This is a genomic window from Streptomyces sp. AV19 (assembly GCF_015999245.1).
Classification (GTDB): domain Bacteria; phylum Actinomycetota; class Actinomycetes; order Streptomycetales; family Streptomycetaceae; genus Streptomyces.
In genome coordinates, this window is sequence record NZ_JAEAMR010000003.1 from 553,671 (window position 1) to 663,983 (window position 110,313).

At 72.1% G+C, this 110,313-nt stretch carries 104 protein-coding genes, 1 pseudogene and 1 riboswitch (1 of these 106 cut by a window edge); of the genes and pseudogenes, 56 read left to right on the top strand and 49 right to left on the bottom strand.

Annotated features, from left to right (window positions below; translation table 11 throughout):
• Window positions 1-138: 138 nt before the first annotated feature.
• Together I5Q34_RS02530 and I5Q34_RS02535 are read right to left on the bottom strand one after the other, a co-directional pair.
• A complete protein-coding gene (locus tag I5Q34_RS02530) occupies window positions 139-405 on the bottom strand; it encodes a protealysin inhibitor emfourin (RefSeq protein ID WP_199890400.1) in 267 nt (88 codons plus the stop codon).
• 29 nt (window positions 406-434) lie between these two features.
• On the bottom strand, window positions 435-1,505 hold the full coding sequence (locus I5Q34_RS02535; protein WP_199890401.1) for a M4 family metallopeptidase: 1,071 nt from the start codon (window positions 1,503-1,505) through the stop codon (window positions 435-437).
• 355 nt (window positions 1,506-1,860) lie between these two features.
• Here I5Q34_RS02535 and leuA point away from each other — a divergent pair, with 355 nt between their 5' ends.
• The 4 genes from leuA to I5Q34_RS02555 all read left to right on the top strand — a co-directional run bounded on the left by leuA (window position 1,861) and on the right by I5Q34_RS02555 (window position 6,309).
• Window positions 1,861-3,636, top strand: a complete 1,776-nt coding sequence (gene leuA, locus I5Q34_RS02540; RefSeq protein WP_199890402.1) for a 2-isopropylmalate synthase — start codon at window positions 1,861-1,863, stop codon at window positions 3,634-3,636.
• A gap of 261 nt (window positions 3,637-3,897) precedes the next feature.
• A complete protein-coding gene (locus I5Q34_RS02545) occupies window positions 3,898-4,620 on the top strand; it encodes a TerB family tellurite resistance protein (RefSeq protein ID WP_199890820.1) in 723 nt (240 codons plus the stop codon).
• Window positions 4,621-4,714: 94 nt separating this feature from the next.
• Complete coding sequence (gene recO, locus I5Q34_RS02550; RefSeq protein WP_199890403.1) at window positions 4,715-5,461, top strand: DNA repair protein RecO; 747 nt, start codon at window positions 4,715-4,717, stop codon at window positions 5,459-5,461.
• 26 nt (window positions 5,462-5,487) lie between these two features.
• Window positions 5,488-6,309, top strand: a complete 822-nt coding sequence (locus I5Q34_RS02555) for an isoprenyl transferase (protein WP_199890404.1) — start codon at window positions 5,488-5,490, stop codon at window positions 6,307-6,309.
• A gap of 176 nt (window positions 6,310-6,485) precedes the next feature.
• Here the strand turns inward: I5Q34_RS02555 and I5Q34_RS02560 are convergent, their stop codons facing one another.
• The 4 genes from I5Q34_RS02560 to I5Q34_RS02575 form a co-directional block, all read right to left on the bottom strand.
• A complete protein-coding gene (locus tag I5Q34_RS02560) occupies window positions 6,486-6,890 on the bottom strand; it encodes a Fur family transcriptional regulator (RefSeq protein WP_199890405.1) in 405 nt (134 codons plus the stop codon).
• Between the two features lie 178 nt (window positions 6,891-7,068).
• Window positions 7,069-7,956 carry a metal ABC transporter permease gene (locus tag I5Q34_RS02565; protein WP_199890406.1) on the bottom strand — a complete coding sequence of 296 codons (888 nt, stop codon included), beginning with the start codon at window positions 7,954-7,956 and terminating at the stop codon, window positions 7,069-7,071.
• Window positions 7,956-8,723 (bottom strand): metal ABC transporter ATP-binding protein, encoded by a 768-nt coding sequence (locus I5Q34_RS02570; RefSeq protein ID WP_199890407.1) that lies wholly within the window; start codon window positions 8,721-8,723, stop codon window positions 7,956-7,958. Before I5Q34_RS02570 ends, I5Q34_RS02565 begins: the two co-directional genes overlap by 1 nt.
• 44 nt (window positions 8,724-8,767) lie before the next feature.
• Window positions 8,768-9,760: a metal ABC transporter substrate-binding protein gene (locus I5Q34_RS02575; protein WP_234428245.1), complete on the bottom strand. Its 993-nt coding sequence runs from the start codon at window positions 9,758-9,760 to the stop codon at window positions 8,768-8,770.
• 239 nt (window positions 9,761-9,999) lie between these two features.
• Between I5Q34_RS02575 and I5Q34_RS02580 the strand changes: the two genes are divergently transcribed.
• Window positions 10,000-11,382: a glycine--tRNA ligase gene (locus I5Q34_RS02580; protein ID WP_199890409.1), complete on the top strand. Its 1,383-nt coding sequence runs from the start codon at window positions 10,000-10,002 to the stop codon at window positions 11,380-11,382.
• A gap of 67 nt (window positions 11,383-11,449) precedes the next feature.
• Here I5Q34_RS02580 and I5Q34_RS02585 read toward each other — a convergent pair whose 3' ends face one another.
• Together I5Q34_RS02585 and I5Q34_RS02590 are read right to left on the bottom strand one after the other, a co-directional pair.
• Window positions 11,450-12,055 (bottom strand): Uma2 family endonuclease, encoded by a 606-nt coding sequence (locus tag I5Q34_RS02585; RefSeq protein ID WP_199890410.1) that lies wholly within the window; start codon window positions 12,053-12,055, stop codon window positions 11,450-11,452.
• Window positions 12,056-12,221: 166 nt separating this feature from the next.
• Window positions 12,222-13,199, bottom strand: coding sequence for a GlxA family transcriptional regulator (locus I5Q34_RS02590; RefSeq protein WP_199890411.1), 978 nt, complete (start codon window positions 13,197-13,199; stop codon window positions 12,222-12,224).
• A gap of 133 nt (window positions 13,200-13,332) precedes the next feature.
• Between I5Q34_RS02590 and I5Q34_RS02595 the strand changes: the two genes are divergently transcribed.
• The 3 genes from I5Q34_RS02595 to I5Q34_RS02605 are packed head-to-tail and all read left to right on the top strand — an operon-like array spanning window position 13,333 to window position 15,391.
• Window positions 13,333-14,301, top strand: a complete 969-nt coding sequence (locus tag I5Q34_RS02595) for an NADP-dependent oxidoreductase (RefSeq protein WP_199890821.1) — start codon at window positions 13,333-13,335, stop codon at window positions 14,299-14,301.
• On the top strand, window positions 14,298-14,963 hold the full coding sequence (locus I5Q34_RS02600) for an alpha/beta fold hydrolase (protein WP_199890412.1): 666 nt from the start codon (window positions 14,298-14,300) through the stop codon (window positions 14,961-14,963). The genes I5Q34_RS02595 and I5Q34_RS02600 overlap by 4 nt, the downstream gene beginning before the upstream one ends.
• Before the next feature lie 53 nt (window positions 14,964-15,016).
• Window positions 15,017-15,391 carry a hypothetical protein gene (locus I5Q34_RS02605; RefSeq protein ID WP_234428246.1) on the top strand — a complete coding sequence of 125 codons (375 nt, stop codon included), beginning with the start codon at window positions 15,017-15,019 and terminating at the stop codon, window positions 15,389-15,391.
• A gap of 104 nt (window positions 15,392-15,495) precedes the next feature.
• On the opposite strand, the gene I5Q34_RS02610 is transcribed toward I5Q34_RS02605, so the two are convergent.
• The 5 genes from I5Q34_RS02610 to I5Q34_RS02630 all read right to left on the bottom strand — a co-directional run bounded on the left by I5Q34_RS02610 (window position 15,496) and on the right by I5Q34_RS02630 (window position 17,704).
• A complete protein-coding gene (locus I5Q34_RS02610) occupies window positions 15,496-15,978 on the bottom strand; it encodes a hypothetical protein (protein WP_199890413.1) in 483 nt (160 codons plus the stop codon).
• 79 nt (window positions 15,979-16,057) lie between these two features.
• The gene (locus I5Q34_RS02615) at window positions 16,058-16,282 is read right to left on the bottom strand and encodes a DUF397 domain-containing protein (RefSeq protein WP_199890414.1); all 225 of its coding nucleotides are present in this window, start codon (window positions 16,280-16,282) and stop codon (window positions 16,058-16,060) included.
• Window positions 16,279-16,617, bottom strand: a complete 339-nt coding sequence (locus I5Q34_RS02620; protein ID WP_199890415.1) for a hypothetical protein — start codon at window positions 16,615-16,617, stop codon at window positions 16,279-16,281. The genes I5Q34_RS02615 and I5Q34_RS02620 overlap by 4 nt, the downstream gene beginning before the upstream one ends.
• Window positions 16,618-16,679: 62 nt before the next feature.
• Window positions 16,680-17,531 (bottom strand): helix-turn-helix transcriptional regulator, encoded by an 852-nt coding sequence (locus I5Q34_RS02625; RefSeq protein WP_199890416.1) that lies wholly within the window; start codon window positions 17,529-17,531, stop codon window positions 16,680-16,682.
• A 32-nt stretch (window positions 17,532-17,563) separates the two neighbouring features.
• Window positions 17,564-17,704 (bottom strand): DUF6879 family protein, encoded by a 141-nt coding sequence (locus I5Q34_RS02630; RefSeq protein WP_199890417.1) that lies wholly within the window; start codon window positions 17,702-17,704, stop codon window positions 17,564-17,566.
• Between the two features lie 318 nt (window positions 17,705-18,022).
• On the opposite strand from I5Q34_RS02630, the gene I5Q34_RS02635 reads away from it, so the two are divergent.
• Window positions 18,023-20,281: a transglycosylase domain-containing protein gene (locus I5Q34_RS02635; protein WP_234428361.1), complete on the top strand. Its 2,259-nt coding sequence runs from the start codon at window positions 18,023-18,025 to the stop codon at window positions 20,279-20,281.
• 144 nt (window positions 20,282-20,425) lie between these two features.
• Window positions 20,426-21,913, top strand: a complete 1,488-nt coding sequence (locus tag I5Q34_RS02640) for a glycosyltransferase family 87 protein (protein WP_199890419.1) — start codon at window positions 20,426-20,428, stop codon at window positions 21,911-21,913.
• Window positions 21,914-21,950: 37 nt separating this feature from the next.
• Here I5Q34_RS02640 and I5Q34_RS02645 read toward each other — a convergent pair whose 3' ends face one another.
• The 3 genes from I5Q34_RS02645 to I5Q34_RS02655 all read right to left on the bottom strand — a co-directional run bounded on the left by I5Q34_RS02645 (window position 21,951) and on the right by I5Q34_RS02655 (window position 24,595).
• On the bottom strand, window positions 21,951-22,982 hold the full coding sequence (locus I5Q34_RS02645) for an alanine racemase (protein ID WP_199890420.1): 1,032 nt from the start codon (window positions 22,980-22,982) through the stop codon (window positions 21,951-21,953).
• Window positions 22,983-23,036: 54 nt separating this feature from the next.
• On the bottom strand, window positions 23,037-24,155 hold the full coding sequence (locus I5Q34_RS02650) for a peptidoglycan bridge formation glycyltransferase FemA/FemB family protein (protein WP_199890421.1): 1,119 nt from the start codon (window positions 24,153-24,155) through the stop codon (window positions 23,037-23,039).
• A 101-nt stretch (window positions 24,156-24,256) separates the two neighbouring features.
• Window positions 24,257-24,595 (bottom strand): hypothetical protein, encoded by a 339-nt coding sequence (locus tag I5Q34_RS02655; RefSeq protein WP_199890422.1) that lies wholly within the window; start codon window positions 24,593-24,595, stop codon window positions 24,257-24,259.
• 288 nt (window positions 24,596-24,883) lie between these two features.
• Between I5Q34_RS02655 and rpsF the strand changes: the two genes are divergently transcribed.
• From rpsF to rplI, 4 genes are all read left to right on the top strand, one after another.
• Complete coding sequence (rpsF, locus tag I5Q34_RS02660; protein ID WP_049719052.1) at window positions 24,884-25,174, top strand: 30S ribosomal protein S6; 291 nt, start codon at window positions 24,884-24,886, stop codon at window positions 25,172-25,174.
• A gap of 81 nt (window positions 25,175-25,255) precedes the next feature.
• Window positions 25,256-25,837, top strand: coding sequence for a single-stranded DNA-binding protein (locus I5Q34_RS02665; RefSeq protein ID WP_199890423.1), 582 nt, complete (start codon window positions 25,256-25,258; stop codon window positions 25,835-25,837).
• Window positions 25,838-25,907: 70 nt separating this feature from the next.
• Window positions 25,908-26,144 carry a 30S ribosomal protein S18 gene (rpsR, locus tag I5Q34_RS02670; protein ID WP_004950692.1) on the top strand — a complete coding sequence of 79 codons (237 nt, stop codon included), beginning with the start codon at window positions 25,908-25,910 and terminating at the stop codon, window positions 26,142-26,144.
• An 18-nt stretch (window positions 26,145-26,162) separates the two neighbouring features.
• On the top strand, window positions 26,163-26,609 hold the full coding sequence (gene rplI, locus I5Q34_RS02675; protein ID WP_199890424.1) for a 50S ribosomal protein L9: 447 nt from the start codon (window positions 26,163-26,165) through the stop codon (window positions 26,607-26,609).
• 68 nt (window positions 26,610-26,677) lie between these two features.
• On the opposite strand, the gene I5Q34_RS02680 is transcribed toward rplI, so the two are convergent.
• Complete coding sequence (locus tag I5Q34_RS02680; RefSeq protein ID WP_199890425.1) at window positions 26,678-28,027, bottom strand: MATE family efflux transporter; 1,350 nt, start codon at window positions 28,025-28,027, stop codon at window positions 26,678-26,680.
• 448 nt (window positions 28,028-28,475) lie between these two features.
• Here I5Q34_RS02680 and dnaB point away from each other — a divergent pair, with 448 nt between their 5' ends.
• On the top strand, window positions 28,476-29,945 hold the full coding sequence (dnaB, locus tag I5Q34_RS02685; protein WP_199890426.1) for a replicative DNA helicase: 1,470 nt from the start codon (window positions 28,476-28,478) through the stop codon (window positions 29,943-29,945).
• Between the two features lie 61 nt (window positions 29,946-30,006).
• On the opposite strand, the gene I5Q34_RS02690 is transcribed toward dnaB, so the two are convergent.
• Window positions 30,007-30,570: a YceI family protein gene (locus tag I5Q34_RS02690; protein ID WP_199890427.1), complete on the bottom strand. Its 564-nt coding sequence runs from the start codon at window positions 30,568-30,570 to the stop codon at window positions 30,007-30,009.
• A 102-nt stretch (window positions 30,571-30,672) separates the two neighbouring features.
• Here I5Q34_RS02690 and I5Q34_RS02695 point away from each other — a divergent pair, with 102 nt between their 5' ends.
• The 4 genes from I5Q34_RS02695 (at window position 30,673) to I5Q34_RS02710 (ending at window position 33,918) form a co-directional block, all read left to right on the top strand.
• Window positions 30,673-31,173 (top strand): MarR family winged helix-turn-helix transcriptional regulator, encoded by a 501-nt coding sequence (locus I5Q34_RS02695; RefSeq protein ID WP_199890428.1) that lies wholly within the window; start codon window positions 30,673-30,675, stop codon window positions 31,171-31,173.
• 33 nt (window positions 31,174-31,206) lie between these two features.
• On the top strand, window positions 31,207-31,785 hold the full coding sequence (locus tag I5Q34_RS02700) for a TetR/AcrR family transcriptional regulator (RefSeq protein WP_199890429.1): 579 nt from the start codon (window positions 31,207-31,209) through the stop codon (window positions 31,783-31,785).
• A gap of 121 nt (window positions 31,786-31,906) precedes the next feature.
• The gene (locus I5Q34_RS02705) at window positions 31,907-32,695 is read left to right on the top strand and encodes an oxidoreductase (protein WP_199890430.1); all 789 of its coding nucleotides are present in this window, start codon (window positions 31,907-31,909) and stop codon (window positions 32,693-32,695) included.
• A 230-nt stretch (window positions 32,696-32,925) separates the two neighbouring features.
• A complete protein-coding gene (locus I5Q34_RS02710; RefSeq protein WP_199890431.1) occupies window positions 32,926-33,918 on the top strand; it encodes a GlxA family transcriptional regulator in 993 nt (330 codons plus the stop codon).
• On the opposite strand, the gene I5Q34_RS02715 is transcribed toward I5Q34_RS02710, so the two are convergent.
• Window positions 33,902-34,555, bottom strand: a complete 654-nt coding sequence (locus I5Q34_RS02715) for an NAD(P)-dependent oxidoreductase (protein ID WP_199890822.1) — start codon at window positions 34,553-34,555, stop codon at window positions 33,902-33,904. The two genes, I5Q34_RS02710 and I5Q34_RS02715, sit on opposite strands and share 17 nt — an antisense overlap.
• 14 nt (window positions 34,556-34,569) lie before the next feature.
• Window positions 34,570-35,418, bottom strand: coding sequence for an EamA family transporter (locus I5Q34_RS02720; protein ID WP_199890432.1), 849 nt, complete (start codon window positions 35,416-35,418; stop codon window positions 34,570-34,572).
• A 75-nt stretch (window positions 35,419-35,493) separates the two neighbouring features.
• Between I5Q34_RS02720 and I5Q34_RS02725 the strand changes: the two genes are divergently transcribed.
• Window positions 35,494-35,994 (top strand): MarR family winged helix-turn-helix transcriptional regulator, encoded by a 501-nt coding sequence (locus I5Q34_RS02725; RefSeq protein WP_199890433.1) that lies wholly within the window; start codon window positions 35,494-35,496, stop codon window positions 35,992-35,994.
• A gap of 58 nt (window positions 35,995-36,052) precedes the next feature.
• Here the strand turns inward: I5Q34_RS02725 and I5Q34_RS02730 are convergent, their stop codons facing one another.
• Complete coding sequence (locus I5Q34_RS02730; protein ID WP_234428247.1) at window positions 36,053-36,508, bottom strand: carboxymuconolactone decarboxylase family protein; 456 nt, start codon at window positions 36,506-36,508, stop codon at window positions 36,053-36,055.
• Between the two features lie 46 nt (window positions 36,509-36,554).
• Between I5Q34_RS02730 and I5Q34_RS02735 the strand changes: the two genes are divergently transcribed.
• From I5Q34_RS02735 to I5Q34_RS02750, 4 genes are all read left to right on the top strand, one after another.
• On the top strand, window positions 36,555-37,979 hold the full coding sequence (locus tag I5Q34_RS02735; RefSeq protein WP_199890434.1) for a PLP-dependent aminotransferase family protein: 1,425 nt from the start codon (window positions 36,555-36,557) through the stop codon (window positions 37,977-37,979).
• A gap of 64 nt (window positions 37,980-38,043) precedes the next feature.
• Entirely contained in the window at window positions 38,044-39,426 is a 1,383-nt protein-coding gene (locus tag I5Q34_RS02740; protein WP_199890435.1) for a serine hydrolase, read from the top strand.
• A 142-nt stretch (window positions 39,427-39,568) separates the two neighbouring features.
• Window positions 39,569-40,654, top strand: coding sequence for an alanine--glyoxylate aminotransferase family protein (locus tag I5Q34_RS02745; RefSeq protein ID WP_199890824.1), 1,086 nt, complete (start codon window positions 39,569-39,571; stop codon window positions 40,652-40,654).
• A 1,096-nt stretch (window positions 40,655-41,750) separates the two neighbouring features.
• Window positions 41,751-42,539 carry a TetR/AcrR family transcriptional regulator gene (locus I5Q34_RS02750; protein WP_199890436.1) on the top strand — a complete coding sequence of 263 codons (789 nt, stop codon included), beginning with the start codon at window positions 41,751-41,753 and terminating at the stop codon, window positions 42,537-42,539.
• On the opposite strand, the gene I5Q34_RS02755 is transcribed toward I5Q34_RS02750, so the two are convergent.
• Window positions 42,510-42,962 carry a GNAT family N-acetyltransferase gene (locus tag I5Q34_RS02755; RefSeq protein WP_199890437.1) on the bottom strand — a complete coding sequence of 151 codons (453 nt, stop codon included), beginning with the start codon at window positions 42,960-42,962 and terminating at the stop codon, window positions 42,510-42,512. The two genes, I5Q34_RS02750 and I5Q34_RS02755, sit on opposite strands and share 30 nt — an antisense overlap.
• A gap of 31 nt (window positions 42,963-42,993) precedes the next feature.
• Entirely contained in the window at window positions 42,994-43,455 is a 462-nt protein-coding gene (locus tag I5Q34_RS02760; protein ID WP_199890438.1) for a MarR family winged helix-turn-helix transcriptional regulator, read from the bottom strand.
• Between the two features lie 183 nt (window positions 43,456-43,638).
• On the opposite strand from I5Q34_RS02760, the gene I5Q34_RS02765 reads away from it, so the two are divergent.
• From I5Q34_RS02765 to I5Q34_RS02780, 4 genes are all read left to right on the top strand, one after another.
• On the top strand, window positions 43,639-44,865 hold the full coding sequence (locus I5Q34_RS02765) for an MFS transporter (protein WP_199890439.1): 1,227 nt from the start codon (window positions 43,639-43,641) through the stop codon (window positions 44,863-44,865).
• 69 nt (window positions 44,866-44,934) lie between these two features.
• The gene (locus tag I5Q34_RS02770) at window positions 44,935-45,573 is read left to right on the top strand and encodes an HAD family phosphatase (protein WP_199890440.1); all 639 of its coding nucleotides are present in this window, start codon (window positions 44,935-44,937) and stop codon (window positions 45,571-45,573) included.
• Window positions 45,574-46,461: 888 nt separating this feature from the next.
• Window positions 46,462-47,574, top strand: a complete 1,113-nt coding sequence (locus I5Q34_RS35960; protein WP_374192965.1) for a globin domain-containing protein — start codon at window positions 46,462-46,464, stop codon at window positions 47,572-47,574.
• Window positions 47,575-47,601: 27 nt separating this feature from the next.
• On the top strand, window positions 47,602-48,228 hold the full coding sequence (locus I5Q34_RS02780; protein WP_199890442.1) for a pyridoxamine 5'-phosphate oxidase family protein: 627 nt from the start codon (window positions 47,602-47,604) through the stop codon (window positions 48,226-48,228).
• Between the two features lie 22 nt (window positions 48,229-48,250).
• Here the strand turns inward: I5Q34_RS02780 and I5Q34_RS02785 are convergent, their stop codons facing one another.
• Together I5Q34_RS02785 and I5Q34_RS02790 are read right to left on the bottom strand one after the other, a co-directional pair.
• Complete coding sequence (locus I5Q34_RS02785) at window positions 48,251-48,781, bottom strand: NUDIX domain-containing protein (RefSeq protein ID WP_199890443.1); 531 nt, start codon at window positions 48,779-48,781, stop codon at window positions 48,251-48,253.
• Window positions 48,782-48,840: 59 nt separating this feature from the next.
• Complete coding sequence (locus I5Q34_RS02790; protein ID WP_199890444.1) at window positions 48,841-49,737, bottom strand: LysR family transcriptional regulator; 897 nt, start codon at window positions 49,735-49,737, stop codon at window positions 48,841-48,843.
• A 331-nt stretch (window positions 49,738-50,068) separates the two neighbouring features.
• On the opposite strand from I5Q34_RS02790, the gene I5Q34_RS02795 reads away from it, so the two are divergent.
• Window positions 50,069-50,335, top strand: coding sequence for a hypothetical protein (locus tag I5Q34_RS02795; protein ID WP_199890445.1), 267 nt, complete (start codon window positions 50,069-50,071; stop codon window positions 50,333-50,335).
• An 82-nt stretch (window positions 50,336-50,417) separates the two neighbouring features.
• Here the strand turns inward: I5Q34_RS02795 and I5Q34_RS02800 are convergent, their stop codons facing one another.
• A complete protein-coding gene (locus I5Q34_RS02800; RefSeq protein ID WP_199890446.1) occupies window positions 50,418-50,798 on the bottom strand; it encodes a phage holin family protein in 381 nt (126 codons plus the stop codon).
• Window positions 50,799-50,879: 81 nt separating this feature from the next.
• Here I5Q34_RS02800 and I5Q34_RS02805 point away from each other — a divergent pair, with 81 nt between their 5' ends.
• From I5Q34_RS02805 to I5Q34_RS02815, 3 genes are all read left to right on the top strand, one after another.
• Window positions 50,880-51,197 carry a cupin domain-containing protein gene (locus I5Q34_RS02805; RefSeq protein WP_199890447.1) on the top strand — a complete coding sequence of 106 codons (318 nt, stop codon included), beginning with the start codon at window positions 50,880-50,882 and terminating at the stop codon, window positions 51,195-51,197.
• A 152-nt stretch (window positions 51,198-51,349) separates the two neighbouring features.
• Entirely contained in the window at window positions 51,350-51,571 is a 222-nt protein-coding gene (locus tag I5Q34_RS02810; protein ID WP_199890448.1) for a DUF5326 family protein, read from the top strand.
• A gap of 495 nt (window positions 51,572-52,066) precedes the next feature.
• Window positions 52,067-52,513, top strand: a complete 447-nt coding sequence (locus I5Q34_RS02815; protein WP_049719032.1) for an SsgA family sporulation/cell division regulator — start codon at window positions 52,067-52,069, stop codon at window positions 52,511-52,513.
• Here the strand turns inward: I5Q34_RS02815 and I5Q34_RS02820 are convergent.
• The 3 genes from I5Q34_RS02820 to I5Q34_RS02830 form a co-directional block, all read right to left on the bottom strand.
• Complete coding sequence (locus tag I5Q34_RS02820) at window positions 52,510-54,045, bottom strand: flotillin family protein (protein WP_234428365.1); 1,536 nt, start codon at window positions 54,043-54,045, stop codon at window positions 52,510-52,512. The genes I5Q34_RS02815 and I5Q34_RS02820 overlap by 4 nt on opposite strands.
• Before the next feature lie 159 nt (window positions 54,046-54,204).
• Window positions 54,205-54,426 (bottom strand): hypothetical protein, encoded by a 222-nt coding sequence (locus I5Q34_RS02825; protein ID WP_199890450.1) that lies wholly within the window; start codon window positions 54,424-54,426, stop codon window positions 54,205-54,207.
• The gene (locus tag I5Q34_RS02830) at window positions 54,423-55,838 is read right to left on the bottom strand and encodes a YibE/F family protein (protein WP_199890451.1); all 1,416 of its coding nucleotides are present in this window, start codon (window positions 55,836-55,838) and stop codon (window positions 54,423-54,425) included. Before I5Q34_RS02830 ends, I5Q34_RS02825 begins: the two co-directional genes overlap by 4 nt.
• A gap of 61 nt (window positions 55,839-55,899) precedes the next feature.
• A riboswitch (TPP riboswitch) is annotated at window positions 55,900-56,033 on the top strand.
• On the opposite strand from I5Q34_RS02830, the gene thiC reads away from it, so the two are divergent.
• Window positions 56,028-57,830 carry a phosphomethylpyrimidine synthase ThiC gene (gene thiC / locus I5Q34_RS02835; protein ID WP_234428248.1) on the top strand — a complete coding sequence of 601 codons (1,803 nt, stop codon included), beginning with the start codon at window positions 56,028-56,030 and terminating at the stop codon, window positions 57,828-57,830. (Overlaps the previous riboswitch by 6 nt.)
• A gap of 138 nt (window positions 57,831-57,968) precedes the next feature.
• Here the strand turns inward: thiC and I5Q34_RS02840 are convergent, their stop codons facing one another.
• From I5Q34_RS02840 to I5Q34_RS02855, 4 genes are all read right to left on the bottom strand, one after another.
• Window positions 57,969-58,862, bottom strand: a complete 894-nt coding sequence (locus tag I5Q34_RS02840) for a Bro-N domain-containing protein (protein WP_234428366.1) — start codon at window positions 58,860-58,862, stop codon at window positions 57,969-57,971.
• Between the two features lie 165 nt (window positions 58,863-59,027).
• Window positions 59,028-59,852 carry a hypothetical protein gene (locus tag I5Q34_RS02845; protein ID WP_199890452.1) on the bottom strand — a complete coding sequence of 275 codons (825 nt, stop codon included), beginning with the start codon at window positions 59,850-59,852 and terminating at the stop codon, window positions 59,028-59,030.
• 214 nt (window positions 59,853-60,066) lie between these two features.
• Window positions 60,067-61,164 carry a metallophosphoesterase gene (locus tag I5Q34_RS02850; protein ID WP_199890453.1) on the bottom strand — a complete coding sequence of 366 codons (1,098 nt, stop codon included), beginning with the start codon at window positions 61,162-61,164 and terminating at the stop codon, window positions 60,067-60,069.
• 250 nt (window positions 61,165-61,414) lie between these two features.
• A complete protein-coding gene (locus I5Q34_RS02855) occupies window positions 61,415-62,527 on the bottom strand; it encodes a LacI family DNA-binding transcriptional regulator (protein WP_199890454.1) in 1,113 nt (370 codons plus the stop codon).
• Between the two features lie 331 nt (window positions 62,528-62,858).
• On the opposite strand from I5Q34_RS02855, the gene hisC reads away from it, so the two are divergent.
• From hisC to I5Q34_RS35705, 6 genes are all read left to right on the top strand, one after another.
• Window positions 62,859-63,938 carry a histidinol-phosphate transaminase gene (gene hisC / locus I5Q34_RS02860; RefSeq protein ID WP_199890455.1) on the top strand — a complete coding sequence of 360 codons (1,080 nt, stop codon included), beginning with the start codon at window positions 62,859-62,861 and terminating at the stop codon, window positions 63,936-63,938.
• Between the two features lie 309 nt (window positions 63,939-64,247).
• Window positions 64,248-65,831: a cytochrome ubiquinol oxidase subunit I gene (locus I5Q34_RS02865; RefSeq protein ID WP_199890456.1), complete on the top strand. Its 1,584-nt coding sequence runs from the start codon at window positions 64,248-64,250 to the stop codon at window positions 65,829-65,831.
• Window positions 65,832-65,870: 39 nt separating this feature from the next.
• A complete protein-coding gene (gene cydB, locus I5Q34_RS02870) occupies window positions 65,871-66,872 on the top strand; it encodes a cytochrome d ubiquinol oxidase subunit II (protein ID WP_199890457.1) in 1,002 nt (333 codons plus the stop codon).
• 13 nt (window positions 66,873-66,885) lie between these two features.
• Entirely contained in the window at window positions 66,886-70,413 is a 3,528-nt protein-coding gene (gene cydD, locus I5Q34_RS02875; RefSeq protein ID WP_199890458.1) for a thiol reductant ABC exporter subunit CydD, read from the top strand.
• A 9-nt stretch (window positions 70,414-70,422) separates the two neighbouring features.
• Window positions 70,423-72,114: a GAF domain-containing protein gene (locus tag I5Q34_RS02880; RefSeq protein WP_199890459.1), complete on the top strand. Its 1,692-nt coding sequence runs from the start codon at window positions 70,423-70,425 to the stop codon at window positions 72,112-72,114.
• Between the two features lie 75 nt (window positions 72,115-72,189).
• Window positions 72,190-73,311, top strand: coding sequence for a M23 family metallopeptidase (locus tag I5Q34_RS35705; RefSeq protein ID WP_199890460.1), 1,122 nt, complete (start codon window positions 72,190-72,192; stop codon window positions 73,309-73,311).
• 94 nt (window positions 73,312-73,405) lie between these two features.
• On the opposite strand, the gene I5Q34_RS02890 is transcribed toward I5Q34_RS35705, so the two are convergent.
• Both I5Q34_RS02890 and I5Q34_RS02895 read right to left on the bottom strand, forming a co-directional pair.
• Window positions 73,406-74,287, bottom strand: coding sequence for an HAD family hydrolase (locus I5Q34_RS02890; protein WP_199890461.1), 882 nt, complete (start codon window positions 74,285-74,287; stop codon window positions 73,406-73,408).
• Between the two features lie 148 nt (window positions 74,288-74,435).
• Window positions 74,436-75,347, bottom strand: coding sequence for an LLM class flavin-dependent oxidoreductase (locus tag I5Q34_RS02895; RefSeq protein WP_199890462.1), 912 nt, complete (start codon window positions 75,345-75,347; stop codon window positions 74,436-74,438).
• A 106-nt stretch (window positions 75,348-75,453) separates the two neighbouring features.
• Here I5Q34_RS02895 and htpX point away from each other — a divergent pair, with 106 nt between their 5' ends.
• Together htpX and I5Q34_RS02905 are read left to right on the top strand one after the other, a co-directional pair.
• Window positions 75,454-76,356 (top strand): zinc metalloprotease HtpX, encoded by a 903-nt coding sequence (gene htpX / locus I5Q34_RS02900; protein ID WP_199890463.1) that lies wholly within the window; start codon window positions 75,454-75,456, stop codon window positions 76,354-76,356.
• Window positions 76,357-76,608: 252 nt separating this feature from the next.
• On the top strand, window positions 76,609-77,193 hold the full coding sequence (locus I5Q34_RS02905) for a hypothetical protein (protein ID WP_199890464.1): 585 nt from the start codon (window positions 76,609-76,611) through the stop codon (window positions 77,191-77,193).
• A gap of 109 nt (window positions 77,194-77,302) precedes the next feature.
• Here I5Q34_RS02905 and I5Q34_RS02910 read toward each other — a convergent pair whose 3' ends face one another.
• Complete coding sequence (locus I5Q34_RS02910; protein ID WP_199890465.1) at window positions 77,303-77,920, bottom strand: PadR family transcriptional regulator; 618 nt, start codon at window positions 77,918-77,920, stop codon at window positions 77,303-77,305.
• Between the two features lie 121 nt (window positions 77,921-78,041).
• On the opposite strand from I5Q34_RS02910, the gene I5Q34_RS02915 reads away from it, so the two are divergent.
• The gene (locus tag I5Q34_RS02915; RefSeq protein WP_199890466.1) at window positions 78,042-78,602 is read left to right on the top strand and encodes a hypothetical protein; all 561 of its coding nucleotides are present in this window, start codon (window positions 78,042-78,044) and stop codon (window positions 78,600-78,602) included.
• Window positions 78,603-78,690: 88 nt separating this feature from the next.
• Window positions 78,691-80,031, top strand: a pseudogene (locus I5Q34_RS02920) (carotenoid oxygenase family protein); the annotation flags it as partial.
• On the opposite strand, the gene I5Q34_RS02925 reads toward I5Q34_RS02920, so the two are convergent.
• The 4 genes from I5Q34_RS02925 to I5Q34_RS02940 all read right to left on the bottom strand — a co-directional run bounded on the left by I5Q34_RS02925 (window position 80,010) and on the right by I5Q34_RS02940 (window position 84,667).
• Window positions 80,010-81,077, bottom strand: coding sequence for a MerR family transcriptional regulator (locus tag I5Q34_RS02925; protein WP_234428373.1), 1,068 nt, complete (start codon window positions 81,075-81,077; stop codon window positions 80,010-80,012). The pseudogene I5Q34_RS02920 and the gene I5Q34_RS02925 overlap by 22 nt on opposite strands.
• 15 nt (window positions 81,078-81,092) lie before the next feature.
• Entirely contained in the window at window positions 81,093-82,001 is a 909-nt protein-coding gene (locus tag I5Q34_RS02930) for a metal-dependent hydrolase (RefSeq protein WP_199890468.1), read from the bottom strand.
• 63 nt (window positions 82,002-82,064) lie between these two features.
• Entirely contained in the window at window positions 82,065-83,846 is a 1,782-nt protein-coding gene (locus tag I5Q34_RS02935) for an SDR family oxidoreductase (protein WP_199890469.1), read from the bottom strand.
• Complete coding sequence (locus tag I5Q34_RS02940; RefSeq protein ID WP_199890470.1) at window positions 83,843-84,667, bottom strand: M24 family metallopeptidase; 825 nt, start codon at window positions 84,665-84,667, stop codon at window positions 83,843-83,845. Before I5Q34_RS02940 ends, I5Q34_RS02935 begins: the two co-directional genes overlap by 4 nt.
• Before the next feature lie 180 nt (window positions 84,668-84,847).
• On the opposite strand from I5Q34_RS02940, the gene I5Q34_RS02945 reads away from it, so the two are divergent.
• The 4 genes from I5Q34_RS02945 to I5Q34_RS02960 are packed head-to-tail and all read left to right on the top strand — an operon-like array spanning window position 84,848 to window position 88,417.
• The gene (locus I5Q34_RS02945) at window positions 84,848-85,873 is read left to right on the top strand and encodes an ABC transporter ATP-binding protein (RefSeq protein ID WP_199890471.1); all 1,026 of its coding nucleotides are present in this window, start codon (window positions 84,848-84,850) and stop codon (window positions 85,871-85,873) included.
• Entirely contained in the window at window positions 85,863-86,762 is a 900-nt protein-coding gene (locus I5Q34_RS02950; protein WP_199890472.1) for an ABC transporter permease, read from the top strand. The genes I5Q34_RS02945 and I5Q34_RS02950 overlap by 11 nt, the downstream gene beginning before the upstream one ends.
• On the top strand, window positions 86,759-87,670 hold the full coding sequence (locus I5Q34_RS02955) for an ABC transporter ATP-binding protein (protein WP_199890473.1): 912 nt from the start codon (window positions 86,759-86,761) through the stop codon (window positions 87,668-87,670). Before I5Q34_RS02950 ends, I5Q34_RS02955 begins: the two co-directional genes overlap by 4 nt.
• A gap of 27 nt (window positions 87,671-87,697) precedes the next feature.
• Window positions 87,698-88,417 carry an ABC transporter permease subunit gene (locus I5Q34_RS02960; RefSeq protein WP_199890827.1) on the top strand — a complete coding sequence of 240 codons (720 nt, stop codon included), beginning with the start codon at window positions 87,698-87,700 and terminating at the stop codon, window positions 88,415-88,417.
• A 74-nt stretch (window positions 88,418-88,491) separates the two neighbouring features.
• On the opposite strand, the gene I5Q34_RS02965 is transcribed toward I5Q34_RS02960, so the two are convergent.
• The 4 genes from I5Q34_RS02965 to I5Q34_RS02980 form a co-directional block, all read right to left on the bottom strand.
• Window positions 88,492-89,787, bottom strand: coding sequence for an MFS transporter (locus tag I5Q34_RS02965; RefSeq protein ID WP_199890474.1), 1,296 nt, complete (start codon window positions 89,785-89,787; stop codon window positions 88,492-88,494).
• Between the two features lie 54 nt (window positions 89,788-89,841).
• The gene (locus I5Q34_RS02970) at window positions 89,842-90,552 is read right to left on the bottom strand and encodes a FadR/GntR family transcriptional regulator (protein ID WP_199890475.1); all 711 of its coding nucleotides are present in this window, start codon (window positions 90,550-90,552) and stop codon (window positions 89,842-89,844) included.
• A 582-nt stretch (window positions 90,553-91,134) separates the two neighbouring features.
• Complete coding sequence (locus I5Q34_RS02975) at window positions 91,135-93,882, bottom strand: helix-turn-helix transcriptional regulator (RefSeq protein ID WP_199890476.1); 2,748 nt, start codon at window positions 93,880-93,882, stop codon at window positions 91,135-91,137.
• A 44-nt stretch (window positions 93,883-93,926) separates the two neighbouring features.
• Window positions 93,927-94,499, bottom strand: a complete 573-nt coding sequence (locus I5Q34_RS02980) for an NADPH-dependent FMN reductase (RefSeq protein ID WP_199890477.1) — start codon at window positions 94,497-94,499, stop codon at window positions 93,927-93,929.
• 270 nt (window positions 94,500-94,769) lie between these two features.
• On the opposite strand from I5Q34_RS02980, the gene I5Q34_RS02985 reads away from it, so the two are divergent.
• Window positions 94,770-96,284: an MFS transporter gene (locus I5Q34_RS02985; RefSeq protein WP_199890478.1), complete on the top strand. Its 1,515-nt coding sequence runs from the start codon at window positions 94,770-94,772 to the stop codon at window positions 96,282-96,284.
• 126 nt (window positions 96,285-96,410) lie between these two features.
• On the opposite strand, the gene I5Q34_RS02990 is transcribed toward I5Q34_RS02985, so the two are convergent.
• Window positions 96,411-97,154, bottom strand: a complete 744-nt coding sequence (locus I5Q34_RS02990) for an SDR family oxidoreductase (protein ID WP_199890479.1) — start codon at window positions 97,152-97,154, stop codon at window positions 96,411-96,413.
• Window positions 97,155-97,243: 89 nt separating this feature from the next.
• Between I5Q34_RS02990 and I5Q34_RS02995 the strand changes: the two genes are divergently transcribed.
• The 4 genes from I5Q34_RS02995 (at window position 97,244) to I5Q34_RS03010 (ending at window position 102,386) form a co-directional block, all read left to right on the top strand.
• Window positions 97,244-97,717, top strand: a complete 474-nt coding sequence (locus tag I5Q34_RS02995) for an Rrf2 family transcriptional regulator (RefSeq protein WP_199890480.1) — start codon at window positions 97,244-97,246, stop codon at window positions 97,715-97,717.
• Between the two features lie 705 nt (window positions 97,718-98,422).
• Window positions 98,423-100,519: a LodA/GoxA family CTQ-dependent oxidase gene (locus I5Q34_RS03000; RefSeq protein WP_307811633.1), complete on the top strand. Its 2,097-nt coding sequence runs from the start codon at window positions 98,423-98,425 to the stop codon at window positions 100,517-100,519.
• Window positions 100,516-101,649, top strand: a complete 1,134-nt coding sequence (locus I5Q34_RS03005) for an NAD(P)/FAD-dependent oxidoreductase (RefSeq protein ID WP_199890481.1) — start codon at window positions 100,516-100,518, stop codon at window positions 101,647-101,649. Before I5Q34_RS03000 ends, I5Q34_RS03005 begins: the two co-directional genes overlap by 4 nt.
• Window positions 101,646-102,386: a hypothetical protein gene (locus tag I5Q34_RS03010; RefSeq protein WP_199890482.1), complete on the top strand. Its 741-nt coding sequence runs from the start codon at window positions 101,646-101,648 to the stop codon at window positions 102,384-102,386. The genes I5Q34_RS03005 and I5Q34_RS03010 overlap by 4 nt, the downstream gene beginning before the upstream one ends.
• Before the next feature lie 61 nt (window positions 102,387-102,447).
• Here the strand turns inward: I5Q34_RS03010 and I5Q34_RS03015 are convergent, their stop codons facing one another.
• The gene (locus I5Q34_RS03015; RefSeq protein WP_199890483.1) at window positions 102,448-103,548 is read right to left on the bottom strand and encodes a calcium:proton antiporter; all 1,101 of its coding nucleotides are present in this window, start codon (window positions 103,546-103,548) and stop codon (window positions 102,448-102,450) included.
• 67 nt (window positions 103,549-103,615) lie between these two features.
• Here I5Q34_RS03015 and I5Q34_RS03020 point away from each other — a divergent pair, with 67 nt between their 5' ends.
• On the top strand, window positions 103,616-104,077 hold the full coding sequence (locus I5Q34_RS03020; protein ID WP_199890484.1) for a DUF6314 family protein: 462 nt from the start codon (window positions 103,616-103,618) through the stop codon (window positions 104,075-104,077).
• A 21-nt stretch (window positions 104,078-104,098) separates the two neighbouring features.
• Here I5Q34_RS03020 and I5Q34_RS03025 read toward each other — a convergent pair whose 3' ends face one another.
• Together I5Q34_RS03025 and I5Q34_RS03030 are read right to left on the bottom strand one after the other, a co-directional pair.
• Entirely contained in the window at window positions 104,099-106,447 is a 2,349-nt protein-coding gene (locus I5Q34_RS03025; RefSeq protein WP_199890485.1) for a pyruvate dehydrogenase, read from the bottom strand.
• A 122-nt stretch (window positions 106,448-106,569) separates the two neighbouring features.
• A complete protein-coding gene (locus tag I5Q34_RS03030; protein ID WP_199890486.1) occupies window positions 106,570-106,974 on the bottom strand; it encodes a GMC oxidoreductase in 405 nt (134 codons plus the stop codon).
• Between the two features lie 354 nt (window positions 106,975-107,328).
• Here I5Q34_RS03030 and I5Q34_RS03035 point away from each other — a divergent pair, with 354 nt between their 5' ends.
• Both I5Q34_RS03035 and I5Q34_RS03040 read left to right on the top strand, forming a co-directional pair.
• Window positions 107,329-108,210, top strand: a complete 882-nt coding sequence (locus I5Q34_RS03035) for an NAD(P)-dependent oxidoreductase (protein ID WP_199890487.1) — start codon at window positions 107,329-107,331, stop codon at window positions 108,208-108,210.
• A 121-nt stretch (window positions 108,211-108,331) separates the two neighbouring features.
• The gene (locus I5Q34_RS03040; RefSeq protein ID WP_199890488.1) at window positions 108,332-108,817 is read left to right on the top strand and encodes a DUF5709 domain-containing protein; all 486 of its coding nucleotides are present in this window, start codon (window positions 108,332-108,334) and stop codon (window positions 108,815-108,817) included.
• 3 nt (window positions 108,818-108,820) lie between these two features.
• Here I5Q34_RS03040 and I5Q34_RS03045 read toward each other — a convergent pair whose 3' ends face one another.
• Window positions 108,821-109,627, bottom strand: coding sequence for an SDR family oxidoreductase (locus tag I5Q34_RS03045; RefSeq protein WP_199890489.1), 807 nt, complete (start codon window positions 109,625-109,627; stop codon window positions 108,821-108,823).
• 70 nt (window positions 109,628-109,697) lie between these two features.
• On the opposite strand from I5Q34_RS03045, the gene I5Q34_RS03050 reads away from it, so the two are divergent.
• On the top strand, window positions 109,698-110,313 hold the 5' portion of the coding sequence (locus I5Q34_RS03050; protein ID WP_199890490.1) for an ABC transporter permease. The gene runs 434 nt beyond the window's last position; the window shows 616 of its 1,050 coding nt (coding positions 1-616); it begins with the start codon at window positions 109,698-109,700; its stop codon lies off the right edge, out of view.

Here is a 110,313-nt window from a genome sequence, read left to right on the forward strand (position 1 = left end):
AGGGGGTGAAGCCCCCGGTCAACGCGGCGAAGCCGCGTTGCGGGCCCGGGGCTTGCCCCGGAAGAAACGGTGAAAGGGCGGGTCCGGGGCACAAATCCCCGGGCCCCCGGGCCCCCGGGCCCCCGGGCCCCCGGGCCCTCACGCCCCCTCCCTCAGCACCAACCTGATCAGCTCCCGCTGATCCTCCGTGAGGTGCGGGTCCGCCAGGTGCACCTTGCGGTTGTCGACCGTGATCTCGTAGTGGAAGCCGTCCGGGACCCCCCGGGCGGGGGCGTCGCGGCCGGGGGCCAGGGCCCGGTGGGCGAGCGCCTCCAGGTGCGTGGCGTCGGGCCGCCCGGACGTGTCCAGTTCGGCCCGGCGCTCGATGCCGGCGAAGCCGCCGGTCCGCGTGATGACGATCCGCATGGCGCCATTCTCGCCCTCCGGGCGCCCGGCTACGAGGCGGGGACGCCCACCTGGGACCACGCCTTGAGGACCGCCTCCGTCTCCGCACCCTCCCCGTACAGCTCCTTGGCGCACGCCACCGTCTCCCGGGCGAACCCGGCGAAGTCCACCGTCGGCGTCAGCCGGCCGCTGGTCAGCGCGGCGTACCAGACCTTCCCGGCGCGCTCCCACGCGTGCCCGCCGAGCGCCGTGGCCAGCAGGTAGAAGGCACGGTTGGGGATGCCGGAATTGATGTGCACGCCGCCGTTGTCGCGCGGGGTGCGGACGTAGTCCTCCATGGAGCCCGGCTGCGGGTCCTTGCCCATCTGCGGGTTGTCGAAGGCCGTGCCGGGCGCCTTCATGGAGCGCAGCGCGCCCTTGAGCCCCGGGCCGAGGAGCCCCTCGCCGATCAGCCAGTTCGCGTCGGCGGCGGTCTGCCCCAGGGCGTACTGCTTGATCAGCACGCCGAAGACGTCCGAGACGGACTCGTTGAGCGCGCCGGACTGGCCGTAGTACTCCAGGTTGGCGGTGTACTGCGTGACGCCGTGGGTGAGCTCGTGGCCGATGACGTCGAGCGGGATCGTGAAGTCCAGGAAGATCTTGCCGTCGCCGTCCCCGAAGACCATCTGGTCGCCGTCCCAGAAGGCGTTGTCGTAGTTCTCGCCGTAGTGGACGGAGGCGTTCAGCGGCAGCCCGGCGTCGTCGATGGAGCGCCGGCCGAGGACCTTGAGATAGAAGTCGAAGGTGGCGCCGAGGCCCGCGTAGGCCCGGTTGACGGTGGCGTCCTTGCCGGGCTGGTCGCCCTCGCCGCGCACCTTGGTGCCGGGCAGCTGCGTCCGGTGGTGGGCGTCGTGGACGGTGCGCTGCGGGTTGTCGGACGGGGTGCCGGCGGGGGCCGCGAAGCCGCGGGCGGCCGTGACCCGGCGGCGGGTGCGCAGGGCACCGTCGTGCTCGAGGGTGCGGCGGGCGGGCCTGTGGTGCAGGGGGTCGTCGGACTCGGCCAGCCGGTCGAGGACGTGGGGAGGAATGATCGTGCAGAAGGGACGACGACGGTACGGCGTCCCGGTGGGGTCGTCATTCATGGCCTGAATGTGGCATCAGGTCACCCTCATGTCACTCCCCGGTGCCATGATTAATGAAATCGAGTGTTCGGTCGGCTTTGACCGGCGGATTCCCTTCCGCACTGCTAATGCGTCCCGCACTGCCAACGCGCCCCGCATCGCTGCCGCGTCCCGCATGGTGAAACGCCCCTCCGCGATCCCGCGCCCCTCGGTTAGGGTGCTGCACACCATGCGCTACGGGCTGCTTCTCCTTAGCTGCCGCGGCGAGGGTTCGCAGTCGTAGGCCGACGCCCTCCCCGCGGGGTCCGGTGCTGCGTCCGGGTCAGCACCGCGTCGGCCTCCCTCCCTCCGTGGATCCCCGAGGAGCCCTGCGCAGATGTCCGCGATCACCCCGTCCACTCCCGTCGGCCGCCCCACGCCCCTGACCGCCGCCACCGTCACCCAGCGACCGTCGGGCATGCCGGTCCACAAGTACGGCCGCTACGAGGCGGTGGACCTGTCCGACCGCACCTGGCCGGAGCGCCGCATCACCAAGGCCCCCCGCTGGCTCTCCACCGACCTGCGCGACGGCAACCAGGCGCTGATCGACCCCATGTCGCCGGCCCGCAAGCGGGAGATGTTCGACCTGCTGGTGCGCCTGGGCTACAAGGAGATCGAGGTCGGCTTCCCGTCCTCCGGCGCCACCGACTTCGCGTTCGTCCGCTCGATCATCGAGGAGGGCGCGATCCCGGAGGACGTGACGATCTCCGTGCTGACGCAGGCGCGCGAGGAGCTGATCGAGCGGACCGTGGAGTCCCTGCGCGGCGCGCACCGCGCGACCGTGCACCTCTACAACGCCACCGCGCCGGTCTTCCGCCGGGTCGTCTTCCGCGGTTCGCGCGAGCAGGTGAAGCAGATCGCGGTCGACGGCACGCGGCTGGTGATGGAGTACGCGGACAAGATCCTCGGTGACGACACCGTGTTCGGCTACCAGTACAGCCCCGAGATCTTCACCGACACCGAGCTGGACTTCGCCCTGGAGGTCTGCGAGGGCGTGATGGACGTCTGGCAGCCGGAGCAGGGCCGCGAGATCATCCTCAACCTGCCCGCCACGGTGGAGCGTTCGACCCCGTCCACGCACGCCGACCGCTTCGAGTGGATGTCGCGCAGGCTGAGCCGCCGGGAGTTCGTCTGCCTGTCCGCGCACCCCCACAACGACCGCGGCACCGCCGTCGCCGCCGCCGAACTGGCCGTGATGGCCGGGGCGGACCGGGTCGAGGGCTGTCTGTTCGGCCAGGGCGAGCGCACCGGCAATGTCGACCTGGTGACCCTGGGTATGAACCTCTTCTCCCAGGGCGTGGACCCGGAGATCGACTTCTCGCAGATCGACGAGATCCGCCGCACCGCCGAGTACTGCAACCAGATGGAGGTCCACCCGCGCCACCCCTACGCGGGCGACCTGGTCTATACCGCCTTCTCCGGCTCCCACCAGGACGCCATCAAGAAGGGCTTCGAGGCGATGGAGGCCACGGCCGCCGCGGCGGGGAAGACCGTGGACGACATCGAGTGGGCCGTGCCGTACCTGCCCATCGACCCGAAGGACGTCGGCCGTTCGTACGAGGCCGTCATCCGCGTCAACTCCCAGTCCGGCAAGGGCGGGATCGCCTACGTCCTGAAGAACGACCACAAGCTGGAACTGCCGCGCCGGATGCAGATCGAGTTCTCGAGGATCATCCAGGCCCGGACGGACGCGGAGGGCGGCGAGGTCACCCCGCAGGAGATCTGGTCCGTCTTCCGCGACGAGTACCTGCCCACGGACGACAACCCGTGGGGCCGCGTCGAACTGCGCGCCACCCACACCTCGACGGCGAGCGACGGCACCGACGCGCTGACCGTCGAGGCCGTCGTGGACGGCGTCGGGACGGTGCTCACCGGTACCGGCAACGGTCCGATCTCGGCCTTCTTCGACGCCCTCGGGGCGACCGGCATCGACGCGCGGCTGCTGGACTACACGGAGCACACCATGAGCGAGGGGGCCAGCGCCCAGGCCGCCTCGTACATCGAGTGCGTGATCGACGGCCGGGTGCTGTGGGGCATCGGCATCGACGCCAACACCACGCGGGCCTCGATCAAGGCGGTCGTGTCGGCGGTGAACCGGGCGTACCGGCCCTGACGTTGTGGTACGGGGTTGACGCCTGGTGTGCTCGACACCGGGGTGTCAACCCCGCACCCATGAGTCCACCGAACCGGCACGAGGTACCGTCGGGGTACTGACGCCAGATCCATCTGTGGCTAACATCACGTCAACGACGTGACGAAACCGTGGCGTTGTGACTCCGCTCCCCGTAGGGGGCTTCCAACCCGAAGGTTGCGGTCCAGCCCGAACCGACCCCTTGCGGGGTGCGGAGAACGTACCAGATGGAGGTGCGCCGTGATGCACGCGCAAGGCCGACACAGCCCCGACCGGTGTGTGCTGGGCGTACGTACCGTGTGGCGCACCGTCGGCGACGGGGAGTTCTTCTGCCCCGGCTGCGGCGGGGACCGCAACTACCACCGCCGCACGGGCCGTCGGCGCCTCGTCGTGCTGGGCGTCCCGCTGCTGCCGCGCGGGCCGGTGGGCCCGGTCGTGGAGTGCACGGCCTGCGGCGAGCGGTACGGGATGGACATCCTCGACCATCCGACGACGACGCGGTTCTCCGCGATGCTGCGCGACGCGGTGCACACGGTGGCGCTGGCCGTGCTCGCGGCGGGCGGCACCGAGGCGCCCACGGTCCGCCGGGCGGCGGTCGGGGCGGTGCGGGCCGCGGGCTTCGCGGACTGCAGCGAGGAGCAGCTCGTCACGCTGATCGAGGCGCTGGCCGCGGACACGGGGCGGCTGCCGGGCAGATACCCGGCGCCGGCGGCGGCGGGCCGCGACGGCTTCGACCCGTGCGGGACCGCGCTGGCGATCGAGCTGCACGAGGCGCTGGAGCCGCTGGCTCCGCACCTCGCGCCCGCCGGGCGGGAGTCGATCCTGCTCCAGGGGGCGCGGATCGCCCTCGCGGACGGCCCGTACCGCCCGGCGGAACGGGAGGTCCTGGCGACGGTGGGGCGGGCGCTGATGATCTGCCCGGAGGACACGGACCGTTTGCTGACGGCGGCGCGGACGCCGTCGTAATCCGGCCTGTCCGGGGGCTGCCCCCTCCGGGGAAGAGCCTCCGGGGGGCACCGCCCCCGCCATCGCACCCCGCCCCGTGCGGGACAATGAGTCCATGACCCTCTTCCGCGACGACGGCATCGTGCTGCGCACCCAGAAACTGGGTGAAGCGGACAGGATCATCACCCTCCTCACCCGTACCCACGGCCGCGTCAGAGCCGTGGCCCGCGGCGTCCGCCGCACCAAGTCCAAGTTCGGCGCCCGCCTGGAGCCCTTCTCGCACGTGGACGTGCAGTTCTTCGCCCGCGGCGGGGAACTCGTCGGCCGCGGCCTGCCGCTGTGCACGCAGAGCGAGACCATCGCCGCGTACGGCAGCGGCATCGTCACCGACTACGCCCGCTACACCACCGGCACGGCCATGCTGGAGACCGCCGAGCGGTTCACCGACCACGAGGGCGAGCCCGCCGTGCAGCAGTACCTGCTGCTCGTCGGCGGGCTGCGCACGCTCGCCGCGGGGGAGCACGCCCCGCACCTGATCCTCGACGCGTTCCTGCTGCGCTCCCTCGCCGTCAACGGCTACGCGCCGAGCTTTGACGCCTGCGCCCGCTGCGGGATGCCCGGTCCGAACCGGTTCTTCTCCACCGCCGCCGGCGGAGTCGTCTGCGGCGACTGCCGGGTGCCCGGAAGCGTCGTACCCTCCTCGGAGGCGATCGGGCTCCTCGGCGCGCTGCTGACCGGGGACTGGGCCACCGCGGACGCGTGCGAGGCACGGTACGTCAGGGAGGGCAGCGGCCTCGTAGCCGCCTATCTGCACTGGCATCTGGAGCGTGGCCTGCGCTCGCTCCGCTACGTCGAGAAGTGAATGAGGTACGAGGAGTAGTGGCAGTCATGGCACGACGCGGGCTTCTGGGCCGCCCCCGACGCGAGTACCGCTCCCCCGAGCCGCACCCCTCGGGGGCGCGCCCGCCGAAGATCCCCGGTGAGCTGGTGCCGGAGCACGTCGCCATCGTCATGGACGGCAACGGCCGCTGGGCCAAGGATCGCGGTCTGCCGCGCACCGAGGGGCACAAGGTCGGCGCCGAGCGCGTGCTGGACGTCCTGCAGGGCGCCATCGAGATGGGCGTCGGGAGCATCTCCCTGTACGCCTTCTCCACCGAGAACTGGAAGCGCTCCCCTGAGGAGGTGCGCTTCCTGATGAACTTCAACCGCGACTTCATCCGCAGGACGCGCGACCAGCTCGACGAACTCGGCATCCGCGTCCGCTGGGTGGGCCGGATGCCCAAGCTGTGGCGGTCGGTCGCCAAGGAGCTCCAGATCGCCCAGGAGCAGACCAAGGACAACAACCTGCTCACGCTGTACTTCTGCATGAACTACGGCGGCCGCGCCGAGATCGCGGACGCGGCGCAGGCGCTCGCCGAGGACGTGAAGGCGGGCCGGCTCGACCCGTCGAAGGTCAATGAGAAGACGCTGGCGAAGTACCTCTACTACCCGGACATGCCGGACGTGGACCTCTTCCTGCGCCCCTCCGGCGAGCAGCGCACCTCCAACTACCTGATCTGGCAGAGCGCGTACGCGGAGATGGTCTTCCAGGACGTGCTGTGGCCGGACTTCGACCGTCGTGACCTGTGGCGGGCCTGCCTGGAGTACGCGCAGCGGGACCGCCGCTTCGGCGGGGCGATCCCCAACGCGGCGCCGGAACAGCAGGGCTGACCGGCCGGGGACCGCGCCGCGGAGCCCGGCCGGCGGATCCCGGCGGAGAAGGCGGGCGGCGCCCGGGTCCCTGCCCCACGGGGCGGGGACCGCCTCATGGCCGGCGCGTCCGGGCGGATCCGGCGGGGCGTGGGCCCGGCCGGTGCGGGAAGTACGCGGGATCCGCCGGAAGGGTTTTACGCGGCGCAGTCCCCGCAGGTGCCGAAGATCTCGACGGTGTGGGCGATGTCCACGAAGCCGTGCTCACGGGCGATGGAGTCCGCCCACGTCTCCACGGCCGGGCCCTCGACCTCGACCGCCTTGCCGCACACCCGGCAGACCAGGTGGTGGTGGTGCCCGCTGGAGCAGCGCCGGTAGACGGCCTCGCCCTCGCTGGTGCGCAGCACGTCGACCTCGCCGGCGTCGGCGAGGGACTGGAGGGTGCGGTAGACGGTGGTCAGCCCGACGGAGGCGCCGCGGTGCTTGAGCATGTCGTGGAGTTCCTGCGCGCTGCGGAACTCGTCCACCTCGTCGAGCGCTGCCGCCACGGCGGCCCGCTGCTTGGTGGAACGGCCGCGTACCGGGGGACCGGCGGTCGCCACAGTTGCCTCCTCAAACTCGGCTGAACACCCAACGCACGGGTTTTTCGGCGTGTCCGGCCAATTGTGCCAGGCCCGGCGAGCGACCCGTGCGCCGTGATCCACGGGATCCGGACGGTTCGTGGAACACAGGTTTGGGTCGCCTCGCCGGGCCTTCGACCAGCGGTTCTCCTTCGTCCCGTCAGACCCGTACGTCGTCGGGGGCGGTGGCGGAGCCCGGTTCTCCGAGGGTGCAGCGCTCCTCGTCCTCGACCTTGCGTGCGCGAGATTTCGCCAGTGGTGCGGCGATCGCGGTGAGGAGCACGAACACGCCGATCGCGAGCAGCACGATCGTGGCGCCGGGCGGGACGTCCACGTAGTACGACGTGGTGGTGCCCGAAAGGGTCACCAGTACGCCGATGCCCACCGACAGCGCCAGCGTCGTGGCGAAGCTGCGGGCGATCTGCTGCGAGGCGGCGACCGGGATCACCATCAGGGCGCTCACCAGCAACAGGCCCACCACGCGCATGGCGACCGTGACGGTCAGCGCGGCGGTGATCGCCACCAGCAGGTTGAGCAGCCGCACCGGCAGCCCGGTGACGCGGGCGAACTCCTCGTCCTGGCAGATGGCGAAAAGCTGTCGTCGCAGCCCGAGTGTGGCCAGGATCACGAACGCGGCCAGGATGCAGATCGCCACGAGGTCCTGCCGGGAGACCGTGGTCAGCGAGCCGAAGAGGTAGGTGACCAGGTTGGCGTTGGAGCCGCCGGACAGGTTGATCAGCATCACGCCGCCGGCCATGCCGCCGTAGAAGAGCATGGCGAGGGCGATGTCGCCGCGGGCCTTGCCGTAGAAGCGGGTCAGCTCCATGATCACGGCGCCGGCCACGCACACGGCCGCCGCCACCCACACCGGGCTGGCGTTGAGCATGAAGCCCAGGCCCACGCCGGTGAGGGCGACGTGGCCGATGCCGTCGCCCATCAGCGCCTGGTGGCGCTGGACGAGGTAGATGCCGATCGCGGGGGCGGTGATGCCCACCAGGAGCGCGGCGAGCAGCGCCCGCTGCATGAATGCGGCGTCGAGGATTTCCATCAGCTCAGCAGCCCTGTCCGAATCGGTTCCGCCGCCGGTCCGGCGTGCGGGTGTACGTGGTCGTGGCCCGGGAGCGCGTGCTGGCCCACGGCCTCGGGCGGCGGGCCGTCGTGGACGACGCAGCCGTCGCGGAGCACGACAGCCCGGTCGATGAGGGGTTCCAGCGGGCCCAGCTCGTGCAGGACGAGCAGCACGCTGACGCCCCGGGCGACCTCCGCGCGCAGGGCCTCTGCCAGCACCTCCTGGCTGGCGAGGTCCACGCCGGCCATCGGCTCGTCCATGATCAGCAGTTCGGGCCGGACGGCGAGCGCGCGGGCGATCAGCACCCGCTGGTGCTGGCCGCCGGAGAGCGCGTTGACCGAGTCCTTGAGCCGGTCGGCCATGCCGACCAGTTCCAGCGCCTCGACCACGGCCTCGCGGTCGGCCTTGCGGGTCGGCCCCAGCTTGGTGCGGGCCAGCCGCCCGGCGGCGACGACCTCGCGCACGGTCGCCGGGACGCCGGCCGCGGCGGTGGTGCGCTGCGGGACGTACCCGATGCGCGCCCAGTCGCGGAACCTGCGCTTCGGCGTGCCGAACAGCTCCAGCTCACCGCCGGTGAGCGGGACCTGGCCGACGATCGCCCGGACCGCCGTGGACTTGCCCGAGCCGTTGGCACCCAGCAGCGCGACGACCTCGCCGCGCCCGACGGTCAGGTCGACGCCCCGCAGGACGGGCCGCGAGCCGAGCGACGCGGTGGCCCCGCGCAGGGATATGACCGGCTGCTCCATGACTGCCTCCTTCGCCGTGCCCACTTGGTGGCTCACTCGGTCGCTCACTTGGTGCCGAGCGCCTTTTGCAGGGCCGCGAGGTTGGACTCCATGACCTCGAAGTAGTCGTGGCCCTTGGACTTGTCGGTGATGCCCTCCAGCGGGTCGAGGACGTCGGTCTTCAGCCCCAGGTCGCCGGCGAGGGTCTTCGCGGTGGCGGGGCTGGCGATGGTCTCGAAGAACACCGTGCTGACGTGGTGGTCCTTCGCCAGCTTGTGCAGGTTCTTGATCCGGGCGGCGCTGGGCTCGGACTCCGGGTCGATGCCGCTGATGGACTCCTCGGTGAGGCCGTAGCGCTCGGCGAGGTAGCCGAAGGCGGCGTGGGTGGTGATGAAGGTGTCCGAGGCCCGGTTGCGCAGCCCGTCCGCGAACTTCTTGTCGAGGTCGCCGAGCTTGCCGGTCAGCGCGGCGGCGTTCTTCTCATAGTCCGCCCGGTGGGCCGGGTCCGCCTCGGCGAGGGTCTTGGCGACACCCTTGGCGACCTCGGCGTACTTCACGGGGTCGAGCCAGATGTGCGGGTCGTCGCCGCCCTCCTCGCCGTGGCCGTGGCCCTCGTGCCCTTCGTGCCCTTCGTGTCCCTCGTGGCCCTTGTCCTCGTCGGAGTGGTTGTCCCCGGTCGAGTGATGGTGGCCGTCGACCTCGGTGCCGTGCTTCTCCATGGAGGTGAGGGAGGCCGCGTCGACGACGTGCTTCGCGCCGGACTGCTTGACCGCCGTGTCCACGGCGGGCTGGAGGCCCTTGAGGTAGACGACGGCGTCCGCCTTCTCCAGGGCGGCGACCTGCTGGGGCCTGAGCTCCAGGTCGTGCGGTTCCTGCCCCGGCTTGGTCAGGCCGGTGACGTGGACGTGGTCCCCGCCGATCTGCCGGGCGAGGAACTCCATCGGGTAGAACGACGCGATCACGTCGATCTGGCCGGCCTTGTGTCCCGCGTCCTGGTCCGAGGAGCAGGCCGAGAGCGAGACGAGGCCGAGGGCGGCCGCGACGGCGACCGCGGGCATGCTGATTCGGGTGTTCCGGATCTTCCGGGATATTCGGGGGGCCCGGGAGGCGGGACGGGGGCGGCTGACGTTCATGACACTCATTTTCAACAAAAATGGAAACGATTGTCAACAAGAGGGGCGGCGGGAGGACCGGGGAGTGCGGTCCCGGCCAAGGGCCGGCACCGATTTGATGAGAGGGGGTGTCGCGCCGGTAACCTGAAGCATTCGCTGTTCGTCGTCGCAATGAAGAGAGCACCGTGGCCGCCGACAAGATCGACACCATCGTCAGCCTGAGCAAGCGCCGTGGCTTCGTCTATCCGTGCAGTGAGATCTACGGCGGCCAGCGCGCCGCCTGGGACTACGGACCGCTGGGCGTGGAGCTCAAGGAGAACATCAAGCGCCAGTGGTGGCGCTCCATGGTCACCTCGCGCGACGACGTGGTCGGCATCGACTCGTCGGTGATCCTGGCCCGTGAGGTCTGGGAGGCGTCCGGCCACGTCGCCACCTTCACCGACCCGCTGACCGAGTGCACCTCCTGCCACAAGCGCTTCCGCGCCGACCACCTGGAGGAGGCGTACGAGGCCAAGCACGGCAAGCTCCCCGAGAACGGCCTCGCCGACCTCAACTGCCCGCACTGCGGCAACAAGGGCGGCTTCACCGAGCCCAAGCAGTTCTCCGGCCTGCTCTCCACGCACCTCGGCCCGACGCAGGACACCGGCTCGGTGACCTACCTGCGCCCCGAGACCGCGCAGGGCATCTTCACCAACTTCGCCCAGGTGCAGCAGACCTCGCGCCGCAAGCCGCCGTTCGGCATCGCCCAGACCGGCAAGTCGTTCCGCAACGAGATCACGCCGGGCAACTTCATCTTCCGCACCCGCGAGTTCGAGCAGATGGAGATGGAGTTCTTCGTCAAGCCGGGCGAGGACGAGCAGTGGCACGAGTACTGGATGGAGCAGCGCTGGAACTGGTACACCGGCCTCGGCATGCGCGAGGAGAACATGCGGTGGTACGAGCACGCCGCGGAGAAGCTCTCCCACTACTCCAAGCGCACCGTTGACATCGAGTACCGCTTCAACTTCGGCGGCACCGAGTACTCGGAGCTGGAAGGCGTCGCCAACCGCACCGACTACGACCTCAAGGCGCACTCCGCCGCGTCCGGCCAGGACCTGTCGTTCTTCGACCAGGAGGCCGGCGAGCGCTGGTTCCCGTACGTCATCGAGCCGGCGGCCGGTCTGAACCGCGCCATGCTCGCGTTCATGCTCGACGCGTACATCGAGGACGAGGCGCCGAACGCCAAGGGCGTCATGGAGAAGCGCGTCGTCATGCGCCTCGACCCGCGCCTGGCCCCGGTCAAGGTCGCCGTCCTGCCGCTGTCCCGCAACCCGCAGCTCTCCCCGAAGGCCAAGGGCCTCGCGGCGGACCTGCGCAAGCACTGGAACATCGAGTTCGACGATGCCGGCGCCATCGGCCGCCGCTACCGCCGCCAGGACGAGATCGGCACGCCGTTCTGCGTCACGGTCGACTTCGACACGCTGGACGACAACGCGGTGACCGTGCGCGAGCGCGACACGATGAAGCAGGAGCGCGTCTCCCTCGACCAGATCGAGGGCTACCTGGCGGGGCGCCTGATCGGCTGCTGACGTCCCAAGCCTGACCACGCAGGCCCCGGTTCCCCGCCCGGCGGGAGCCGGGGCCTGCGCACGCGTGTCAGGCTTCCCAGCCCGAGGTGTCCAGCTCACAGCCGAAGGGCGCGGGGACGTGCACCTTGTCGCTGATCTTCACCTGGGTGTGGGCGCGGTAGCCACGGTCCGGTGACGGGTCGGAGTACACGGTGACCGACCCCTCCAGCACGTCGACCAGGACGTAGACGGGGACCCCGGCCTTGCCATAGACCTCGACCTTTTCCTGGCGGTCGGCGTGGGCTGTCGCGCGCGAGGTCACCTCGCCGACCAGAGACAGCGCATCGCCTGGAGCGTAGATGCCCTTGGTTTTCAGGGCTGCCCAGTCGATGACGTAGAAGTCCGGTCCGTAAGCCTTCGACTGGCTGGGGAACCGGAAGAGCCGGGGATAGCCTCGCGCTCGGTAGCCCTCCGGCACGTGCGGGCTCAGCTGTTCGATGACGCTGTCGAGGATGTAGTCGTAGGAACACTGGGACCACGGTGACACGACGACATTCCCCCCGATGATCTCCGTGCGGTAACCGTCCGGGAGATCGGCGTCGATCTTCTCGAGAATCCTGCACAGCTCTTCGAAATCCGGGTTCGGTCCTTGGACTATCAGCATGGGCGGCGGGGTCTCAACCATGACTGCCATGATGCGCCTCCTTGGGTGAGTGAGCATGGCGACACACACCGTAGCGGCCTCCGCTGACAGTCCCCCGGGAACGGTGCGTATCAGCCGTACGGGTGGTCCCGGCTTGCGCCGACGTGCGAGGCCGCGAACTCCCGTCCGTCCATGCCGAGTCGGACCGCCTCCCCGCTCACCGGGCCCCCGCCCTCCCGCCCGTCGTGAACGTCCTGCGGTACGCCGTGGGGGAGACGCCGATGTCCGCCGCCAGGTGCTGGCGGAAGGACGCCGCCGTGCCGAAACCCGCCTGGGCGGCGACCTGTTCCACCGGCAGGTCGGTGGTCTCCAGCAGGCGGCGGGCGTGGTCCAGGCGGCGGCGGGACAGCCACTGGCCGGGCGGCATGCCCGTCTCCGCGCGGAAGCGGCGGCAGAAGGTCCGTACGCTCATCGACGCGTGGGCGGCCAGTTCCGCCAGGGGCAGCGGGTGGTGGAGCCGTTCCAGGGCCCAGGCGCGGGTGGCGGCCGTTGTCGCCTCCGCGGGCTCGGGGACGGGGCGTTCGATGTACTGGGCCTGCCCGCCCTCCCGCCACGGCGGTACGACGCACAGCCGGGCCACCCGGGTGGCGACCTCGCTGCCGTGGTCCCGGCGCAGCAGGTGCAGGCACAGGTCCACCCCGGCGGCCACCCCGGCCGCGGTCAGGACCCGCCCGTCGTCGACGAACAGCACCCCGGCGTCGACCCGCACCCGCGGGAAGGCCCGCTGGAAACGCTCCGCCTCGTTCCAGTGGGTGGTCGCGGTCCGCCCGTCGAGCAGGCCCGCGGCGGCCAGCACGTACGAGGCCGTGCAGATCGACACGATGCGGGCCTCGGGCCGCAGCAGGGCCAGGGCGTCGGCGAGTTCAGGCGGCAGCCAGTCGCGGGCCTCGTCCGGGCCGCAGGTGAACGGCGGGACGACGAGGGTGTCGGCGGTCGCGAGGACCGAGGCGTCGTGGTCCACGGCGATGGAGAAGTCCGCGCTGGTGCGTACGGTTCCGCCGTCGAGGCCGCAGGTCACCACCTCGTACAGGGGCTGTCCGTCCGGCCCGGCCGCCGTGCCGAAGATCCGTACCGGAATGCTCAGTTCGAAGGGATAGACGCCTTCCAGGGCCAGGACCACCACGCGATGTCGCATGGCAAGATTCTTTCAGATGCTGGCATTCCTGCCACTCGTCCGCCCGCGCCTGCTGCGGAACTCTTGATCACGCGAGGCCGGTCCACCGGGGGACCGGCTCACCCGAGCCGGGAGGACGGCGGACATGATGACGATGAGGGCCATTGGACAGGAGGCCCTCGGCGGGCCGGAGGTGCTCCGGGCCGAGCGGACCGCCCGCCCCGAGCCCGGCTTCGCCGAGGTGCTCGTCCGCGTCCACGCCGCCGGGGTCAACCCCACCGACGTCTGGCACCGCGCCACCGGCGGCATCGCCGCCCTCACCGGTTCCGGTCCCGCGGAACCGGTCCGCCTCGGCTGGGACCTCAGCGGCACCGTCGAGGCGGTCGGCCCGGGCGTCACCCTCTTCCGGCCCGGCGACGAGGTGTTCGGCATGCCGCGCCACCCCGTGCCCGCGGGGACGTACGCCGAGTACGTCACGTCCCCCGCCCGCCACCTCGTCCGCAAACCCGCCGGGCTCACCCATGTACAGGCCGCCGCCCTGCCGTTGGCCGCGCTCACCGCCTGGCAGGCGCTCGTGGACACCGCGGACGTCCGGCCCGGGCAGCGGGTCCTGGTCCACGCCGCCGCGGGCGGGGTCGGCCACCTCGCCGTCCAGATCGCCAAGGCGCGCGGCGCGTACGTGATCGGCACGGCCCGCGCCGCCAAGCACGGCCTGCTGCGCGAGCTCGGCGCCGACGAGCTCGTCGACTACACGGCCGCCGACTTCGCCGAGGCCGTACGGGACGTGGACGTCGTCCTCGACGCCATCGGCGGCGCGTACGGGCCGCGTTCCCTGCGCACCCTGCGCCCCGGCGGCCTCCTCGTCGCGCTCGCGTCACCGGCGGAGGCCCGGCTCGCCGCCGAGGCCGAGGCGGCCGGCCGGCGCGCGGTCTTCATGGCCGTCGAGGCCGACCACGCGGGGATGCGGGAGATCGCCGCGCTGGCCGAGGACGGGCGGCTGCGGCCCGTCGTGGACGCGGTGTTCCCGCTGGACGAGGCCGCGGCGGCGCACGAGGCGATCGCGACGGGCCGGACATCGGGCAAGATCGTCCTGACAGTTGTCGAGGAAGGGGAGACCCGATGACCACGTACATACTCGTCCCCGGCGCCTGGCACGGCGCCTGGACCTTCGAGCCCCTGGCCCGCGCCCTGCGCCGCGAGGGTCACGAGGCCTACCCGCTCAGCCTCACCGGCGTGGGCGCCCGCAAGCACCTGCTCACCGCCTCGGTGAACCTCGACACCCATATCCAGGACGTGGTGGGCCTGTTGGAGGACGAGGACCTGACGGACGTCGTCCTCGTCGGCCACAGCTACGGCGGCATGGTGATCACCGGCGCCGCCGACCGGGCCCCGGAACGGGTGGCCGGGCTGGTGTACGTCGACGCGGTGGTGCCCGGGGACGGCGACTCCTGCTGGTCCCTGGTCACCGACCGCGAACGCGGCTGGTACCTGACGGACGTCCCGGACGGCGGCCACGCCAGCCCCCCGCTCCCCTTCTTCGACCCCCGCACCACGCCCCACCCCCTGCCTTCCCTCACGCAGCCCCTCCGCCTCCACAACCCGCCGGTGGCGTCCCGGGATTACGTGTACGCCACGGGCTGGCCCGGGGGCTCGCCGTTCGCGGCGCTGCGGGAGCGGCTGGGCGGGGAGGCGGGGTGGCGGGTGCATGACGTGGACTCGGGGCATGACGTGATGAGCGGGGCGCCGGAGGAGTTGCTGAAGGTGGTGCTGGGGGCGGCACGTTAGGTGCGGACCTCCGTAACGGGGTTCGGTACGCCGGGTGAGCGAGGATGGACGGGATGACCAGCTGGTTCCGCGCCTATTACGAGGACGAGGACCTGTGGCAGTACTTCGAGACCGATGACGAGAACTGGGCGGTTCGCCAAGTCGACGTCCGTGGGGCGGATTCGACACCGGTGACAGCTGCCTCGTTGGAGGAGATCCTGTATCTGCGGGACCACAGCGACTTGGCAGCGATGGGCCGGTATGAACGGCAATACGGCATCCTTGCGGAGGGGCCTCTCGACGGATGGGAGGACGAGCCGCATGCCGGTGAGATCCCTGCGGCGGAGTTCGAACAGCTCTGGGTCCGGGCGCGGTTGATACTCGACGACTCGGCCTCACGTGGGACGTGGACGGTTTCGAGCGGCCGCCTGCCCGGGGCGAACCGATGAGTGGCCCGCTCGCGATCGAGAAGTGTGGCCTCGGCCGCGCGGCCGGGCCGGCCGGACGTCCGGGCCGGGGCGGGCCCGTTCGCCGGTGATGGCAACCTACCGCGTTACTGATCCCCGTCTCCCGGCATCGGGCAGGGCTGCTCAGGAACAGTGCGGTTGGGGGAACACGTCACCAGGGCCAGTGACAGGAACAGCGGACGTCCGAGATAGAACCCGAGTGAGACATCCCCGCCGAGCGCCAGACGTTCGGCGGCGGAGGTGGCGAGGGCAGCCATCCGTGATGCGTCCCTGTCGTATCCGGAGGCGAACCGGGGCGCGTACGCGGCGAGTTGCCGGCGGATCCAGTCGGCGGCCTTCTCCGGCTCGTCCCAGGTGTCCCGGATGAACCGTGCCGGCTTCTGCAGCCAGTAGGCCGTTTCGATTGGGGGAACGCCGGCGGTGTTCCACTCCGCGACGGCTTCCCGGTACCGCTCCGTCACCTCGGCGGGACTGGTGGAAGTCGGTGCCGACGAGGGCGGCGGACGACGGTTGCTCTCCTTGTCGAACGTCGTCTTGTCACCGGCCCATAGGTATCCGTGAACGTGCAACTGGTTTTCCTGTCCGGAGCAAAGGAGGACGGCCCCCGCTCTCGCCGGAGAGTGAGGGCCGCCGGTTGACGAGTGTGGGTCAGGCCGTGAGGCCGAAGCGGGCCGGGTCGATGCCGGCCGCATCCAGTTCCGCCGTGGTGAAGCGCAGCGGCTCCGCGCCGGGCCGCTTGCTGTCACCCATGGCCCAGGCGTCGTCACCGATGCGGGCGAGGGTCACGCAGGCTTCGCCGTCGGGGTGGGTGTTGCCTCCGCAAGCCCTGGAGAACCGGGCGCCGTCGAGAGTGAGGTTGTACAGGTCGGTCATGACGAGCCTTCCTGATCGAAGTGGTTACGGACACCTCGCCAGGCGTCGTGACCGGAGCCGTACTGATCCCGCAGGCTCCGCTTCACCGACTCCGCGTAGATCAGGGCGTCGGTCAGCTTCCGTGCCGTGGTCATCGGCACGGTTCCGAGGTAGACGTACGGTTCCCCGGAGAGGGCGGCGCGGCCCGTGAGTTGCGGCCACGAGTCCCTGTCACCGACCCTGACGCCCATCTCCGCCAGCACACGGCCCAGCATGAATGCCACGTCGTCGGCTTTCCTCTTGCCTGCCAGGAAGGCGTCGGCTTGCTGTGCGGCTGCTTCGATGTCCGTGGTCATGCGGAGAAACTAGGGACCGGGCGGTGGCGGCCACCAGAAAGTTGCAGCGGGTTGCGTGCCAGTTAGCCGAGGTCATCGATCGCGGCGGTGATGAGTGCTCGCGCCCGGGAGCCGTACACGGCCCGTTTTTGCAGCTCGACGAAGGTCTTGAGGTAGTCACGCACCTCGCCGGGAGCGGTTACGGTAACCTCGGCCGTCAGCAGCTCGACGTGGACGTGCTCGTCGTCGTAGACGTTGAACGTCTCCACAGCCCAGATGGGCCGTTGGCCCTTGGAAGGGATCACGCCCAGGCTGACCGAGGGGAGCGACATCACCGACAGCAGGTGCCCGAGTTGGTCGGCCATCGCTTCGGCGTCTCCCATCTGGTAGCGGAGGACGGCTTCTTCGAGGAGCATGACGAACCGGTGGTCACCTTCGCGGAGCACCCGCGACCGTGCGAGACGGGCCGCTACCGCGGAAGGGATGTCGTCCCGCAGCTCCCTCAGCCAGGCGACCGATTCAAGGACGGCTGCCGCGTACCTCTCGGTCTGAAGGAACCCGGAGATCAGGCTGGAGCTGTAGGAGCGGAAGAGCTTGGTGCGCTCGTTCAGAGGGACGCGACCCTCTTGGATGAAGCGCAGGGTCTGCTTCCTGTGGAGCCGCCTCCACTGCATGTACATGGATTCGGCGGCGCGGTTGGCCGCGATGAGGTCGGGAGCCTGGTCCTCGGCATCGCAGGCCGCGCACCACGCGCGGATGTCGGCGTCCGAAGGAGTGGTCTTGGCATTCTCGATACGGCTGGACTTGGCCTTGTGCCAACCGCAGCGGACAGCCAGGTCATGACCCGTGAGCCCGGCGTCCCGCCTGATCTCTTTGAGCCGGCCTGCCAGGGCTTCGCGGGCTGCCTGGGCACTGGACGAGGGGACGGTAGGCATGATCTGGCTGTCCGGTAACGCTACGGGATGGGTCAGACCTTGAACTCCTCGTGCGGGACGCCCCGTTCCCACACTGCTGCGAAAGCATCAGCGCACAGCTTGATGACGGCCTTGTCCTCGACGTACTCGAAGCCCGCGCCGTCACCGTCACCGGTGAAGTGATTGAACCTCACGCGGCCCGGCGCGCGGCGCAGCAGCCGACGTCCGGCCGCCGTGCCGCACCACGCAGCAGTTCCTCCGTGCCCGGCCGCGGCCGGGGCGAGGAGCCTTCCCACGGCGGACGGGCCGCGGCCCGGCGCGCCGACCGGCGCGGCGGGTCCGGCGGCCGCAGACGGGCGGCCGGAGCCGGGGGGGCGGGCCGGGGCCGGCGGGACGCCTCCGCGGGCGGCAACAGGCTCGTCGACTATCCACGGGCCGGCCGGGACGGCTGGCGGCGCTGGCTCCCGTCCTGGCGGCTGGTCGCCGGGGCCGTCGTGTCGTTCGCCGGCCTGATGCTCGGGACGGTGGGCGTGGCCCTGGCCGTGGTGCAGGTGCCGAGCGCCCAACTGGCCTCGAAAGTGCAGAAGAACGTCTACTACTGGTCCGACGGCAAGCAGATGGTCGTGGCCGGCGGGGGCAGTCTCAACCGGCAGATCGTGCCGATCTCCCAGATCCCCCTCTCCATGCAGAACGCGGTGATCTCCGCCGAGAACGCCAGCTTCTACAAGGACTGGGGCGTCGATCCGATGGGCATCGCCCGGGCGGTCGTCAAGATGGCGCAGGGCGGCGAGACGCAGAGCGGCTCCACGATCACCCAGCAGTTCGTCAAGAACACCTACCTCAGCCAGGAACAGACGCTCAAGCGCAAGGTCACGGAGCTGTTGATCTCCGTGAAGGTGGGCGCGACCCAGGACAAGCGGGACATCCTCGCGGGGTACCTCAACACGGCGTACTACGGCCGCGGGGCCTACGGCATCCAGGCGGCGGCGCGCGCCTACTACGACAAGGACTGCTCGGACCTGACGCCGAGCGAGAGCGCCTACCTGGCGGCGACGCTCAACGGGCCGAACCTGTACGACCCGTACGGTGGCCAGGGGCCGGCCGCGACGCCGGAGAAGAACACCAAGCGGGCCACGGACCGCTGGAAGTGGACGCTGGACCGGGAGGTCGAGGTCGGGCACCTGAGCGCGGCCGACCGGGACAAGTGGGTCGGGCAGGGCTTCCCGCAGCCGCAGAAGCCGAGGCCCGCGACCAACCGGGCCGGCCAGATCGGCTACCTCACCGACCTCGCGGACAACTACATCACCGCCCACTCCACAATCAGCAAGGGCGAGCTGGACAAGGGCGGTTACCAGATCTACACGACGTTCGACCGGAAGAAGGTCAACGCCCTGGCGAAGTCCGTCGAGGCCGTGCGCAGGGCGAACCTCAAGCCGGACCTGCGCGAGGTCGACAAGTTCGTGCAGTTCGGCGGCGCCTCGGTGGAACCCGGGACGGGGAAGATCGTCGCCATCTACGGCGGCGAGAACGCCCTGACCCACTTCACCAACAACGCCGACTACACCGGCGTCCAGGTGGGCTCGACGTTCAAGCCCTTCGTCCTGGCGGCCGCGATGACGCACGGCAAGCGGAACCCCGCCCTCGGCCCCCGGCAGGGCGACGGCGAGCGCACGCTGGTCTCGCCGGAGAGCGTCTACAACGGCGACAACAAGCTGACGCTGCGGATGTACAACGGGGCCGTCTGGCACGACCGGAACGGCAGCGAGTGGCACCAGAAGAACGACGGCGACGAGAACCGGGGCCTCATCAGCCTCCGCACGGCCATGCAGTTCTCCGCGAACACCCCCTACATCCAGCTCGGCATGGACGTGGGCACGGATCTCGTCCGGGAGGCGGCCCTGGCCGCGGGCCTGGACGAGGAGCAGCTCGCCTCGATCACCCCGACGTTCTCCCTGGGCACCTCGGCGCCGAGCGCGATCCGGCTGGCCGGCGCGTACGCGACCTTCGCGGACAGCGGACGGCAGATCGACCCGTACTCGGTCACGAAGGTGGAGAAGAATGGCAAGCCGGCCTACGCGCACGAGCAGAAGAGCGAGCAGGCGTTCACGTCCGACGTGGCGAACAACGTGACGGACGTGCTCAGGACCGTCGTGGAGGCCGGGACCGGCACGGCGGCGAAGCTCGGCGCCCGTCCGGTGGCCGGCAAGACGGGGACGACGGACGGCAACCGCTCGGCCTGGTTCGCGGGCTACACCCCGCAGCTGTCCACCGCCATCGGCATGTACCGCGTCGACCCCAACGCGAAGAACCAGGAGTTCCTGTCGATGCGCGGGGTCGGCGGCCAGCCGACGATCCACGGCGCGTCGTTCCCCGCGGAGATCTGGGCCGACTACATGGGCAAGGCGCTGAAGGGCGTGCCGGTGCGGCAGTTCGATCCGCCGCGGCCCATCGGCGAGAAGATCTTCGGCGGCGGGGCCTCCCCCTCCCCCGCGCCGGCGCCCTCGGCTTCGCCGTCCGCGTCTCCGTCGGAGACCGCCGAGCCGTCGCCGTCGGCTCCCCCGTCCCCCTCGCCCAAGCCGAGCCGGACCTGCGGGCTGCTCGACCCGCGGTGCCGCACGGGAGACCACGAGGGCACCGACGGCGGCACCCCGGCCGGGCCCGGGGCCACCAGCGGGGCCACCGGAGGACCGGGCGGCCAGGAGGGCGACCTCGGCGACGAACCGGCGCCGCCGGGGCAGAGCCGGCGCCAGGGAGGCGGTCTGTTCGGCTGATCCGCCCCGTGAGAGGGGCGATTCGCTCCGTATGAGAAGCCTCGGGACCGGCTCGTTCACTCGGAACGGTCCCGAGGTTTTCCACAGGCGCGGGGTTGTCCACAGGCTCCAGCGGGCCACAGGCGGGTACGGCAGGATGGGCGCATGAGGAGCGTGCGGGACGACCAGCTTGTACGGCCCACCGTCGAGGACGAGGTGGCCGCCGCCGGCAGTGAGCTCATCGGCGGGCCGGCCGGGCGGCGGGCGCTGCGCGGCGGGTGGCGGGTCCCGGTCCGGATCATCGCGCTGGTGATGATCGGGATGTTCGCGCTCGGCATGGTGCAGAAGGCGCCCTGTTACGACCACGGGTGGTTCTTCGGGGCCACCACCCAGTACACGCACGCCTGTTACTCCGACATCCCGCACCTGTTCGCGGGGCGCGGCTTCGACCAGGGGCTCATTCCGTACCTGGACAAGATCCCGCGGTCGGCGGGCGACATGGACTTCCTGGAGTACCCGGTGCTCACCGGGCTGTTCATGGAGGTCGCCGCGCTGATCACACCGGGCGGCGGCAGCATCCAGCACCGCGAGCAGCTCAACTGGTTCGCCAACGCGGGGATGCTGCTGGTCTGCGCGGTGATCATCGCGGTGTGCGTGGCCCGGACGCACCGGCGCCGCCCCTGGGACGGGCTGCTGGTCGCCCTGGCCCCGGCCTTCGCCCTGACGGCCACGATCAACTGGGACCTGTTCGCGGTCGCGCTGACCGCGGCCGCGATGTACATGTGGTCGCGCGGGAAGCCCGTCGCGACGGGCGTCCTCATCGGGCTGGCGGCCGCGGCGAAGCTCTACCCGGTGCTGTTGCTCTGGCCGTTGCTGCTGCTGTGCTGGCGGGCCGGCCGGCCGAGGGCGTTCCTGACGTCCCTCGCCGCGGCGGCGGGCGCCTGGCTGGTGGTGAACCTGCCGGTGATGTTCGTCTACGACGCCTCGGGCGCCCACATCCGGCCCGGCTGGGCGAAGTTCTACACCTTCAGCCAGGAGCGGCCGGTCGACTACGGCTCGCTGTGGCTGCTCATCTCACAGAAGACCGGCGATCCGCTGGCGGACGTCAACACCTATGCCACGGCACTGATGATCATCGGCGCGCTGGCCCTGGGCGCCCTGGCCCTGTGCGCGCCCCGGCGGCCGCGCTTCGCGCAGCTGGCCTTCCTGGTGGTGGCCCTGTTCGTGCTCACCAACAAGGTCTATTCGCCGCAGTACGTGCTGTGGCTGATCCCGCTCGCGGCGCTGGCCCGGCCCAGGTGGCGCGACTTCCTGATCTGGCAGGCGTGCGAGGTGCTCTACTTCCTGGGCATCTGGTTCTACCTGGCGTACATCGGCGACGGCGACAAGCACCAGGGGCTGCCCCTGGAGGGCTACCAACTGGCCCTGGCGCTGCACCTGCTGGGCACGCTCTACCTCTGCGCCGTGGTGGTGCGCGACATCCTCGCCCCGGAGCGGGACGGCGTCCGGCGCGACGGATCGGACGACCCCTCGGGCGGCCTCCTGGACGGCGCTCCGGACATACGGGTCCTGGGCTCCGCGCGCCGGAGGTACCGGCCCGTGGAGCGCGTGGAGGGACATGTCCAGTGGGGCACCGGGGGCGGCGGCGTGTAGCCGCCGTCCCGGGGCCCGGTCACCACGGGGGGGTGGATCAGTGGTCGACCAGCCGGTCGAACTGGGTGGTGGTGTGCCGCAGATGGGCCACCAGTTCGTCGCCGACCTGCGGCGCGGGGGCGTCGTCCGGCACGAAGAGGATCGAGCACTGCATGTGCGGGGGCTCGGCGAACCAGCGCTGCTTGCCGGCCCAGACGAAGGGCGACAGGTTGCGGTTCACCGTCGCCAGGCCCGCGCGGGCGGCACCCTTGGCGCGCGGCATCATGCCCTGCAGCGACTTGGGCGCCTCCAGGCCCACGCCGTGCGAGGTGCCGCCGGCCACCACCACGAGGTAGCCGTCGCCGGCCACCTTCTGCTGGCGGTAGCCGAAGCGGTCGCCCTTGGCGACGGGCGTGACGTCCAGGACGGAGCCGCGGTAGCCGGTGGCGTCGTGGTCGCCGAGCCACAGCCGGGTGCCGATGCGGGCCCGGAAGCGGGTGTGCGGGTACTGCTGCTGGAGCCGGGCGAGTTCGTCGGCCTTGAGGTGGCTGACGAACATGGTGTGCAGCGGCAGGTGGGCGGCGCGCAGCCGCTCCATCCACGCGGCCACCTCGTCGACGCCGGTGCTGCCGTCGCCCCGGTCGAGCGGGAGGTGTATGGCGAAGCCCTCCAGACGCACGTCCTCGATGGCGGCGTGCAGCTTGGGCAGGTCCTCCTCGCTGATGCCGTGCCGCTTCATGCTGCTCATGACCTCGACGACGACGCGCGCGCCGACCAGGCCGCGCACCCCTTCGACCGAGGAGACCGAACGGATGGCGCGGTCCGGCAGCGGCACCGGCTCCTCGCCGAGCCGGAAGGGGGTGAGCACCAGCAGATCGCCGCCGAAGAGGTCCTTGGCCCGGGCCGCCTCGTAGGTCGTGCCGACGGCGAGGAGGTCGGAGCCGAAGCGGGTGACCTCCTCCGCCAGCCGTTCGTGGCCGAAGCCGTAGCCGTTCCCCTTGCAGACCGGGACGATGCCCGGGAACTGCTGGATGACGGACTGCTGGTGTGCCCGCCAGCGCTGGGTGTCGACGTAGAGCGTGAGCGCCATGGCCGGTCCCGGAACCTTTCCCTGGGTGTGGTCGGAGCTGTTCGGACAGCTGGGTCAGCGGCGCGACATGTAGATGTCGAGGGCCTTGTGGAGCAGCTTGTTGAGCGGGAAGTCCCACTCTCCGAGGTACTCGGCCGCCTGACCGCCGGTGCCGACCTTGAACTGGATGAGGCCGAAGAGGTGGTCGCTCTCGTCCAGCGAGTCGCCGATGCCGCGCAGGTCGTAGACGCTCGCGCCGAGCGCGTAGGCGTCGCGCAGCATCCGCCACTGCATCGCGTTGGACGGGCGGACCTCGCGCTTGTGGTTGGCGGAGGCGCCGTAGGAGTACCAGACGTGCCCGCCGACGATCAGCATCGTCGCGGCGGCCACGGCCTCGCCTTCGTGGATGGCGAAGTACAGCCGCATGCGGTTGGGGTCCTCGGTGTTGAGGGCCGTCCACATGCGCTGGAAGTAACTGAGCGGCCGCGGGCGGAACTTGTCGCGCTCCGCGGTGATCTCGTAGAGGTGCTGCCAGGTGGCCAGGTCCTCGTAGCCGCCCTGGACGACCTCGACGCCGGCCTTCTCGGCCTTCTTGATGTTGCGGCGCCACAGCTGGTTGAAGCCCTTGTGGACGTCCTCCAGGGAGCGGTTCTGCAGCGGCACCTGGAAGACGTAGCGCGGCTGGACGTCGCCGAAGCCGGCTCCCTCCTCCTCGCCCTGCTGCCAGCCCATGCGGCGGAGCTTGTCGGAGACCTCGAAGGCGCGCGGCTCGATGAAGGTGGGCTCGACGTCGCGCAGGCGCTTGGCGTCCGGGTCCGCGATGCCCTTCTTGATCGCGTCGGCGTCCCAGCGGCGGATGACGACGGGCGGGCCCATCTTCACCGAGAAGGCGCCCTGCTTCTTCAGGTGGGCCAGCATCGGCTGGAGCCAGTCCTCGAGGTTCGGGGCGTACCAGTTGATCACCGGGCCCTCGGGGAGGTAGGCCAGGTAACGCTTGATCTTGGGCAGCTGCCGGTAGAGCACGAGGCCCGCGCCGACCATCTGGCCGTTCTTGTCGAACCAGCCCAGGTTCTCCGAGCGCCACTCGCCCTTGACGTCCGCCCATGCCGGGACCTGCATGTGACTGGCAGCGGGCAGGCTCTGGATATATGCCAGATGCTGCTGTCGGCTGATGGTCCTCAGGGTCAGGCTCATGCGGGGCGCTCCTCGGCAGGTGTGTCCCCAGGGTCGGGGCTCCGGCTCTCGCGCCGAAGCCTACTGCGACCGGGGAGCGCCCCGTTTGGGCGTACGGTCCGTTATCCGATCAGACCCCCGAAGAGTCCGCCGTGGGCCATGCCCAGGAAGAAGCCGACGGCCGAGGCGCCGAGGAAGATGATCAGCAGGAACCGCTCGCCGGTGGTGGCGGAGATGAACTGGCCCCAGGCCCCGGTGAGGATGCCCGCCAGCCCGCTCCACGAGCTCAGCAGGTGCAGGTCCTTGAACGCCGAGGAGACGAAGGCCAGCAGGCCCAGCACGACCGTCACCCCGACCAGGGTGTTCTGCAGGGGATGGGGCTTTCCGTCGCTGTTGAGCACCGCGTTGACCAGGGAGCGCGGGCTGCGCGGTGAGGGGGACTGCCGGACGGCCTGTGTCATGGGGCTACCTCCTGAAGGCAGGCGGCGCGGAGTGGCGCCGGTCACACCCGATGCGTCCAGGGTGAGGGTCGCGGGCGCCGGATTTCAACCGGACGCCCGGGAGCGGGTACTCTGGACGGTCTGCATCGGTATCTGCCCGGACCCGGCATCGGTCCCGGGGGCTACCCGGGGATTCCCGCTGATGGTCCGTGCTGCTTGTCAGTGTCGGCCGATACCGTTGTTCACGCATCACGACCCTCCTGCCACGGATCGACCGTGGCCGCTGAGTCCAAAGGAGGTGGGTTCCACATGCGTCACTACGAGGTGATGGTCATCCTCGACCCCGATCTGGAGGAGCGCGCTGTCTCCCCCCTGATCGAGAACTTCCTCTCCGTCGTCCGTGAGGGCAACGGAAAGGTCGAGAAGGTCGACACCTGGGGCCGTCGTCGTCTCGCTTACGAGATCAAGAAGAAGCCCGAGGGCATCTACTCGGTCATCGACCTGCAGGCCACGCCTGAGGTCGTCAAGGAGCTCGACCGCCAGATGAACCTGAACGAGTCGGTCCTCCGGACCAAGGTCCTCCGCCCCGAGACCCACTGAACCCCAGCGGTTCAGAGGTAATCGGGCTGTATCTCCACGAGTAGCAAGCAGCCAGCAGCACACCCGCCGAGAGGTTCATCCATGGCAGGCGAGACCGTCATCACGGTCGTCGGCAATCTCGTCGACGACCCCGAGCTGCGCTTCACCCCGTCCGGTGCGGCGGTCGCGAAGTTCCGTGTCGCGTCCACCCCCCGCACCTTCGACCGCCAGACCAACGAGTGGAAGGACGGCGAGAGCCTCTTCCTCACGTGCTCGGTGTGGCGGCAGGCGGCGGAGAACGTCGCCGAGTCGCTCCAGCGAGGCATGCGCGTCATCGTGCAGGGCCGGCTGAAGCAGCGGTCCTACGAGGACCGCGAGGGCGTCAAGCGCACGGTCTACGAGCTCGACGTCGAAGAGGTCGGCGCCAGCCTGAAGAACGCCACGGCGAAGGTCACCAAGACCTCGGGTCGCGGTGGCCAGGGTGGCTACGGCGGTGGCGGCGGCGGTAACCAGGGCGGCGGCTGGGGCTCCGGCCCCGGCGGCGGCCAGCAGGGCGGCGGCGGGGCTCCCGCCGACGACCCCTGGGCGACCGGCGCTCCGTCCGGCGGCCAGCAGGGCGGCGGAGGCAACTGGGGCGGCGGCTCCGGCAACTCCGGCGGCTACTCGGACGAGCCGCCCTTCTAGGCCCCTCGTGGGCCCGGGCCTCCGGCCCGAGGGCGACAGCAACTTCTTGAAGACATAGGGAGAAAAGACAATGGCGAAGCCCCCGCCGCGCAAGCCCAAGAAGAAGGTCTGCGCGTTCTGCAAGGACAAGACCGCTTACGTGGACTACAAGGACACGAACATGCTGCGGAAGTTCATTTCCGACCGCGGCAAGATCCGTGCCCGTCGCGTGACCGGCAACTGCACTCAGCACCAGCGTGACGTCGCCACGGCCGTGAAGAACAGCCGTGAGATGGCGCTGCTGCCCTACACCTCGTCCGCGCGATAAGGGAAGGGTGACCAACTAATGAAGATCATCCTCACCCACGAGGTCTCCGGCCTCGGCACCGCCGGTGACGTCGTCGACGTCAAGGACGGCTACGCCCGCAACTACCTGGTCCCGCGCGGTTTCGCGATCCGCTGGACCAAGGGTGGCGAGAAGGACGTGGCGCAGATCCGCCGCGGCCGCAAGCTGCGCGAGATCGCCACGATCGAGCAGGCCAACGAGGTCAAGGGTCAGCTGGAGGGCGTCAAGGTCCGCCTTGCCGTCCGTGCCGGCGAGGCCGGCCGTCTGTTCGGCTCGGTGACCCAGGCCGACGTCGCGTCCGCGATCAAGACGTCGGGTGGCCCCGAGGTCGACAAGCGCCGCGTCGAGCTCGGCTCGCCGATCAAGACCCTGGGCGCCCACGAGGTGTCCGTGCGTCTGCACGCCGACGTCGTCGCCAAGCTGGGCGTCGAGGTCATCGCCGCCTGAGCCTGAGCGCTCACTCGGCATGAGGAAGGGCCGCACCCCTCGGGGTGCGGCCCTTCTGCCGTTGCTCCTCAGCCGCGCACGGCGCCGGTGACGATCCAGCGGCCGGAGCGGGCACGCAGCCACAGGGTCACCATCCGGGCCGTCATCATCAGCGCCATGGCCCACCACAGGGCCGTCAGGCCGCCGCCCAGGGCCGGGACGAGCAGTGCGGCGGGGGCGAAGACCGCGAGGACCACCAGCATCGCCCCGGCCAGGTACGGCCCGTCGCCGGCGCCCATCAGCACGCCGTCCAGCACGAAGACGACGCCCGCCACCGGCTGGCTGAGCGCGGCGACCAGCAGCGCCGGCAGGAGCGCGTCCCGCACGGTCGCGTCCGAGGTGAACAGCGGGACGACGAGCGGCCGTGAGATCACGACCAGCGCCCCCAGCACCACGCCGGTGGCGACGCCCCACTGGACCATGCGCCGGCAGGCGGCGCGGGCCCCGTCGGTGTCGCCCGCGCCCAGGTACCGGCCGATGATCGACTGGCCGGCGATGGCGATCGCGTCCAGGGCGAAGGCCAGCAGGTTCCACAGGGCCAGCACCACTTGGTGGGCGGCCACCTCCCGGTCGCCCAGCCGGGCCGCGACCGCCGTCGCGATCATCAGCACCGCGCGCAGGGCGAGCGTGCGGACCAGCAGCGGCACCCCGGCCCGGGCGCAGGCCCGGATGCCGGCGGCGTCCGGCCGCAGCGAGGCACCGTGCCGCCGGGCGCCCCGGACGACGACGGTGAGGTAGGCGGCGGCCATGGCGCACTGGGCCGCGACGGTGCCCCAGGCCGAGCCGGCGATGCCCCAGCCGGCGCCGTAGACGAAGGCGAGATTGAGCACGCCGTTGGCGGCGAAGCCGCCGATGGCGACGTACAGCGGCGTGCGGGTGTTCTGCAGGCCGCGCAGCACTCCGGTGGCCGCGAGGACGGCGAGCATGGCCGGGATGCCGAGCGCGCTGATCCGCAGGTAGGTGATGGCGTACGGGGCGGAGTCCGGCGAGGCGCCGAAGAGGCGGACGAGGCCGGGGGCCGTGGGCAGGACGGCCAGCGCGATGGCGGTGCCGAGCAGCAGGGCGAGCCAGATGCCGTCCATGCCCTGCCGGATGGCGCCCGGCAGGTCCCCGGCGCCGACGCGGCGCGAGACGGCCGCGGTGGTGGCGTAGGCGAGGAAGACGAAGACGCCGACGGCGGTGGTGAGCAGCGGGGCGGCCACGGCGAGACCGGCGAGCTGTCCGGTCCCGAGGTGGCCCACGATGGCGGTGTCGGCCAGGACGAAGAGGGGCTCGGCGACGAGGGCGCCGAAGGCGGGCAGGGCGAGGGCGAGGATCTCGCGGTCGTGCCGGCGGCCGGCGCGTATTCGGCTCTCGAGGGCTTCGCTCACACGTTCCATTGAATCGTCCACAGGTAATGAGCGCAACTATATTCTGGTGCTTACTGCCGGTGGCTGGGTGTGATCTTCTCTGCGCCGTTTGTCGTGATCTCGGGCCGAGCGGGAAAGTTTTTCTCCTCAACAGCCAGTGGACGGTAAAAGTGCAGGTCAAGAGCGATGGTCCGAGCATCCTGCGGGTTTGTCCACAGCGGTTTCCCCCGGCTCGTGCACAGGATCCGGGGGGTTCTCCACAGAATGGGCCCCGTCATCCACACCGCCTGTGGATAACCAGATTGGCTGACGGTGCCCGCGGGCCTACCGTGGACCGGCGCCCCCCGTCTGTTCCCGTCTCGCAGCGTGTGCCGTCACAGGCATCCCCGCAAGCGGAACCGGGCGTCTTGTTTGTCGGTGCCGTGCCCTAAGAAGGAGAGCACGGCGAGGTCCGCGGCGCGGACGGGAGGAGGTGGCGGTGAGCGTCCACGAGCCCATGGACGAGCCCTGGGGCGACGGCCCGGGCGACCGCCTGCCGTTCCCCCGGCGCCGGGGCGAGGGCAAGGGCCGCGAGCAGCGGGACAGCGAGGACGGCGGCTCCTGGCAGGGGTCGCAGGGCGGGGGCTTCGAGCGCGTCCCGCCGCAGGACCTCGACGCGGAGCAGTCGGTGCTCGGCGGCATGCTGCTGTCCAAGGACGCCATCGCCGACGTCGTCGAGATCCTCAAGGGCAACGACTTCTACCGGCCCGCCCACGAGACCGTCTACCAGGCGATCCTCGACCTCTACGCCAAGGGCGAGCCGGCCGACCCGATCACGGTGGCGGCCGAGCTCACCAAGCGCGGCGAGATCGCCCGGGTGGGCGGCGCGGCGTATCTGCACACCCTGGTCCAGACCGTCCCCACCGCGGCCAACGCCGAGTACTACGCCGAGATCGTCCACGAGCGCGCCGTCCTGCGCCGCCTGGTCGAGGCGGGCACGCGGATCACGCAGATGGGATACGCGGCCGACGGCGACGTCGACGACATCGTCAACAACGCCCAGGCCGAGATCTACGCGGTCACCGAGCAGCGCACCACCGAGGACTACCTCCCGCTCGGCGACATCATGGAGGGCGCGCTCGACGAGATCGAGGCGATCGGCTCGCGCAGCGGCCAGATGTCCGGCGTCCCGACGGGCTTCACCGACCTCGACGCCCTGACGAACGGCCTGCACCCGGGCCAGATGATCGTCATCGCCGCCCGTCCGGCGATGGGAAAGTCGACGCTCGCGCTGGACTTCGCCCGGGCCTGCTCGATCAAGAGCAATCTGCCGAGCGTGATCTTCTCCCTCGAAATGGGCCGCAACGAGATCGCGATGCGCCTGCTGTCCGCCGAGGCCCGCGTCGCCCTGCACCACATGCGCTCGGGCTCCATGACGGACGAGGACTGGACGCGTCTCGCCCGCCGCATGCCCGACGTCTCCGCGGCGCCGCTCTACATCGACGACTCGCCGAATCTGTCGATGATGGAGATCCGCGCCAAGTGCCGCCGGCTGAAGCAGCGCAATGACCTCAAGCTCATCGTCATCGACTACCTCCAGCTGATGCAGTCGGGCGGCGCCCGCCGTCCCGAGAGCCGTCAGCAGGAGGTCTCGGACATGTCGCGAAACCTCAAGCTCCTCGCCAAGGAGCTGGAAGTCCCGGTCATCGCGCTGTCCCAGCTGAACCGAGGCCCGGAGCAGCGCACGGACAAGAAGCCGATGGTCTCCGACCTCCGTGAGTCGGGTTCGATCGAGCAGGACGCCGACATGGTCATCCTGCTGCACCGCGAGGACGCCTACGAGAAGGAGTCCCCGCGCGCGGGCGAGGCCGACCTGATCGTCGCCAAGCACCGTAACGGTCCGACGGCCACGATCACGGTGGCCTTCCAGGGCCACTACTCGCGCTTCGTGGACATGGCGCAGACGTAGCGGCCCGGTGCCGGTGGGCATGCCCTCCCCGGAGACCCCCGTCCCCCGGGGAGGGGCGCCCTCACTGCCGGTTGGCCTCGACCTCCAGCGAGATCGTGATCTTCTCGCCCACGGCCCCGCCCGCCGGGCCGGCCGTGACGCCGAAGTCGGAGCGGTTGATCTCGGCGGTGGCGGAGAAGCCGGCGACGGGATTGCCGTCGAAGCCGCTGCCGAAACCGTTCACCTCCAGGGCGAGGGCGACGGGACGGGTGACACCGCGCAGGGTGAGGTCGCCGTCGACCAGGAAGCCGTCGTCCGTGGCGCGCACGCCGGTGGAGGCGAAGGTCATCTCCGGGAACGTCCGGGTGTCGAGGAAGTCCGCGCCGTGGACGTGCTCGTCACGCTGGGCGTTTCCGGTGGAGACGGAGCCCGTCCGGACGGTCGCGGTGACCGAGGACTCCAGCGGGTTCTCCGCCAGGACGATCCGGCCCTCGAAGGAGTCGAAGCGGCCGCGGACCTTGGCGATGCCCAAGTGCCGGACGGAGAAGGAGACTTCCGAGTGGACCGGGTCGATGGCCCAGGTCCCTGTGGTGTAACCGGGGACGGTCGCGAGCAGGGCGGCGACGGACGAGGACGGAGCGGACATCAAAAGCCCCCCGGGGGTTGGTGGTTGAGAGGTCATCTGCTGAGTTCTCAAGCAACATACCGCCTCGGTGTTGAGAGCTCAACTACTTGTTAGACTGGATCCATGACGGAACACTCCGAGACCCGCTGGCTCGATGACCGCGAACAGCGGATCTGGCGCACCTTCATGTCGGCCAGCATCGAGCTCCAGGCCCATCTCGACCGCCAGTTGCGGGTCGACGCGGGGATGCCCGTCGCGTACTACGAGATCCTGGTGATGCTGTCCGAGACTCCCGGCCGGTCCCTGCGGATGAGCCGGCTGGCCGAGCTCTGCAACTCCTCGCGCAGCCGCCTCTCCCATGCCGTCGCCGCCATGGAGAAGTCCGGCTGGGTCAGCCGCTGTGCCATCGAGGGCGACCGGCGCGGCGCGGTGGCCGAGCTCACCGACGCCGGGTACGAGGTGCTGCGGCAGGCGGCTCCCGGTCACGTCACCGAGGTCCGCGAGACGCTGTTCGAGGCGCTGACCGAGGAGCAGCTCCACGCTCTGGGGGAGATCGGTGCGGCGCTCAAGGTCCGGCTGAAGGAGCGGGGTTGTTCGCGGTATGGGCGCGGCGAACATTGTTGACCTGTAGGTACAGAAAGCCGTAGGATCCTGATCATGGGCAGGCCGAAGCAGTTCGATCCGGACGTCGCCGTGGAGCGGGCGATGGAGGTGTTCCACCGCAAGGGGTACGCCGCCACGACGCCGCAGGACCTCGTCGACGCGCTCGGCATCGGCAAGGGCAGCCTGTACAACGCGTTCGGCAGTAAGCACGCCCTGTTCGAGCTGGCGTTGCGCCGTTACCAGGACGGTCAGGCGCTCGCGCTGATCGAGATGCTGGAAGGGGTCGGGCCGGTCAAGGAACGGCTGCGCCGGACGCTGCGGTTCCTGGCCGGGGCGGACCTCGCGGATCCGGACCGGCAGGGCTGTCTGGCGATCAACATCGCGGCCGAGCTGGGGTGTTCGGACGACGCGGCGATCGCGCTCGTACGCCGCATGTTCGACCGGGCGGAGAGCGAGTTCCTGGCGCTGGTCGAGGAGGGGCAGCGTGCGGGGGAGATCGACGCCGGGCGGGATGCCCGGGCCCTGGCGAGTCTGCTGCTCAACTCTCTCGTCGGGTTGCGGCTGTTGGCGCGGGTCGCGGAGGGGCCGGAGCGGTTGGAGCGGGTGATCGACGCGGTGGTCGACGGGCTCTGACCGTCTTTTGGCGGGGCGGTGTTCCGGGTTTCCTCCGGGGCTTCCTTCTGGGCTCCTTCTCGGGTGCCGCCCCTTTTTCCGCTCGAATTTTGTACCTGTAATTCAAGAAAAGGGGAGAATCATGGACCTCGGACTCGGATCCAAGACCGCCGTCGTCACCGGTGCCAGCCGGGGCATCGGGTTGGCCACCGTCAGGACGCTGGTCGCCGAGGGCGTCCGTGTCGTGGGCGGGGCCCGTACGGTCGGCCCGGAGCTCGCCGAGACCGGTGCCGTCGCGGTGCGGGCCGATCTGAGCACGCCGGAGGGGGTCGCGACGTTCATGGAGCAGGCCCTCGCGGAGCTGGGTGGCATCGACCTGCTCGTCAACAACGTGGGGGCCGGTGACGATCTCCGGCTCGGGGGGTTCCTCGGGGCCGACGACGAGCAGTGGCGGTATGTGTTCGACCTCAACCTGATGAGTGCGGTGCGGGTGAGCCGGCTCGCCCTGCCGAGCCTGGTGGAGAGGCGCGGTGCCGTCGTCAACGTCTCGTCGGTCAACGGGCGGCTGCCGGCGGCCGGTCCGGTCGCGTACAGCGCGGCGAAGGCGGCGCTCACGGCGTTGGGGAAGTCCCTGGCGGAGGAGTTCGGGCCGCAGGGGGTGCGGGTCAACACGGTGTCGCCGGGCGTGGTCCGCAGCTCGATCTGGGACGGGCCGGACAGCTTCGGCGGGAAGGCCGCGGCTGCTGCGGGGGTGGACGACTACGACGCGTTCCTGCGGGCGCTTCCCGGGGAGTTCGGGATCACGGTGGGGCGGATCGGGGAGCCGTCGGAGGTCGCGGCGTTGATCGCCTTCCTGTTGTCGGACCGGGTGGCGGGGTACATCACGGGGGCGGAGTACGTGATCGACGGGGGGACGGTCAAGGTGGTTTGAGGAGGGGTGTGTTGGGGGCGGGGTCGCGTGCGCTGGGTTCGGAGGGGGTTTTGCCCCGGCCCCGCCCTTTCACCGTTTCTTCCGGGCTCCGCCCGGGCCCGGCCGCCCCCCGGGCGGAGGGCGGGGCTTCGCCCCTGCACCTCACCGGGGCTCCGCCCGCCCTTGAGCGGGTCAGCACCCCGGAACCGCTCCCAACCCCGGCCCGGACGGGCCTCTGCGACGATGGGGTCATGCACCGCGTCGGAGTCCTCGCCCTCGACGGCGTCATTCCCTTCGAGCTCGGGATTCCCTCCCGCATCTTCGGTGCCGCGCGGGACTCCTCCGGGCGCCCGCTCTACTCCGTCGCCACCTGCAGTCTGGACGGCCAACCGGTGCGTACCGACGCCGACTTCGAGCTCGCCGTCGGGCATGACGCGGCGCTGCTCGCGGACGTGGACACGGTGGTGATCCCGCCCTCGCACTCCCTCGAGTCGGTCAAGGAGGAGGGCGTGCTGCCGGGGCCGCTGCGCCGGGCGCTGGCGGGGGTGCGGCCGGGGACGCGGATGGTGGCCATCTGCACCGGGACGTTCGTCCTGGCGGCGGCGGGGCTGCTGGACCGGCGGCCGGCCACCACGCACTGGCGGGAGACGGAGCGGCTGCGGCGGCTGTTCACGACGGTGCGGGTGGACCCGGACGTCCTGTTCGTGGACGACGGCGACGTCCTCACCTCGGCCGGTGCCGCGGCGGGGGTGGACCTGTGCCTGCACATCGTGCGCCGTGACCACGGCAGCGCCGTCGCCAACCGGGTGGCCCGCACCTGCGTGGTGCCGCCCTGGAGGGACGGCGGCCAGGCGCAGTTCGTCCGTCGGCCCGTACCGGACCCCGACAGCGGCGGCACGGCCGCCACCCGTGCCTGGGCGCTGGAGCGGCTCGGAGAGCCCCTCACCCTGGCCGCGCTCGCCGCGCACGCGGGGATGAGCGTGCGGACCCTGACCCGGAGGTTCCGGGACGAGGTGGGGATGAGCCCGGGGCAGTGGCTGGCGCAGCAGCGCGTGGACCGGGCCCGGCACCTGCTGGAGACCACGGACTGGCCGGTGGACCGCGTCGCCGGGCGGGCCGGCTTCGGTACGGGGGCGTCGCTGCGCGGGCACTTCCAGGGGGCCGTCGGCGTCTCGCCGCAGGCGTACCGGCGGACGTTCCGCCGGGGTCCGGTGCCCCAACAGCCGCTCAGTAGCCGACGGTGAACCGGGTGCCCCGGTGCCGGGGCCGTTCGGCCTCGTCCAGCAGGGCGATCGCGAAGTCCTCCATGGAGACGGTGGAGTTGCCGCGCTCGTCGACCAGCAGCTCGTCCCGGCCCACTCGGTAGGTGCCGGTCCGTGTGCCCGGTTCGAGGAGGGCGGGCGGGCTCACGTACGTCCAGTCCACCGCGTCGCCGGTGCGGCGGCAGACCGCGAGCTGGTCGGTGCACGCCTGCGCGATGGGCCGCCAGGCTGCGGGCACCCAGGACGGGTCGTCGAGCACCGCGCCGCCGCCCGGCAGGGTGAGGCTGCCGGCGCCGCCGACGAGCAGCAGACGCGTGCCGGTGCCGGCCAGGCCGGCGAGCAGGCCTTCGGTGGCGGTGACGAGGAGGTGTTCGCTCCCGGGGGCGGGCCGGGTCGCGCCGATCACGACGTCCTGGCCGGCGGCGAGCCGGGCGACGTCGGCGGGGTCGGTCGCGTCGCCCGTGCGGATGTGGACGGGCGGGCGCCATGTTTCACGTGAAACCGGGTGCCCGCCGGGGCGTTCGCGGACGACGGCGGTGACCTCGTGGCCGCGGGCCCGGGCCTCGGCGACGACGCGGCGGCCGACGTTCCCGGCGGCTCCGAAGACGGTGATGCGCATCATTTCTCCCATGGTCAGGTGTGGGCCGGCAGGGCGCGGCGCGGGCGTATTTGGGCCCCGGCGAGGGCACCGAGGACGACGAGACCGCCCAGAAGCTGGAGTCCGGTGAGCGTCTGGCCGAGGGCGAGCCAGCCGAGCGCGGTGGCGACGAGCGGGCTCAGCAGGCCGAGGAAGGCGACGTCGGTCGGAGGCATTTCGCGGATCCCCCGGAACCAGAGGGCGTAGGCGAAGGCGGTCCCGACCGCGGCGAGGTAGCCGAAACCGGCGAGCTGGGCCCCGGTCAGGACGGCCGGCGGCGGGCCCTCGACCCACAGGGCGACGGGGACGAGCAGCACCCCGCCCGCGACGAGCTGCCAGCCCGTGGTGGCGAGCAGCGGCGCGGGCGACGCCCAGCGCTTGCTGAGGACGACTCCGGTCGCCATGACGACCGCGCTGCCCAGCGCGGCGGCGACGCCGAGCCCGTCGAGCCGTGCCCCGGACCGCAGGACGAGCAGGCTGACGCCGGCCACTCCCACGACCCCGGCGGCCACGGCGCGGGCGGACAGTCGCTGTCCGAGCAGCCCGGAGGAGAGCAGTGCCGCCAGGAGCGGCTGGACCGCGCCGATGGTGGCGGCGATGAAGAGCAGAGCGAAGAACGCCCCGATGTTGAGGGTGCCGAGCACCGCCGCCCGCCACCACCAACTGCCGCTCGGCAGGCGGCGGGTGACGGCGACGAGCACGAGGCCGGCGGGGAGTGCCCGCACCACGGCGGCCAGCAGTGGGCGGCCGGGCGGCAGCCACTGCGTGGTGACGAAGTAGGTGGTGCCCCAGAGGGCGGGGGCGAGGGCGGTGATCAGCAGGGTCGTGAGGCGTTTGCTTAGCACTAAGGCAATGTAGCTCATCGCTAAGCTATTTCGCCGTGAGGTACCTCACCGCTAAGGCATTGCTAGGCTGGTCCGGTGGCAGATCACGTCGATTTCGTACTGGAGCAGTGGGCCGCCCGGCGTCCCGATCTGGACGTCTCCCCGATGGGGGTGATCGGCCGGCTGTCGCGGCTGCACCGGCTCGTCGAGGCCGAGCTGGCCCGGACGTTCAAGGCGCACGGGCTCGACGCCGGTTCGTTCAACATCCTCGCCACTCTGCTCCGCAGCGTGCCGCCGCACCGGCTCGCGCCCACGGAGCTGATGCGGGCCGGCATGGTGACCTCGGGTGCCGTCACCCAGCGCCTCGACCGGCTGGAGGCGCGCGGCCTGGTCACGCGCGCGCCCGACGAGACGGACGGGCGCGGGGTGCGCGTCGGGCTCACGGACGAGGGCCGGGCGCTGGTCGAGAGGGCGCTCCCGGACCACCTGGCCACGGAGCGGCGACTGCTGGAAGTGCTGGGGCAGGAGAGGCAGGAGGAACTCGCCGGGACCCTACGGGAGTTGCTGGAGTCGCTGGGGGACCGGGCCGAAGGCTGATCCGACCGGGCTGAAGGCCGACTCCGACCGGACCGAAGGCCGGCTCCGGGGGCGCCGGTCAGGGCGTCCCCGGAGCCTTCCGGGTGGTGACGTTCATCCGGTTCCACACGTTCGCCGTGCAGATCACCGCGATGAGCTGGGCGAGTTGTTCCTCGCCGAAGTGGTGTGCGGCGGCCTCGTAGACGTCGTCCGGGACGCCGCCCGGCAGCAGGGTGACGGACTCGGTCAGGGCGAGGGCCGCGCGCTCGGCGGCGGAGTAGAGGAGCGAGTCCTGCCAGGCGCTCAGCTGGTGGAGGCGCTCGTCGGTCTCGCCCGCCGCGTGGGCGTCACGGGTGTGGTAATCGATGCAGTAGGCACAGCGGTTGAGCTGTGAGGCCCGGATCTGGGCCAGTTCGAGGACAACCGGGTCGAGACCCGCGCGGGCGGCGCCGTCGAGGGCCAGGACGGCCTTGAAGACCTTGGGTGCGGTGGTTCGGAAGTCCATGCGCTGGGCGGTGAGGTCGATCTTCGTCATGGGACCACCGTAGGAGTGCCGAAGACCCTGGATAGGGTGCATTTCCATGACGGAAAACAGGGTCAATTCCATGCCGGTCTCCGGCGCCGACCTGCATCTCGAGCTCTCGGGCGGGGGCAGCCGCAGGGCCCGGCTGACCCGCGCCCTGCGCGAGGCGGTCCGGGAGGGCCGGCTCGCGCCCGGCACCCGGCTGCCGCCCTACCGTTCCCTCGCGACCGACCTCGGCCTGGCCCGCAACACCGTGGCCGAGGCGTACGCCGAACTCGTCGCCGAGGGCTGGCTGGTGGCCCGGCAGGGCTCCGGGACGAGCGTCGCGCCCCGGGCCGCGGCCCGGGTGCCCCGGCCGCGGCAGGTCCGTACCGCACCCGCGCCGCGGCCGGCCCTCAGCCTGGTGCAGGGGCAGCCGGACGCCGGGTCGTTCCCGCGCGCGGCCTGGGCCGCTGCGGCCCGGCGGGCACTGAACGCCGCTCCCAACGAGGCGTTCGGCCCGGGCGATCCGCGCGGCCGTCCCGAACTGCGGCGGGCGCTGGCCGACTACCTCGGACGGGCCCGCGGAGTGCGTACCGACCCGGAACGCATCGTCGTGTGCGCCGGGTTCGCGCACGCGCTGCGGCTGCTGTCCGGCGCAGGCGGTCCGCTGCGCGGCACGCTCGCCGTCGAGGCGTACGGCCTGCCGTTCCACCGGTCGATCCTGACCGGCGCCGGGCTGCGCACGCTGCCGCTTCCCGTGGACGAACACGGCGCCCGCACCGACCTGTTGGCGGGCGCCAAGGACGTGCGGGCGGCGCTGCTCACCCCGGCGCACCAGTTCCCGACCGGCGGACCGCTGGACCCGCGCCGCCGGGCGACGGCCGTCGACTGGGCGCGGGCGGGCAGCGGGCGGATCCTGCTGGAGGACGACTACGACGGGGAGTTCCGCTACGACCGCCAGCCCGTCGGCGCGGTCCAGGGCCTCGACCCCGAGCGGGTGGTCTACCTCGGGTCGGTCAGCAAGAGCCTCTCGCCCGCGGTGCGGGTGGGCTGGATGGTGCTCCCGGGGCATCTGGTGGACGACGTCCTCGCGCTCAAGGGCGAGCGGGAGGCCTGGACCGGGGTCACGGACCAGCTGGCGCTCGCGGACTTCCTCGACTCCGGGGCGTACGACCGCCACGTGCGCCGGATGCGCCAGCACTACCGCGACCGCCGGGACCGGCTCGTCGCCCTGCTCGCCGAACACGCCCCGCATCTCGGGGTGTCGGGGATCGCGGCCGGGCTGCACGCCGTCCTCCGGCTGCCGCCCGGCACGGAGGCGTCCGTCGTCCGGGCGGCGGCGCGGCGTGGGCTGGCCCTGGAGGGGCTCGCGCCGTACCGCCACCCGGAGAGCACCGATGAGGCGTACGACGGCCTGGTCATCGGCTATGCGACGCCGTCCGACCACACCTTCGCGAGCGCGCTGGACGTGCTGTGCCGGACGCTGCCGGCTCTGCCGTAACGGTTCTTCCGCCGTGGCCGTTTTTTGCGGGCGCGTTCGTGGCCTGTTGATCTACGGTGCCCGGATGAACAGCGCACACGAGGACTTCACCGCTCTGCTGCCCGCGACCCGCCGGGCTCTGCTGCACCGCGTCGCCACCACCCAGGCCGAGGGGCGTGCGCCGTCCCTGGTGGCGGCCGTGGTGCGGGAGGGACGCACGGTGTGGTCCGCCGGGCGGGGCGAGGTGGCCGGCGCCGCGCCGGACCCCGGGGCGACGCAGTACCGCATCGGCTCGCTCACCAAGTCCCTGGTCGCCGTGGCCGTCCTGCGGCTGCGCGACGAGGGCCTGCTCGACCTCGGCGACCCGCTCGGCAAGCACCTGGAGACGGCGGAGGGCGCCGACGCGACCGTCGCCCAGCTGCTCGCGCACAGCTCCGGACTGGCCGCCGAGGCGCGCGGGCCCTGGTGGGAGCGCACGGACGGGGCCCTGCGCCCCGAGCCCGCCGACCTCTTCGGCGACCGTCCGCGACCGCATCCGGCGGGCCGGGTGCACCACTACTCCAACCCCGGGTACGCGCTGCTCGGCGCGCTCGTCGAACGGCTGCGGGGCGAGCCCTGGTACGAGGTCCTGCGCCGGGAGGTGCTGCTGCCGCTCGGCATGGGGCGCACGACGTACGGTCCCGAGGCCCCGCACGCGGACGGGTGGGCCGTGCACCCCTGGGCGGACGCGCTGCTGCCCGAACCGGCCGCGGACACCGGCCTGATGGCGCCCGCCGGGCAGCTGTGGTCGACGGCCTCGGACCTCGCCCGCTTCGCCGCGTTCCTGCTGGACGGCGACGAGCGGGTGCTGTCCGCCGCGACGCTGGCGGAGATGCGGCGGCCGGCGGTGGAGCCGCAGGGTCCGGACTGGTCCCTTTCGTACGGCCTCGGCCTCCAACTGCTCCGCCGCGACGGGCGGGTCCTGGTCGGCCACACCGGCTCGATGCCCGGCTTCGTCGGCGCGCTCTGGGCGAGCCCGGACGACAGGATCGCCGCCGTCGCCCTCGCCAACCGGACGTCCATGGGGCCGCTGGTCCCGCTCACCGCCGATCTGGTGGGCACCGTCGCCGATGCGGAGCCTCGCATTCCGGAGGTCTGGCGGCCGGCCGGGGACGTGGCGCCGGAGCTGCTGGAGATCGCCGGGCCCTGGTACTGGGGCGCCCTGCCGTTCGCGCTGCGGATCCGCGCGGGCCGGGTCCTCGACCTGACGCCGCTGGGCGACGGCGGCCGCGCCGCGCGCTTCGCGCCCGGGCCGGACGGGACGTGGACCGGGCTCGACGGCTACTACGCGGGCGAGCCGCTCACCGTCGTCCGGCGCGCGGACGGCGGCGTGAGCCACCTGGACATCGGCACCTTCGTCCTGACCCGCGAGCCCTACGAGCGCGGCGGCGCCGTGCCCGGCGGGGTGGACGAGGGCGGCTGGCGCTGACCGGGACCCGGCCCGTGGGGGCGGCGTAGGGTCGGGGCGGAGACTGGCGGCGCCGGGACGCGGCGCGACTGCATTTTGACCTTGCACCTTGGAAGGCACCGTGACTGCGAACACCGCACCGGCCCTGCTCGACCTCGCGCCGATGGGCGCCGAGCACTTCGCCCGCATCGAGGACAAGATCGCCGCGCTGATGCGCACGCGCGAGACCGTCGTCACGATGCAGGGCGAGGCCCTGCTGCCGCTGGAGGCGTGCATCCGCTCGGCCGTGCGCCCCGGCAGCACCGCGCTCAACGTGGTCACCGGGCCGTACGGCGAGACGTTCGGCGGCTGGCTGCGGTCCTGCGGGGCGGAGGTGGTCACCGTGGCGGCGCCCTTCAGCGGGGCGGTGAGCCCGGACGAGATCGCCGCCGCGCTGCGGGCGAACCCGGCGATCGACTTCGTCAGCCTCGTCCACGCGGAGGCGGCGACCGGCAACACCAATCCCGTGGCGGAGATCGGGCGGGTCGTGCGCGAGCACGGCGCCCTGCTGATGCTCGACGCGGTCGCCTCCGTCGCGGCCGAGCCGCTGCTCACGGACGAGTGGGGCGTGGACCTCTGCGTCATCGGCGGGCAGAAGGCGATGGCCGGTCCGGCGGGGGTGTCCGTGGTGTCCGTCAGCGGCCGCGCCTGGGAGCGGATCGCCGCCAACGAGGCGGCGCCGCGCCGCTCGTACCTGTCCCTGCTGGACTGGAAGGAGCGCTGGCTCGACGGCGGCCGCGCGGTGCTGCCGCACGCGCCCGCGCAACTGGAGATGCTGGCCCTGGAGCAGGCCGCCGACCGCATCGCGGCGGACGGCCTGGACGCGGTGATCGCCCGGCACCGGGCGGCGCGGGGCGCCGTGCGGGCGGGGGTCCGGGCGCTGGGCGGTCTCACGCCGTACGTCGTGCGGCGTGAGGACGCCGCTCCGGCCGCGACGACGCTGCGGGCGCCGGACGGGGTCGACGCCCGCGACGTCGTCGCCGCGGCGCTGGCGGCCGACCCGTCCGTCCCGGTCCAGGCGGGCGGCGGGGCCCTGGCGAAGGAGATGATCCGCGTCAACCACTACGGGATGGCTGCGGACCGGGGGATCGTGCTGGCGTCGCTGGCGGCGCTGGGGGCGGGGCTGCGGGGGCTTGGTGTGGGTGGGGTGGATGTTGAGGGGGCTGTGGTGGCTGGTGGGGTGGAGTGGGATGTGGTGATTGGGGGGTGAGTTGGGGGGTGGGCTGGATGGGCCTGTTGGGCCTGTTGGTTCGGTTGGCTGGCCGGTTGGGGCGGCTGGGCGGGGTGGCTTCGGCGGTGGGCTGATGCGTCCGGGGGGCGGGCCGGTGTAGCGGGTTTGCGGGGGCCGTGGGGGCCGCGGTCGGGGCGTTGCGTGGGTGCGCGGCGTTTCGGCTGCGGTTTTTTTGTTTGCCCCGGACCCGCCCTTTCACCGTTTCCCCGGGGCAAGCCCCCGGCCCCCGGACCCCGGCCCCCGGACCCCGGACCCCAGACCCCGGACCCCAGACCCCGGGTCGCGCGACGGGCGGGGGCTCCGCCCCCTGCACCCCGGGCGGGGCTTCGCCCCTGCACCCCCATGGGGCTACCACCCCTCTGGCCTCCGCGGGGCTTCGCCCTGCGCCCTCGCGGGGATACTGGGCAACTCGCCACCGGCGACCGGGTGTTCGCCCTTCGCCCTCGTCCTCGCAGAGCTACCCCTCTGGGTCGCAGAGCTACCCCTCTGGGCCGCGGGGCTACCCCCTCTGGGCCCTGCTGGGGCTCCGCCGCCTGCACTCTGCCGGGGGTCCGCTCCAGGCGCGGCCTTTTCGGGGCTCCGCCCCGCGCTCCTCCGGCTGCGGCCCTGGGCCTTGCCGGGAGCTCCGCCCTTGGCCCTCGCGTTCCGGGGCTCCGCCCCCGGCCCCGTATCGCGGCTTCGCCGCTCGTCCTCAAGCGCCGGACGGGCTGGATTCGCTCCCCGGCGCGGAACCCGGCAACGCGGCTGTGCCGCGTTCGTCCTCGAACTCCCCCTCGAACTCCCCGGAGGGGGCAGCCCCGGACAGGGGAAGCGCCCCCAGCCTCGGAATCCGGTTCCGGGCCCGAAAACCAGCCTGTCCGGCGCTTGAGGACAACAACGCGGAGCGCAGTTCCGGGGCCCAGGGGGCGGAGCCCCGGTCAACGCGGCGAAGCCGCGCTGCAGATCTGGGCAAAGCCCAGCAGAAATGATGAAAGAGCGGGAATAGGGCAAATCCCTCCCACCCCCACCCCATCCCCACCCCTAGAATCGGAACCACCACCCCGCTTGCCCCACCCACCCCCGGAGCCCCGCCCCCATGCCGCGGAACGCCACCCCCACCACACCCCCCGCCCCCCTCCGCTCCGACGCCCGGCGCAACCGGCAGAGCATCCTCCAGGCGGCCCGATCCGCCTTCGAGGAAGAGGGGTTGGGGGTCCCGCTGGGAGAGATCGCCCGGCGTGCCGGTGTCGGTGCGGGCACCGTCTACCGGCATTTCCCTTCCAAAGACGCCCTGTTCAGGGCAACGGTCGTGGACAGGGTCCGGCTTTTCACCGACACCGCAAGGGAGTTGGCGGACGCAGAGGACCCGGGAAAGGTCTTCTTCCGCTACCTCGCCTCTGTCGTCCGGCTCTCCGCCCGCAACAAGGGTCTGTGCGACGCCCTGGAGGCCGGCGCGGAGGGCCGCTTCACCCCCTCGCCGGCCGTCGAGCGCGACTTCCGTGAGGCCCTGGACACCCTGCTCACCAGGGCCCAACAGGCAGGCGCAGTACGGAAGGACGTGTCGATCGACGACGTGATGGCCCTGCTCCTCGGCTGCCTCGCCATGGAGCAGCGGGGGAACGCGCCCGGCCGCTTGACCGCGCTCGTGTGCGACGGACTCCGGCCGGGTCGCAACGTGACGAAACTTCCCCCGAGACCCCCGAGAGCCCAGAAAAGGCGTGACGAAACGCGTTGCGCCGTCTGCGGCGGCCCACTGGCACCCGCCCGCACCGGCCGTCCGGCCCGTTACTGCGGCGCCCTCTGCCGCCAGAAGGCGTACAGGTCGCGCACCGGATCAAAGGCGTCAGTGTCAGCGTCAGAAGTGGTACTTGAACCCGAGGTGTGACGCCTCGAACCCCAGCCGCTCGTAGAACCGGTGCGCATCCATCCGCGTCGCGTCCGAGCTGAGCTGGAGCAGTACGCAGTCCAGGCGCCGGGCCTCCGCCAGGGCCCACCGCATCAGCCGGCTGCCCAGCCCCTTGCCGCGCTCGTCCGCGTGCACGCGCACCGCCTCGACGAGCGCCCGCCGGGCGCCGCGCCGTGAGAGGCCGGGGATGACGGTGAGCTGCAAGGTGCCTATGGGGCGGTCGCCGCGCACGGCGACGATCAGTTGCTGGTGGGGATCGGCGTCGATCGCGGCGAAGGCCGCGCGGTAGGGCGCCGGATCCTCCGGCGTCTCGCGGCGCGCGCCGAGCGGGTCGTCGGCCAGCATGGCCACGATGGCGGGAAGGTCGTCGGCGGTCGCGCGCCGGATCTCGAAGTCGCTCATGACCGGGACCCTACGCGCGCGACCCCGCCGTTCACGAGGCCGGAGCGAGAGATTCCACCGCGGCGACGAGGGGCGCCAACTCGGGCCGCGCGGACGCCTCCTTGAGCGCCTCGTACAGCGCCGCGTCGTTCGTCGGACGGGCCTCGGCCAGCAGCGCGAGGCCGGCCTCGGTGACGTCGGTGTAGATGCCGCGCCGGTCGGTGTCGCAGAGATAGCGGGTCAGCAGGCCGCGGTCCTCCAGCCGGTTGACCAGGCGGGTCGTGGCGCTCTGGCTGAGCACGACCGCGTCGGCCACCTCGTTCATCCGCAGGTGGCCGCCCTCTCCGCTGTGCTGGCGGCTGAGCACGTCCAGGACGGAGAACTCGCGCACGCTCAGGCCGTGGCCCGACTGGAGCGCCCGCTCGATGTGCGACTCGATGCGGCCGTGCAGCGCGGAGAGCGCGCACCAGCCCTGGGCCAGGCCTGCCAGTGCGGGATCCAGGGTGCGAGCCATGGGTTTGCCCTCCTTCGCGATGTTTTCGCGGCGTTCGCCGTCCTCAGGGCTCAGGATAGCTCCCTGATGCAATAGCCCGCGCTTGCAAGTAAGCGGCGTCTGCAATTATTGTGAACGCCGGTAAGGCTCGCATGCACAGACGTGTGGCCGCGCCGGACAACCCCCGACCCAAGGACCCTCACCATGCCCCTCGCCCTGCTGGCGCTCGCCATCGGCGCCTTCGGTATCGGCACGACCGAATTCGTCACCTCGGGCCTGCTCCCCGAGGTGGCCGAGGAGTTCGGCGTATCCGTCCCCACCGCCGGGTACCTGACCACCGGCTACGCGCTCGGCGTCGTCGTCGGCGCGCCGATCCTGGCGATCGTCGGGAGCCGGGTCTCCCGCAAGAAGATGCTGATCTCCCTGATGGGCCTGTTCACGGCCGGCAACGCGCTCTCGGCCGTGGCGCCCGTCTTCGGCGTGATGCTCGCCGGGCGGATCGTCGCCTCCCTCGCGCACGGCGCGTTCTTCGGCATCGGCGCGATCGTCGCCGCGGGGCTGGTCGCCCCGCAGAAGAAGGCGGCCGCCATCTCGATGATGTTCACCGGTCTGACGGTCTCCAACATCGTCGGCGTGCCCTTCGGCACGATGCTCGGCCAGAGCGCCGGCTGGCGCGTCACCTTCGGCGTCATCGCCGGCCTCGGACTGCTCGCGATGCTGGGCATAGCGACCCTCGTGCCGCGGCTGCCGATGCCCGAACGCACCCGCGTCAGCGGGGAGATGGCGGCCTTCCGCAACCCTCAGGTGCTGCTCGCGATGGCCATGACCGTCCTCGGCTTCGGCGGCGTCTTCACCCTGAGCACCTACATGGCCCCGATCCTCACCGACGTCGTCGGTTACGCGTCGTCCTCGGTGACCTGGCTGCTCGTGCTGTTCGGCATCGGGATGTTCGCCGGCAACCTCGTCGGCGGCCGGCTCGCCGACCGGGCGCTGATGCCGTTGCTGCTCACGGGGCTCACCGGGCTCACCGTGACCCTCGCCCTGATGCCGCTCGCCACCCACAGCAAGGTCGCCACGGCCGTCGCCATCCCGTTGATCGGCGCCTTCGGCTTCGCGACGGTTCCGCCTCTGCAGAAGCGGGTGCTCGACCAGACCGCCGACGCCCCCACCCTCGCCTCGGCGGTCAACATCGGGGCGTTCAACCTGGGCAACGCCATCGCCGCCTGGCTCGGCGGCCTGGTCATCTCGGCAGGGTTCGGCTACCGGGTGCCCAACCTGGTCGGCGCGGGCATGGCGGCCGGTGCCCTCGTCCTCGCCGTGGTCTCCGCCGGACTGGAGCGGCGCACCGGCGACGGCACGCCGCGGCGCGGACGGATCGCGGCCCGCTCGACGGCCCCGGCCGGACAGGGCGCGGTGACCGCCGGGCGGTGACCGGAGTGACGTATGAGGCGGTGGGGCGCCCCTCGGGCGGGGCGCGCTCCACCGCCTACGCTCGTTCCCATGAGCAGACTGCACTTGTTCGACCTGGACGGCACCCTGATCCACGGCTCCGCGGCGGCGGTCGAGATATCCCGGCAACTCGGGGTGGAGCGTGAGATCGACGCTCTGGAACGGGACTTCGCGGCCGGCCGGCTCACCCCCGTCGGCTTCGCGACGGCCGCCTGCGAGCTCTGGGGCGGGACCCTGACGAACGCGGTCGTGGCGGCGGCCTTCGACGGGGCGCCCTGGCTGGACGGCATCCGGGACGTCTGGGCGGACATCGCGGCGCGCGGCGAACGGTGCGCGGTGATCTCGCTGTCCCCGCACTTCTTCGTGGAGCGCCTGCTCGCCTGGGGCGCCGACGCCGCGCACGGCTCGCGCTGGCCCGACGTGCCGCTGCGGGATCCGGTGAACCCCGAGGGCATCCTCAACGCCGGGGCCAAGGTCCGCATCGCGGACGAACTCTGCGCCGCGTACGGGCTGGAGCGCGCGGACTGCGTGGCGTACGGGGACTCGATGTCCGACGCCCTCCTCTTCGCCGCCGTGCCGGTGTCGGTGGCGGTCAACGCCGACCACCACGTGCGGGACGTCGCCTCCCTCTCCTACGCCGGCCGTGATCTCAGGGAGGCGTACGAGTTGGTGGGGGACCGCGTCCGCTGACCGGTTGCCGTGCATGTGTCGCACGTCGTCGCGTTCGAGCGGGTCACCCTAACCTCAAGTGTCGGCTCTGCGGGCGGAGTTCGGTGAATATGCCGGAGACTTCGGACCGGGTGGCATGCTACGCGCACCGGAACGCGGGCGCTCCCCGGCTCCGCCGGAGCGCGCGGACCCACGAGGACCGACGAGAGACGTTCGAGGCGAGTGACGATGGACGGCGGCACCTACGGAAGGGGAGGCGAATGGGGCTGGTTCACCCCGTTCGACGGACCTCCGGAGCGAACCCGCACCTCCCCGGGGCCCGCCCCCGGGGAGGGGGAGCCCCCGGAGCGCGACGAGCCGCCCGGGCGGGGTGCCGGTACCGACACGCGCGCCCGAAGTGCCCCGCCGGGTACGGAAACCGGCCGGCCCGGCCCGGCTGCCACGGTGCCACAGGATCCATCCCCCGAGCGCGCCGCCTCCGCCGGCCCGTTCCACCGAAGTCCCTGGCCGGGCGGGGGCTCGGACGGAACGGCCGGCTGGGCCTCCCTCCCGTTGCCGAAGCCCTTCGAGCCGCCGGCCGGGCAGGACGGACCCGCCGGGCCGCACCCCCGAAGTCCCGGGCGGGACAAGGGCGCAGGCCGGCCCGGTCCTGCTTCCGCCCCGCAGGACACCCCGGCGTCGTCCGCCGGGGATGCCACCCCCGGCGGTCCGTCGACCCGAAGCCCGCGCCCGGACTCGTACAACGGCCCTTCGGCCTCTCCCGCCCCGACGGCGGCCGGCTACCCGCCCGTTCCGGGGCCGGAGCGGGGCAGACCCCCGTCAACTCCCCGACCCGGCAAGGCTGATACGGGTCCGGGACCCGCAGCGGAGATCCCGAAGGACGCCGCGAGCACCCTTTCCCCGGACACCGTGCTCATCCGCCGCACCATGGCCGAGCTGGAGCCCGTCGCCGACCGGGCCGTCTCCCACTTCTACGCGCTGCTCTTCCTCCACCACCCCGGTCTGCGGGCGTTGTTCCCCCCGGCCATGGACGCCCAGCGCGACCGGCTGTTCAAGGCGCTGCTGACCGCCGCCCGGCACGCCGACGACATCGAGACCCTCACCGCGTACCTCTCCGCGCTCGGACGCGGGCACCGCAAATACGGCACGCGGGCCGAGCACTACCCGGCCGTGGGCGAGGCCCTCATCGGGGCCCTCACCCGGTACGCGCCCCGGAGCTGGGACGACGCGACCGAGGCCGCCTGGGTGCGGGTCTACACCGCGATCTCCCAGATCATGATCGACGCCGCGGCCGACGACGGACTCACCTCCCCTCCCTGGTGGCAGGCCGAGATCGTCGGTCACGAACTGTGCGGCCCCGCCGCCGCCGTCGTCACCGTGCGCCCCGACCAGCCGTACCCCTTCCTCGCCGGCCAGTACGCCGCCGTCGAAACCCCCTGGTGGCCGCGCATATGGCGGCACTACTCCTTCTCCTGTGCGCCCCGCCCGGACGGGCTGCTCTCCTTCCACGTCAAGGCCGTTCCCGCCGGCTGGGTGTCCGGTGCCCTCGTCCACCGCGCACACCTCGGCGCCGTCCTCCGGCTCGGTCCCCCCGCCGGTTCCATGATTGTGGACCACACCACTGACAACGGCCTGTTGTGCCTGGGCGGCGGGACGGGCATCGCCCCGATCAAGGCGCTGGTGGAGGACGTGGCCGCGCACGGGGTCGCGCGCCCGGTCGAGGTGTTCTACGGGGCCCGGCGCGACGGCGAGTTCCATGTGATGGACGCCCTGCGGGGCCTGGAGCAGGAGCACTCCTGGCTGTCGGTCCGGCCGGTCGTCTCCGACGGGCCGACCCGGCAGCTCAGTGGTCAACTGTCCAGCGTAGTACGGGAGTACGGACCGTGGCAGGACTGCGACGCCTATCTGTCCGGACCGCCGGAAATGATCCGCAGCGGTGTGGACACCCTGGTGGGCGTCGGCATACCGTCCCACCGCATACGCCACGACTCGATCCATGAGCTCCTGGCGGCGACGGGATGACGACGGGGACCACGGAGCGGTGGTGCGATGACGGCGAACCGGAACGGACTGCCCGGCAGCGACGGGGAGCACGCGCTGCAGCGCCGCCACGGCACGGCCGAGCGCGCCGCGCGCTTCTACGACGACCAGACGCTGTCCCACGTCAACGCCGGGATGCGGGAGTTCGTCGCCCGCCAGGAGATGTTCTTCCTGGCGACCGCCGACCGGAACGGAGCGTGCGACAACAGTTTCCGGGCCGGCCCGCCCGGGTTCCTGCGCGTGCTGGACGAGCGCACGCTCGCCTACCCCGAGTACCGGGGCAACGGGGTCCTGGCGAGCCTGGGCAACATCGAGGAGAACCCGCACGTCGCCATCCTGCTGATCGACTTCCTGCGGGACCGGGTCGGGCTCCACATCAACGGGAGCGCCCGGGTGGTGGAGGACGGCGCGATGCGAACCGCGCACCCCGGCCTGCCGGTTGACGGGATACCCGGGCGCCGCCCCCGCCTCTGGGTGGAGATCGCGGTGGAGGAGGCGTACATCCACTGCGCCAAGCACATCCCCCACCTGCGCAGGGCGGCGCCGGACGAGGGGCCCGACGGGCGGGCCTGGGGGACGGACGACGCCCGTCGCAAGGGCGGCGATTACTTCGGGGTGCGCGCGGGCCGCCGCTGACGGAACCGGTCCGGGCCGGGGTTCAGCCCAGGTCGTCGGCGAGCAGCGCCCGGACACCCTCGATGTTCCGCGCGAGGTAGGAGCGCAGCGAGGGCGGCACGACCTCCACCGAGGCGATGCCCTCGGGTGTGAAGGGGACGCGGACGACGTCGTAGGTGCCCAGCGGTTCGTCCACCTCCGGTCCGTGGCGCCGGGAGAGGTCCATGGAGGCCAGCCGGCAGACGAAGAAGTGCTGGACTTTCACGCCGTGCGCGGCGATGGGGGTACCTCCCATGCCGTCCAGGCAATGGGGGAGGGGGGAGTGGGGGACGGTGTCGACGAATGCCGGGACGACGTCGACGACCTTGCCGCCGAGCTCCTCGTCCACCTCGCGGTGGAGGGCGGCGACCACGGTCTCGTCCTCGGGCTCCACTCCGCCGCCGGGCGTGATCCAGTAGGGCGCCTGGCCGGGCTTGGTGCGTTTGATCAGGATCATGTCGAGCTCGTCGGAGCCGGGTTCACCGGCGAGCAGGATGGCGCGGGCCGTGCGTTTGACCACGGGTCGTACGGTCATAAGCGACATCTGCCGCGTGCGGGCCGCCGCGAAACCCCTCTCCCAGCTGAACCCGGGGCTCACCAGGAAACGGCGGCGCGCAGCAGCCACTCGTGTGCCCTGGCGAGGTGCGGGTGGGCGAGCGTCCCGGCGCGGACGACGAGGAAGTAGGTGCGCAGCGGGGGGACGGGCGGGTTGAGGAGGGCGACGACCTCGCCGGTGTCCAGGGCGTCGTCGCACAGGTAGCGGGGCAGCACCCCGATGCCCGCCCCGGCGGCCACGCAGGAGAGCACGGCCCGCAGGTCCGGCGCGATGACCGCGCCGGTGGCCACGGGCTTGCTGTCGAAGACGGTGGCCCAGTAGCGGGTGACGAACGGCAGGCTCTCGTCGACCTCGACGACCGGCAGGTGTTCCAGGACGCCGACGCCCTTGTCGCGGACGACGGCCGCGCCGCCGAGCCGGGCGGCCCACCGCGGGGCGCCGACCAGGACGTGCTCCTCGTCGCAGAGCGGGGTGGCGGTGAGGAGCCGGCCGCGCGGGCGGGCGGTGGTGACGGCCAGCTCGTGGTGGCCGGCGGCCAGGCCCTCGAAGAGGTCCTCGGACATGCCGTGGGCGGCGCGCACGGCGAGCCCCTGGGTGATCAGCGGGGCGAGCGCGGGCAGGACGCGCAGCGCGGTGAACTCCGGCGGGCCCGCGAGGTGCAGGGTGCGGTGCGGCCACTGTTCGTCGAGGCCGGACTCGGTGATCTCCAGCAGCGCGTCGACGTGCGGGGCGATCCTGTGGGCGAGTTCGTCGCCCGTCGTGGTGGGGGTGACGCCGCGGGCCCTCCGGAGGAAGAGGGGGCGGCCGAGCTGCCGCTCCAGGGTGCGTATCTGGCCGGTCACCGCGGGCTGGGAGAGGCCGAGGAGGGCCGCGGCCCGGGTGAAGGAGCCCGCCCGGTGGACCGTGACGAATGTGCGCAAGAGGGTCAGATCCATGCCGTCTCCCCGGCTCGTCCGCCACCGACCGTGGAGGAACTATAAATAAGTCGATAGGGCTGTGTCGTCAGGGTGATTGGACACTGACGCAGAGTCAACTAGCCTTGGTCGCACGGTTCTTCCTTCGTGCGGGACCGTGGCGGCTCAAGCCATGAGGGGGGAGGCTTGAGCCGCCCTCGCGCTGCCCGGCCGCCGATACGCCTTCCGGCCGTGGTGGTTGGCGTGCCGCGCCGTCGTGCGCGTCCGGCCCGGTCTCCGGGCGGGCATCGGCCGGTCTCCGGCCGGAACCGGAAGGTGCCGGGTGCCGGCGGGCCGTGGCAGTCTGGGTCGCATGGAAGAGCACCCCGGGGGCGGGCCCCCAGGCCCCCCGCAGCGACGGCGGGCGCCGGTCCTGCCGGGTGGACCGCCGTACTACACCACGGACACGTGTGCCGGCTGCGGGGCCATCGTGCACGGCATCCACGGCCGCTGGACCTGTGCGGCCTGCGGGACGTGCAGCCCGTACCAGGAGCCGCCGGAGGGCTGGGCCTCGGAGATCACCCCGGAGGAGCTGGCGACCAACACGGTCGGGTACGACGCCCCGCCGGGCGCCCGGTAGGCCCCGCCGGTCCGCTCCGCTCCCCTCGGCCGGTCCCGGACGTGCGGCCCTCGCCGGCCGGTCCTCGTCGGTCGGTCCTTGGTCAGTCCTTCTCGTCGGGCAGGATCATGTGCATCGCCCAGGCGACGATCGACACGATCACGCCGCCCACCAGCGCCGAGCCGAAGCCCGCCACATGGAAGGCGAGGTCCAGCCGGTCCGCGACCCAGCTGGTGAGCAGCAGCATCAACGCGTTGATCACCAGGGTGATCAGGCCCAGCGTCAGGATGAAGAGCGGGAACGACAGCAGCTTGACGACCGGCTTGACCAGGAAGTTGACCAGGCCGAAGACGAGCGCCACCCCGAGCAGCGTGAGCGCCTTCGCGGCGGTCGTCTCGCCGCGCAGGGTGATGCCCTTGAGCAGCCAGATCGCCGCTGCCAGGGCCGCCGCGTTGGCGATCGTCTTGACTACGAAATTCTTCATACGTGAGATCGTGGCAGACGGGACCGACAGGTGGGATCGGCGTCCGGCCGCAGGGCCGGCGCCCGGAGGAGGAGACGGCGGATGAAGGCGTTCCGGCTGGACGAGCTGGAGGCGGAGCGGGCCGCGAACGAGGGCGCGTACCTGCAGTTCCTGCGGGAGCGGAACATGTCCGCCGGGCTCTACGCGCTGGACGCGGGGGATACGGACCCGCAGGGCCCGCACGCGCAGGACGAGATCTACTTCGTGGTGAGCGGCCGGGCGGCGATCACGGTCGGGGACGAGACGACGGAGGTCGGCCGCGGCAGCGTGGTCCACGTCCCGGCGCACACGGTCCACCGGTTCCACCACATCAGCGAGGACCTCAGGGTCCTGGTGGTCTTCTCTCCGCCCGAGAGCTGAGGCCGGCCCCCGCCTTCCCGTAGGGGGAGGTTCAGGGGCGTACGGGGGCTGTGGGGCCCCCGCCGGCACCCCGGTCCGCCCTAGCATCGAAGCAGGCCCGGGGCGACCGCTCCGGACGACGACGATGCGCGAAGCGGAGAGCAGGGAACGACATGGCTCAGAAGGGGATACTCGCGGGACTGCCGTGGTGGGTGAAGTGGATCGCCATCCCGGTACTCGTGTGCGTGGTGTTCGGCAGCTTGATCGTCAGCGTGCTCGGGTTCGTCATCGACGTCCTTTTCAAGGCGCTGCTGCTGGTGGCCCTCGTCGGCGGTCTGGTCTTCGTCGTCAAGAAGTTCACGGGCTCCTCGTCGTCGAAGGGCGGCGACTGGTAGGCCGGTCGGTCCGGCGAATTCGTCAACTCAACGAAGCGGGACGCGGGGAGTAACTTCTTCCGTCAGCCGGGACGGCTCGTTCACCCCGGCACCGAGTGTGCGAGGAGGGGCGTGATTTACGCCCCTCCTGCCCGTCCCGCTGTGATTCCAACCGGTTTGTGCGGGGCAGGAGTAGGCCCGTCGAAGCCCCTGTCCCCGGCGTTCCCGCCGCCGCGCACCGCCTCTTCGCCGCCCTCGTCGCCGCCCCGTGACGGGCGCGGCCATTTTGGCCAGTTCTCGGATTGTGTCCGCCCGGAATCCGGCGGAACGACTCCGCCCCGTAGTCGAGTCGCTACGCTCCAGAGTCGAAGAGCCGTAAGCTCCCACTCGATCTCTATCGGTAACTGAAAAATCACTCCTTGTGATCCACGGGACGTTGTTGTCAGACTATGGCGTCATGAGTAGGGCCATGAGGATCCAATCCCGGCCAAACCGACAAAGACGGGGCATTGGGCGATGCGCGACACAGTTCAGGCAGAAGTGATCATGACGTTCCTCGTCTCCGAGGAGCTGTCCTTCCGTATCCCGGTGGAGCTGGCCTATGACAGCAGCGATCCCTATGCGGTGAAGTTCACCTTTCACCTGCCCGGTGATGCCCCGGTGACCTGGGCGTTCGCAAGGGAGTTGCTGCTCGACGGGCTGAGCCAGCCCTCCGGCGAGGGCGATGTGCACATCGCTCCCGCCTCCGCTCAGCACCTCTCGGACGTCTTCATCCGCCTGCAAGTCGGCGGCGAAGGCGCCCTGTTCCGGGCCGGTGCGGCACCGCTGGTCGCCTTCCTCGACCGGACCGACCGCGTCGCCCCGCTCGGCGAGGAGCGCTCGGTCGCCGACTTCGACTACGACCTGGCGGCGGCGCTCGACAGCATCCTCGCGGGCAACACCGAGGGTCAGAACGCCGGTTAGCGACCCGGTCCGGCGCCGTCCTCCCCGGCCGTCCGCCCGGCGGGCTCCTCGACCGGCACCCGCTCGGTGCGCGGGGCCGGGCCCCGGGCCGGGACGCCGGCCCCGCCGCCGGACCGCCCGTCCGCCGCATGCCGGCCGCTCCGGCCGTCGCTGCCGCCTCCGCTGCCTCCGTCGCCGTCGTTCATCGCCGAGAGCAGCTGCCGCGCCAGCCCCAGGCCCGTACCGCCCATCGTCAGCGCCTTGGCGAACAACTCGGACATCCCGTCGGCGCCGTTCAGCAGCACCATGTGGTCCACGTTCCCGAACGCCTGAGCCCCGGCGCGGACGATCTCGGGCCAGTTCTCCGCCAGTTGCTGGGCGACGACCGCGTCCTGGTTCTCCGCGAGGGCCGCCGCCCGGGCCTTGATGGCCTCGGCCTCCGCGAGGCCGCGGGCCCGGGCCGCCTCCGCGTCCGCCAGCCCCTTCGCCCGGGCGGACTCCGCCTCGGCGAGCCCCCGGGCCTTGGCCGCCTCGGCCTCCGCCACGCCCCGCGCCTTGCCCGCCGCGGCCGCCGCCTCGCCGGTCGCCCGGGTCGCCTCCGCCTCCGCGGCCGCCGCCGTCTTGACCCGGGTCGCCTCGGCCGCGGCCGCCAGCTCCGTCTCCCGGGCCTGCGCCTGCGCGGCCGAGATCCGGGCGTCCCGCTCGGCCTCCGCCAGCGTGCGCGTCTCGTAGGCCGCGGCGTCGGCCGGCTTGCGGACGTCCGCCTGGAGCTGCTGCTCGCGACGCTGGGCGTCCAGCTCCGCCACCCGCGTCTCCTGGACGACGACCTCCTGCCGCGCCGCCGCCTCCGCGAGCGGCCCGGCCTGCCGGGCCTTGGCGGCCGCGCTGTCCCGCTCGGCCTGGTAACCGGCCTGGAGGATCTCGCTGTCCCGGGTGGCCTCCGCCATCCGGGCCGCCGCCTGCTGCTCCGCCTCGGTGGCCGCACGGTCCGCCGCGGCCTGGGCTATGCGGGCGTCCCGCTGGACCGCCGCGGCGTGCGGCGCGGAGAGGTTCTTGATGTAGCCCGTGGGGTCCTGGATCTCGTGGATCTGCAGCGAGTCGATGATCAGGCCCAGCTTCTCCATCTCCGTGCCGGAGGCCGCCCGGGTCTCGCCCGTCAGCCGCTCCCGGTCGCGGATCATGTCCTCCACGGTCAGGCCGCCGACGATCGAGCGCAGATGTCCGGCGAACACGTTGTGCACCCGCTCCGCCATGTGCCTCTGCTGGTCGAGGAAGCGGCGGGCGGCATTGGCGATGGAGACGAAGTCGTCCCCGACCTTGAATATCACCACGCCGTGAACCTTGAGCGGAATGCCCTGATTCGTCACGCAATCCACGTTCAGCTCGGCCTCGTTGAGGTCGAGGGACAGCTTCCGCACGACCTGCACCCCGGGCAGCACCAACGTGCCGCGGCCGGTGACGATCCGGAAGCCCATCCCCTCGCCGAGGCCCTCCGTGCGGTGCTTGGAGCCGGAGATGACCAGCGCCTCGTTCGGCTCGGCGACCCGCCACATCAGCTTGAACAGACCGACCACGACGGCGGCGGCCACGACCACGGCCCCCGCCAGGATTCCGATGAACACGTTCGGTTTCCCCCCTTGTCCCCTCGTCCTCTTGCCCCTGCGTGCCGTACAACTCCCGTGCACCACGACGCCCCCGGCGCCGCGCGCGGTTCAGCCGTAGGCCGCCGCCACGTACACCGTGCGCGGCGGCTGGTACTCCACGACCACCACGAGCGTGCCGCGCGCCAGGCGCTCCCCCTCCTCTATCGCGTACGCCAGGAACGCCTCGGCGCCGCCCCGCACCCGCAGCATCACCTCGCCGACCAGCCCGGGGCCGATCGCCCCCGTCACCCTGCCCACTTCCCCGACCACTGGCAGCCCCCCCGCCCTCATCGCCGCGCGCGGCGGCGCCGTCCTCCCCCGGTCCTCGCACGGCCCCCCGCCGCGGGACGGGAACCCGTACCGACAGTGTGCCGGTCGGCACTGACAACGAGCGCCGCCAGCACCGTCGTCACCGGTACCGAGAGCACCAGACCGATGCTGCCGACGAGGGTCCGCACGATCTCCTCGGCCACCACCTCGCTCGTGGCCACCGTGCCCACCCCGCTGTCCGCGATCGAGAACAACAGGAGCAACGGCAGTGACGCACCGGCGTACGCCATCACGAGCGTGTTGACGACCGAGGCGATATGGTCCCGCCCGATGCGCATCGCCGCACCGTACAATTTCCGCCAACTCGCGTGCGGGTCGGCCTCCTTCAGTTCCCACACCGCCGAGGTCTGGGTCACGGTCACGTCGTCCAGCACGCCCAGCGAACCGATGATGATCCCCGCGAGCAGCAGGCCCTTGATCTCGATCCCCGGATAGAGGCCGTGCACCAGGCCCGTCTGGTCGTCGGTGTTGCCGGTCAGGTGCGCCCAGTCGATGAACCCCGCCCCCAGCAGGCCGATGACCAGCAGCGAGGTGAGCGTCCCCAGGACGGCAACGGACGTACGGGCGTTGAGGCCGTGGCACATGTAGAGCGCGATCAGCATGATCGCGCTGCCGCCCACCACGGCGACCAGCAGCGGATCCGAACCCTGGAGCACGGCCGGCAGGATGAACAGCGTCAGCACCCCGAAACTGATGGCGAGGGCCACCAGCGCGAAGACCCCGCGCAGCCGTCCGATGACCACTACCGCCAGGGCGAACATCCCGGCCAGCAGGGCCATCGGGACGTCCCGGTCCACGTCCGTGACCGAATAGCGCAGGTTCTCCGGCGCCTTGGGCGCGTGGGCGAGCACGACCTCCTGCCCCACGGAGAACTGCCGCGGGGCGCCGGGGTGCACGACCTCGGTGAACGAACGCCCCTTGTCCGGACCCGAGGTGACCTCGACGACCGCCGACCGGCAGGGACCCTGTTCGGCGGCCGCCGGGTCCGTGGATCCCTGCTGCCCCTGAGGCCCCGCCTGTCCCGCACCGGCCTTGCCGCAGTCCGTCTCCTCCATCTTCACCACGCGCCCCGACTCCGTGCGCTGGTCGAGGCCGATGCCGGTGTGCTGATGGGGCGGCGCGCCGCCGGGCCAGAGCACGACCAGCCCGACCGCGACCGCGGCGGCGAAGGGGATCAGCACGGCCGCGATCACCTTGCGCAGGTGCGCGGAGACGGGGGCGGCCGGGCCGTGCGCATGCCCGTGCCCATGCCCATGGCCATGCGTATGGCCGTGCCCATGCCCATGGCCGTGGTCCTGTGCGGGGCCGCGGCCATGACGTCCCTGGCCGGGGGAGTGCTGCCGAGGGGACGGCAGCGGGTCGCTGGTGCTCATCGCCCGATCATCGCAACCCCCTCTGGCCCTCCGGTGCAGGGAGGCGCTAGCGTTGTGGCACCTTTGCAATCGCGGGAGCTCGGAGCACCGGGCTGAGAGGGCGCTGACCTCCGTACGGACGTACGGGAACCGCTGCGTCGACCGCCGAACCTGTTACCGGGTAATGCCGGCGTAGGGAGTTACGGTCTCATGACCACGCAGGACGCACGCACGTCTGCCGACCTGTCCGACAACGGCGAGGCAGCGGAGCGAACCGGGCAGACCGGGCCGATCGGTTGGCACAAGGACTACGTCACCGGCTCCCGCCCGGACCTGAGGGTCCCGGTGCGCCGGGTCCACCTGACCAACGGCCGGGACGTCCGCCTGTACGACACCTCCGGTCCGTACACGGACCCGGCCGTCGGCACCGACGTCCGCCGGGGCCTCGTGCCGCTGCGCGAGAACTGGATCATCGGGCGCGGGGACACCGAGGAGTACGCGGGCCGCCCCGTCCGCCCCGAGGACGACGGCATCAAGCACACCTCGCCGCGCGGCGGCCTCAGGAACCTCGACGCGGTCTTCCCGGGCCGGCCCCGGCTGCCGCGCCGGGGGCGCTCCGGCACCGCCGTCACCCAACTCGCCTACGCCAGGCGGGGGGAGATCACCGAGGAGATGGAGTTCGTCGCGCTCCGGGAGAACGTCTCCCCGGAGGCCGTCCGCGAGGAGATCGCGGCCGGGCGCGCGGTGCTGCCGGCCAATGTGAACCACCCCGAGTCCGAGCCGATGATCATCGGCAAGAAGTTCCTGGTCAAGGTGAACGCCAACATCGGCAACTCGGCCGTCACCTCCTCCATCGAGGAGGAGGTCGAGAAGATGACCTGGGCCACCCGCTGGGGCGCGGACACGGTGATGGACCTGTCCACCGGCCGCAACATCCACACCACACGGGAGTGGGTGCTGCGCAACTCCCCCGTCCCCATCGGCACGGTGCCGCTCTACCAGGCGCTGGAGAAGGTGGACGGCAGGGCCGAGGAGCTCACCTGGGAGATCTACAAGGACACGGTCATCGAGCAGGCCGAACAGGGCGTGGACTACATGACCGTCCACGCCGGCGTCCTGCTGCGCTACGTCCCGCTGACCGCGCGCCGCAAGACCGGCATCGTCTCCCGCGGCGGCTCGATCATGGCCGCGTGGTGCCTGGCGCACCACAAGGAGTCGTTCCTCTACGAGAACTTCGAGGAGCTCTGCGAGATCCTCGCGGCCTACGACGTCACCTACTCCCTCGGCGACGGCCTGCGGCCGGGCTCCATCGCGGACGCGAACGACGAGGCGCAGTTCGCCGAGTTGCGGACGCTGGGCGAGCTCAACACCATCGCCAAGCGGCACAACGTCCAGACGATGATCGAGGGCCCGGGCCACGTCCCGATGCACAAGATCAAGGAGAACATCGACCTCCAGCAGGAGATCTGCGAGGAGGCCCCGTTCTACACCCTCGGCCCGCTGACCACGGACGTCGCGCCCGCCTACGACCACATCACCTCCGGCATCGGCGCGGCGATGATCGCCTGGTGGGGCACGGCGATGCTCTGCTACGTCACGCCCAAGGAGCACCTGGGCCTGCCGGACCGGGACGACGTGAAGACCGGCGTCATCACGTACAAGATCGCCGCCCACGCGGCGGACCTGGCCAAGGGCCACCCGGGCGCCCAGGAATGGGACGACGCCCTCTCGGACGCCCGTTTCGAATTCCGCTGGGAGGACCAGTTCAACCTGGCCCTCGACCCGGACACGGCCCGCGCCTTCCACGACGAGACGCTCCCGGCGGAGCCGGCGAAGACGGCGCACTTCTGCTCGATGTGCGGTCCGAAGTTCTGTTCGATGAAGATCTCGCAGGACATCCGGCGGGCGCACGGCGGGGACATGGGGGCGGCCGAGATCGAGGCCGGAATGGCGGAGAAGTCGGCGGAGTTCGCGGCGGCGGGGAACCGGGTGTATCTGCCGTTGGCTGAGTAGTGCGAGAGGATTGCTGAGGGTGTAGCGCGGGACTACACCTTCAGCAAACCCGCAGGTAGCAGGAGATGAGCTGTTACAGTCTGGGCGGGCCCGAAGCCGCAACTTCGATTTGCGACTTCGGGCCGTTCCTGTGTCCGGCTACTTGAGGGCGTAGATGGGGCTGCCGTCGGGCAGCGTGCCCGTCTGGCGGATGCAACCGCGCTTGAGCATCATCCGCAGGGAGTCGTGGACGCGGTGGACGGTCAGGCCGGTTCGGGCCGCGATGGCGTCCAACGGGTAGCAGGCCTCGCCATGTTCGATGATGGCGGGGAGCACGTACGCGCCGACGGCCCAGATGTCCTCGGTGATCACGAGGTTGTGCTTCTTCCAGTCGCGGAGGACCGATTCGGCCGTAACACGGGGCCGGGGCGGCGGTGTTCGCCGCGCGGCCGGGAGGCGGTCGGCGATCTCCTCCACGCGGGTCGCGAGCCGGTTCAGTGCGTCGGCGAGGCCTTCGATCAGTCGGAGGTTGCGCTCCTCCGCCCGTGCGATCGCTTCGGCGATCTGCTCCGGCACGGCATACGCCGTGGTGGCCGATGGTTGAGCCGCCGCCTTGTCCAGGCTGTAGGAGCCGTCACGCTGGACGGCGACGACGACCTCGGTGACCCACTGCTTGAACGGTTCCGCCTCCGGCTTGGTGCAGGCGTTGACCAGCCGGACCAGACCCTGCAGGTTCACCATCCTCATCGACCTCTTGAGGCCGTGACCTGCAAACTTGCGCGAAGCGTCGCGTCCGCCGACGGTTCGCGCAAGATCTTCGAGACCCATCCAGTGCCGCTCGGGAACGTGGCGGGCAATGGCGTCGCGTGTGTTCGCGTACCCCAGTTCCCCCGCTACGTCGGCCGCCGGGAACCAGTGGTTCCCGTCCGGAGTGGTCAATCGTCGTACCCTCGCGGCTGTCGCCGCGTACACGAAGTCGTTGACGTCGATGGCGTCTTGGGCCGTCGCCGCCGATTGGTCCGGCGGCATGTTCTGTGCGCTCATGATGAGCATCACCTCCACCCCGGACCGTAGAGGAGCCGTCCGCGCCAATTGCCCGCGCATAAACGGACGTTCGCCCTATAGGGTCGGATGGTGTGAACTTCCTGCGGCGTGCCGACCAGGAACGGTAAGGAGGGATTTCAGCCCCGCTTCCCCCTTCGCGTCGAAGGCCGACGCTCAGTCCCTCCCCCGCTCCCCCCGCCCGAATTCCGGGCTCGTGAAGTCCGGGCTGGTGAAGCTCGGGCGGGTGTGCGGTGTCGGGCGGTCCTCGTGGCTGGAGAAGCCGGGGGCCGTGTAGCCCAGCCGGCTGTGGCTCTCGCGCGGCTCCAGACCGTACGAAGGGCCGGACGACGTCGGCCAGTTGGCCAGCGTCTCGCGCAGGAACGGCAGCATGCCCCGCTGGAGCAGCGCTTCGCGCCACGCGCCCCGGGCGCGCTCCGCCGCCGCGTCGAGGCCGTCGCCGGGAGTGCCCGCCCCGGGGCGGCCGTTGCGCACCGCCGTGAACAGCAGCGCTCCCATGGCGATCAGCGCCGCGGCGGCGGTCAGGCCGGCGAACCACCAGCCGGCGGTGACCATCGGCCCGGACACGGTCTCCTCCGTGCCGACTGCCTCGAGGGCGTAACCGACGATCAGGAACAGGAGCGCGGCGATCCCCGCGAGGACCGGGGCCAGCACGGTGAGCATCGCGGCGGCGCCCGCACCCCCGGAACCGTCGTCGTCCGTGATGACGGCTGCTTCGCCGCGGCCGTCGGCGGAACGGCCGCGCAGTTCTTCCCGCACGCGGACGAAGTTCCGGTATTCCGTCATGGCGCAGGCGGAAATGGCGGCCATGGACTGGACGGCCATGAGGCGCAGTTGTTCGGTATCGAGGCGCTGTCCCGTCGCGGAGAGCAGTGCTCCGATCTCCGGGTCGCGGGTCGCCGAACGCAGCGCCAGGTCCAGGACCCGCTCGAATTCCGGGCGGTCCTCGGCCAGCAGGTGCGGAGCGGTGTTCATGTGCATCCCCCGATGCTCCGTAGGGCCCTTGGCGCGGGCGGCGCCGGCAGCGGGCGGAAACGGAGGAGAGCCTGCTACGGATAAGCCGATGGTAGAGCCGCACCGGCGCGGGGTGACAGTGCGTTTCGCGAATTCCCCCGCGTCGGTGGAACTCCGTGGGGCACTCCGGGCGGAATCCCCGTGGAACCCCACCCATGCCCCGTCCCGGTTCGGTGAATCCTCAGCCGGCCAGTGGGAGTTGCACGACCAGCAGCTTTCCGGCCATCGTGACCCCGCCGTCCATGGCGAGGGCCAGGCCGTCCGCGTAGAGGTGCGGGCCGTCCACGACGGGCGCGCTCTCCTCGCCGTCCGCCTCCTCGCCGGGGACCTCGCCGAGGAGGTACGGGATGGGGCTGTGGCCGTGGACGACGCGGCTGCCGCCGTAGGTCTCCAGCAGCTTACGGGCGGCCATCCCGCCCGACTCGTCGCGGAAGGCGAAGCGCTTGGTGAACTTGCGGAACAGCTCCCAGCACTCGTCCGGGTCGTTGCGCTGGAGCGCCTCGGTCACCGCGTCGTTGACGGCCTCGATGGAGTCGCCGTAGTCGAGGTAGGCGGTGGTGTCGGAGTGGACGAGCAGGTGGCCGTCCTCCTCGGCCATGGCGTCGAGCCGGGACATCCACTGGAGGTGGTGGTCCTCCAGGCGCTCCATGTCCGTGCGCTGGCCGCCGTTGAGGAGCCAGGCGGCCTGGAAGGAGGCCGTGCCGGCGCCGGAGCTCACGGGGGTGTCGCCGAACCGCTTGGCCCCGATGAGCAGCAGCTCGTGGTTGCCCATGAGGGCCTTGCAGTAGCCACCGGCCGCGGCGGCCTCGGCGGAGAGCCGCATGACCAGGTCGATGACGCCGACGCCGTCCGGGCCGCGGTCGGTGAAGTCGCCGAGGAACCACAGCCGGGTGTTGCCGGCGGCCCAGTGGCCGTTCGCGTCGACGATGCCCTCGGCGGCGAGCGCCGCGTAGAGCTCGTCGAGGTAGCCGTGGACGTCGCCGACGACGTAGAGCGGGCCGGGGCCGCTCGGCAGCGGCCGGTCCTGGGGGGCGGTGATGGGGGTCAGCTCGACGGTGGGGACGTCGTGCGGGTCGGCGGCGTACGGCTGGCGCTCGATGACCGGCAGGTCGCGGGCGGTGGGCGTGTAGCCGCCGAGGTGCGGGTCCTCGGCGCTGCGGTGCGCGGGGGGCAGGGGATGGGTGTATCCCTGCAGGGGAGGAGGAGCGGCGTACCCCGGGTACGGCGTCATCGCCTCCGTGGTCCCTGCCACAGGTCCTTGTCCGGCCCCCTGAGCCATCGACCCCTCCACCGTCGCGCCGCAGTGCACCTTGTGGACCCTGCCTGGTCGCGGCGGCCCGTGGTGTCGTGCGCCCATCATAGGAATGACCGTCGCGGCTTGTGACGCACCAGGGGCCGTCAATCGGGGCGGGAGGCCGGGTTCACCTGTTTTTTCTCCCTTATTGTCCGTTTCGTTCGCGTCGGGCGAGGCGTTCGTGTGTGGTGACCCATAGGGTGCGCGCGGTTGACGGCCGCCCGGCGGCCGGTGGTCAGCCGGATGCCGGGCCGCGCGGGGGACGGACCGTGGTGCGCGGCGGGCGCCGCTCGGAGGACGTCCGGACGATCAGCTCCGTGGGTATCACCTGCTCCACCGGCCGCCCGTTGTCCAGGCCCTCGATGGCGTCGATGAGGAGCTGGACGACCGCCGTCCCGATGCGCCGGGGCTTGAGCGAGAGCGTGGTGACGGGCGGCTCGGTGGTGGCGTAGACGGTGGACTCGCTGCAGCAGACGAGCAGCAGGTCGTCCGGGACGCGCAGGCCGTAGCGGCGGGCGGCGGCCAGCAGGTCGGTGCCGTTGGGGTCGAAGAGTCCGTACACGGCGTCGGGCCGGTCGGAGCGGGCGAGCAGTCGGTCGGCGGCGACGGCGCCGGCGCACGGGTCGTGGGCCGGGTACTCCTCGTAGACCGGGTCCTGGCCGACCCGCTCGCACCAGTTGAGGTACGCGTCGGTGGACAGGCGGGTGTACGTGTCGGTGCTGGTGCCGGTGAGCAGCCCGATGCGGCGGGCGCCCGCGGCGGCGAGGTGGTCGAGGATGCCCAGGACGGCGGCCTTGTGGTCGTTGTCCACCCAGGCGGTGACCGGGAGGGTGCCGGCCGGGCGGCCGTCGGAGACCACCGGAATGCCCTGGCGGACCAGGTCCGAGACGACCGGGTCGTGGTCGGAGGGGTCGATCACGACGGTGCCGTCGAGGGCGACGTTGGACCAGACGTCGTGCCGGGAGGTGGCGGGCAGGATGACCAGGGCGTAGCCGCGGGCCAGCGCGGCGGAGGTGGCGGCCCGGGCCATCTCGGCGAAGTAGGCGAACTCGGTGAAGGTGAAAGGTTCATCCCCGTATGTGGTCACGGTCAGGCCGATGAGGCCGGACTTGCCCGTACGGAGGGTGCGGGCGGCGGCGGACGGGCGGTAGCCCAGCCGGTCGGCGACCTCGCGGACGTGGCGGCGGGTCGCGTCCGGCAGCCGCCCCTTGCCGTTGAGCGCGTCGGAGACGGTCGTGATCGAGACACCCGCGGCGGCGGCCACGTCCCGGATGCCCGCCCGTCCCTGCCGGGTGCTTCGCCGGGCGGGGTCCGTCCGGCTCACTTGGTGCTTCCCTGCTGCTGTCATGGCGAGCCGATAGTAGGGCTCGGGGGGACGCTCGGCTGGGCGCCGTATTTTGGAGTTGACAGGCACGTTTCTGCGCGATCGATTCCCCTCAATGACCATGGAAGTACAGGTGGTTGTCGGGGGAGACGGTGAACCGTTGGCCCCTGGCATATCTACGTCTGATGGCGGTCCCGTGCCGAGGGGCGGTCTCAACTCACCTTCACGGGGGATGCGCGCCAGGGCGCCCGCCAGGGCGCGCGCCAGGGAAGCTGGCGCCACCGCACATCTGGACGCCACCCGGGGCAATCCTCTTAAGGTGTGCAGTATTCAGGGATGTGGAGGAGGATCCGCGGTGACCGACAAGACCCCGAAGCTGCGCCCCGTGCTGGACAGCGTGCCGTCCTACAAGCCCGGCCGGCCGGCTGCCGCCGACGGCCCGGCCGCCTACAAGCTGTCCTCCAACGAGAACCCGTATCCGCCGCTCCCCGGCGTGATGGAACGGGCGGTCGCCGCGGCGGCCGAGTTCAACCGGTACCCCGACCTGGCATGCGCCGGCCTGCTGGCCGAGCTCGCCGACCGGTTCGATGTGCCGCTCTCCCATCTGGCGACGGGCACCGGCTCGGTCGGGATCGCCCAGCAGCTCGTCCAGTCGACCTCCGGCCCCGGTGACGAGGTCATCTTCGCCTGGCGTTCCTTCGAGGCGTACCCGATCGTCACGCAGATCGCGGGCGCCACTCCCGTTCCGGTCCCGCTGACCGAGGACGAGGTGCACGACCTGGACGCGATGGCCGCCGCGATCACCGATCGGACGCGGCTCATTTTCGTCTGCAACCCGAACAACCCCACCGGCACGGTGGTGCGCCGCGCGGAGCTCGAGGCCTTCCTCGACCGGGTCCCGTCCGACATCCTGATCGTGCTGGACGAGGCCTACCGCGAGTTCATCAGGGACGAGGACGTGCCCGACGGTATCGATCTCTACCGGGACCGCCCCAACGTCTGTGTGCTGAGGACCTTCTCCAAGGCCTACGGACTGGCCGGGCTCCGGGTGGGCTTCGCCATCGCGCACGACCCGGTCGCGGCGGCGCTGCGCAAGACCGCCGTGCCGTTCGGAGTGACCCAGATCTCCCAGGAGGCCGCCATCGCCTCGCTGCGCAGCGAGGAGGCGCTGGCCGAGCGGGTGGAAGCGCTGGTGGAGGAGCGGGCGCGGGTGGTCGAGGGGCTGGTGGGGCAGGGCTGGACGGTGCCCGAGAGCCACGCCAACTTCGTCTGGCTGCGGCTGGGGGAGCGCACGGCCGAGTTCGCGGCGGCGTGCGAACGCGGTGGCGTGATCGTCCGGCCGTTCGCCCCGGACGGGGTGCGGATCACCATCGGTGAGCCCGAGGCGAACACCCTCTTCCTCAAGGCCGCCGAGGAGTTCCGCAAGCAGTTGTAGCCCGTCGCTCGCGGTGAAGGGCGCCGTGCACCCCTCGGGGTGCACGGCGCCCTTTCGCATGCGCGGTGCTCCAGTCCTCTCGTGGGGCATGTGCACCGGCCTCCGACCGTCGCAAGGGCCCAAGGGGGTACCCCGGATACATGACTGGAAAGGGGGTGCGTCATAATGCTTGTGAATGTGAACGCGTTCACAAGCGCATCCCTTATGTTCCGCTTTCACCGGGACAAAGGGTGCAAAGTGCTGGCGATATGCCGCCGGCGAAGCACCGGTACGAGACACCGGTGACGCACGACGCAAGGAGGGACCGCGGTGAACCTGGCCCTGGCGCCGGAGACCCTGGCGCGCTGGCAATTCGGCATCACCACCGTCTACCACTTCCTCTTCGTCCCCCTCACGATCAGTCTCGCGGCGATCACCGCCGGCCTGGAGACGGCTTGGGTGCGCACGGGCAAGGAGAAGTACTTCCACGCCACGAAGTTCTGGGGGAAGCTCTTCCTGATCAACATCGCGATGGGGGTGGTCACCGGCATCGTGCAGGAGTTCCAGTTCGGCATGAACTGGTCGGACTACTCCCGCTTCGTCGGTGACGTCTTCGGGGCGCCGCTCGCGATGGAGGCCCTGCTGGCCTTCTTCTTCGAGTCCACGTTCATCGGTCTGTGGATCTTCGGCTGGGACAAGCTGCCCAAGAAGATCCACTGCGCGTGCATCTGGATCGTGTCCCTGGGTACCGTCCTGTCCTCGTACTTCATCCTCGCCGCGAACTCGTGGATGCAGCACCCGATCGGCTACACGATCGACAAGGCGACGGGCAAGGCCCAGCTCACCGACATCTGGGCCGTCCTCACCCAGAACACCACCCTGGTCGTGGTCTTCCACACCCTCACCGCCGCCTTCCTCACCGGCGCGGCGTTCATCATCGGCATCTCCTCCCTCCACCTGTGGCGCGCCAAGCGCAAGCAGCTGCGGGGCGAGGAGCTCGGCGAGAAGCAGCGCAAGCAGCTGCCGGCCATGCTGGCCTCGCTGCGCGTCGGCCTCGTCGTGGCGGTGATCGCCGGTCTGGGCACGGCGGTCAGCGGTGACGCGCTGGGCAAGGTGATGTACGAGCAGCAGCCGATGAAGATGGCCGCCGCCGAGGCACTGTGGGAGACGCGCGGCCCCGCGCCCTTCTCGGTCTTCGCGGTCGGCGACGTCTCCAAGGGCCACAACAGCGTGGAGATCGAGATACCCGGTCTCCTCTCCTTCCTCGCCCACAGCAACTTCACCGAGTCCGTCCCCGGCATCAACGACATCGCGGCCCAGGAGGCCGCCCGCTACGGGGGCGAGCCCGAGGACTACATCCCCAGCGTCTTCATGACCTTCTGGGGCTTCCGCCTCATGATCGGCTTCGGGATGACCTCGTTCGTCGTGGGCCTGATCGGACTATGGACCACCCGGCGGAAGTTCTGGCTGGCGCCCGAGCGCCGCCGGGGCGAGGACGAGATCCCGGCCCTGATGCTCACCAAGTCCCGGGAACTGGGCCCCTTCCTGACCAAGTGGTCGTGGCGCGTCGGCATCCTCACCATGGGCTTCCCGCTGATCGCCAACTCCTTCGGCTGGATCTTCACCGAGATGGGCCGGCAGCCCTGGGCGGTCTACGGGCAGATGAAGACCGGCGACGCGGTCTCCCCGGGCGTGAGCCAGGGCGAAGTCCTCACCTCCCTGCTGGTGTTCACCGGGCTGTACGCGGTGCTCGCGGTCGTCGAGGTCAAGCTGCTGGCCAAGTACGCCAAGGCCGGGCCGGACACGGACGAGAAGCCCCCGGCCAAGGACCCCAGGCTGCGCCTGCCCTCCGGCGGGACCGGTGAGGACCGGGCCGCCGAGGACGCCGACAAGCCGATGACCTTCGCCTACTGACGCGGCTGCGGACGCGACCGGCGGAACGGAGAACCGACCATGCACCTCCACGACTTCTGGTTCCTGTTGATAGCCGTCCTGTGGACGGGCTACTTCTTCCTCGAGGGCTTCGACTTCGGCATCGGCGTGCTCACCAAGGCGCTCGCCAGGGACCGCGCCGAACGACGGGTGCTGATCAACACGATCGGCCCCGTCTGGGACGCCAACGAGGTCTGGCTCATCACCGCCGCCGGAGCCACCTTCGCGGCCTTCCCCGACTGGTACGCCACCCTCTTCAGCGGTTTCTACCTGCCGCTGCTCGCCGTCCTGGTCTGCCTGATCGTGCGCGGCGTCGCGTTCGAGTACCGGCACAAGCGCAGCGGTGAGCGCTGGCAGCGCAACTGGGAACACGCCATCTTCTGGTGCTCGTTGATTCCTGCCTTCCTCTGGGGCGTCGCCTTCGCCAACATCGTGCGCGGGGTGCCGATCGGCCCGGACAAGAACTTCACCGGCGGCCTCGCCGACCTGCTGAGCCCCTACGCCCTGCTGGGCGGCCTCCTCACGCTCGTCCTCTTCACCTTCCACGGCGCGGTCTTCGCCGCCCTCAAGACGGCCGGCGACATCCGGCACCGGGCCCGGGCCTTCGCCGCCCGGTCCGGCCTGGTCGCCGGGGTCCTGACCGTGGCCTTCCTCGCCTGGACCCAGGCCGACGCGGGCAACGGGCGCAGTCTGCCCGCGCTGGCCGTCGCGGTGGCGGCGCTGGCCGCCGCGCTGGTCATGAACCGGCGGGGCCGGGAGGGCTGGGCGTTCGCCCTGTCCGGGCTCACCGTGGTGGCCGCCTTCGCGATGCTCTTCCTCGCTCTTTTCCCGGACGTCATGCCCTCCTCCAGCAACGCGCAGTGGAGCCTGACCGTCACCAACGCCGCCTCCAGCCCCTACACGTTGAAGATCATGACCTGGATCGCGGGCTTCATGACGCCCGTGATCCTGGCCTATCAGGCCTGGACGTACTGGGTCTTCCGACAGAGGATCGGCACTCAGCACATTCCCGTCGCACACTGAGGAACGGTGGCAGATGAGGCCCGTAGACCCCCGGCTGCTCCGGTACGCGTCCGCGACCAGGTTGTTCCTGGGCGCCTCCGTGGTACTGGGGCTGGCCGGAGCCGGACTGGTCGTCGCCCAGGCGATGGTGATCGCCGATACCGTGACGGGTGCTTTCGAGCGCGGTCGCACGGCCGGTGACCTCGCTGTGCCCCTCGCCCTGCTGGCCGCGACCGCGGCCGGCCGGGCCCTGGTCTCCTGGCTCACCGAACTCGCCGCGCACCGGGCGAGCGCCGCCGTCAAGTCCCAGCTGCGCGGACGGCTGCTGGAACACACCACGCGGCTTGGCCCGGGCGCGGTGAACACCGGTGAGCTGACCACCCTGGCCACTCGCGGGATCGACGCGCTGGACGACTATTTCGCCCGCTACCTGCCCCAGCTCGGGCTGGCGGTCGTGGTGCCCGTCGCCGTCCTGGCCCGTATCGTCTCCGCCGACTGGGTCTCGGCGCTCGTCATCGTCCTCACCCTCCCCCTCATCCCGCTGTTCATGGCGCTCATCGGCTGGGTCACCCAGTCCCGCATGGACCGCCAGTGGCGTCTGCTGTCCCGGCTCTCCGGGCACTTCCTCGACGTCGTCGCCGGGCTGCCGACGCTCAAGGTCTTCGGACGGGCCAAGACCCAGGCCGAGTCCATCCGCGCCATCACCGCCGACTACCGGCGCGCGACGCTGCGCACCCTGCGCATCGCCTTCCTCTCCTCCTTCGCCCTGGAGCTGCTCTCCACCCTGTCCGTCGCCCTGGTCGCGGTGGGCATCGGCATGCGGCTGGTGCACGGCGAACTCGACCTCTACACCGGTCTTCTGGTGCTCGTCCTGGCGCCCGAGGCGTACCTGCCGATGCGGCAGGTGGGCGCCCAGTACCACGCGGCGGCGGAGGGACTGGCCGCCGCCGACCGGGTCTTCGCCGTGCTGGAGACCGAACCGCCGGCGGCGGGCACCCGTCCCGCGCCCGACGCCCGGGACGCGGTGCTCTCCATCGACCGGCTGGTGGTCCGTCACCCGGGCCGGGGCCGGCCCTCCCTGGCCGCGACCTCGTTCGAGGTGCGCCCGGGGGAGACGGTCGCCCTGACCGGGCCCAGCGGATCCGGCAAGTCGACCCTGCTGAACGTCCTCCTCGGCCTCGAACGCCCCGCGGGCGGACGGGTGTCCGTGGGCGGCGTCGATCTGTCATCGCTCTCCCCCGAAAGCTGGCGGGCCCAGGTCGCCTGGGTCCCGCAACGGCCCCATCTCTTCGCCGGCACCGTCGCCGAGAACGTACGGCTGGCGCGGCCGGACGCCACCGACGCGCAGCTGTGTGACGCACTCCGCGCGGCCGGTGCGCTCGATTTCGTCTCCATGATGGAGCACGGCACTGACACCCGCCTCGGCGAGGACGGTGCCGGTCTGTCGGCCGGTCAGCGCCAACGCCTCGCCCTCGCCCGGGCGTTCCTCGCCGACCGCCCCGTCCTGCTGCTCGACGAGCCGACGGCGAACCTCGACGGGGAGACGGAGGCCGCCGTCGTCGAGGCGGTGCGGCGGCTCGCCGAGGGGCGGACGGTGCTGCTGGTGGTGCACCGCCCGGCGCTGCTGGCCGTCGCCGACCGGGTGGTCCGGCTGGACGAACCGGCCGAAGTCCCCTACTCCGTACCGGCGTCGACGCAGGCCGCGCTGCCGGAGGCGCCCGGCGCGGCGGACGGACCTGCAGGTCACGTCCCCGCAGACGAGCGGGGCACCCGGCCCCGTTCCGCGCTGGCCCGGGTGCGTGCCGAGGGCGGCCCGTGGCAGGGCAGGTTCTGGCTCGCGCTGCTGCTCGGCAGCCTCGCGCTGGCCAGCGCCACCGGCCTGATGGCCGTTTCCGGCTGGCTGATCTCGCGCGCCTCCCAACAGCCGCCCGTCCTCTACCTGATGGTCGCCGTCACCGCGACGCGCGCCTTCGGCATCGGGCGGTCCGTCTTCCGCTACGCCGAGCGACTCGTCTCCCACGACGCGGTGCTGCGCGCGCTGGCCGGACTGCGGGTCTCGGTCTACCGGCGGCTGGAGCGGCTGGCCCCCGCCGGGCTGCGCGACACCCGCCGCGGCGACCTGCTGTCCCGGCTGGTCGGCGACGTGGACGCGCTCCAGGACTACTTCCTGCGCTGGCTGCTGCCTGTCGGCTCGGCTGTGTTGGTGGGCGGCGCGTCCGTCGGGTTCATGACCTGGCTGCTCCCGGAGGCCGGCGCGGTGCTGGCGGCCGGCCTGCTGGCCGCGGGCGTCGCCGTGCCCGCGCTGTCGGCCGCCGTGGCGCGGCGCGCCGAGCGGCGGCTCGCGCCCGTCCGCGGCGAACTGTCGGCCGGTGTGGTGGGCCTGCTGTCCGGCACCGCCGAACTCACGGTCGCCGGCGCGCTGCCGGCCCGGCTCGCGGAGCTGCGCAGGGTGGACGGCACCTTGACCCGCATCGCCCGCCGGGCCTCCGCCGCCACCGCCCTGGGCGCCGGACTGACCACGCTGGCAACCGGGTTGACCGTCGCGGCGGCGGCCTGGGCGGGCGTGACGGCCGTCCACGACGGACGGCTGGACGGTGTGTGGCTCGCCGTCGTCGTGCTGACGCCGCTGGCCGCGTTCGAGGCGGTGACGGGGCTGCCTGTGGCGGTCCAGCACCGCCAGCGGGTGCGCCGCTCCGCGGAGCGGGTGTACGAGGTGCTGGACGCGCCGGAGCCGGTGCGCGACGGGACCGGGCCGGCCCCGTCGTCCCCCTTCCCCCTGCGGTTGACGGGGGTGACGGCGCGCTACCCGGGCCGTACGGAACCGGCGTTGCGGGACTTCGGCCTGGAGCTGACGGCGGGCCGCAGGGTCGCGGTCGTCGGACGGTCCGGTGCGGGCAAGACGACGCTCGCGCAGGTGCTGCTGCGCTTCCTGGACGCCGACGCGGGGGCGTACGCCCTCGGCGGACAGGACACGGCGGGCATGGACGGCGACGCCGTGCGCCGTCTCGTGGGCCTGTGCGCCCAGGACGCGCACCTCTTCGACAGCTCGGTGCGCGAGAACCTGCGGCTCGCCCGCCCGGACGCGGACGACGCGCGGCTGCGCGAGGCGTTGCGGGCGGCCCGCCTGCTGGACTGGGTCGAGGCGCTGCCCAGGGGCCTGGACACGCTGGTCGGGGAGCACGGCGCGCAGCTGTCGGGCGGTCAGCGGCAACGGCTGGCGCTCGCCCGGGCGCTGCTGGCGGACTTCCCGGTGCTGGTGCTGGACGAGCCCGCCGAGCACTTGGACGTGGTGACCGCCGACGCGCTGACGGCCGATCTGCTGGCGGCCACCGAGGGCCGGACCACGGTGCTGATCACGCACCGGCTGGCCGGTCTGGAGGCGGTCGACGAGGTGATCGTGCTGGACGGCGGACGCGTCGTGGAGCGCGGCACGTACGGGGAACTGGCAGCGGCGGACGGAACGTTTCGGTCGATGCTGGAGCGGGAGCGGGCGGAGGCCGACATGGTGCATCCGCCGCTTTCTGCCCATCAGTCGCTTTCTTTGGCAAAAGGCACTTATTAGTCTCTGGGTATGCCCCCCACGGAAGAACCCTCCGCCCCCCGGGACGCCACCCTGCCCGGGGGGCCGCTGGACCCGCTGGCCGCCGCCACGGAGGCCACCCGGAGCCTCCAGGGCATGTCGACCGAGCTGACCGCGCGGATCCCCCAACTGCTGGAGGCCATGCGGTCGGTCGGCACCGGACTCGAACTGCACAGCACGCTCGACCGGATCGCCGGCACCGCCGCCGAGCTCGCCGACGCGCGGTACGCCGCCATCGCCGTCACGGAGGCCGCCGATCCCGCCGGCGAAGGGCTCGCCGACTTCGTCACCTACGGCTTCGCCGAGGAGGAGCACCGGCGCCTCGGAGCGCACGCCGGCAGCAGTGAGCTGCTGGGCGCCCTGCTGAGCCGCAGCGCGCCCGCCGGTGCTCCCGGTGACTTCCTGGCCGTTCCCATCCGCGTGGAGGGCGAGATCTTCGGCAACCTCTACCTGACCGGGAAGCGCGGCGGCGGCGAGTTCGGCGTCGCCGACCTGCACATGGTGAAGATCCTGGCCACCGAGGCGGGCATCGCGATCGGCAACGCCCGGGTGTACGAGCAGGGCCGCCAGCGCATGCGCTGGATCGACGGCTCGGTGGCGGTCACCACGGCGCTGCTGTCCGGCAGCGACGCCGAGGACGCGCTGTCCGTCGTCGCCGAACAGGCGCGCAGGCTCGCGGACTCGGCCGCCGGGATCGTGCTGCTGCCCGACGCCGAGGGCGGGCTGGAGATGGTGGCCGTCTCCGCCGACGACCCCGCGGGGCTCCTGGGGACGGTGATACCGCCGCACAGCCCGGTCGTCGACCGGCTCCTCGCGGGCGAGCCGGTGTTCGTCGAGGACTCGGCCACCGACCCCCGCATGATCACGGACGTGGCCCCGCGCTTCGGACCGAGCATGCTGCTGCCGCTCAGGAGCGGCGGACGGGTGCTGGGCACGCTGGCCATCCCCCGCGACCGGGGCGCCCGTCCGTACACGGCCGCCGAACGCACCCTGGCGGGCCAGTTCGCCGCCCAGGCCGCGCTCGCGCTCGTGCTGGCCGAGGCACAGCGCGACCGCGAGCGGCTCGCCGTCTACGAGGACCGCGACCGCATCGCCCGCGACCTCCACGACCTCGTCATCCAGCGGCTGTTCGCGACCGGGCTGCTGCTGGAGAGCGCGCAGCGCAAGGCGGTCGTGCCGGACGTGCGGACCAGGGTCGGACAGGCCGTGGACGAACTGGACGTGACCATCCAGGAGATCCGCACGGCGATCTTCGCCCTCCAGCAGGGCCCCGCCGAGGCCCCCGCCGGGCTGCGGACCCGCGTCCTGCGGGAGATCGGCACGGCGGCCGTGCCGCTGGGCTTCCAGCCGTCGGCGGCGTTCGTCGGGGCGGTCGACGCCAAGGTCGGCGAGCGCACCGGGAAGAACCTGGTCGCGGCGCTGCGGGAGGCGCTGTCCAACGCCTTCCGGCACGCGCGGGCCTCGCGGATCGAGGTCGTCGTCGACGCGACGGCGCGTCTGCCGGACGGCAGGGAGGCGGTCCGGCTCACCGTCGCGGACGACGGCGTCGGCATCCCGGAGGGCGGCCGGCGCAGCGGCCTGCGGAACCTCGCCAAGCGGGCCGAGTCGCTGGGCGGCTCCAGTGCGTACGGTCCGGGGCTGGACGGGCGCGGGACGAGGGTGGTGTGGGAGGCGCCGCTCTAGGACTGCTCCGGGGCGCGTCCTCCGAACGGTCCTCTGCGGGAGCGCGCCCCCGCGGTCCGCGACACGATCGCGTCCATGCGGCGACTGCGTTCCCCTCGTGCCCACCGTTTTCGCCGGGCGCGCCCGTGCCGGTCCCACCGGCGCGCGGCCGGCGCCTTCTGCGCCCTGTGCGCCGTGATGTCCCCGGTGCTCGCCCCCGGGCCCTCGACCGCGGTGCGGGCACCGGACCGGCTCGCCCGCGCCGGGGCCGACGTCTACCGCCTCGCCCGGGAGGAGGCGCTGGTCAGGGAGCGCTACGAGAGGGCCCTGCCGGCCGCGCGGGAGCGCAGGGCGGAGGCCGAACGGCTGGCCCAGCGGCTCAGCGGGCAGCGGTTCGTCTCGTCGGTGCTGCGCGAGGACGCGGGGGCGGCCGCGCGGGCGCAGTACCGCACCGGCGGGTTCACGGCCCGCGACAGCCTGCGCTTCTCGGACGACCCGTTCGAGCTGCTGGCCCTCCAGGAGACCGACGCCGGCCGCCGGGAACGGCTGGCCCGCAGGCTGAGCGACGAGGCCGACCGCGGCCGGGCCCTGGAGCTGGAGGAACGGGCGACCGCGTCCTCCTGGCGGGCGCTGGACCGGGACGCGGCGATGCTGCGGAAGACCCTGGGCGGGGCCGCCGGGCGGCTGGCGGCGGCGCGCGAGCAGCTCGACGGGATGGCGGCGGCCGCGGTGGGCGGCGGACGGTGCGCCCCGGTGGACCGCGAGGCCCTGGAGGCGGACGAGGACGCGCGCCCGGAGGGGGACCCGGACGGGCACGGCTGGACGCGGCCGGTGCTCTCGTACCGCCTCTCGGCCGGATACGGCGGCTCCGGCGCGAACTGGTCCGGCACGCACACCGGGCAGGACTTCGCGGTCCCCACCGGCACTCCGGTGCGCTCGGTGGGGCCCGGCACCGTGGTCGACGCGGGCTGCGGCGGGGCGTTCGGCATCAGCCTGGTGGTCCGGCACCCGGGCGGCTGGTACTCGCAGTACGCGCACCTGGCGGCGGCGTTCGTGTCCCCGGGGAGCCGGGTGCGGCCCGGGGAGTGGATCGGCCTCTCCGGGACCACGGGCAACTCCACCGGGCCCCACCTGCACTTCGAGGTCCGCATGAGCCCGGAGTTCGGGTCCTCCGTCGATCCGGTGGAATGGCTGGGCCGGCGCGGTGTGGGCCTGTGAGGTCAGCCGCCACGGGGGCTGCTCGGGGTGGTTCCCGGCCGGCTCGGGGTGGGCTCTTGGCCGGCGAAGGCCGCGCATCAGTGAAGGCCATGCGTCAGTGAAGGCCGCGCAGAATCCTTTCGATGACCTCCGCGACGCCGTCGTCGTTGTTGCCCGCGGTGCGGTGCGTGGTGGCGGCCAGCACGTCGGGGTGGGCGTTGGCCATCGCGTACGAGGTGCCGGCCCAGCGAAGCATCTCCAGGTCGTTGGGCATGTCCCCGAACGCCACGACCTCCTCGGGCACGATGCCGTGCTCGGCGCAGTACCGGGCCAGCGTGCTGGCCTTGCTGACTCCGGGGCCGCTGATCTCCAGCAGCGCGGTCGGGCTGGAGCGGGTGAACGAACCGTGGGCGCCGGCCGCCGCGCGGGCGCGGGCGAGGAAGTCGTCGGGGGCGAGCCCGGGGTGGTGGGCGAGCAGCTTGAGGACGGGGCCGCAGGGGGTGCCGTCGTACGCGCGGGCGTCCTCGGCGAGGAACTCCTCGGCGGTGGCCACGACCGCGTCGTCGCTGAGCATGAAGGGCGGGTACTGCGGCTCGTAGTGGAAGCCCGTGGTGCGCTCGACGGCGAACGTCGAGCCGGGGACGGCGGTGCGCACCATGTGGACGACGGCCAGGGCGTCGGTCCGCTCCAGCGGCCGGACCTCGACGAACCGGCCGCCGTCGCGCAGGTCCACGACGGCGGCACCGTTCGCGCAGATCGCCAGCCCGTGGCCGTGGACGTGGGCGCTGGCCACGTCCATCCAGCGGGTCGGGCGGCCGGTGACGAAGAAGACCTCGATGCCGGCGTCCTCGGCGGCGGCCAGCGCGGCGACCGTGCGGTCCGAGACCGTTTTGTCGTCCCGCAGCAGGGTGCCGTCGAGGTCGGTGGCGATCAGCCGGGGTATCGGCGGTCTCCGACGGCCGGCCGGGGTCTCGGGCTGCTCGGTAGCTGAAGTCACGGTCCCATTCTCGGCCACGCGGTGCGGCGGGGCGCATGGGTGCGCGGTCGAGCGCACTTTCGAGCCACGCGCCGGGTGGGGCGTGAGGATGCTCTGCGCGCGGGGCTCTTCCCCGGATGGACGGTCCTCAGTACCGGAGGGACGGTCCTCAGCGCCCCAGCTTGTCGAGCGCCTCGGTGGCGATCTGTTCGAAGATCCGCTGGTCGGCGGCGAAGTCGGAGTCCGGAATGGGCCAGTGGACGACGATCTCCGTGAAGCCCAGGGCGAAGTGCTCGCCCGCGAAGTCGACGAACGCCTCCAGGGACTCCAGCGGGCGCCCGCGGTCGGGCGTGAAGCCGGTGAGCAGGATCTTGTCCAGCTCCGCCACGTCCCGGCCGGCCTCGTCGCAGGCCGCGGCCAGCTTGCCCAGCTGTCCGCGGAGGGCCGCGCGGGACTCCTCCGGGGTGCCGGTCCCGAAGATCTTGGGATCGCCCGTGGTCACCCACGCCTGGCCGTGGCGCGCCGCCAGCCGAAGTCCGCGCGGGCCGGTGGCGGCGACGGCGAAGGGCAGCCGCGGCCGCTGGACGCAGCCGGGGACGGTGCGGGCCTCGTCCGCCGAGTAGAACGTGCCCCGGTGACTGACGGCGTCCTCGGTCAGCAGCCGGTCGAGCAGCGGGACGAACTCCGCGAAGCGGTCGGCGCGTTCCCGGGGCGACCACGGCTCCTGCCCCAGCGCCGTCGCGTCGAAGCCGGACCCGCCCGCGCCTATGCCCAGGGTGACGCGGCCGCCGGAGACGTCGTCCAGCGAGATGAGCTCCTTGGCGAGGGTGACCGGGTGCCGGAAGTTCGGCGAGGTGACCAGGGTGCCCAGACGCATCCGGGAGGTCGCCGTGGCCGCGGCGGTCAGGGTGGGGACGGCGCCGAACCAGGGGCCGTCCCGGAAGCTGCGCCAGGAGAGGTGGTCGTAGGTGTACGCGGTGTGGAAACCGAGCTCCTCGGCGCGCAGCCACTGGTCGCGGCCGCCCTCGTGCCAGCGGCGGACGGGGAGGATCACGGTGCTCAGGCGATGGGGCGAGGTCATGCCCCGAGCCTACGGTGAAGTACGGGAAGGCCCCCGGCGAGGGAGAATCGGGGGCAGGGAGCCCTTCCGGGCGTGCCCATGCCTCCGCGGAGTCTGGGAGGTCACCGTGCGAGAGACCCGTTTCACCCCCGACCGCGGGCTGACCACCCGCATGGTCACCACGATGTTCTTCATCGGGCTGCTCTACGTGGTGTTCGTCGGCGCGCTGATCGTGCTGCTGCGTGGGGCCTGGCCGATCGTGCTGCTGCTGGCGGGCGGCGTGTTCGTCGCACAGTTCTGGTTCAGCGACCGCATCGCGGCCTACGCCATGGGCGCGCGCGAGGTCACGGAGCGGGAGGCGCCGGAGTTGCACGGCGCGGTGGACCGGCTGTGCGCGCTGGCGGACATGCCCAAGCCGCGGGTGGCGATCTCCGACACCGACGTGCCGAACGCCTTCGCCACCGGGCGCAACCGGGACAACGCGCTGGTCTGCGCGACGACGGGGCTGCTGCGCCGGCTGGAGCCGGAGGAGCTGGAGGGCGTGCTGGCGCACGAGCTCTCGCACGTGGCGCACCGGGACGTGGCGGTGATGACCATCGCGTCGTTCCTCGGGGTGCTGGCCGGGATCATCACCCGGATCGGGCTGTGGGGCGGGCTGCGCCGGGTCGGCGGGCGGGATACCAACACCGCCCTGCTGATGGTGGTGGTCCCGCTGGTCAGCGCCGTGGTGTACGTCATCAGCTTCCTGCTGACGCGGCTGCTGTCCCGCTACCGGGAGCTGTCGGCCGACCGGGCGGCCGCGCTGCTGACGGGCCGGCCGTCGGCGCTGGCGTCGGCCCTCACCAAGGTCACCGGGGAGATGGCCCGGATCCCGACCCGGGACCTGCGGCAGGCCGAGCCGTTCAACGCTTTCTGGTTCGCCCCCGCCTTCTCCAAGGAGAGCCTGAGCGGGCTGCTGGCCTCGCACCCGACGCTGGAACAGCGGCTGGACCAGCTCGCCAGGATCTCGGTACGGCTGGGGCAGGCCTGAGGGGACGCGGGCCGCGTGGTCACGGGGGACCCGGCCGGGCGGCAAACGCATGAGATGGCGGGCGCCCGCGGGAGGGCGGGACGGGAGGCGGGCAGACACCAGGAGGCGCCACCGGGCGCCGCGACGCCGGACGGCCGCCGGAAGGGCCGTAGGGCCCGGCTGTCGGCGGGACCGTCGGCGGGGCCGCAGCGCCGCCGGGCGTCGGCAGCGGGCGCCGGGCCGGCGAAGGACGCTGGAAGGAGCTGTGCAGCCGTGGGATTCCTGGACGTCATCCTCGGGCGCACCAAGCCGGTCCGCCCGGACCTGGACCAGCTGTTCGCCCTGCCCTCCGCTGCCGTCACCCTCAAGGCCGCCGCCGGGCTGGACCCGACCGGGCTGGGCTCGGTGTGCTTCGCCAGCGTGGAGGGCGAGGCCTTCGACGGAGTGCGGCAGGACGTGCGGGAGCTGCTGGACGCGGACACCGGGCGCGGTGGGGTGCCCGTGGAGTTCAGCCGGGACGCCTACGGCTACACCTGGCTGCTCGCACGGCAGGCTCCGGAGGACACGGCGGCCCTGGTGAACGATCTCCATGCGGTCAACACGCTCCTTCAGGAGGGCGGGTTCGGACCCCAGCTGCTGTGCTCGCTGATGAGCTTCCACGATGCCCGGCAGCGGTCGCTGGGCCTCGTCTACCTCTACAAGCGCGGCACGTTCTATCCCTTCGCCCCGGTCCGGGGCGAAGGGGAGCGGCGCGACCACGAACTGGAGATCCAGGTGCGGGCGTTGCTGGAGGACGATCTGCGGATCGAGGGGGATCTGAGCCGCTGGTTCCCCGTGTGGGGCGCGCCGGGGCTGTGAAGCGGGCCGCCCGCTGCGGCTCGCTCCTTCCGCCCGGCACGCTCCTTTCCGGGCTCCCGGTCTCTCCCGGTCTCCGGCCTCGGTCTCCCGGTCTCCCGGTCTCCGGCGACTACCGGGCCCTCTGCCTAACCGGCGTCCCCGGGGCGGCCGGCCCTATGGTTCCGCCGGTCGAGGGCGCGCCGTCCGGCGCCCCCTCGCGGGCCGCTCTCCCGCGGGCCCGCCGATACTCCTCGGCGGCCCAGCGAGCCCACTCCTCCCGCATGGCGGTGAAGCGCAGGCCGTACTCGAGGGTGAGGCGTCCGTTGACCGACAGCGGATCGTCGTCCCATTCGACCTTCTGCTCCAGCTCCTTGAGGCCCTGGTGCTGGCGGGCCGCGCGCTCGGCCTCGCCGTGGAGGTAGGCGACGGCCTCGACCGGGGTGAGCCGGTCGAGGAAGAAGACCCTCAGCAGGGCGTCGCTGCGGACCCTGCGCGGCTCGTCCTCCACCATCCAGCGGCGCAGCTCGTCCAGGCCGCTGTCGGTGATCGCGTACTCCTTGCGGCCCCGCGGGCCCTCGGAGGCGGCCTCCAGCAGGCCGTCCTTCGTCAGCTTCGCCAGCTCGCCGTAGACCTGGCTCTGCGTCGCAGGCCAGACGTTGGCGAGGGAGGTCTCGAACGTCCGCATCAGGTCGTAGCCGCTGGCGGGGCGGTCGGCCAGCAGCCCCAGCATCGCGTGTCTCAGGCTCATGCCCTCCACCTTACCTTCCACTATTGACACGTCAAGGCTGGACGTTCTAAGTTCGACGTGTCAAACCTGGAATGTCGGTGCAACGGCCGACCGGAACCGACCGTCGGCTGAGGAGATTTCCATGGACTACCTGCGCGGCTTCATCGCTTGGATCGCCTTCGCGGTCGTGTCCTCCTACAGCTTGCAGTGGGGCGCGGTGGCCGGCCTGGCCGTCGGCGTGGGGGTGCTGGCCAAGGAGCTCCGCTCCGGTACGCGGGCCGAGGCTCTGGTCCTGGAGGGCAGCGGGGCCCTCTTCTTCGCCGTCCTGACCGGTCTGGCCTTCGCCTTCCCGCGCGGCCCGCTCGCGGAGTACTCCGGCGCCCTCTCCCTGGCGTGGCTGGCCGTCACCGCCTGGGGCACCGTGGCCGTCCGACGTCCGTTCACCACCGGCATCGCCAAGCGGCAGGCCCCGCCCGCCGTGTGGGAGACGCCCCTCTTCCGCCGGATCAACACCGTGCTCACCAGCGCCTGGGCCACTGCCTTCACCGTGACCGCCGGCGGCGTAGCCGCTGTCCACGCGGCCGGGGTCGGCGGCGGGATCCCTGTCCTGTGCCAGATAGCCGGCTTCGTCCTCCCGATGCTGTTCACCGGCCAGTACCTCAAGAAGGTCCGCGCCCGCCAGGCCGCCCACGCCGTGCGGTGACGCCTCGCCCGGGCAGATCGCGCCCGGACCTCCTCCCCGGTCTCCCGAGCGCCCAAGCTCTCCCGGGCGCCCAACGAAGGAGTGCGCCATGACAACCGCCCCCGCCCATCTCGCCGGCAACTTCGCGCCGGTCACCGAAGAGCTGACCGCCCACGACCTCCCCGTCACCGGGGCGATCCCGCCCGAGCTCAGCGGCTGGTACCTGCGCAACGGCCCCAATCCGCAGGACGCGGCCGCCGGTCACTGGTTCTACGGCGACGGCATGATCCACGGAGTGCGCCTGGAGGGCGGCCGCGCCACCTCCTACCGCAACCGCTGGGTGCGTACCTCGACCTTCACCCGCGGCGCCCGGATCCACGACGGCCGGGGCGGAGTCGACCTCACGGCCGGCGTCGCCAACACCCATGTGGTGCGGCACGCGGGGCGGACGCTCGCCCTGGTGGAGTCGTCCTACCCCTACGAGATGGACTGCAGCCCGGGGCGCGAGCTGGAGACCGTCGGAGTCCATGACTTCGGCGGGCGGCTGCTCACCCCGATGACGGCCCACCCCAAGACCTGTCCCGTCACGGGGGAGCTGCACTTCTTCGGGTACGGCGGGATGAAGGCCCCCTTCCTCACCTACCACCGGGCCACCGCGGACGGTGAGTTGGACGTCAGCCGACCGGTGGACGTCCCCGCGCACACGATGATGCACGACTTCCACCTCACCACCGATCACATCGTCTTCATGGACCTGCCCGTGGTCTTCGACGCGGAGCGGGCCCGCAGACCTGGCGGCGGCATGCCCTACGCCTGGGACGACGGTTACGGGGCGAGACTCGGCGTGCTGCGCCGGGACGACCCCCACGGCAAGGTGCGCCGGCTGCCGATCGACCCTTGCTATGTCTTCCACGCGCTCAACGCCCATGACGAGAGCGACGCCGACGGCGAGCGGATCGTCCTGCATGTCATCCGCTACCCGCACTTCGCGGCCCCCGCCCTCGGACCGGCCCACGGCTCGCTCTGGCGGTGGACGCTCGACCTGACGAGGGGGACGGTCAGGGAGGAGCAACTCGACGACGAGCGGTGCGAGTTCCCGCGCATTGACGACCGGCTCGCCGGCCGGGTCGCTCGGTACGGTCATGTCACCGTCGCCGACAGCCCTTCCTCACCGGTCCCCGCCGGCGCGTTGCTCCGCTACGACCTGCGGACGGGCTCCGTGGCCCGTCACATATTCGGCCCGGGTCGTACTCCGGCGGAGGCGTCGTTCGCGCCGGCCGACGACCGGCCCGGCGGTCCCGGGTGGCTGCTCACCTACGTCCACGATGCCGCGAGCGACACCAGCGACCTGGTGATCCTCGACGCGGACGACCTGGCCGCGCCCCCGGTCGCCACCATCCACCTGCCGCAGCGCGTGCCCTACGGCTTTCACGGCAACTGGCTTGCCGACCGCTGCCGTTGTCGGCGCCGGGAGGCGAGGGCGTCCATGGTGCGGGCCCGGACCTCGCGTTCCGCGGCGGCCGCGATGAACGCGCTCACGTCCTGGTCGCCGGGGCCCGCCAGAGCGCGGACCTCCCGGACGGTGGCGGAGGGCAGGCGGACCTCGGCCCAGCCGTCGTCGGGGGCGGCCGGAGAACCGGGCCCGCTGGACTCGCCGGTGCTCCGGAGGCCTTCCGGATCGCCATCGGAACCGGCGGCTCCCACAGCATCTGCGGCTTCTACGGCTCCTGCGGCTCCTGCAGCGGAGACATCGGCAAGGTGGCTACGGAGGTGGCGGACAGCCACGCTCCGCATGGCCCGGGCGAGTTCGGCGTCCACGGTCTGCCGGGCGAGCGGGCGAAGTTTGCGCACCAGAGCAGCGGCCTGAGCGGCCACCTCGTCGCTCGGCAGATGATCGAGATAGGGGCGGAAGACATGTTCGGTGGTGAAGTCGAGGAAGCGCCCGGCGATGTGTTCGACCTGGGCGCGCAGCTCCCGCAGGTGCGCGGAGACGGCATTCAACGGGACGCCTGCCGCGTGCAGTTCGGACGCGACGTCCAGCAGCTGGGGGCTGGGGGCCAGGAAGGCGTCCGGGGCGTCCGGCAGCCGTTCGAGGACGCCCAGTTCCACGGCCTCCTCCAGCGCGCTGTCGTCCGGTCCGCCGAACGTCTCGGCCAGTTCGGCACGGCTGACGCGCGTGGGGCGTTCGTCGCTCCAGGGCCCGTCCACCTCGGCGACCAGGCCGAGGACTCCGCCGAGTCCCCGGCCGGTGTCCCAGGCGTCCAGCAGCTCCTTGATGCTGGCCAGGGTGTAGCCGCGGTCGAGCAGGCCGCCGATCTGCCGGAGGCGTGCCAGGTGGGTGTCCCGGTAGACGTTGGCCCGGCCCCGGCGCTCCGGCTTGGGGAGCAGGCCCCGGTCCAGGTAGGCGCGGATGGTGCGCACCGTGGCACCGCTGTGGTGGGCCAGGTCCTCGATCCGGTACCCCGGCTGTTCGGTCACGCGTCGCTCCTCACCCATCACCACCGGGACGGTCTACGAGGCGGCCGCGCCCCCGTCATGCTCCCGGCTCTCCGTTCCCCGGGCCGCGGGAGAGGCCGCCAGGTAGCTGACGGCCCTGCTCAACGAGCCCTCCTGCGAAGGATGGTACGAGCGCCGGAGGTAGCGGGGGATCGCCGCTCCCAGCTCGCGCCAGGTGGGCAACAGCCCCTTGTCGACAGCCTTCTTGTGGTGGCCCAGGGTGTAGCGCAGCCGGCCGGCGAGCCGGGGGTCGTGACGGATGAGGTAGGACGCGCCCGCCGCCCACAGGTACGTCAGCACCGGAGCGGTGATCGCCATGCCCAGCAGGCGGCGGGCGTAGCGCCGGGGTTCGTCTCCGCCGCAGTGCTGGTACATGTCGAAGGCGACCGCGCGGTGTTCGACCTCCTCCGCGCCGTGCCAGCGCAGCAGGTCCAGCATCACCGGGTCAGGATCGGTCCGGTCGAGGGCGTCGGCACGCAGTACCCAGTCACCCAGCACCGCGGTGAACTGCTCCGTCGCCGCCACCACCGACAACCGGAACCGCAGCCAGGTCCGGTCGGAGACGCGCAGGCCGAACGGGGGCCGCTCGCCCAGCAGCACGTCGAAGAGGAAGTCCACGTGGCGGGTGTAGGCCGCGGTGTCCAGGCCCTGGTGGGCCAGGTGCTCGAGCACATAGGAGTGCTGGACGCTGTGCGTGGCCTCCTGGCCCATGAAGCCCTTGACGTCCTTGAGCAGCGCCTCGTTCCGCACCAGCGGCAGGGCCTCCTTGAAGACCTTGACGAACCACCGCTCCCCGGCGGGCAGCAGCAGGTGCAGGACGTTGATGACATGGGTGGCGGTCGGTTCGCCCGGTATCCAGTGCAGTGGCGTCTCGCGCCAGTCGAAGTTCACGCGCCGGGGCGCGATGCGGTAGCCGTCGGTCATGCGGGGGTTCCTCCTGCGAAGGGTCGGCGGGCGCCCGTCCCGCCGTGGTCACGGCCGGAGCGGTCAGAGCCGGGGTTCGATCCGGGCGACGGCCCGCCGGAGGCGGGGGGCGAAGCGCGCGGCGAGGCGCATGCCGTGGGCTTCCGGCGTCACCGGGACGACGGCCCGGTCCTCGTGCACCGCCCTGAGGACGGCGTCGGCGACCCGCTCCGGCGGGTAGTTCCGGCGTCCGTAGAACCGGGTGGTCCGCTCGCGCAGCCGGCGTTGCTCCTCTTCCGGGACGCCCGTGAAGAGGGTGGCGGCCGTGATGCCCGTGGTCACGAGACCGGGGCAGACCGCGGTGACTCCTATGCCCTGGCCTGCGAGTTCGGCCCGCAGGCACTCGCTCAGCATCAGCACCGCCGCCTTGGACGTGCTGTAGGCCGAGAGGGCGCGGGAGGGCTGGAACGCGGCGGCGGAGGCGGTGTTGACGATGTGGCCGCCCTCCCCGCGTTCGGCCATCTGCCGGCCGAAGATCCGGCAGCCGTGGATGACCCCCCACAGGTTGACGTCCAGGACCTTGCGCCAGGCATCCGATGGGGTGTCCAAGAACGGTCCGGCGACCCCGATGCCCGCGTTGTTGACCAGGATGTCCACCACTCCGTACTCGGCGGCGGTGCGGGCCGCGAGCTTCTCCATGGCCCGCTCGTCCGAGACGTCGGCGCATTCGGCCCACGCCTCGGGCGCCCCGGTCAGCCGTGCCAGTTCGGCCGTCCGCCCGGCCCCCTCCGCGTCCACATCGACGGCCACGATGCGCGCTCCGGCCTCGGCGAACGCGAAGGCGATCGCCCGGCCGATGCCGCTCGCCGCCCCCGTCACCAGCACCAGGCGGCCCGCGAATCGCTCGGCGTACCGGTCCCGCCGGACGCCGTGGCGCGCCGGGGCGGGCCCGCCCTCCTGGTGCGCGGCGGCGAACGCGGCGATCCACTCGGCAAGTTGGCCCGGACGGGTGCGCGGCACCCAGTGGCCGGCCCGGATGCTGCGCCGCACCAGGCCGGGGGCCCAGCGCTCCAGGCCGTCGTAGAGCCGCTCGGACAGGAACGCGTCGTCGGTCGGAGTGATCAGCTGTACCGGGGCGTGCGCGTAGGCGTCCGGCCGCGGACGGCCCAGCCTGGAGCGGACGTTGTCGCGATAGAGCCAGGCGCCGTGCGCCGCGTCCGAGGGGAGCGAGGCGGTGGGGTAGGGGCCCCGGGGCACCTTCTCGAACCGCTCCAGCACGGCCGGCCAGCGCTTCCCCAGCGGCCCCCGCCAGGCCGCCTCCGGAAGGAACGGCGTGTGCAGGGCGTACACGTACCAGGACTTGGCGCCCTGTCCCAGGAGCTGGGCGGCCCGCCGCGGGGTGGGACGGGCGGCGCGTTCCTTGAGCCAGTGCCCGAAGTGGTCCAGCGACGGGCCGGAGACGGAGGTGAAGGAGGCGATGCGGCCCCGGGCGCGGTCGGTGGTGACGAATTCCCAGCCCTGCACCGACCCCCAGTCGTGGCCGACCAGGTGCACGGGGGCGTCCGGGCTCAGGGTGTCGACGACGGCGAGGAAGTCCCCGGTGAGCTTCTCCAGGGTGAAACCGCCGCGCAGCGGCCGGGGTGCGGTGGAGCGGCCGCAGCCGCGCACGTCGTAGAGCACGACGTGGAAGCGGTCCCGCAGTCCGGCGGCGACCTCGGACCACATCTCCTTGCTGTCGGGGTAGCCGTGCACCAGCACGACCGTGGGGTCGGCCGGGTCGCCCAGTTCGGCGACGCACAGCTCGATCTCCCCCGAGCGCACCCAGCGCTCCCGGGCCCCCTCGAGCCCGTTGCCGAAGGCGGTCATCGTCCGGTTCTCCCCTCTCCGCGCCGCACGTGCGGCAGGTCGTCGTCGAGCCAGAACGCGCTCTCCTCGGGGTCGCGGGAGTCGGTCACCACGAGGAGCTCCTCGAACTTGGCGCCGATGCCCCGGAAGCCGAGGTGCGGTTCGACCGCCCACAGCCCCGGCCTGGGCGGGTGGTCGGAGCGGCGGTGCGGGCTCCACAGCGGGGACCAGCCCTCCCGGTGGCCGTGGACCAGATCGGAGGCCAGTCCCTTGAGTGCCTGGGTGCCGAACCCGAAGAGGTGCGGTGACCAGCGGCGCTCCGCGACCCGGCCGACCTTGTGCGCGATCACTCCGAAGGGATAGGCGCGATGACGGTTCACGTATCCCTGGCGTGTCATGAGGCGGTCCACGTCCTCGTAGATCTCGCGCAGCGGACGCCTCTCGCGCACCTCGCGGAGGACCAGGTCGCGGTGGTCACCCAGGTCGTCGAGCAGCCGGGTGTGCAGGGGGTTCGGGCCGAGGCAGCCCGAGTAGCCGACGTCGGCGGTGAACCCCCGGTGCACCGGGGCCAGGTCCAGGATGAAGGGCATCCCCGGCTCCAGTCGGCGCCCGGTCGGGAAGAACTGCGTGGGCACGCGGAAGCAGGTGAAGGCGGTCCGGTCCCCGAACCAGGCGAAGGGCAGGTGGAACCAGTCGCGGACCCCGCGCTGGCGCAGCCACTGCCGCTGCATCCGGGCAGCGTCGCGTTCGGTCGCACCCGGGTGGAGCTGTGCGGCGACGGCCTCGGCGCAGTCGTAGGCCAGACGTTGCACGCTCCGGAATCCACGCAGGACACTGTCCATGCCCAACCACCTGTCCACCGCAGGGAAGTTGCCACTGATGAATGTGACAATGTGCGAGGGCCGCGTCAAGGGGTGGGACGTCCGGTCCGGGCACCCGCCTTCGTCCTTCCGGCCCCGTCCCCTACGGGTGGGTCAGACCCGAGGACTACGCGCAAGCCCTCATCGGGGCTGACGTTTCCCGTGGCCCGCGCCACTACCGTCGAAGACGTGACTGTGATCGCCACCGAAAGCCTCAGCAAGCGGTACCCCCGGGTGACCGCTCTGGACCGGCTCTCCGTTGACATCACTCCCGGAGTGACCGGGCTGGTGGGCGCCAACGGTGCGGGCAAGTCCACGTTGATCAAGATCCTGCTGGGGCTCTCCCCGGCCACCGAGGGCCGTGCCGAGGTGCTCGGCCTGGACGTCGCGACCCAGGGCGCGGCCATCCGCGAGCGTGTCGGCTACATGCCGGAGCACGACTGCCTGCCGCCCGACGTGTCGGCCACGGAGTTCGTCGTGCACATGGCGCGGATGTCCGGTCTGCCGCTGACCGCCGCCCGGGAGCGCACCGCCGACACCCTGCGCCATGTGGGCCTCTACGAGGAGCGCTACCGCCCGATGGGCGGCTACTCCACGGGCATGAAGCAGCGGGTCAAGCTGGCCCAGGCCCTCGTCCACGACCCGCGCCTGGTCCTGCTGGACGAGCCGACCAACGGCCTCGACCCCGTCGGCCGCGACGAGATGCTGGCCCTGATCCGCCGCGTCCACACCGACTTCGGCATCTCGGTGCTGGTCACCTCGCACCTGCTCGGCGAGCTGGAGCGCACCTGCGACCACGTCGTCGTGATCGACGACGGCAGGCTGCTGCGTTCCTCCGCCACCAGCGACTTCACCCAGGCCACCGGCTCGCTGGCGGTCGAGGTCACGGACACCGACACCCACCCCGACGGGACGGCCGCGCTGCACGCGGCGCTCGCCTCCGCGGGGCTCACCGTGCAGCCGGCCGCGGGCGACGGGGAGTACGCCGCGGCCGGCGCCGGGTCCGTGCTGCTCGTCGACGTCGTCGGTGACGAGACCTACGACGTCGTGCGGGACGCGGTGGCCGGGCTGGGCCTGGGGCTGGTGCGCATGGAGCCGCGCCGGCACCGCATCGCCGAAGTCTTCCGCGCCCCCGGCTCCTCGCCCGACAACAGCGCGCAGAAATGGGGCAGTTCCGATGCCGCCTGAGACGACCGCCGCGCCCGCGCAGGGCGTGATCCACAACATCGGTTACCGGGATTACCCGGGTCCCCGCCTGGGCCGCGGGTACGCCCGCCGCGCGCTGTACTCGCAGAGCCTGCGCGGCGCCTACGGCCTGGGCCGCTCGGCGAAGTCCAAGGTGCTGCCGATGACGCTGTTCGCCGTGATGTGCGTGCCGGCAGCGATCATCGTCGCCGTCGCCGTCACCACGAAGATGGACCGGCTGCCCGTCGAGTACACGCGTTACGCGATCCTGCTCCAGGCGGTCATCGGTCTCTTCCTGGCCGCCCAGGCACCCCAGTCGGTCTCCCGCGACCTGCGCTTCCGGACCGTTCCGCTGTACTTCTCGCGGCCGATCGAGCGCGTCGACTACGTGGTGGCCAAGTTCGCCGCGCTGGCCTCGGCGCTGTTCGTGCTGACCGGCGCGCCCCTGCTGATCCTCTACGCCGGCGCGCTGCTGGCCAAGATGGGCTTCGCGGCCCAGACGAAAGCCTTCGCCCAAGGACTGGTCTCCGTGGCTCTGCTGTCCCTCTTCTTCGCCGGCATCGGCCTGGTGGTCGCCTCCCTGACGCCGCGCCGCGGATTCGGGGTCGCCGCCGTCATCGCGGTGCTGACCATCTCCTACGGTGCCGTCAGCACGGTCCAGAGCATCGCCCTCGCCCGCGACAACACCGACGTCATCGCCTGGCTCGGTCTGTTCTCGCCGGTCACCCTGATCGACGGGGTCCAGACGGCCTTCCTCTCGGCCACCTCCGCCTTCCCCGGCGGCCACGGGCCGGGCGCCGGGGCCGGGGCGCTCTACCTCCTGGTCGTCCTCGGCGCCGTCGCCGGCTCCTACGGCCTGCTGATGGCCCGCTACCGAAAGGCCGGGCTGTGACCGCGATCCGCATCGACAACGTCTCCCGCTGGTTCGGCAACGTCGTCGCCGTCAACGACGTCTCCATGACCATCGGGCCCGGCGTCACGGGGCTGCTCGGTCCCAACGGCGCCGGAAAATCCACCCTCATCAACATGATGGGCGGCTTCCTGGCCCCCTCCAGCGGCTCGGTCACCCTCGACGGGACGGTGATCCGGGGGAACGAGGAGATCTACCGCCACATCGGCGTCGTCCCCGAGCGCGAGGCGATGTACGACTTCCTCACCGGCCTGGAGTTCGTCCGGGCCAACGCCGAGCTGCACGGGCTGCCCGCCTCGGCGGCGCAACGCGCCCTGGCCACGGTCGAGATGGAGTACGCGCAGGACCGCAGGATCGCCACCTACAGCAAGGGCATGCGGCAGCGGGTGAAGATGGCCTCCGCCCTCGTCCACGACCCCTCGGTGCTCCTCCTCGACGAGCCGTTCAACGGCATGGACCCCCGTCAGCGGATGCAACTGATGGATCTGCTGCGGCAGATGGGGTCCGACGGGCGCACGGTGCTGTTCTCCTCGCACATCCTGGAGGAGGTCGAGCAGCTCGCGGCCCACATCGAGGTCGTGGTGGCCGGACGGCACGCCGCCTCCGGCGACTTCCGCAAGATCCGCCGGCTGATGACCAACCGCCCGCACCGCTATCTGGTCCGCTCCAGCGACGACCGGGCCCTGGCCGCGGCCCTGATCTCCGACCCCTCGACGTCGGGCATCGAGGTGGACGTCCAGGAAGGCGCCCTGCGCGTCCAGGCCGTGGATTTCGCCCGGTTCACCACCCTGTTGCCGGCCGTGGCCCGGGCCCACGGCATCCGGCTCCTGACGGTCTCGCCCTCCGACGAGTCCCTGGAATCGGTCTTCTCCTACCTCGTCGCGGCCTGAACGGAGGCACCGGATCCCATGAACCGCATCTACCACCCGACGGTGGCCCGGCTGACCTACCGGGGGCTCCTCGGCCGCCGCCGCGCGGCCGTCCTTTTCGCCCTCCCGGCCCTGCTGCTGGTCATCGCGGTCGCCATCCGCCTGCTGACGGGGCCCGACGACGAGACGGCCACCAAGGTGCTGGGCGGCTTCGCGCTCGCCACCATGGTGCCGCTGATCGGCGTCATCGCCGGTACGGGCGCGATAGGGCCCGAGATCGACGACGGCTCGGTCGTCTATCTGCTCGCCAAGCCGGTCAGGCGGCCGACGATCGTCCTCACCAAGCTGATCGTCGCGACCGGGGTCACCGTCGTCTTCTCGGCCGTTCCCACGCTGCTGGCAGGACTGCTGCTCAACGGCAACAGCCAGCAGATAGCCGTGGCCTACGCGGTCGCGGCGGCGGCCGCCTCCGTCGCCTACAGCGCCGTCTTCCTGCTGCTCGGTACGGTCACCCGGCACGCGGTCGTCGCGGGGCTGATCTACGCCCTGGTCTGGGAGTCGCTGTTCGGCAGCCTGATACCCGGGGCCCGGACGCTCAGCGTGCAGCAGTGGGCGCTGTCGCTCGCCGAGCGGATCGGGGCGCCGGGGGCGATCACCTCGGACGTGGGACTGCCGTTGGGCCTGGGCCTGTTGGCGGTCGTCACGGTGGGTGCCGCCTGGTACGCGGGGGAGAGGCTGCGCAGGCTCACGCTCGCCGGGGAGGAGTGATCCGGAGGCCGGAGCCCTCCTCCCCGGCAAGACGGCGGGGCGTGCGGTGGCGTGCGGTGGCGGGGCGTCCGGCCTCAGACCTTCCGGTCGCGCCCGGCGCCGAGCCCCAGGAACACCAGGACGAGACAGGCCAGAAGGAGGATCCAGATCGGCAACGACCAGCCACCGGTGGCCTGGTGGACCGCGCCGACCACGAACGGGCCGGCCGAGGCGAGCAGATAGCCCCAGGTCTGGGCCATGCCCGAGAGGCGGGCGGCGGTGTGCGCGTCACGGGTGCGCAGCACCATCAGCGTCAGCGCGAGACCCAGCGTGCCGCCCTGGGCGACGCCCATCATCGTGGCCCACACCCAGGCCCCGGCGACGGGGGCGAGCAGCAGCCCGGTCGTACCGGCGGCCATGAGGACGACGACGCCGACGGCCAGCGGCCGCTGGTCGCGCATACGGCCCGCGAGCATGGGCACGACGAACGAACCGGCCATCTGCACCAGCGTGTAGAAGGCGTAGACGAGGCCCGCGGTGCTCTTGTCCATGCCGTTGTCGGTGAAGATCGTCGGCATCCAGGCGATGCACACGTAGGCGACCAGTGACTGCGTGCCCATGAGCAGGGTGACCTGCCAGGCGAGCCCGGAGCGCAGCAGATTGGGGGCGTCGGCCGCGGGCTGCCGGGCCGCCGGGGCCGCGGCGTGGTGACCTCCGCGCCGGGCGAGCAGGGCCTGGGGGATCCACACGACCACCGCGACGGCGGCCAGCAACGACCAGGAGGCGAGCGAGCCCCGCCAGCCGCCGAGGGCCTTCTCCAGCGGCACGGCGCAGGCGGCCGAGACGGTGGCGCCCATGATCATGGCGGTCGAGTAGAGGGCGGTCATGCTCGCCGCCCGCTCCGGGAAGTCGCGCTTGATCAGCCCCGGCATCAGGACGTTGAGCAGGGCGATCGCGGTGCCGACCAGGGCTCCGCCGACGAACAGCGTGACCACCGGCGGTGCGACGCGCAGCAGGATGCCGCCGCAGAGCAGGACGAGCGCGGAGCACAGCACCGTCTCGGTGCCCAGGCGCCGGGCGAGCCGGGGCGCGGCGATCGAGCCGAGGCCCATGAAGACGAGCGGGATCGTGGTGACCAGGCTGCTGGCGGTCGAGTCGAGGCCGAAGTGGTCGTTGATCTCGCCGACGAGCGGGGAGACGCCGGAGAGCGCGGCCCGCATGTTGAGCGAGGCGAGGATGATGCCGGCGAGGACCAGCGCCGGGTGGGCGCGCAGGGCACGGACGCCCGCGGGGGCCGGCGCGGCCGAAGGGGGTTCCTCGGCGGCGAGGCGGGTCGTCCCGGACAGGGGCGTCTCGGATATGGGGGGTGTCTCGGGCCTCGTTTCGGACATGCGGGTGCCTTTCCGGTGGTGCGTGCGTGCCCGTGGTGTGCGGGCGGGGTGGGGTCAGTTCTCGGCGAGCAGTGACTCGACCGCCTGCTTGGGGCGTTCGAGCAGGGCCCGGGCGGCCCGGGCGGCCGCGTCCGGATCGCCGGAGGCGATCGCCTCCATGAGGGCGTGGTGGTCGCCGTGGATGATGCGCGGCATGTCCCGGTCGCCGAGCGCGGTGAGCAGGGCCTCGCGCACGGAGCTGCTGAACCAGCTGTAGGTCGCGGTCAGGGCCGTGTTGTGGGCGGCCTCCACGACGGCCTTGTGGAACTCGACGTCGTGGTCGGCGTAGAGCTCCAGGTTCCCGGAGTCGGGCTGTCCCTCGAGGTCCTCGAAGGCGGTCTGCGCCTCCAGTGCGTCGCGCATCCGCTTCAGGTCGGCGGGTTCGTGGCGCGTCGCGGCGAGCCGGGCGGCCTCCGCCTCGAGCGCGATCCGCAGTTCGAGGACGTCGCGGACGCCGGCGCGCTGCACGCCGCGCATGATCTCGGCCGGGTCGGCGGTGGAGACGACGAAGGTGCCCTCGCCCTGCCGGGAGCGGAGCATGCCCGCGTGGACGAGGACGCGGACTGCCTCGCGGACGGTGTTGCGGCCGACCTGGAGCTGTTCCGCGAGGGCGTGCTCGGTGGGGATGCGCTCGCCCACGCGCCATTCGCCTGCGGCGACCTGGGTGCGGAGCTGGTCGACGACGGTGTCCACGAGGGACTGCCGTCCTGCGGCTCGCAGTGCCATGGGGGCTGCGCCTCCTGGTGTCTCGGGTGCCCGGTTGCCCAGTCATCCTATAACTGGCTTGTCGGGTGGCGAGGGGGATTGCCCCGGCCCCGCCCTTTCACCGTTTCTTCCGGGGCAAGCCCCGGACCCGGACCCGGGCCCCGCGCCCCGAGCCCCGCGCGGGTGAGCGGGGGCTTCGTCCCCTGCGCCCCCACCGGGGGCTCTGCCCCCTGAACCCCGTTCGGGGCTTCGCCCCCCTGGACCCGCAAAGCAACTCCGCCCCCGGCCCCCGCTCGCGGGCTCGGCACCCGCCCCCCGCAACCCGGCTGCGCTCCTCAACCGCGTTCAGGCCCCGTCCCCGGCCCCCGTAGCCCGGCTCGGCCCCTCGACCACATCCGCCTTCGCCCCCGAGGCGGCCCCCCGAGGGGCCTCTCAGGCGGCCCCCCAGACGGGCTGAATTTCGCGCCCGGGACGACATCCAGATATCCGACGTCCAGGCATCCAGACATCCGATGCCCAGACATCCGATGCCCAGACATCCGACGCCCAGGCATCCAGGCAACACCCAGACGACGTCCAGACAACACCCACCCCACCCGCCCTCTACAGCCCCACCCCGCCCAGCTCCCTCCGCGACGTGATGCCCAGCTTCGGGTAGACGTTCGACAGGTGGTACCCGGCCGTCCTGGGGCTGATGAAGAGGCGCGCGCCGATGTCGCGGTTGCTGAGGCCCTGCGCCGCCAGCGTCGCGACCTGCAGTTCCTGCGGGGTGAGCCGGTCGAGCGGGCCGGCCGTGTGCACGCCGGACGCGACCAGGCTCTCGCCGCCCGCCCGCAGCTCCGCGCGGGCCCGCTCGGCCCAGGGCGCGGCCCCGAGCCGTTCGAAGGTCTCCAGCGCCGACCGCAGGCGCGCCCGCGCGTCCCCGGTGCGGCGCATCCGCCGCAGGTGCTCGCCGTGCAGCAACTCGGTGCGGGCCCGTTCGAAGGCCGAGCCGGCGCCCTCGTGGTGGCGGCGGACCGCCTGCGCGTACAGCGCCTCCGCCGTCTCGGCGTCCCGGGTGAGCAGGGCCCGGCAGCGCAGGGCGACGGCCTCGGCGTGGGGACGGCGGCTGTGGGCCGAGATGTGCTGCTCGTACCAGTCGAGCGCGGAGCGGCCCGCCTCGGGCCTGCCGTGCCGCACGGCCGCCTCGACGAGGTCGGGGAGGGCGCCGATGACCCCCTGCCGGTCGGGGGCGGCGGCGACGGCCTCGAGCCGGTCGAGCGCCACTCCGTGCCGTCCGAGCCCCAGGTCGAGGAGGCTGAGCGCCCCGGCGGCGTGCACGGTGCCGGGGGCGATGCCCCGGGCGAGCGCCTCGGCGGTCAGCTCGCGGCAGCCCTCCTCGTCGCCCCGGACCGCGGCGAGCTGGGCGAGCACGGTGGCCAGGTGGACGCGGACGCGGGCCTGGCCGGTGTCCTCGGCGGTGCGCAGCCCGTCGGTCGCGGTGGCCAGCGCCTCGCGGTGCAGGCCGAGCAGCAGCTGGGTGCGGGCGAGGAGCATCTGGACCAGTCCCAGGACACCGATGGCGCCCTGCTCCCGGCACTGCCGCTCCAGCGACGCGGCCAGGTCGCGGGCGGCCGTCAGGTCGCCGTGGAAGAGGTGCCACCAGCCCAGTTGCACGGCCTCGCGCACGTCGGCCGCCGACTCCCCGGCGGCGCCGATGAGTTCGCGGACGGCGCGGGCCCCGTCGGCCGGGGCGGCCCCGTCGCACCGGTGCTGCCCGGCCGCGAGCAGGGCGAGCGCGGCGACCCGGCCCGCCCCGGGCAGCCGCAGCTCGGCGGCCCGGGCCGAGGTGGCGTCGAGCGCGGCCTGGTCACCGGCGTGCCAGGCGGCGTGCGCGGCCCGCAGGAGGAGGGGGCCCGCGGTGTCCGGGGCCGGTCCGGCGAGCAGCCGTTCGGCGGTCTCGGCGAGCAGGGCGTACGCGTCGCGGGAGCGGCCCTGTTCGTCGGCGGCCTCGGCCCGGACCAGCACGGCCGCGGCGAGCGCGGCCGGGTCGGCGTCCCCGTCCGTCAGGGTCGCGGCCCGCGCCGCCAGCTCCTCCGCGTGCTCCAGCCGCCCCGCGTCGGCGGCGGCCCGCGCGGCCGCGGTCAGCCGGCGGCCGCGCCCGGCGTCGTCGGGGGTCAGCGCGGCCGCCCGCTCGTACGCCGTGGCGACGGCGCTCGAACTGCCGCGCGCGCGGGCGCGTTCGGCGCTCTCCTCCAGCAGCCCGGCGGCCAGCGGATCGGTCCCGGTCCCGGCGGCGGCGAGGTGCCAGGCCCGCTGGTCGGCCCCGTCCGGCCGGCCGTCGAGGACGTCGGCCAGCGCCCGGTGCACGGCGAGCCGACGGCCGGCCGTGCCGCCCTGGTAGACGGCGGTCCGCACCAGGGGATGCCGGAAGGAGAGGGCGCCGTCGCGGATGCCCAGCAGCCGTGCCTGCTCGGCGGGTTCGAGGTCGTCCAGGGTCGCGCCGAAGCGCTCGGCGGCCGCCAGGACGGTGTCGAGGCTCGCCGCCCCGGCCGCCGCGGCGACCAGCAGGAGGGCGCGGGTGGGCTCGGGCAGCGCGGCGACGCTCGCGGAGAAGGCCCGCAGCAGCCTGCTGTGCGGGGGCAGGGCCGTGATGCCGTACGGAGAGGTGTACCGTTCCTCCTCCCGCTGGGCCGTGGGCAGTTCGCACAGGGCCAGCGGGTTGCCCGCGGCCTCCTTGAGGACCACGTCGCGGGCGTGCCGGGGCAGGCCGGCGGCGTGTTCCTCCAGCAGCGCGGTGGCGGCGTCCAAGTCGAGCCCGGCCAGCCGCAGTTCCGGGAGGCCGGGGGACGGGAACGCCGAGGCGTGGTCGTCGCGCGCCGCGAAGACGACGGCGACCGGCTCGGCGTTCAGCCGGCGGGCGGCGAACAGCAGGGCGTTCGCCGACTCCCGGTCCAGCCAGTGGGCGTCGTCCACCAGGCACAACAGGGGCCGTTCCTCGGCGAGTTTGTCGAGGAGGGTGAGCACGGCGAGCCCGGCCAGGAAGCGGTCGTTCCCGCCGGCGGCCGGGGCCAGGCCGAACGCCGAGCGCAACGCCCCGGCCTGCGCCTCGGGAAGGGAATCGACACGGTCCAGTGCCGGCGAGAGCATCAGATGCAGTCCCGCGAACGGAAGTTCACCTTCCGCTTCGATGCCCGTGCCGCGCAGCACCCGCATCCCGGCCTCCTCGGCGGCCCGGGCGGCGTGGTCGAGCAGTACGGACTTGCCGATGCCGGCCTCGCCGCGGAGGACCAGCGTCCCGCCGCGTCCGTTGCGGGCGGCGGTGAGGAGCTGGTCGAGCGCGGCGGTCTCGCGGGTGCGTCCATGGAGCATGGCCTCACGGTAACCGCTGGTCAGCGCGGGGGCGGTGGCGGGCGTCAGGCCGCGTACGGAATCTTCTCGCGGGCGTCGCGCAGGGCGTGGCCCCACCAGAGGAGCTGGTCGAGCAGGCGCTTGGCGGCGCCGTTCGCCGCGGTCCCGTCGAGCGGCTTCCCGTCCTCGTCGAACTTCTCCCAGGCCATGGGGAAGCTGACCGTCTCCCGGACGGTGACGGTGTGCAGCTCGGCGAAGACCTGGCGCAGGTGCTCGACGGCGCGCAGCCCCCCGCTGATCCCGCCGTACGAGACGAAGCCGACCGGCTTGCCCTGCCACTGCGTGAAGTGCCAGTCGATAGCGGCCTTCAGCGAGGCCGGGTACGAGTGGTTGTACTCGGGGGTGACCACCACGAAGGCGTCGGCGGCGGCCAGCCGCGGCGTGATCGTGGCGACCCCCGCGTTCGGCTCGCCGGACAGGACGAGCGGAATGTCCACCTCCGCGAGGTCGATGACGTCGATCTCCATCCCGGCGTGGACCCGGGAGCGTTCGGCGAACCAGTCGGCCACGACCGGGCCGAAGCGGCCCTCACGGGTGGAACCGACGATGACGGCGAGGCGGAGGGGAGTGGTGTTCATGGAGAGTCCTTCGTGCTGCGGAGCCGGTGGGGCCGGTGGGGCCGTTCTTCGGAGCTGATGAGAGCTTCGGAGCTGATGAGAGCTGATGAGAGCCGGTGGAGGCCGGTTGAGGCCGGTGGGAGCCGGCCGGGCTGACGTCAACGACGCTAGAGGTGCGCCCGGCACCGGCACATCTGTAGGACTACCGGGTTCGCGGCCGGGGACGACCGGTCACCGACCAGGTCGTCCGACAGATGTGGGGGAGAGGGTGCCGTCCCTAGCGTCGCTGCCATGAACGAGACCGCTCCTCCCCGCACCCGCCCCCGCCCGGCCGCCACACTCGGGCTCGTCCTCCTCGGGATGCTCACCCTCGCGATGTCGATGTCCGGCACCACGGTGGCGCTCCCGGACATCGGCGCCGACCTCGGCGCCTCGGGCGCGCCCCTGCAATGGGTGATCACCGGGTACTTCCTCTCGGCCTCCAGCTTCATGCTGGTCGCCGGATCCCTGGCCGACGCCTTCGGCCGGCGCCGCGTCTACCGCATCGGGGCCGTCCTCTTCACCGCCGGGCTCGCGCTGAGCGCGACGGCGAGCGACGTGCTGCTGCTGGACGCGGCCCGGATCGTCGCGGGGCTCGGGGCGGCCGGGGTGATGGCCGGCGGCGGGGCGCTGCTGGCCGGCGGGTTCGAAGGGGCCGCGCGCACCCGGGCGTTCGCCGCCCTGGGCACGGTGGGCGGCATCGGCCTCGCGGCCGGGCCGACGCTGTCCGGCGCGCTGGTGGGCGCGCTCGGGTGGCGGGCCGCGTTCCTGGTGTTCGCCGCGGTGGGCGCGGTGCTGCTGACCGGCACGCTGTTCGTCGCCGAGTCGCGGGCCGCGGCCCGGAAGCGCATCGACGTCGTCGGGGCCACGATGTTCATCGCCGCGCTGGCCCTGCTGATGACCGGGGTCACCCAGGGGCCGCAGAACGGCTGGTCCCACCCCCTGGTGCTGGCCGCCTTCGGCGGCGGTGCCCTCCTGCTGGCGGCCTTCGTCGCCCTCCAGCGCCGCTCGGCCGGCCCGGTCCTCGACCTGGCCCTGGTGCGCGACCGCCGCTACCTGGCCTGGACGCTGGCCGGCCTGACCGGTGCCGTCGGCTTCGCCGGGACGCTGACGTACCTGCCGACGTACTTCCAGGGCGTCGACGGCGTCTCCTCGGGCGAGGCGGGGACGACGATGCTGCTGCTGACCGCTCCGGTCCTCTTCCTGCCGCTGATCGGCGCGCGCCTGGTGAACCGCGGCGTGCCCGCCCGCGCGGTGATCGCCGTGGCGATGGGGCTGGTGGCGGCGGGCAACGCCTGGCTGACCGTCCTGGAGCCGGGCGCGGGCCTCGTCCGGCTGGCCGGGCCGCTGCTGACGATCGGCATCGGCACGGGACTGGCGAACGGGATCATCGACGGTCAGGCGATGAACTCCGTGGCCCCCGGGCGCGAGGGCACGGCCGCCGGATTCCTCAACACTGTGCGGGGCGGCGGGCAGGCGATGATGATCGCCGCGCTGGGAGCGGGTCTGCTGAGCCTCCTCCAGGCACGGCTGGGGTCCTCCGAACTGGCCGGGCGGGTGGCGTCCGGACATCTGGACGGCGCGGACCACGCGTACCTGGCCGGGGAGTTCACCGGCGCCTGGCACACGGTGTCCTCGGCCATCGCCGTGATCATGGCGCTGGTGGGGGTGACGGTGGTCGTCCTGCTGCGGGCGCCCCGCGGCGGGAACGAGCCCCTGCCCCGCCCCTCCACCGTGTCCCCCCGGAACGCCGCCGCGCCGCGTTGAGCGCTCCGCTGGAAGTGCCGCGATGGGTCGCCGGCCGGCTGCGGCGCCGTCGTGGCCGGTCGCGCCCACGCGGCGGAGCCGCACGGCGAAAGGGCCCCGAACCGCGGCGGACTTCGCCCGACCCGCTCAGCGCTGCCCGGCGAGCCAGTCCTCGAAGGTGGTCGGCGCGATGCGGGCGCCCTCGCCGGGCAGCAGCACCTCGCCGGCCATCGTCGCGCCGAACAGCCCCGACCACGTCGGCACGAGCCGTACCTTGCGGCCCTGCGCGTCGAGGGTGCGCCGGGCCATGTCCACCAGGTCCTGCGTCTCGGGCCCGGCGACGTCGGCGTAACGTCCCTGCGGCGCGCCCGTGGCGATCTCGGCCAGGATGTCCGCGACGTCCGCGGGCGCGATCGGCTGCACGAGGAGCGGGGCGATGGCGGCGGCCCCGTCCCGCTCGGCCCAGCCGGCCGCCATCACGGCGAAGTCGTGGAACTGCGTGGCCGGCACGATCGTCCACGGCACGGCCCCCTGGGCCACGAGGCGTTCCTGCTCCCGCTTGCCCGCGTAGTGCGCGTTGCCCTCGATATCGGCGATGCCGACGATCGAGAGCAGGACGTGGTGGCGGACGCCCGCGCGCTCCTCGGCGGCGAGCAGGTTGCGGGTGGTGGTGCCGAAGTAGGCGACCGCCTCCGCCCGGTCGGCGACCGGTCCGTTGGTGGCGTCGACGACCGCCTCGACGCCGGCCAGTGCGTCGTCGAGCCCCTCACCGGTCGTCAGGTCCACGCCGAGCGAACGGCTGATGCGGACGACGTCGTGCCCGTCCCGTTCGAGAGCGGCGACGGTGAGTGCACCGGTGTTCCCGGTCGCACCGGCGACGGCAATGCGCATGACGAATCTCCCCTTTTTGTCTGTCTGCTTCCCGCTCCGACGCTATCCCGGACCTCATGGATCCGCAATATCCGGGATAGAATTCGGACATGAAGCTTCCCGTGAGCACCGAATGGCTGTTGCACTGCGCCACGACGCTGGCGCAGCTCGATCCGGGAGCGACCGCGTCGGCGGCCCAACTCGCCCAGTACTACGGCCTGCCGGCGCCGTACCTCGCCAAGCAGCTCCAGTCGCTCGTCAAGGCGGGCCTGCTCAGCGCGACCACCGGCCCGCGGGGCGGCTTCCGGCTGGCGCGGAGCGCCTCCGACATCACGCTCCTGGAGATCGTCGAGGCGGTCGACGGCGCGTCGTCCCCCTACGAGTGCCGCGAGATCCGCCAGCAGGGGCGGGGGGCGTTCCCTCCCGAGGAGTGCCGGACGCCCTGCACCATCGCCAGGAAGATGGCCGCGGCGCACGAGGCGTGGCGGCACAGCCTCGCCGGGGTATCGATCGCCGACATCCTCGCGGAGCTGCCCGCGACGGCCCCGTCCCGCACGCGCCGGCGCCTGACGGGCACGGTGTAGCAGGCACTGTCACGGCGAGTGCGGGCATCGTCTCTCCCGGCCGGGTCCTCGACGGGCACTTCGGCTTCGCCGCCCTCACCGGATCGACCCGCCCGGCCGGCTCCGCCGCCGTGAACCGGGCGGCACAGGGTTGCCAGGAGCCGTAGACACCAAGGGCCCGGCCGTCACGTCGCGTGAACGCCGGTTTCACGGCTCCGGCGCCTGACCGGCAGGGGTTCACGGGGCGTACGGCCGGTCGAGGGTGTCCGCGATCTCCTCGATCCAGGGCGGCGGTTGGCCGATCCGAGGTGTCGGCGGCAGACGGTGGCAACGAGCCGGGCAGCGGCGGCGAACAGGCGGAGCCGCAGCCGGCGTTGGCGGCGAAGCGGGTCTGGCACAGTCCGCCGGCGCCGATGGAGTCCAACTGGGCACCGGGGCGGGTCCATTCCTTGCGGAGGACCAACCGGCGTACCCGACAGCAAAGATCTCTTCTGCGGCGCCGTCGAAGAACCGGCGCCACCATCACCATCTCGCCGCACACAACGCTCCGCCCCCAGGAACCCTCCCCGCCCAAAGGCATTTCGGTGACGGAACATGCAAACGATCCGAACCGGACAAGTCCACGCCATACGCCCCTTGCCTGACGCTTCCGGCCGACGGCCCGTCCACCAGGGATCCTTTCTCCGGACGCGACCACTCCGCAGACCGGCTCGGCACCCTCATCGAGTGGGCGAAGGGCTGGATTTCACACCGCCCCGTGGAAGGCCGGGGCCGAGAACGCTACTTTCAGTTTTCCGGAATGACGCGGCGGATGGGATGTTCATGACTCAAGAAATTGTGCGCGTAAAGATTCACCCCGCGATCGGTGTGGCACGGGTCGGCAACAGCACCAGTGAGGACGGTTTCTTCATCGGTCCGGAATCACCCGACCAGGAGCCCAAACCACCCGGTTACTACAAGGACGCGGCGGGGGCCGTCAAGAGGCAGGCCGCACGCTTTCGGATCTACGGCTACGACCAGCACGGCCAGGTCGTACGGGAACTCACACAAGACGACCCGGACGTCTCCGAGATCGCTTGGACGGTACACCTGGCCAACAAGAAGGCCGCCTGGTACCAGTTCCATCTCGCACTCGACATCCCCGACGCGAGGCGACTGAAGCCGGAGCAGTACGCCCTGCGGAACTTCGATGTCAAGCACGACGACCGGCACAAGCTGGTGATCGACCCAGGGCCCCGGACCGTCTTCGCGTCCCGCCCCGCGACGGAGAGATTCGACACCGGAAAGATCATGGAACAGACGGTCTATCTGGGCGAAATCCTCACCCAGGCCGACGGGCGGCTCCTGATCCTCGGTGGCATGGGTGCTTCGGCGTCCTATGCGAACCAGCCCGTCACCACCTTCGCCAACAACGACACCTGGTACGACGACACCTCCGACGGCCCCGTGACGGCCACCGTCACCGTCGACGGCAAGCAGATGGTCGCGGACCCGGCGTGGGTCGTTGTCGGCCCGCCGGACTACGCCCCGCCTGTGAAGACCGTCCGTACCCTTTACGACCTGCTCGAGGACCTCTTCATCAGGACCGGCCGGCTGCCGCGTCCACAGCAGATCTCGTTCTCCGACGACATCGAGCCGATCCTTCGCCGTTTCTGTGAACTGCAGTGGGTCAACCGTGGTTTCGCCGCCCAATACGGCTGGCAGGGGCCCGGCTACTTCCTGGACCCGGAAATGCTGGCTCGCCTCGCCGACAACTCCCATCGAAACAGGGAACTGCGTCGCCAGGTATATACCGCGTTGCGCGACTACGACCGGGACGGGCCTTCTCCGCGCCCTTGGCCTTGGATCTACGGCGACGGGATGGCCGTCCCCGCCCAATCGGATCTGCAGCACATGGTGCTCTCCTCCACTCAGCAATGGAAGCTGGAACGCTGGGCCGCCGGAGACTTCGTCTCCGTGCACCGGCGCGCCCGGCATGCCGACGTCGACCAGGCACTGGTCGCCGAGCAGCCCGGCACACTCGACCGTGCGGCGCTGGACTACTGCATCGCCGACGCCTTCCACCCCGGCTGCGAGATCACATGGCCGGTCCGCCACGACACCATGTATGCGGAACCCTTCCGGATCCAGCATCGTGGAGCCGAGCCCGAACGGGACTACGGGGAGCACCTCACCCCGGACGAGGCGCTGTCCAGGTCCGGCCCGCTGTACGCCCAGGGGCCCGGAGACCTCACCCGCTGGATGGCTGTTCCCTGGCAGACCGATACGGCCAGCTGCCGCTCGGGCTACGAGGTCGCGGCCGATCTCGGGGCTCGTTACAGCCCCTATCTTCCGGCCTTCTGGCCCGCACAGGTACCCAACCAGGTACTCACACAGGACGACTTCGCCACGGTGAACACCGCGCCCGACTCCAGCGGCACGGGACGCGCGGACGCCGACCTCGAACGGTCGACCGCATTCGAGCATCGCGCGGTCTGGCTGCGCGGCCTGAAGGGCAACAACCAGCAGCAGCTCCAGCAGATGGTCACGGACTGGCCGAAGCTCGGGATCGTCGAAGTGCGCGACTACACGGTCGGCGACGGCAAGTTCCCCGAGAAGATGCTGGTGGAGTCCCGCCCCGGCGCACCACTCGACCAGGCGCCGCACACCCGCAATCTGGTCAACCTCCATGTTCCCCAGGCCAATCCTCAAGCCTCGCCCGCCGAAGCCGGCCGTGACATCGAACGGGCCGTCGTCCTCGCCCTGCGATTGACCGGCTACGAACGTGAGGAAATCTCCGCCGACTTCATCGATAAGGTCGACCCGTTCCGCCCCGTCCAATGAACCCGGCCGACCGGTACGACGTGGTGGTGGCGGGCGGCGGTCCGGCCGGCTGCGCCGCCGCCCTCGCCCTCGCCCGGGCGGGGCGGCGAGTGCTGCTGGCCGATGCCGGCACCGGCCCACCACCGATCGGGGAGGCGATGGTGTCGGTCGGCCGGGTGCTGCTGGACGACCTCGGCGCGGCCGACACGGTCCTCGGCACCGGGCATCTGCCCTGCTACGCCAACCTGTCGGCCTGGGGCTCGCCCGCGTTGCACACGGTGGATTTCATCAACGACCCGCACGGCCACGGCTGGCACCTGGACCGGCGCTTGTTCGACCGGCGGCTGCGCGAGGCGGCCCGGGCGTCAGGAGCAGAGGTCGCCGAACGCACCTCCGTCCACCGGCCGGTCCGACACCGGGACGGTGGACGGATCCTGACCTTGCGCCGCCGCGGTGCCGATCGCACCGTGCGCTGCGCGTGGGTGGTCGATGCCACCGGTCGCCGCGCCGCCGTCGCCACTCGCTGTGGAGCCCGGCGGAACCTCCACAACCGTCTGGCGGCCGTTCACCTGACGCTGGCACCCGCGGCGGCGGCCGACGCGGCCGACGGGTCCTCACTGGTGGTGTCCGACGAGGACGGCTGGTGGTACACCGCACTCCTGCCGTCCCGTCGACGCCTGGTCGCCCGCTTCACCGACGCCGACCTTCCCGCAGCGGCTCCGGTCGGCCAACCGGACTTCATACAACGGATGTTGGCGGTACCGCATGTAGCACAAAGAGCCCGCCGGCACAGCCCACCACCGGACGCCGCGCTGCGCAGGGCACCCGCGCACAGCGCGCATCTGGACCGGGTGTACGGGGACGGGTGGATCGCGGCCGGAGACGCGGCCGTTGCCTTCGACCCGCTCGCCGCGCAAGGAATAATCACCGCCCTGTACACCGGGATGAGCGCCGGCCAGGCTCTCGACGCCCGGCTGCGGGGCGAGGACACCGCCCTGGAGGACCACGCGGCAAGGGTGCGGGCGGCGCACACCGCCTACCTCCACGGCCTGCGCACGGTCTACGCCCGGGAAGCCCGCTGGGCCCACCGCCCCTTCTGGGCCCGACGACGGGCGACAGCCACTTCGACACAGGATGGAGCCGCACCGTGACCACGCGACAGGACGATCGTCACGACGCGCAAGACCCGCACGGCTATCACCGTTTTCTGCTGATCGGCAAGGCAACGGTCTTCGCCTATCATCTGGCGCTCTATCACCAACCGGCGCACGCCTACCAGATGATCGCGAAGATCCGTCTCACCGACGAGGTACGTACGGCCTACCTGGAGGACCTGGCGGAGAACGAGGACGAGAGGGTCTTCTACTCCCTGTACTCCCCGGAACACTTCCCGCTGAGCGACATCCCCAATGGCAACAAGCCGTCGTTCGACGTCATCCTGGAACGGGTCGTGGTCGATCCCGACGGCAACCGCAAGTTCGAGCCGATGCTGGACGGCAGGACGACCAAGGCCAACTGCCCGCCGCAGGACGTACAGCACTTCCGCCAACTCGGCGGGACCGGCTACCCGTACGCCCTCACCTACCTGCTCTTCGGACAAGGAGAAGAGACGCATCTCGCACACCGACTCGCACAGCACCCGAACTGGGACGAGGTCATCACCATCACGGATCCGCTCGGTCATCCGCTCAACATCGAACAGGCGGTCATGGACCAGGTCCCGGACACCATCGTCCTGGGGATCGAAGACCCCCATGAGGTGGTGACCACCAGCCCTCTACCGATCGGCAAGGTGTACAAGGCTCGCATCGCGGAGGATGCCGGCGAGGTGGACTTCCAGGTCGGAAGGCAAGGCTGGTGGAACCACACCAGCCTGAACGACAGCTGAAGGCTCTACCCGACCCCCCGGGCACCCTGGGAACGCGCTCCCGGACCCCGCTGAAGCGCCCTCACGGGCTCACCGCCAGCACCACATAGGCCCCCAGCAGCGCCAGATGAACGCCTCCCTGCAGCAGGGTCGCCCGCCCCGGGATGACCGTCAGCGTCCCCACCACCACCGTCAGCGCCAGCAGCACCATGTGCGAGGCCCCCAGGCCCAGGACCAGGGGCCCTTCCATCCAGATGGAGGCCACCGCGACGGCGGGGATGGTCAGGCCGATGCTGGCCATGGCCGAGCCCAGGCCCAGGTTGAGGCTGGTCTGGACGCGGTCGCGGCGGGCGGCGCGGACGGCGGCGATGGTTTCGGGGAGGAGGACGAGGAGGGCGATGACGACGCCGACGACGGAGGCGGGCAGGCCGGCGGCGGCCACGGCGGACTCGATGGTGGGCGAGACGCCCTTGGCCAGGCCGACGACCGAGACCAGGGCGACGGCCAGCAGGCCGAGGCTGGTCAGGGCCGTGCGGCTGGAGGGCGGGTCCGCGTGTTCCTCGGCGTCGATGACCTCGCCCTCGGCGGTCACCGGGAGGAAGTAGTCGCGGTGCCGGATGGTCTGCGTCGCGACGAAGAGGCCGTAGAGGACGAGCGCGGCCAGGGCGGCGAAGACGAGCTGGGCCGAGGAGAAGCGGGGGCCGGGGGTACTGGTGGTGAACGTGGGGAGGGCCAGGCTCAGTCCGGCCAGCGTCGCCACCGTCCCGAAGGCCGCCGCCGTGCCTTCGGGGTTGAACACCGCGACCCGCCGCCGCGCCGCGCACACCAGCAGGGACAGGCCGACGATGCCGTTGCAGGTGATCATGACGGCCGCGAAGACGGTGTCGCGCGCGAGCGAGCTGGCCTTGTCGCCGCCGTCGGCCATCAGGGTCACGATGAGGGCCACTTCGATGACGGTCACCGCGAGGGCCAGGACGAGGGAGCCGAAGGGTTCGCCGACCCGGTGCGCGATCACCTCCGCGTGGTGGACGGCGGCGAGCACCGCCCCGGCCAGGCAGCAGCCGACCAGCGTCACCAGTCCCGCGTTCAGCGAGCGGCCCCAGGTCAGGGCGAGGACGACGAAGGCGAGGACCGGCACGACGGCGGGCCAGTGCGCGACGAGCGAACGGAACCGAGTCTCCATGCGACAAGCTTCCCAGATACCTATAAACCGGACATTTCACTCCGTGTGCGGCAGGGACAATGGAGGCATGAGATCCGCCGCCCCGCATCCCGTCCCCGACGCCGTGGCCTATCTGACCGGCCGGTGGGCGGTCGAGCGCGAGCTGCTCGATCTGCGCACGGACAGCGCCGGAACGTTCCGCGGCACGGCGCGCTTCGAACGGGCCGGCGCCGGCGGCCGCGTGCTGCACGTCGAGGACGGGGAGCTGCGCTGGGGCGGCACCGCGGTCGACGCGGGCCGCACGCTCGGCCTGGCCCCCGGGCCGGACGGCACGGCCGCGGTGACGTTCGCCGACGGCCGGCCGTTCCACGACCTGGACCTGCGCACCGGCCGGTGGACCGTCCGCCACCCGTGCGCGGCCGACCGGTACGACGGCACGTTCACGGTCGTCTCGCCGGACGAGTGGCACCTGCGCTGGCGGACCACCGGCCCGGCCAAGGACCATCTGCTGAGCTCGGTCTACCGGCGGCTGCCGCCGGTAGACCGATGACAGCCGCCGGACCGATGACCGTCAGCGCCCGAGCAGCGTGAGCGCGGCGTCCACGACGGAGACGGCGTCGATGCCGTGCAGCGCGTGCGCGTCGTACAGGTCGCTGGACTGGCCGAACTCCGTGACGCCCAGACAGCGGATCCGGTCGCCCCGCGCGCCCGCGAGGAACGCCAGGGTGTGCGGATGTCCGTCGAGGACGGTGACCAGCGGCGCGGGGTGCCCGGCCGGGAAGAGGACGTCGACGATGCCGCCGCCGTCCCCGCCGGAAAGGCGGCCGCGGGTCTGCATCGAGCGGAAGACCAGGTCGGGGCTGGTGAGGCAGACGACGCCGGCCGTGACGCCCTGGCCGGCGAGCAGTTCGGCGGCCCGGACGACCTCGGGCATCATGGCCCCGACGCCCACGAGGGTGACCTGCTCCGTGGCGGGGTCGTGGCCGGTGATCCGGTAGCCGCCCGCGACGGCCTGGCGGCGGCGCCGCTCCAGGAGCGCCTCGTCGGCGGGCGGGCCGGCCAGCGCCGGGTCGACGGGCCGGGTGGACAGGCGGAAGTACGCGGAGCTGCCGCCGGGGACGCCGACCTGGCCCATGGCCTCCAGCAGGCACCACTCCAGGTCCTGGGCGAACGCCGGTTCCCAGGCGGTGCAGCCGGGCTGCTCCAGGCCGATGGAGGGGGTGGTGATGGACTGGTGGGCGCCGCCCTCGGAGGAGAGGGTCACGCCGGAGGGCGTGCCGACGAGGATGGACTGCCCGCCGGCGTAGATGCCGTACGACCAGGGCTCCAGGGCGCGCGAGACGAACGGGTCGTAGAGCGTGCCGATGGGGATGAGCCGCTGTCCCCAGCGGCTCCAGGTGGCTCCGAGTTCGCCGAGCAGGCTGACGAGGTTGACCTCGGCGATGCCCAGCTCGATGTGCTGTCCGCCGCTGCCCTCGGACCACTTGAGCAGCCGTTCGGCGTCGTCGGCGAACCAGTCGCGGCGCTCCTCGGCCGACCAGACGCCGGTCTTGTTGATCCAGCCGCCGAGGTTGGTGGAGGAGGCGACGTCCGGGCTGCAGGTGACGACGCGGGCGGCGGCCTCGGGCACCTTGCGGGTGAGGTCGGTGAGGAACCGGCCGAGGGCGGCCTGGGTGGAGATCGCCGCCTTGTGCGGGCGGCCGAAGGAGGTGGGCAGGGCGGTGGGCCCCTCGGGGACGACCGGGGTGCGCCGCAGGTGCCCGCCGCGGCGGACGCACAGCTCGGCCGCCGGCGTCCCGGGGTCGAACGCCCGCCAGGGGTCGGCCTCGTCGGTGCCGCAGGACTTGGCGAGGGCGGTCATCTGCTCGCCGGTCAGCAGGGCGGAGTGGTTGCTGGGGTGGCCCTCGGTGGGCAGGCCGCGGCCCTTGACGGTGTAGGCGAAGACGACGGTGGGCCGGCCGGGGTCGACGGTGCGGTAGGTGTCCAGCAGCAGCCCGATGTCGTGGCCGCCGAGGTCGCGCAGGGCGCGGTGGAGCCGGGCGGGCCCGAGCTCGTCGACGAGCGCTCGCAGGACGGGATCGTCGGCCGCGTCTCCGGTTATCCGTCCGGCCAGTTCGGCGCCGTCGGCGCGCAGGAGGCGCTGGTACTCCTCGTTGGGCATCTCCTCCAGCCGGCGCCGCAGCGCCTCGCCGCCGGGCCGCCGGAAGATCTCCTCGACCTCGCGGCCCCACTTGAGCGTGACGACCTGCCAGCCCGCCGCCTCGAACATGCCCTGGAGGCGGCCGATCTGGACGTCGGGCACGACCCGGTCCAGGGACTGGCGGTTGAGGTCGACGACCCACAGCAGTTCGCCGAGCGAGGCGACCGCGGGGTCGGCGACGGCCTCCCAGATCGCGCCCTCGTCCAGCTCGGCGTCGCCGATCAGGCCGATGAACCGGCCGGCGGGGGGCGTCGCGTCGGAGCGGGAGAGCAGGTAGCGGTGGGCCATCGCGGCCCACACGGTGGCGGTGGCGCCGATGCCGACGGAGCCGGTGGAGAAGTCGACGGTGTCGGGGTCCTTGAGCCGGCTCGGGTAGCTCTGCAGGCCGCCCTTGGCCCGCAGGGTGGTCAGGTAGGCGGGGTCCAGGTCACCGAGCAGGTAGTTGACGGCGTGCAGCACGGGCGAGGCGTGCGGCTTGACCGAGACGCGGTCCTCTGCGGTCAGTTCGTGGAACCACAGCGACACCATGATGTCGACCATCGACGCGGACGACGCCTGGTGTCCGCCGACCTTGATGCCGGTGTCGTTGGGCCGGCCGCGGTTGGCGGCGTCGACGATGGCGGTGGCGAGCCACAGGACGCGCTGCGAGATCTCGCGCAGGGTGGCGGTGTCGTACGCCTCCGAGCCGGTCTCGTACGGGATGTTCGTCTCGTGCTGCATGAAACAGACCTCTCTGGACAGCGGTTGTCGTGGAGCTGTGGTCCTGCGGGCATGACACCAAGATCATCCAACAGGACGGCGCGATGCTCCAGCCCCCGACCGGCCTGTGCCGAACGGGCCGGTCAGCCACCCCGGATCAGGTCGGCCGCCCTCTCCGCGACCGCGACGACGGGGGCGTTCGTGCTGCCGCGCACCGGCGTCGGCATGACGGAGGCGTCGACGACCCGCAGTCCCCGCACGCCGTGCACCCGCAGTTCGGGATCGACGACCGGGCCGATCGCGCAGGTGCCCGCGGGGTGGAACAGGGAGTGCGCCTCGCGCCGGGCGTGGGCGAGGAGGTCGTCCTCGCGGTCCGAGGGCGGCACCAGGTGGTCGGCGCCGCGGTGCGGCCGCGGGGCGGGGCGGGCGGCGATGTCCATGAGCAGCCGCAGGGCGCGGACGTCCGGGTCCTCGCTCAGCCGCGCGGCGAGCACGCACCCGGCGGATCCGGCTCCGACGACGATGTGGTCGTGGGTGTGCTCTTGCACGGCTCCCCTCCTGTGGCCGATGGCGCGCGGAGCTCCATCATGGATGCGGCCGGCCCGCGGAGGCAGCCCCTGGTGATGCCCTGTCGGTGGTTGTGCCCCCGCCCCGCCCTTTCACCGTTTCTCACGCGCTCCGCGCGGGGGCAACGCGGCTGCGCCGCGTTCGTCCTCAAACGCCGGACAGGCTGGAATGGCGCGCCCCCTGGATCACCGGAAGGCACTGGTCAAAAGGTAAGTACGCACAAAAAAGTACGTACTTGGCAGGCCCTCCCGCGTCTCGCAGACTGACGGACGTGGCCATCGGGACGGATGGCCCCATCAGTACCCCATCGATACCGCAGAGCAAGGGAGTTCATGATGAGCACCACCCCCGCGTCCGTCGCCGTCCTCGGCCTGGGCAGCCTGGGCACCGCCCTGGCCGACGCGTTCCTCGCCGCCGGGCACCGCGTCACGGTGTGGAACCGTACGGCCGCGAAGGCCGACGGCCCGGTCGCGCGCGGCGCCCTGCGGGCGGCGTCCGCCGGTGACGCGGTGGAGGCGGCCGGGCTGGTGGTCGTCTGCGTCCTCGACTACCCGGCCGCCACGGCCCTGCTGGAGGAGGCCGGCCCCCGGCTGAAGGGCAGGACGGTCGTCAATGTCACCAACGGCTCGCCCGAGCAGGCCCGCGCGCTGGCGCGGCGGGTGGCGGAGCTGGGGGCCGAGTACCTCGACGGCGGCATCATGGCGGTGCCGGCGATGATCGGCCGGCCGGAGGCCCTGGTGATCTACAGCGGCCCCGAGGAGGCGTACGACCGGTGGAGCGGGGTGCTGGCGGCCCTGGCCCGCCCGGTCCACCTCGGTACGGACCACGGGCTGGCGCCGCTGGCCGACCTGGCCCTGCTGAGCGGCATGTACGGCATGTTCGGCGGGTTCTTCCACGCGGCCGCGCTGGTGCGGTCGGCGGGCGTCCCCGTGGCGGAGTTCACCGAGGACCTGCTGCTGCCCTGGCTGCGGGCGATCGGCGGCATTCTGCCGGGGATGGCGGCGAAGGTCGACTCGGGCGACTACTCCGCCACGGGTTCCACCCTGGCGATGCAGGTCTCGCACGACAGCATCGGGGACGTGAGCCGGGCGCAGGGCGTCAGCACCGAGCTGTTCGCGCCGGTGTTCGAGCTGATGAAGCGCGGGGTGACCGCGGGGCACGGGGACGGGGACATGGCCGCCGTCGTCGGCCTGCTCGGCCCCCGGCCGACCGCCTGACCTGCTCGTTGAACCCTCCACCTGCCCGCCGTTCCGCTCCGAGGAGCGCGGGGCAGGCGCACGGAGGAGACTGGAGGTGTGCCGTCGCCGCGGGGACGGGCGCGAGGAAGGAGAGCGCAGCATGTCCGACGACGTGATGGGTGACGAGGTCTACCAGCCGGCCCGTTCCGACCGCCGGGACAACGTCGCCGACCTTGACCTGGAGAACGCGCTCGACGGCGACCTCCTCGACGAGGTGCTCGACGAGGGCTACTCGCCCCCGGAGAGGCCGCTGGGCGTCGGCCGCCACGGCACGACGGCCCGCGAGCAGCTGGAGCGCGAGAGCCTCGACCAGCGGCTGGCCGAGGAGCTTCCCGAGATCGCCGTGCCCGACGGGGACGGCATCGGCGACCAGCCGGGCGGGGACGGCGAGCCGATCGACGAGGAGGTCGGCGACGAGCGCGCCGGCCGGCTCACCGCGACCCTCGACGTCATGCCGCCCCGGCGCAACGACGTCTTCGCCCGGGACGTGGGGGTCAACGGCGGCGCAGCCTCGGCCGAGGAGGCGGCGATGCACGTCGTCCCGGACGAGCCGGTGATCGGGTACGGGGACGACGGAGAGCCGTGAGCGTCAGACGCGCCGCCAGGTGTCGTCCCACAGGTGCGACCCGGCGTGCGGCCCCATGCGCAGCATGCCGCCGTCCACCGTCCAGGACGCGCCGGTGACGTACGCCGCGTCCGGCCCGCTGAGGAAGGCGATGACCGCCGCCACCTCGCGGGCGTCCCCCGGCCGGCCGAGCGGGATGCCGGGCCTGCGCTGCTGGTGGACGTCGATGTCCACCTGCCGGGTCATGGGCGTGGCGATCTCGCCGGGGGCCACGGCGTTGACGGTGATCCCGTGCTCGGCCAGTTCCAGGGCCATCACCTGGGTGAGCAGCCCGAGTCCGCCCTTGGCCGCGCAGTAGGGCGCGGAGCCGACGCGCGGCTGGTGCTCGTGGACGCTGGTGACGTTGACGATCCGGCCGCCGTCGCCCTGCTCGATCATCCGGCGGGCGGCGCGCTGTCCGCACAGGAGCGGGCCGACGAGGTCGACGTCGATGACCTGCCGGACGGTCTCCAGGGTGAGGTCGAGGTAGGGCGTGGCCGATCCGACGCCGGCGTTGTTGACCAGGACGTCGATCCGGCCGAGTTCGTCGGCGAACCGGTCGATGACGTCGGCGGCGTCCGGAAGGTCGGTCAGGTCCAGTCGCGCGACGGCGGCCCGGCGCCCGTGGGCGCGTACTTCGACGGCCGTGCGCTCGGCGCCCTCGCGGTCGCTGTGCCAGGTGATGCCGATGTCCATGCCCTGGGCGGCGAGCCGGGCGGCGGTGGCGCGGCCGATGCCGGAGTCGGCGCCGGTGACCACGGCGACGCGGGTGCCGGGAGTGTGCGCGGTCATACGCCCTCGGGTACCCCGTTCGGGCCTTCCCCATGCCGCGCCGTGCGTCCCTTCCGTCTACGTTGGCCGCATGGCGACGGAGGGCCGGACCGAGGAGCGGGGCCCGTGGGCCCGGTTCCGGCACTCGCCGTTCTTCCCGGCGACCGTCATCGTCCTCATCGCCGCGGCCGCGGCGGGGCTGTTCGCCGGTTCGTACACCTACGCCATGGCCAACCCCACCCCGCACCGCATCCCCACCGCCGTGACCGCGGATCCGGTCTCCCAGGTCAAACAGGCGGATTTCGTGCAGGGCATGGAGGACGCCCTGGACACGTCGCTGGAGCTGCGCCGTTACGACAGCTACGCGGCCGCGCGGGACGCGGTGGAGGAGCAGCGGGTGTTCGCCATCCTCTGGCCGCGGGGGGACGGAGCCGCGCTCGACGTCTCGGGTGCCTCGGGCGCCACTGTCGCCCAACTCCTGGCCGAAACCGCCCCGAAGGTGGGCGCCGCGATCAAGGTGCCCGTCGCCGTCACCGACGTCAACCCCCTCCAGCGCGGCGACCCACGCGGTCTGGCCCTGTTCTACATCACGCTCGCAGCCGTGATCCTGGGCTTCGTCGGCGCCATCCAGCTGAACGTCAACGCCCGTGATCTCAACCCGTCGGAACGGATCGCCTTCATCCTCGCCCTCGCCGCCCTCGGCGGCT

Excerpts from the sequence above, each read along its gene's own strand:
- I5Q34_RS02625 (WP_199890416.1), bottom strand. The coding sequence starts at position 17,531 with ATGCCTACCGTCCCCTCGTCCAGTGCCCAGGCAGCCCGCGAAGCCCTG.
- I5Q34_RS02985 (WP_199890478.1), top strand. The coding sequence starts at position 94,770 with ATGAACGAGACCGCTCCTCCCCGCACCCGCCCCCGCCCGGCCGCCACA.
- I5Q34_RS02910 (WP_199890465.1), bottom strand. The coding sequence starts at position 77,920 with ATGAGCCTGAGACACGCGATGCTGGGGCTGCTGGCCGACCGCCCCGCC.
- I5Q34_RS03020 (WP_199890484.1), top strand. The coding sequence starts at position 103,616 with ATGAGATCCGCCGCCCCGCATCCCGTCCCCGACGCCGTGGCCTATCTG.
- I5Q34_RS02555 (WP_199890404.1), top strand. The coding sequence starts at position 5,488 with ATGGCACGACGCGGGCTTCTGGGCCGCCCCCGACGCGAGTACCGCTCC.
- I5Q34_RS02790 (WP_199890444.1), bottom strand. The coding sequence starts at position 49,737 with ATGGATCTGACCCTCTTGCGCACATTCGTCACGGTCCACCGGGCGGGC.
- rpsR (WP_004950692.1), top strand. The coding sequence starts at position 25,908 with ATGGCGAAGCCCCCGCCGCGCAAGCCCAAGAAGAAGGTCTGCGCGTTC.
- I5Q34_RS02980 (WP_199890477.1), bottom strand. The coding sequence starts at position 94,499 with ATGAACACCACTCCCCTCCGCCTCGCCGTCATCGTCGGTTCCACCCGT.
- rplI (WP_199890424.1), top strand. The coding sequence starts at position 26,163 with ATGAAGATCATCCTCACCCACGAGGTCTCCGGCCTCGGCACCGCCGGT.
- I5Q34_RS02605 (WP_234428246.1), top strand. The coding sequence starts at position 15,017 with ATGACCAGCTGGTTCCGCGCCTATTACGAGGACGAGGACCTGTGGCAG.
- I5Q34_RS02595 (WP_199890821.1), top strand. The coding sequence starts at position 13,333 with ATGAGGGCCATTGGACAGGAGGCCCTCGGCGGGCCGGAGGTGCTCCGG.
- I5Q34_RS02655 (WP_199890422.1), bottom strand. The coding sequence starts at position 24,595 with ATGACACAGGCCGTCCGGCAGTCCCCCTCACCGCGCAGCCCGCGCTCC.
- I5Q34_RS02745 (WP_199890824.1), top strand. The coding sequence starts at position 39,569 with ATGGGCGCCGAGCACTTCGCCCGCATCGAGGACAAGATCGCCGCGCTG.
- I5Q34_RS03035 (WP_199890487.1), top strand. The coding sequence starts at position 107,329 with ATGAGCACCACCCCCGCGTCCGTCGCCGTCCTCGGCCTGGGCAGCCTG.
- I5Q34_RS02970 (WP_199890475.1), bottom strand. The coding sequence starts at position 90,552 with ATGGCACTGCGAGCCGCAGGACGGCAGTCCCTCGTGGACACCGTCGTC.
- I5Q34_RS02820 (WP_234428365.1), bottom strand. The coding sequence starts at position 54,045 with ATGTGGCGGGTCGCCGAGCCGAACGAGGCGCTGGTCATCTCCGGCTCC.
- I5Q34_RS02930 (WP_199890468.1), bottom strand. The coding sequence starts at position 82,001 with ATGACCGACGGCTACCGCATCGCGCCCCGGCGCGTGAACTTCGACTGG.
- I5Q34_RS02570 (WP_199890407.1), bottom strand. The coding sequence starts at position 8,723 with ATGGAGCAGCCGGTCATATCCCTGCGCGGGGCCACCGCGTCGCTCGGC.
- I5Q34_RS02690 (WP_199890427.1), bottom strand. The coding sequence starts at position 30,570 with ATGTCCGCTCCGTCCTCGTCCGTCGCCGCCCTGCTCGCGACCGTCCCC.
- I5Q34_RS02650 (WP_199890421.1), bottom strand. The coding sequence starts at position 24,155 with ATGAGCCTGACCCTGAGGACCATCAGCCGACAGCAGCATCTGGCATAT.
- I5Q34_RS02855 (WP_199890454.1), bottom strand. The coding sequence starts at position 62,527 with ATGACAGCAGCAGGGAAGCACCAAGTGAGCCGGACGGACCCCGCCCGG.
- leuA (WP_199890402.1), top strand. The coding sequence starts at position 1,861 with ATGTCCGCGATCACCCCGTCCACTCCCGTCGGCCGCCCCACGCCCCTG.
- I5Q34_RS02975 (WP_199890476.1), bottom strand. The coding sequence starts at position 93,882 with ATGCTCCATGGACGCACCCGCGAGACCGCCGCGCTCGACCAGCTCCTC.
- I5Q34_RS02990 (WP_199890479.1), bottom strand. The coding sequence starts at position 97,154 with ATGCGCATTGCCGTCGCCGGTGCGACCGGGAACACCGGTGCACTCACC.
- I5Q34_RS02880 (WP_199890459.1), top strand. The coding sequence starts at position 70,423 with ATGCCCCCCACGGAAGAACCCTCCGCCCCCCGGGACGCCACCCTGCCC.
- I5Q34_RS02850 (WP_199890453.1), bottom strand. The coding sequence starts at position 61,164 with ATGGCTCAGGGGGCCGGACAAGGACCTGTGGCAGGGACCACGGAGGCG.
- I5Q34_RS02780 (WP_199890442.1), top strand. The coding sequence starts at position 47,602 with ATGACGGCGAACCGGAACGGACTGCCCGGCAGCGACGGGGAGCACGCG.
- I5Q34_RS02940 (WP_199890470.1), bottom strand. The coding sequence starts at position 84,667 with ATGGACAGTGTCCTGCGTGGATTCCGGAGCGTGCAACGTCTGGCCTAC.
- I5Q34_RS02585 (WP_199890410.1), bottom strand. The coding sequence starts at position 12,055 with ATGGCAGTCATGGTTGAGACCCCGCCGCCCATGCTGATAGTCCAAGGA.
- I5Q34_RS02895 (WP_199890462.1), bottom strand. The coding sequence starts at position 75,347 with ATGACCTCGCCCCATCGCCTGAGCACCGTGATCCTCCCCGTCCGCCGC.
- I5Q34_RS02750 (WP_199890436.1), top strand. The coding sequence starts at position 41,751 with ATGCCGCGGAACGCCACCCCCACCACACCCCCCGCCCCCCTCCGCTCC.
- I5Q34_RS02805 (WP_199890447.1), top strand. The coding sequence starts at position 50,880 with ATGAAGGCGTTCCGGCTGGACGAGCTGGAGGCGGAGCGGGCCGCGAAC.
- I5Q34_RS02710 (WP_199890431.1), top strand. The coding sequence starts at position 32,926 with ATGCACCGCGTCGGAGTCCTCGCCCTCGACGGCGTCATTCCCTTCGAG.
- I5Q34_RS02565 (WP_199890406.1), bottom strand. The coding sequence starts at position 7,956 with ATGGAAATCCTCGACGCCGCATTCATGCAGCGGGCGCTGCTCGCCGCG.
- I5Q34_RS02770 (WP_199890440.1), top strand. The coding sequence starts at position 44,935 with ATGAGCAGACTGCACTTGTTCGACCTGGACGGCACCCTGATCCACGGC.
- I5Q34_RS02665 (WP_199890423.1), top strand. The coding sequence starts at position 25,256 with ATGGCAGGCGAGACCGTCATCACGGTCGTCGGCAATCTCGTCGACGAC.
- I5Q34_RS02845 (WP_199890452.1), bottom strand. The coding sequence starts at position 59,852 with ATGCACATGAACACCGCTCCGCACCTGCTGGCCGAGGACCGCCCGGAA.
- I5Q34_RS02730 (WP_234428247.1), bottom strand. The coding sequence starts at position 36,508 with ATGACGAAGATCGACCTCACCGCCCAGCGCATGGACTTCCGAACCACC.
- I5Q34_RS02815 (WP_049719032.1), top strand. The coding sequence starts at position 52,067 with ATGCGCGACACAGTTCAGGCAGAAGTGATCATGACGTTCCTCGTCTCC.
- I5Q34_RS02925 (WP_234428373.1), bottom strand. The coding sequence starts at position 81,077 with ATGGGTGAGGAGCGACGCGTGACCGAACAGCCGGGGTACCGGATCGAG.
- I5Q34_RS02620 (WP_199890415.1), bottom strand. The coding sequence starts at position 16,617 with ATGACCACGGACATCGAAGCAGCCGCACAGCAAGCCGACGCCTTCCTG.
- I5Q34_RS03015 (WP_199890483.1), bottom strand. The coding sequence starts at position 103,548 with ATGGAGACTCGGTTCCGTTCGCTCGTCGCGCACTGGCCCGCCGTCGTG.
- I5Q34_RS02640 (WP_199890419.1), top strand. The coding sequence starts at position 20,426 with ATGAGGAGCGTGCGGGACGACCAGCTTGTACGGCCCACCGTCGAGGAC.
- I5Q34_RS02840 (WP_234428366.1), bottom strand. The coding sequence starts at position 58,862 with ATGCTCATCATGAGCGCACAGAACATGCCGCCGGACCAATCGGCGGCG.
- I5Q34_RS03025 (WP_199890485.1), bottom strand. The coding sequence starts at position 106,447 with ATGCAGCACGAGACGAACATCCCGTACGAGACCGGCTCGGAGGCGTAC.
- I5Q34_RS02965 (WP_199890474.1), bottom strand. The coding sequence starts at position 89,787 with ATGTCCGAAACGAGGCCCGAGACACCCCCCATATCCGAGACGCCCCTG.
- rpsF (WP_049719052.1), top strand. The coding sequence starts at position 24,884 with ATGCGTCACTACGAGGTGATGGTCATCCTCGACCCCGATCTGGAGGAG.
- I5Q34_RS02830 (WP_199890451.1), bottom strand. The coding sequence starts at position 55,838 with ATGAGCACCAGCGACCCGCTGCCGTCCCCTCGGCAGCACTCCCCCGGC.
- I5Q34_RS02995 (WP_199890480.1), top strand. The coding sequence starts at position 97,244 with ATGAAGCTTCCCGTGAGCACCGAATGGCTGTTGCACTGCGCCACGACG.
- thiC (WP_234428248.1), top strand. The coding sequence starts at position 56,028 with ATGACCACGCAGGACGCACGCACGTCTGCCGACCTGTCCGACAACGGC.
- I5Q34_RS02785 (WP_199890443.1), bottom strand. The coding sequence starts at position 48,781 with ATGACCGTACGACCCGTGGTCAAACGCACGGCCCGCGCCATCCTGCTC.
- I5Q34_RS02740 (WP_199890435.1), top strand. The coding sequence starts at position 38,044 with ATGAACAGCGCACACGAGGACTTCACCGCTCTGCTGCCCGCGACCCGC.
- I5Q34_RS03005 (WP_199890481.1), top strand. The coding sequence starts at position 100,516 with ATGAACCCGGCCGACCGGTACGACGTGGTGGTGGCGGGCGGCGGTCCG.
- I5Q34_RS02950 (WP_199890472.1), top strand. The coding sequence starts at position 85,863 with ATGCCGCCTGAGACGACCGCCGCGCCCGCGCAGGGCGTGATCCACAAC.
- I5Q34_RS02680 (WP_199890425.1), bottom strand. The coding sequence starts at position 28,027 with ATGGAACGTGTGAGCGAAGCCCTCGAGAGCCGAATACGCGCCGGCCGC.
- I5Q34_RS02825 (WP_199890450.1), bottom strand. The coding sequence starts at position 54,426 with ATGAGGGCGGGGGGGCTGCCAGTGGTCGGGGAAGTGGGCAGGGTGACG.
- I5Q34_RS35705 (WP_199890460.1), top strand. The coding sequence starts at position 72,190 with ATGCGGCGACTGCGTTCCCCTCGTGCCCACCGTTTTCGCCGGGCGCGC.
- I5Q34_RS02695 (WP_199890428.1), top strand. The coding sequence starts at position 30,673 with ATGACGGAACACTCCGAGACCCGCTGGCTCGATGACCGCGAACAGCGG.
- I5Q34_RS02735 (WP_199890434.1), top strand. The coding sequence starts at position 36,555 with ATGACGGAAAACAGGGTCAATTCCATGCCGGTCTCCGGCGCCGACCTG.
- I5Q34_RS02705 (WP_199890430.1), top strand. The coding sequence starts at position 31,907 with ATGGACCTCGGACTCGGATCCAAGACCGCCGTCGTCACCGGTGCCAGC.
- I5Q34_RS02755 (WP_199890437.1), bottom strand. The coding sequence starts at position 42,962 with ATGAGCGACTTCGAGATCCGGCGCGCGACCGCCGACGACCTTCCCGCC.
- I5Q34_RS03040 (WP_199890488.1), top strand. The coding sequence starts at position 108,332 with ATGTCCGACGACGTGATGGGTGACGAGGTCTACCAGCCGGCCCGTTCC.
- I5Q34_RS02800 (WP_199890446.1), bottom strand. The coding sequence starts at position 50,798 with ATGAAGAATTTCGTAGTCAAGACGATCGCCAACGCGGCGGCCCTGGCA.
- I5Q34_RS02795 (WP_199890445.1), top strand. The coding sequence starts at position 50,069 with ATGGAAGAGCACCCCGGGGGCGGGCCCCCAGGCCCCCCGCAGCGACGG.
- I5Q34_RS02760 (WP_199890438.1), bottom strand. The coding sequence starts at position 43,455 with ATGGCTCGCACCCTGGATCCCGCACTGGCAGGCCTGGCCCAGGGCTGG.
- cydD (WP_199890458.1), top strand. The coding sequence starts at position 66,886 with ATGAGGCCCGTAGACCCCCGGCTGCTCCGGTACGCGTCCGCGACCAGG.
- I5Q34_RS02935 (WP_199890469.1), bottom strand. The coding sequence starts at position 83,846 with ATGACCGCCTTCGGCAACGGGCTCGAGGGGGCCCGGGAGCGCTGGGTG.
- I5Q34_RS02715 (WP_199890822.1), bottom strand. The coding sequence starts at position 34,555 with ATGCGCATCACCGTCTTCGGAGCCGCCGGGAACGTCGGCCGCCGCGTC.
- I5Q34_RS02575 (WP_234428245.1), bottom strand. The coding sequence starts at position 9,760 with ATGCCCGCGGTCGCCGTCGCGGCCGCCCTCGGCCTCGTCTCGCTCTCG.
- I5Q34_RS02545 (WP_199890820.1), top strand. The coding sequence starts at position 3,898 with ATGCACGCGCAAGGCCGACACAGCCCCGACCGGTGTGTGCTGGGCGTA.
- I5Q34_RS03045 (WP_199890489.1), bottom strand. The coding sequence starts at position 109,627 with ATGACCGCGCACACTCCCGGCACCCGCGTCGCCGTGGTCACCGGCGCC.
- I5Q34_RS02765 (WP_199890439.1), top strand. The coding sequence starts at position 43,639 with ATGCCCCTCGCCCTGCTGGCGCTCGCCATCGGCGCCTTCGGTATCGGC.
- recO (WP_199890403.1), top strand. The coding sequence starts at position 4,715 with ATGACCCTCTTCCGCGACGACGGCATCGTGCTGCGCACCCAGAAACTG.
- I5Q34_RS02600 (WP_199890412.1), top strand. The coding sequence starts at position 14,298 with ATGACCACGTACATACTCGTCCCCGGCGCCTGGCACGGCGCCTGGACC.
- I5Q34_RS02915 (WP_199890466.1), top strand. The coding sequence starts at position 78,042 with ATGGACTACCTGCGCGGCTTCATCGCTTGGATCGCCTTCGCGGTCGTG.
- I5Q34_RS02535 (WP_199890401.1), bottom strand. The coding sequence starts at position 1,505 with ATGAATGACGACCCCACCGGGACGCCGTACCGTCGTCGTCCCTTCTGC.
- I5Q34_RS02615 (WP_199890414.1), bottom strand. The coding sequence starts at position 16,282 with ATGACCGACCTGTACAACCTCACTCTCGACGGCGCCCGGTTCTCCAGG.
- I5Q34_RS02530 (WP_199890400.1), bottom strand. The coding sequence starts at position 405 with ATGCGGATCGTCATCACGCGGACCGGCGGCTTCGCCGGCATCGAGCGC.
- I5Q34_RS02635 (WP_234428361.1), top strand. The coding sequence starts at position 18,023 with ATGCTCGGGACGGTGGGCGTGGCCCTGGCCGTGGTGCAGGTGCCGAGC.
- I5Q34_RS02810 (WP_199890448.1), top strand. The coding sequence starts at position 51,350 with ATGGCTCAGAAGGGGATACTCGCGGGACTGCCGTGGTGGGTGAAGTGG.
- I5Q34_RS02645 (WP_199890420.1), bottom strand. The coding sequence starts at position 22,982 with ATGGCGCTCACGCTCTACGTCGACACCCAGCGCTGGCGGGCACACCAG.
- I5Q34_RS02700 (WP_199890429.1), top strand. The coding sequence starts at position 31,207 with ATGGGCAGGCCGAAGCAGTTCGATCCGGACGTCGCCGTGGAGCGGGCG.
- cydB (WP_199890457.1), top strand. The coding sequence starts at position 65,871 with ATGCACCTCCACGACTTCTGGTTCCTGTTGATAGCCGTCCTGTGGACG.
- I5Q34_RS02590 (WP_199890411.1), bottom strand. The coding sequence starts at position 13,199 with ATGCGACATCGCGTGGTGGTCCTGGCCCTGGAAGGCGTCTATCCCTTC.